This is a genomic window from Pseudomonas sp. IT-232MI5 (assembly GCF_949767845.1).
In the GTDB taxonomy this organism is placed as follows: domain Bacteria; phylum Pseudomonadota; class Gammaproteobacteria; order Pseudomonadales; family Pseudomonadaceae; genus Aquipseudomonas.
This window is the reverse complement of record NZ_CATKQE010000009.1, coordinates 56,281-143,096: the sequence shown is the minus strand read 5'-3', so window position 1 is coordinate 143,096 and position 86,816 is coordinate 56,281. Positions and strand designations below refer to the sequence as shown.

General features: G+C 58.5%; 80 protein-coding genes, 1 tRNA gene and 1 riboswitch. Of the genes, 46 read left to right on the top strand and 35 right to left on the bottom strand.

The window, feature by feature from the left end; genetic code table 11:
- The 6 genes from ACM6JQ_RS08430 to ACM6JQ_RS08405 all read right to left on the bottom strand — a co-directional run.
- Window positions 1-2,343 (bottom strand): 5-oxoprolinase/urea amidolyase family protein (locus tag ACM6JQ_RS08430; protein WP_414893551.1); only part of this gene is annotated, 2,343 nt, incomplete at its 3' end.
- Window positions 2,344-2,621: 278 nt separating this feature from the next.
- Window positions 2,622-3,263, bottom strand: a complete 642-nt coding sequence (locus tag ACM6JQ_RS08425; protein ID WP_095113798.1) for an urea amidolyase associated protein UAAP2 — start codon at window positions 3,261-3,263, stop codon at window positions 2,622-2,624.
- 11 nt (window positions 3,264-3,274) lie between these two features.
- Entirely contained in the window at window positions 3,275-4,000 is a 726-nt protein-coding gene (locus ACM6JQ_RS08420) for an urea amidolyase associated protein UAAP1 (RefSeq protein ID WP_042704882.1), read from the bottom strand.
- A 25-nt stretch (window positions 4,001-4,025) separates the two neighbouring features.
- Window positions 4,026-4,814, bottom strand: a complete 789-nt coding sequence (locus ACM6JQ_RS08415) for an ABC transporter ATP-binding protein (protein WP_414893550.1) — start codon at window positions 4,812-4,814, stop codon at window positions 4,026-4,028.
- The gene (locus ACM6JQ_RS08410; RefSeq protein ID WP_007911459.1) at window positions 4,811-5,626 is read right to left on the bottom strand and encodes an ABC transporter permease; all 816 of its coding nucleotides are present in this window, start codon (window positions 5,624-5,626) and stop codon (window positions 4,811-4,813) included. The genes ACM6JQ_RS08415 and ACM6JQ_RS08410 overlap by 4 nt, the downstream gene beginning before the upstream one ends.
- An 18-nt stretch (window positions 5,627-5,644) precedes the next feature.
- Window positions 5,645-6,712, bottom strand: a complete 1,068-nt coding sequence (locus ACM6JQ_RS08405) for a putative urea ABC transporter substrate-binding protein (protein ID WP_007911457.1) — start codon at window positions 6,710-6,712, stop codon at window positions 5,645-5,647.
- A gap of 63 nt (window positions 6,713-6,775) precedes the next feature.
- Window positions 6,776-6,876, bottom strand: a riboswitch (guanidine-I (ykkC/yxkD leader).
- Window positions 6,877-7,159: 283 nt separating this feature from the next.
- Between ACM6JQ_RS08405 and ACM6JQ_RS08400 the strand changes: the two genes are divergently transcribed.
- Both ACM6JQ_RS08400 and ACM6JQ_RS08395 read left to right on the top strand, forming a co-directional pair.
- Window positions 7,160-7,423 carry a hypothetical protein gene (locus tag ACM6JQ_RS08400; protein WP_414893549.1) on the top strand — a complete coding sequence of 88 codons (264 nt, stop codon included), beginning with the start codon at window positions 7,160-7,162 and terminating at the stop codon, window positions 7,421-7,423.
- A 180-nt stretch (window positions 7,424-7,603) separates the two neighbouring features.
- Complete coding sequence (locus ACM6JQ_RS08395) at window positions 7,604-8,011, top strand: hypothetical protein (protein ID WP_007911452.1); 408 nt, start codon at window positions 7,604-7,606, stop codon at window positions 8,009-8,011.
- A 132-nt stretch (window positions 8,012-8,143) separates the two neighbouring features.
- Here ACM6JQ_RS08395 and ACM6JQ_RS08390 read toward each other — a convergent pair whose 3' ends face one another.
- Window positions 8,144-13,435: an SET domain-containing protein-lysine N-methyltransferase gene (locus ACM6JQ_RS08390; RefSeq protein ID WP_414893548.1), complete on the bottom strand. Its 5,292-nt coding sequence runs from the start codon at window positions 13,433-13,435 to the stop codon at window positions 8,144-8,146.
- A 388-nt stretch (window positions 13,436-13,823) separates the two neighbouring features.
- On the opposite strand from ACM6JQ_RS08390, the gene ACM6JQ_RS08385 reads away from it, so the two are divergent.
- From ACM6JQ_RS08385 to ACM6JQ_RS08375, 3 genes are read left to right on the top strand one after another with little or no spacing between them, the layout of a single operon-like run.
- Window positions 13,824-15,068, top strand: coding sequence for a glycosyltransferase family 4 protein (locus ACM6JQ_RS08385; protein ID WP_414893547.1), 1,245 nt, complete (start codon window positions 13,824-13,826; stop codon window positions 15,066-15,068).
- Window position 15,069: 1 nt separating this feature from the next.
- Window positions 15,070-15,924, top strand: a complete 855-nt coding sequence (locus ACM6JQ_RS08380) for a hypothetical protein (RefSeq protein ID WP_414893546.1) — start codon at window positions 15,070-15,072, stop codon at window positions 15,922-15,924.
- Window positions 15,925-15,926: 2 nt separating this feature from the next.
- Window positions 15,927-21,470, top strand: coding sequence for a calcium-binding protein (locus ACM6JQ_RS08375; protein WP_414893545.1), 5,544 nt, complete (start codon window positions 15,927-15,929; stop codon window positions 21,468-21,470).
- A gap of 68 nt (window positions 21,471-21,538) precedes the next feature.
- Here ACM6JQ_RS08375 and ACM6JQ_RS08370 read toward each other — a convergent pair whose 3' ends face one another.
- The gene (locus tag ACM6JQ_RS08370) at window positions 21,539-22,651 is read right to left on the bottom strand and encodes an enoyl-CoA hydratase/isomerase family protein (RefSeq protein ID WP_095113792.1); all 1,113 of its coding nucleotides are present in this window, start codon (window positions 22,649-22,651) and stop codon (window positions 21,539-21,541) included.
- Between the two features lie 132 nt (window positions 22,652-22,783).
- On the opposite strand from ACM6JQ_RS08370, the gene ung reads away from it, so the two are divergent.
- Complete coding sequence (gene ung / locus ACM6JQ_RS08365) at window positions 22,784-23,476, top strand: uracil-DNA glycosylase (RefSeq protein WP_007911441.1); 693 nt, start codon at window positions 22,784-22,786, stop codon at window positions 23,474-23,476.
- Between the two features lie 85 nt (window positions 23,477-23,561).
- Here the strand turns inward: ung and ACM6JQ_RS08360 are convergent, their stop codons facing one another.
- The 5 genes from ACM6JQ_RS08360 to ACM6JQ_RS08340 are packed head-to-tail and all read right to left on the bottom strand — an operon-like array spanning window position 23,562 to window position 28,943.
- On the bottom strand, window positions 23,562-24,596 hold the full coding sequence (locus tag ACM6JQ_RS08360; protein WP_095113791.1) for an AbrB family transcriptional regulator: 1,035 nt from the start codon (window positions 24,594-24,596) through the stop codon (window positions 23,562-23,564).
- On the bottom strand, window positions 24,589-26,103 hold the full coding sequence (locus ACM6JQ_RS08355; protein ID WP_007911435.1) for a tripartite tricarboxylate transporter permease: 1,515 nt from the start codon (window positions 26,101-26,103) through the stop codon (window positions 24,589-24,591). The genes ACM6JQ_RS08360 and ACM6JQ_RS08355 overlap by 8 nt, the downstream gene beginning before the upstream one ends.
- A gap of 1 nt (window position 26,104) precedes the next feature.
- A complete protein-coding gene (locus tag ACM6JQ_RS08350) occupies window positions 26,105-26,563 on the bottom strand; it encodes a tripartite tricarboxylate transporter TctB family protein (RefSeq protein ID WP_007911434.1) in 459 nt (152 codons plus the stop codon).
- A 56-nt stretch (window positions 26,564-26,619) separates the two neighbouring features.
- On the bottom strand, window positions 26,620-27,597 hold the full coding sequence (locus tag ACM6JQ_RS08345) for a Bug family tripartite tricarboxylate transporter substrate binding protein (RefSeq protein ID WP_007911432.1): 978 nt from the start codon (window positions 27,595-27,597) through the stop codon (window positions 26,620-26,622).
- A 53-nt stretch (window positions 27,598-27,650) separates the two neighbouring features.
- Window positions 27,651-28,943 carry an OprD family porin gene (locus tag ACM6JQ_RS08340; protein WP_007911430.1) on the bottom strand — a complete coding sequence of 431 codons (1,293 nt, stop codon included), beginning with the start codon at window positions 28,941-28,943 and terminating at the stop codon, window positions 27,651-27,653.
- A 236-nt stretch (window positions 28,944-29,179) separates the two neighbouring features.
- Here ACM6JQ_RS08340 and ACM6JQ_RS08335 point away from each other — a divergent pair, with 236 nt between their 5' ends.
- Window positions 29,180-29,851 (top strand): response regulator, encoded by a 672-nt coding sequence (locus ACM6JQ_RS08335; protein ID WP_007911422.1) that lies wholly within the window; start codon window positions 29,180-29,182, stop codon window positions 29,849-29,851.
- Window positions 29,844-31,229, top strand: a complete 1,386-nt coding sequence (locus ACM6JQ_RS08330) for a sensor histidine kinase (protein ID WP_007911421.1) — start codon at window positions 29,844-29,846, stop codon at window positions 31,227-31,229. The genes ACM6JQ_RS08335 and ACM6JQ_RS08330 overlap by 8 nt, the downstream gene beginning before the upstream one ends.
- Before the next feature lie 106 nt (window positions 31,230-31,335).
- Here the strand turns inward: ACM6JQ_RS08330 and ACM6JQ_RS08325 are convergent, their stop codons facing one another.
- Together ACM6JQ_RS08325 and ACM6JQ_RS08320 are read right to left on the bottom strand one after the other, a co-directional pair.
- A complete protein-coding gene (locus tag ACM6JQ_RS08325) occupies window positions 31,336-32,157 on the bottom strand; it encodes an HDOD domain-containing protein (RefSeq protein WP_007911420.1) in 822 nt (273 codons plus the stop codon).
- Window positions 32,158-32,192: 35 nt separating this feature from the next.
- On the bottom strand, window positions 32,193-33,134 hold the full coding sequence (locus tag ACM6JQ_RS08320) for a YgfZ/GcvT domain-containing protein (protein WP_123376319.1): 942 nt from the start codon (window positions 33,132-33,134) through the stop codon (window positions 32,193-32,195).
- A gap of 150 nt (window positions 33,135-33,284) precedes the next feature.
- Here ACM6JQ_RS08320 and ACM6JQ_RS08315 point away from each other — a divergent pair, with 150 nt between their 5' ends.
- Together ACM6JQ_RS08315 and ACM6JQ_RS08310 are read left to right on the top strand one after the other, a co-directional pair.
- Complete coding sequence (locus ACM6JQ_RS08315) at window positions 33,285-33,539, top strand: succinate dehydrogenase assembly factor 2 (protein ID WP_007911418.1); 255 nt, start codon at window positions 33,285-33,287, stop codon at window positions 33,537-33,539.
- Window positions 33,523-33,975, top strand: coding sequence for a protein YgfX (locus ACM6JQ_RS08310; RefSeq protein WP_095113789.1), 453 nt, complete (start codon window positions 33,523-33,525; stop codon window positions 33,973-33,975). The genes ACM6JQ_RS08315 and ACM6JQ_RS08310 overlap by 17 nt, the downstream gene beginning before the upstream one ends.
- On the opposite strand, the gene nadB is transcribed toward ACM6JQ_RS08310, so the two are convergent.
- Entirely contained in the window at window positions 33,944-35,560 is a 1,617-nt protein-coding gene (gene nadB / locus ACM6JQ_RS08305; RefSeq protein WP_007911416.1) for an L-aspartate oxidase, read from the bottom strand. The two genes, ACM6JQ_RS08310 and nadB, sit on opposite strands and share 32 nt — an antisense overlap.
- A gap of 557 nt (window positions 35,561-36,117) precedes the next feature.
- Between nadB and rpoE the strand changes: the two genes are divergently transcribed.
- From rpoE to ACM6JQ_RS08285, 4 genes are all read left to right on the top strand, one after another.
- Window positions 36,118-36,699 carry an RNA polymerase sigma factor RpoE gene (gene rpoE, locus ACM6JQ_RS08300; RefSeq protein ID WP_003172477.1) on the top strand — a complete coding sequence of 194 codons (582 nt, stop codon included), beginning with the start codon at window positions 36,118-36,120 and terminating at the stop codon, window positions 36,697-36,699.
- A 30-nt stretch (window positions 36,700-36,729) separates the two neighbouring features.
- On the top strand, window positions 36,730-37,317 hold the full coding sequence (locus tag ACM6JQ_RS08295) for a sigma-E factor negative regulatory protein (RefSeq protein WP_007911408.1): 588 nt from the start codon (window positions 36,730-36,732) through the stop codon (window positions 37,315-37,317).
- Between the two features lie 8 nt (window positions 37,318-37,325).
- Entirely contained in the window at window positions 37,326-38,291 is a 966-nt protein-coding gene (locus tag ACM6JQ_RS08290; RefSeq protein ID WP_414893544.1) for a MucB/RseB C-terminal domain-containing protein, read from the top strand.
- Between the two features lie 210 nt (window positions 38,292-38,501).
- Window positions 38,502-39,935, top strand: coding sequence for a DegQ family serine endoprotease (locus ACM6JQ_RS08285; RefSeq protein ID WP_007911403.1), 1,434 nt, complete (start codon window positions 38,502-38,504; stop codon window positions 39,933-39,935).
- Between the two features lie 81 nt (window positions 39,936-40,016).
- Here the strand turns inward: ACM6JQ_RS08285 and ACM6JQ_RS08280 are convergent, their stop codons facing one another.
- The gene (locus tag ACM6JQ_RS08280; protein ID WP_016984698.1) at window positions 40,017-41,450 is read right to left on the bottom strand and encodes a M48 family metalloprotease; all 1,434 of its coding nucleotides are present in this window, start codon (window positions 41,448-41,450) and stop codon (window positions 40,017-40,019) included.
- A 98-nt stretch (window positions 41,451-41,548) separates the two neighbouring features.
- Here ACM6JQ_RS08280 and ACM6JQ_RS08275 point away from each other — a divergent pair, with 98 nt between their 5' ends.
- Both ACM6JQ_RS08275 and ACM6JQ_RS08270 read left to right on the top strand, forming a co-directional pair.
- Window positions 41,549-41,788 (top strand): sulfurtransferase TusA family protein, encoded by a 240-nt coding sequence (locus tag ACM6JQ_RS08275; RefSeq protein ID WP_007911399.1) that lies wholly within the window; start codon window positions 41,549-41,551, stop codon window positions 41,786-41,788.
- Between the two features lie 31 nt (window positions 41,789-41,819).
- On the top strand, window positions 41,820-42,890 hold the full coding sequence (locus ACM6JQ_RS08270) for an AI-2E family transporter (protein ID WP_007911397.1): 1,071 nt from the start codon (window positions 41,820-41,822) through the stop codon (window positions 42,888-42,890).
- Window positions 42,891-43,029: 139 nt separating this feature from the next.
- Here ACM6JQ_RS08270 and ACM6JQ_RS08265 read toward each other — a convergent pair whose 3' ends face one another.
- Both ACM6JQ_RS08265 and ACM6JQ_RS08260 read right to left on the bottom strand, forming a co-directional pair.
- Entirely contained in the window at window positions 43,030-43,503 is a 474-nt protein-coding gene (locus ACM6JQ_RS08265; protein ID WP_007911395.1) for a peroxiredoxin, read from the bottom strand.
- A 10-nt stretch (window positions 43,504-43,513) separates the two neighbouring features.
- The gene (locus ACM6JQ_RS08260) at window positions 43,514-44,074 is read right to left on the bottom strand and encodes a glycine cleavage system protein R (protein ID WP_007911394.1); all 561 of its coding nucleotides are present in this window, start codon (window positions 44,072-44,074) and stop codon (window positions 43,514-43,516) included.
- A gap of 328 nt (window positions 44,075-44,402) precedes the next feature.
- Between ACM6JQ_RS08260 and dapA the strand changes: the two genes are divergently transcribed.
- From dapA to ACM6JQ_RS08235, 5 genes are all read left to right on the top strand, one after another.
- Complete coding sequence (gene dapA, locus ACM6JQ_RS08255; protein ID WP_007911392.1) at window positions 44,403-45,281, top strand: 4-hydroxy-tetrahydrodipicolinate synthase; 879 nt, start codon at window positions 44,403-44,405, stop codon at window positions 45,279-45,281.
- Between the two features lie 17 nt (window positions 45,282-45,298).
- Window positions 45,299-46,414, top strand: coding sequence for an outer membrane protein assembly factor BamC (gene bamC / locus ACM6JQ_RS08250; RefSeq protein WP_095113787.1), 1,116 nt, complete (start codon window positions 45,299-45,301; stop codon window positions 46,412-46,414).
- Window positions 46,415-46,420: 6 nt separating this feature from the next.
- Window positions 46,421-47,182, top strand: coding sequence for an MBL fold metallo-hydrolase (locus tag ACM6JQ_RS08245; RefSeq protein WP_007911390.1), 762 nt, complete (start codon window positions 46,421-46,423; stop codon window positions 47,180-47,182).
- A gap of 28 nt (window positions 47,183-47,210) precedes the next feature.
- Window positions 47,211-47,924, top strand: a complete 714-nt coding sequence (purC, locus tag ACM6JQ_RS08240) for a phosphoribosylaminoimidazolesuccinocarboxamide synthase (RefSeq protein WP_007911389.1) — start codon at window positions 47,211-47,213, stop codon at window positions 47,922-47,924.
- An 83-nt stretch (window positions 47,925-48,007) separates the two neighbouring features.
- Window positions 48,008-48,097 (top strand) — tRNA-Ser (locus ACM6JQ_RS08235).
- 550 nt (window positions 48,098-48,647) lie between these two features.
- Here the strand turns inward: ACM6JQ_RS08235 and ACM6JQ_RS08230 are convergent.
- On the bottom strand, window positions 48,648-50,645 hold the full coding sequence (locus ACM6JQ_RS08230; RefSeq protein ID WP_414893543.1) for an acyltransferase family protein: 1,998 nt from the start codon (window positions 50,643-50,645) through the stop codon (window positions 48,648-48,650).
- A 439-nt stretch (window positions 50,646-51,084) separates the two neighbouring features.
- Window positions 51,085-51,276: a YegP family protein gene (locus ACM6JQ_RS08225; RefSeq protein WP_007911387.1), complete on the bottom strand. Its 192-nt coding sequence runs from the start codon at window positions 51,274-51,276 to the stop codon at window positions 51,085-51,087.
- A 276-nt stretch (window positions 51,277-51,552) separates the two neighbouring features.
- Between ACM6JQ_RS08225 and ACM6JQ_RS08220 the strand changes: the two genes are divergently transcribed.
- From ACM6JQ_RS08220 to ACM6JQ_RS08195, 6 genes are all read left to right on the top strand, one after another.
- Window positions 51,553-52,518 carry a glycosyltransferase family 2 protein gene (locus tag ACM6JQ_RS08220; RefSeq protein WP_007911386.1) on the top strand — a complete coding sequence of 322 codons (966 nt, stop codon included), beginning with the start codon at window positions 51,553-51,555 and terminating at the stop codon, window positions 52,516-52,518.
- A 3-nt stretch (window positions 52,519-52,521) separates the two neighbouring features.
- The gene (locus tag ACM6JQ_RS08215; RefSeq protein ID WP_414893542.1) at window positions 52,522-53,232 is read left to right on the top strand and encodes a class I SAM-dependent methyltransferase; all 711 of its coding nucleotides are present in this window, start codon (window positions 52,522-52,524) and stop codon (window positions 53,230-53,232) included.
- Entirely contained in the window at window positions 53,229-53,615 is a 387-nt protein-coding gene (locus ACM6JQ_RS08210; RefSeq protein WP_095113770.1) for a GtrA family protein, read from the top strand. Before ACM6JQ_RS08215 ends, ACM6JQ_RS08210 begins: the two co-directional genes overlap by 4 nt.
- Entirely contained in the window at window positions 53,612-55,708 is a 2,097-nt protein-coding gene (locus ACM6JQ_RS08205; RefSeq protein ID WP_414893541.1) for a DUF6311 domain-containing protein, read from the top strand. The genes ACM6JQ_RS08210 and ACM6JQ_RS08205 overlap by 4 nt, the downstream gene beginning before the upstream one ends.
- A gap of 73 nt (window positions 55,709-55,781) precedes the next feature.
- Window positions 55,782-56,702 carry a LysR substrate-binding domain-containing protein gene (locus ACM6JQ_RS08200; RefSeq protein WP_007911372.1) on the top strand — a complete coding sequence of 307 codons (921 nt, stop codon included), beginning with the start codon at window positions 55,782-55,784 and terminating at the stop codon, window positions 56,700-56,702.
- 165 nt (window positions 56,703-56,867) lie between these two features.
- Entirely contained in the window at window positions 56,868-57,233 is a 366-nt protein-coding gene (locus tag ACM6JQ_RS08195) for a 5-carboxymethyl-2-hydroxymuconate Delta-isomerase (protein WP_093438263.1), read from the top strand.
- 3 nt (window positions 57,234-57,236) lie between these two features.
- On the opposite strand, the gene ACM6JQ_RS08190 is transcribed toward ACM6JQ_RS08195, so the two are convergent.
- Both ACM6JQ_RS08190 and ACM6JQ_RS08185 read right to left on the bottom strand, forming a co-directional pair.
- Complete coding sequence (locus ACM6JQ_RS08190; RefSeq protein WP_007911368.1) at window positions 57,237-58,172, bottom strand: LysR family transcriptional regulator; 936 nt, start codon at window positions 58,170-58,172, stop codon at window positions 57,237-57,239.
- A 176-nt stretch (window positions 58,173-58,348) separates the two neighbouring features.
- Complete coding sequence (locus ACM6JQ_RS08185; protein ID WP_414893540.1) at window positions 58,349-59,542, bottom strand: cyanate transporter; 1,194 nt, start codon at window positions 59,540-59,542, stop codon at window positions 58,349-58,351.
- 405 nt (window positions 59,543-59,947) lie between these two features.
- On the opposite strand from ACM6JQ_RS08185, the gene ACM6JQ_RS08180 reads away from it, so the two are divergent.
- From ACM6JQ_RS08180 to ACM6JQ_RS08165, 4 genes are all read left to right on the top strand, one after another.
- A complete protein-coding gene (locus tag ACM6JQ_RS08180) occupies window positions 59,948-61,597 on the top strand; it encodes a phosphoethanolamine transferase (RefSeq protein WP_414893539.1) in 1,650 nt (549 codons plus the stop codon).
- A 163-nt stretch (window positions 61,598-61,760) separates the two neighbouring features.
- Entirely contained in the window at window positions 61,761-62,894 is a 1,134-nt protein-coding gene (rnd, locus tag ACM6JQ_RS08175) for a ribonuclease D (protein WP_414893538.1), read from the top strand.
- A complete protein-coding gene (locus tag ACM6JQ_RS08170) occupies window positions 62,891-63,184 on the top strand; it encodes a YcgL domain-containing protein (protein ID WP_007911350.1) in 294 nt (97 codons plus the stop codon). Before rnd ends, ACM6JQ_RS08170 begins: the two co-directional genes overlap by 4 nt.
- Before the next feature lie 104 nt (window positions 63,185-63,288).
- Window positions 63,289-64,221, top strand: coding sequence for a D-2-hydroxyacid dehydrogenase (locus ACM6JQ_RS08165; RefSeq protein ID WP_007911347.1), 933 nt, complete (start codon window positions 63,289-63,291; stop codon window positions 64,219-64,221).
- Between the two features lie 132 nt (window positions 64,222-64,353).
- Here the strand turns inward: ACM6JQ_RS08165 and ACM6JQ_RS08160 are convergent, their stop codons facing one another.
- A complete protein-coding gene (locus ACM6JQ_RS08160; protein WP_007911345.1) occupies window positions 64,354-64,947 on the bottom strand; it encodes a nitroreductase family protein in 594 nt (197 codons plus the stop codon).
- A gap of 279 nt (window positions 64,948-65,226) precedes the next feature.
- Here ACM6JQ_RS08160 and ACM6JQ_RS08155 point away from each other — a divergent pair, with 279 nt between their 5' ends.
- The gene (locus ACM6JQ_RS08155) at window positions 65,227-65,676 is read left to right on the top strand and encodes a YcgN family cysteine cluster protein (protein ID WP_414893536.1); all 450 of its coding nucleotides are present in this window, start codon (window positions 65,227-65,229) and stop codon (window positions 65,674-65,676) included.
- Window positions 65,677-65,710: 34 nt separating this feature from the next.
- Window positions 65,711-66,940: a hypothetical protein gene (locus ACM6JQ_RS08150; protein WP_414893535.1), complete on the top strand. Its 1,230-nt coding sequence runs from the start codon at window positions 65,711-65,713 to the stop codon at window positions 66,938-66,940.
- 102 nt (window positions 66,941-67,042) lie between these two features.
- Here ACM6JQ_RS08150 and ACM6JQ_RS08145 read toward each other — a convergent pair whose 3' ends face one another.
- The 4 genes from ACM6JQ_RS08145 to ACM6JQ_RS08130 form a co-directional block, all read right to left on the bottom strand.
- Window positions 67,043-67,420, bottom strand: a complete 378-nt coding sequence (locus tag ACM6JQ_RS08145) for a DUF2892 domain-containing protein (protein WP_007911338.1) — start codon at window positions 67,418-67,420, stop codon at window positions 67,043-67,045.
- A gap of 81 nt (window positions 67,421-67,501) precedes the next feature.
- Entirely contained in the window at window positions 67,502-67,972 is a 471-nt protein-coding gene (locus ACM6JQ_RS08140; protein WP_007911337.1) for an RNA methyltransferase, read from the bottom strand.
- A gap of 205 nt (window positions 67,973-68,177) precedes the next feature.
- Window positions 68,178-68,549 (bottom strand): YajD family HNH nuclease, encoded by a 372-nt coding sequence (locus tag ACM6JQ_RS08135; RefSeq protein ID WP_007911336.1) that lies wholly within the window; start codon window positions 68,547-68,549, stop codon window positions 68,178-68,180.
- 48 nt (window positions 68,550-68,597) lie between these two features.
- On the bottom strand, window positions 68,598-69,284 hold the full coding sequence (locus ACM6JQ_RS08130; RefSeq protein ID WP_414893534.1) for a spermidine synthase: 687 nt from the start codon (window positions 69,282-69,284) through the stop codon (window positions 68,598-68,600).
- 80 nt (window positions 69,285-69,364) lie between these two features.
- Here ACM6JQ_RS08130 and ACM6JQ_RS08125 point away from each other — a divergent pair, with 80 nt between their 5' ends.
- On the top strand, window positions 69,365-69,649 hold the full coding sequence (locus ACM6JQ_RS08125) for a hypothetical protein (RefSeq protein ID WP_414893533.1): 285 nt from the start codon (window positions 69,365-69,367) through the stop codon (window positions 69,647-69,649).
- On the opposite strand, the gene ACM6JQ_RS08120 is transcribed toward ACM6JQ_RS08125, so the two are convergent.
- Both ACM6JQ_RS08120 and ACM6JQ_RS08115 read right to left on the bottom strand, forming a co-directional pair.
- On the bottom strand, window positions 69,646-70,119 hold the full coding sequence (locus ACM6JQ_RS08120; RefSeq protein ID WP_008085900.1) for a Crp/Fnr family transcriptional regulator: 474 nt from the start codon (window positions 70,117-70,119) through the stop codon (window positions 69,646-69,648). The genes ACM6JQ_RS08125 and ACM6JQ_RS08120 overlap by 4 nt on opposite strands.
- Window positions 70,120-70,317: 198 nt before the next feature.
- Complete coding sequence (locus ACM6JQ_RS08115; protein ID WP_414893532.1) at window positions 70,318-72,372, bottom strand: S9 family peptidase; 2,055 nt, start codon at window positions 72,370-72,372, stop codon at window positions 70,318-70,320.
- Window positions 72,373-72,597: 225 nt separating this feature from the next.
- On the opposite strand from ACM6JQ_RS08115, the gene ACM6JQ_RS08110 reads away from it, so the two are divergent.
- The 3 genes from ACM6JQ_RS08110 to ACM6JQ_RS08100 are packed head-to-tail and all read left to right on the top strand — an operon-like array spanning window position 72,598 to window position 74,442.
- Window positions 72,598-73,095, top strand: a complete 498-nt coding sequence (locus tag ACM6JQ_RS08110) for a hypothetical protein (protein WP_007911323.1) — start codon at window positions 72,598-72,600, stop codon at window positions 73,093-73,095.
- A 15-nt stretch (window positions 73,096-73,110) separates the two neighbouring features.
- The gene (locus ACM6JQ_RS08105) at window positions 73,111-73,887 is read left to right on the top strand and encodes a class II glutamine amidotransferase (RefSeq protein ID WP_007911322.1); all 777 of its coding nucleotides are present in this window, start codon (window positions 73,111-73,113) and stop codon (window positions 73,885-73,887) included.
- Between the two features lie 12 nt (window positions 73,888-73,899).
- On the top strand, window positions 73,900-74,442 hold the full coding sequence (locus ACM6JQ_RS08100; RefSeq protein WP_034153178.1) for a DUF2937 family protein: 543 nt from the start codon (window positions 73,900-73,902) through the stop codon (window positions 74,440-74,442).
- Between the two features lie 109 nt (window positions 74,443-74,551).
- On the opposite strand, the gene ACM6JQ_RS08095 is transcribed toward ACM6JQ_RS08100, so the two are convergent.
- Entirely contained in the window at window positions 74,552-75,466 is a 915-nt protein-coding gene (locus ACM6JQ_RS08095) for a LysR family transcriptional regulator (protein ID WP_007911319.1), read from the bottom strand.
- Between the two features lie 159 nt (window positions 75,467-75,625).
- On the opposite strand from ACM6JQ_RS08095, the gene ACM6JQ_RS08090 reads away from it, so the two are divergent.
- The 5 genes from ACM6JQ_RS08090 (at window position 75,626) to ACM6JQ_RS08070 (ending at window position 80,009) form a co-directional block, all read left to right on the top strand.
- Window positions 75,626-76,912: an MFS transporter gene (locus tag ACM6JQ_RS08090; RefSeq protein ID WP_414893531.1), complete on the top strand. Its 1,287-nt coding sequence runs from the start codon at window positions 75,626-75,628 to the stop codon at window positions 76,910-76,912.
- 62 nt (window positions 76,913-76,974) lie between these two features.
- On the top strand, window positions 76,975-77,727 hold the full coding sequence (locus ACM6JQ_RS08085) for a 5-oxoprolinase subunit PxpA (protein ID WP_007911313.1): 753 nt from the start codon (window positions 76,975-76,977) through the stop codon (window positions 77,725-77,727).
- On the top strand, window positions 77,724-78,428 hold the full coding sequence (gene pxpB, locus ACM6JQ_RS08080) for a 5-oxoprolinase subunit PxpB (RefSeq protein WP_414893530.1): 705 nt from the start codon (window positions 77,724-77,726) through the stop codon (window positions 78,426-78,428). The genes ACM6JQ_RS08085 and pxpB overlap by 4 nt, the downstream gene beginning before the upstream one ends.
- Entirely contained in the window at window positions 78,425-79,342 is a 918-nt protein-coding gene (locus ACM6JQ_RS08075) for a biotin-dependent carboxyltransferase family protein (protein ID WP_414893529.1), read from the top strand. Before pxpB ends, ACM6JQ_RS08075 begins: the two co-directional genes overlap by 4 nt.
- A 118-nt stretch (window positions 79,343-79,460) precedes the next feature.
- Window positions 79,461-80,009, top strand: coding sequence for a hypothetical protein (locus ACM6JQ_RS08070; RefSeq protein ID WP_414893528.1), 549 nt, complete (start codon window positions 79,461-79,463; stop codon window positions 80,007-80,009).
- Between the two features lie 64 nt (window positions 80,010-80,073).
- Here the strand turns inward: ACM6JQ_RS08070 and ACM6JQ_RS08065 are convergent, their stop codons facing one another.
- Entirely contained in the window at window positions 80,074-81,252 is a 1,179-nt protein-coding gene (locus ACM6JQ_RS08065; protein ID WP_007911295.1) for a vWA domain-containing protein, read from the bottom strand.
- 12 nt (window positions 81,253-81,264) lie between these two features.
- Window positions 81,265-82,110: an AAA family ATPase gene (locus ACM6JQ_RS08060; protein ID WP_016986801.1), complete on the bottom strand. Its 846-nt coding sequence runs from the start codon at window positions 82,108-82,110 to the stop codon at window positions 81,265-81,267.
- A 200-nt stretch (window positions 82,111-82,310) separates the two neighbouring features.
- Between ACM6JQ_RS08060 and ACM6JQ_RS08055 the strand changes: the two genes are divergently transcribed.
- Both ACM6JQ_RS08055 and ACM6JQ_RS08050 read left to right on the top strand, forming a co-directional pair.
- A complete protein-coding gene (locus ACM6JQ_RS08055) occupies window positions 82,311-82,541 on the top strand; it encodes a DUF4160 domain-containing protein (protein ID WP_414893527.1) in 231 nt (76 codons plus the stop codon).
- A complete protein-coding gene (locus ACM6JQ_RS08050) occupies window positions 82,529-83,026 on the top strand; it encodes a helix-turn-helix domain-containing protein (RefSeq protein WP_414893526.1) in 498 nt (165 codons plus the stop codon). The genes ACM6JQ_RS08055 and ACM6JQ_RS08050 overlap by 13 nt, the downstream gene beginning before the upstream one ends.
- On the opposite strand, the gene ACM6JQ_RS08045 is transcribed toward ACM6JQ_RS08050, so the two are convergent.
- Window positions 83,023-84,099, bottom strand: coding sequence for a DUF748 domain-containing protein (locus ACM6JQ_RS08045; RefSeq protein WP_150692119.1), 1,077 nt, complete (start codon window positions 84,097-84,099; stop codon window positions 83,023-83,025). The genes ACM6JQ_RS08050 and ACM6JQ_RS08045 overlap by 4 nt on opposite strands.
- Window positions 84,100-84,226: 127 nt before the next feature.
- Between ACM6JQ_RS08045 and cysK the strand changes: the two genes are divergently transcribed.
- Both cysK and ACM6JQ_RS08035 read left to right on the top strand, forming a co-directional pair.
- Complete coding sequence (gene cysK / locus ACM6JQ_RS08040; protein WP_007911289.1) at window positions 84,227-85,201, top strand: cysteine synthase A; 975 nt, start codon at window positions 84,227-84,229, stop codon at window positions 85,199-85,201.
- A 184-nt stretch (window positions 85,202-85,385) separates the two neighbouring features.
- Window positions 85,386-86,324: an aspartyl/asparaginyl beta-hydroxylase domain-containing protein gene (locus ACM6JQ_RS08035; RefSeq protein WP_007911288.1), complete on the top strand. Its 939-nt coding sequence runs from the start codon at window positions 85,386-85,388 to the stop codon at window positions 86,322-86,324.
- Between the two features lie 45 nt (window positions 86,325-86,369).
- On the opposite strand, the gene ACM6JQ_RS08030 is transcribed toward ACM6JQ_RS08035, so the two are convergent.
- Window positions 86,370-86,789: a hypothetical protein gene (locus tag ACM6JQ_RS08030; RefSeq protein ID WP_238539517.1), complete on the bottom strand. Its 420-nt coding sequence runs from the start codon at window positions 86,787-86,789 to the stop codon at window positions 86,370-86,372.
- Between the last annotated feature and the right edge of the window lie 27 nt (window positions 86,790-86,816).

Sequence of the window (86,816 nt, the reverse complement as noted above, 5' to 3'; positions counted from 1 at the left end):
GGCGGTGTCTGAGCGGGCCTCAGCGCGAGCCGGCTCACTCCTACATTGATCCCATTTCAGGGCGAGATCGCGGGCGGTTTTGAGGTCGACGGGGATGAACTGGATTTTATCGCCAGCCTTGAGCTGCCCCAGTTGCCACAGATCCGCCTCGATCACCGTCACCGGGCAGACAAACCCGCCAAGGCTCGGGCCATCCGGGCCGAGGATCACCGGCATGTCACCGGTGAAATCCACCGCGCCGATGGCATACGGATTGTCGTGAATGTTCGATGGATGCAACCCGGCCTCGCCACCGTCGGCACGCACCCATTCCGGCTTCGGCCCGATCAGGCGGACACCGGTGCGGCTGGAGTTGAAATGCACTTCCCACTGGGTTTGAAAAAAACTGCCGATGTAGTTTTCCGTAAAATATTCCGGTGCGCCGTGCGGGCCGTAAATCACCCTGATCTGCCGCACCGCTGGCAACGCGGTGATGTGCTGCTCGGTCAACTGCTGGCCAGCACTGCGGTCAGTCAGCGCAGGGATATGCAACACATCCCCGGCACGCAACGCCCGACCACCATGCCCACCAAACTGGCCGAGGGTGAAAGTGCTTTTGCTGCCCAGATAATCCGGCACCTGCAAACCACCGCGCAGGCACAGATAACTGCGTGCCCCGGCGCCGCTGATGCTGCCCAGATGCAACGTCGCGCCCGCCGGGATCAGCAGCGCGGTGTTCATCGGCACGCTTGTGCCTTCAAGCGTCAAGGCAATCGGCGCCCCCGTCACCGCGACCACTGCTGTGCAATTGAAGCGCAGCAACGGCCCGCTCATGGTGATTTCCAGCGCCGCCGCGCCGTCAGCGTTGCCGAGCAGACGATTGCCCAAACGCAGCGCGCGACTGTCCATCGGCCCCGATGGAGGTACACCGACAGCCCAGTAACCGAGGCGACCGGGATAATCCTGCACGCTGGTTTGCGTGCCGGCGCTGAGCACTTCAAAGGTGTTGGCGCGATAGACCAGACCTTCCAGGCAACGCGTCCACGGCTCACCGCTGGCGAACGGCGCGTCGAGGAGAATCTGCCGCAGGTAGTCGCGGTTGGTTTCCACGCCGTACAACAGACTGTCGCCTAACGCTTGATGCAACTCGGCACGCGCCTGTTCGCGGGTCGGCGCCCAGGTGATGACCTTGGCAATCATCGGATCGAAGTACGGCGGAATCTCGCAACCGGCCTCGACCCAGGTATCGATGCGCAGTTGAATACCGTTGGCCGGCGGGAATTCCACGGCTGTCAGCAAGCCTGGGCTCGGCTGAAAATCGCGGCCGGGATCCTCCGCGTACAGGCGCGCCTGAATCGCGTGGCCCTCGGGTTTCAGCTGACGATACAACTCGCTCAGCGGCGGTAAATCTCCCGCCGCCAGCTCAACCATCCAGCGCACCAGATCCACGCCCCATACTTGCTCAGTGACGCCATGCTCCACCTGCAACCGTGTGTTCACTTCGAGAAAGTAGAAGCGCTGCGCGTCGCTGTCGAAGACGAATTCAACCGTGCCGGCGCTGCGGTAGTTCACCGCCTTCGCCAGTTTGATCGCCGCCGCGCACAGCTCGTCGGCCATGCCGTCGGGCAGGTTCGGCGCCGGGGTTTCTTCGAGGACTTTCTGATTGCGCCGCTGCACCGAGCAGTCGCGAACGCCGAGGGCGATGACCTCGCCGCGTCCGTCGCCGAACATCTGCACCTCCAGGTGCCGGGCGCGCTGAATGTACTTCTCGATAAACACGCCGGCGTCGCTGAAGTTGTTCTGACCGAGGCGTTTCACCGCTTCGAACGACTCGCTCAGTTCGCTGGCGCTGCGGCACACGCGCATGCCGATGCCGCCACCGCCGGCGGTGCTTTTCAGCATCACCGGGTAGCCGACTTGTTCGCCGGCAATCAGCGCGGCGTCGAGGCTGTCGAGCAGTTCGGTGCCTTCGAGCATGGGCACGCCGTGTTGTTTGGCCAACGCGCGGGCGGTGTGCTTGAGGCCGAACACGCGCAGTTGTTCCGGCGTCGGGCCGATGAAGGCGATGTTCTGCGCTGCGCAGGCTTCGGCGAACGCGGCGTTTTCCGAGAGGAATCCGTAGCCGGGATGGATCGCGGTGGCGCCGCTTTGCTTGGCGATGGCGAGGATTTTTTCGACCGCCAGATAGGTGCCGGCGGCAGCGCCTTCACCGAGGCTGTGCGCTTCATCCGCGTGCAGGATGTGCAGGCTGGCGGCGTCGGCTTCGGAATACACCGCCACGCCTTTGACCTGCAGTGCGCCGAGGGTGCGCAGGATGCGGCAGGCAATGGCGCCACGGTTGGCGATGAGGACTTTTTCGAACATGGCATAACCCCTGAAGGGGAAGCGGGCCGTCCCGCTGTTTTTCGACAGACATCCGGGCCGTCCCGGATGAAAAAAACACTTCAGATCACCACCGAGCCCCTGTAGGAGTGAGCCTGCTCGCGATAGCGTCGGATCAATCAAAACTGATGTGTCTGACACACCGCGATCGCGAGCAGGCTCACTCCTACAATGGGATTTGTGCTGGTTTCACTTTTTAAGGCATTGCCCGGAACGGGCCTGGCACAGGGCGAAAAGCCAACGGCGCAAACGGCTGATTTTCAGTTCCATACCAGCAGCTCCGCAGGTGTCGGGTTGTAGGCGTTGCAAGGGTTGTTCAACTGCGGACAGTTGGAAATCAACACAATCACATCCATCTCCGCACGCAAGTCGACGTACTTGCCCGGCGCCGAAATCCCGTCCTCGAAGGTCAGCCCGCCATCGGCGGTCACTGGCACGTTCATGAAGAAATTGATGTTCGGCCCGATGTCACCTTTGCCCAGTCGCCCATCATGGGCACAGGCGCGCAGGTAGTTGTCGCGGCAGCTGTGCATGTAGCGCTTTTCCAAGGCGTAGCGCACGGTGTTGCTCTCTTGCGCGCACGCGCCGCCGAGGGTGTCGTGACGTCCGCAGGTGTCGGCGACGATGGTCAGCATCGCGTGGCCGAGGTTGGAATACAGCACGCTGCCGGTGCTCAGGTAGACGCTGTTCTGCCGACGCAAGGTGCGCTGCACGTCGTAGCGTTCCTTGGGGTTGGCGAGGCTGTAGAACAAGGTATCGACGGCCTGATTGCCTTCCAGGTCGAGAATGCGCAGGGTCTGGCCAGCCTTGACCTCCATCAGCCACGGTTCACCGGCCGGGATTGTGGCGCGGTACACCGCTGCGTCGGGTTGTTTTTGCGAAGTGGCGATAGCAACTGACATGGCAGCGATCCTCAGGCGAACAAACGGTCGGTGTTGATAAAGCCGCGCTCATTTTCCGGGCGCGAGGTGCGGCAGTGTTCGGCGACGCTGGCGTCGGCGTTCATCCAGCTCAGCTTCAGTGGTTTTGGTGCGTATTCCGGCGCCGGATCCATCGGGTGTTGCAGCGCGGTGAGCACCACCAGCGTGTCCATCGGCGCGTACAGTTCGATGTAGTCGCCGGCCTTGGAATTGCCCTCGACGAAGTGGAAACGCCCGGCCTCATCTACATTCACGCGGCTGAACAGATTGAGCGTCATCAGCAGGTCGGACAGGCCCAAACCCCACTTGCCGAGTTCCACCAACAGGTTGTCGGTGCCGTTGCGGAAGAAGCCGTTGCGCAGTTCCTGATAGCGGCCCTGGCCGTACTTTTCTGCGACCTCTTCGGCGCAGAGCACACCGCCGAGACTGTCGCTCCAGCCGCAGGTGTCGGCAGTGATTGCGGCGAGTACGCGGCCCATGTCCGAGTACAGGCAGTGGCCGCTGGTGAGTTTGGCGGTGTGTTGGCACTTGAGGCTGTCGGGCAGGTTCAGCCGCTCGGTTTTTTCATTGGCGTTGAGCAGGGTCAGGCTGACGTTGGCGCCACCGCGCAGATCAGTCAGGCGCAGCAATTGGCCGCGCTTCAACACGAAGGAACGGTGGCCGCCACCGGGGAGCATTTCTTCGGCAAACGGTGGGAACAGTTGGGTCGAATCAGTCATCGGTTTATTCATTGGAGCAGTCCTCTCAAGCGGTGCGAAGGGCGCCTGCCAGTGGCAACGGCAAGGCGTCGACGGCGGCGCGCTGGGCGCGGCGGTCGCTGTTCAAAGGGATGTCGTAGGTGATGCGTGCGCCATAGGCGCCGGGGGCGTGCGGGTCGAGGCGCACCTTGTCGAACACCAGCAGGCGGGTGCCGAGGCTGAAACCTTCGGACAGGTCGTGGGTGACCATGAACACGGTCAACTGGGTCTCGCGCCACAGCTCCAGCAGCAAGGCGTGCATGTCTTTGCGGATGCCCGGATCGAGTGCGCCGAACGGTTCGTCGAGCAGCAACACCCGCGGTTTCATGATCAGTGCCTGGGCAATCGCCAAGCGTTGCTGCATGCCGCCGGACAACTGCGCCGGGTATTTGTCGAGGGCATGGCCGAGGCCGACTTTATTCAGCAATGCCGCCGCTTGTTCGCGCGCCTCACGTTTGGCGCTGCCGAACAACCGACCGATCAGCGGCGCACGCGGCAATTCGAGGCCGAGGGCGACGTTGTCGAGCACGCTCAAATGCGGGAACACCGAGTAGCGCTGGAACACCACGCCACGGCTGGCATCCGGTTCGCTGGGCAGCGCTTGACCGTCGAGCAGAATCTCGCCGCGACTCGCGGTTTCCTGGCCGAGCAGCAGGCGCAGGAAGGTCGATTTGCCGCAACCGGACGCGCCGACCAGGGTGCAGAACTCGCCCTCGTTGACGCTCAGGTTCAAGCCTTCCAGCACCACCTGATCGGCGTATTGCTGCCAGACGTTTTTCACGGTGATGAAGCTCATTTGGCCGCCCCCTCATACCAAGGGAAGGCGCGACGGGTCAGGTATTTCAGGCCCCAATCCATCAGCCAGGCGAGGAGGGTGATCCACACCACGTACGGCAGAATCACGTCCATCGCCAGATAACGCCGCACCAGAAAAATCCGGTAGCCGAGGCCGTCGGTGGAGGCGATCGCTTCGGCGGCAATCAGGAACAGCCACGCTGAACCGAGCATCAGCCGCAACGAGATCAACAAACGCGGCAACAGTTGCGGCAACACCACCCGCAGCATCAATGTCCAGGTCGAGGCGCCGAGGGTCTGCGCCTTGATCAGCAGTTCGACGGGAATTTCCCGTGCGCGCTGTTCCAGGTCGCGAGCGAGGGCCGGGGTGATGCCGATCACGATCAGCATGACTTTCGACAACTCGCCCAGACCGAAGACGATGAACAGAATCGGCAGGATCGCCAGCGGCGGCACCATCGACAGCACTGTCAGCAGCGGCGACAACGGCGCGCCGAACAACGGCAGCGTGCCGGCGGCGATGCCCAGGCACAGCCCGGCCAATGCAGCGATGCCGAGGCCGATGGCCAGACGCCGCAGACTCGACGCGGTGTCCTGCCACAACAGGTAGTCACCGGTGCGGCTGTCGGCATTGAAGGCCAGACGTTTGACCGCGTCGCTCATCTGCACGGCGCTGGGCAGCAGTTTGTCGTTGGGGTTGTCCGCCAGGCGCTCGGCCGAACCCATGAAGTAGGCGAACAACACCAGCGCGAACGGCAGGATCACCAACAGCAGGCGACTGGGGCGATCCGGGTGGCGATTGATCAGGCGCATGGCCAAATCCTCCGTGGCTTACAGCTTGGCGTCGGCGGCCATCTGCACGTAAGTCGGATCGAAACGCAGCTTGAGGTTGCCGGTGTCGCCACTAGTCACGCCGTTGGCGAAGGCCATGCCGACCGCGCTGGTGTCTTTCGCGCCTTCGCCGAGCAAGCCGTGCTGGAAGGAGAATTCGGCGACCTTGCGCATGGTTTCCGGCAGTTGTTTGCTGGTGGCGAAGTTCAGCGCTTCGCTTGGCGTGGCGAACAGTTTGGTGGTGTCGAGTTGTGCCTGGAATCCAGCGAGGTCGGTGCCCGAAGCTTTGGCCATGTGCTCCAGCGCAGCTTTGCTCGCGGCGTTCTTGGCGTTCATCAACTCGACCACTTCGAACCACGCACCGGTGAGTGCTTTGCCCAGCGCCGGGTTGTCTTTGAGGGTGGCGCTGTTGACCACCATCATGTCCATGATCTCGCCAGGAATCTGGCTGGAATTGAACACCTCGGTCACGCCCGGTTTGGCCTTGATGTCCGAGAGCATCGGGTTCCAGGTGGTCACGGCGTTGACCTGTTCGGTGTTGAAAGCGGCGGAGATATCGGCGTCGGAAGTGTTGACCACTTTCAGGTCTTTCTCGGTCAGGTCGACCGAGTCCAGCGCGCGGGCCAGCAGGTAGTGCGAGACCGACAGTTCGACCAGGTTGACGTCCATGCCCTTGAGGTCGGCGACTTTCTTGCCGGCGCCCTTGAGGACGATGCCGTCGTTACCGTTGGAAAAGTCGCTGACGATCAACGCGGTGCTGTCGACGCCGCCGGCGGCCGGAATGGTCAGCGCGTCCATGTTGGTCATGGTGCAGCCGTCGAACTGGCCGGCGGTGTACTGGTTGATCGATTCGACGTAGTCGTTGAGCTGCACGACGTCGATCTTGATCCCGTACTTCTTCGCCCATTTGTCGACGATGCCCTGGCTGCCGGCGTATTCCCAGGGCATCCAGCCGGCGTAAATCGTCCAGCAGACGCTGAAGTGGTCTTTCTGGGCGGCGGGGGATTGCGTGCTGATGAGCGCGGCGAAGGCGGCGGCGAGCAGGGCGGGCAAACGTAGTCGGGTCATGGTGGATTCTCCAGTTGATCAAGGGCGGACAGGAAGGCAACGCGGCACCGCGAACGGTGGCTTGTCTCCCGGGCTTTTGTCCCGCCGTGTAACCTCAACTGGAGGTCGCCAACTCTCGGACCAGCCACTCGCGATTGCGAGCCGGAACCCTAGTCAGCCATTGCAAATTGTGGTGCCGCGAACCTGTGATGACTCCTGCACGGGTTTGCTAAAGCGAGACGCGTGCCAAGTTGCGTCAGGCGCTCTGGCTCGGGCGCGCGGGTGGCATCGGTTTGCAGGTGAGGGCGATGTGGCGCTTTGTGTTGGTGCGCGGCTGCACCGTCATGCAGCGTGGTTGCCGCTGATCTGATGGTTTTGCGGTGTTGGCACTCGGCATGGCTTCGCCAGTCAAAACAGATGTCAGCCGGTCTGTGCCGACTGCTGTCGCGGGTCTTTCAGGAGGCCGCCATGCTCATTCAAAAAGCGTTGCGAAGGGCGCTGCTGGGAGCGGTGCTCGGTTTCGGTCTGTCCGGTTGTTATTACTACGCCGGTCCCTACGATGCGTATCCGTCCACCTACTACTATCCCGGCTATTACTCGCCTTATTACTACGGTGGTTATTACGGGCCACGCTACTACGGCGGTGCGCGTTATTACCACGGTGGCTACGGGTATCGGGGTGGTTACGGACGGGGTTATCACGGCGGCGGATATCACGGTGGCCACCATTAATCAGCGGCTGAATGACAGCGTTTTCCAAATGAACAGGATTTCATTAATCACTTGTTTCAACTTGTTGCAGGAACGCACCAGATGCCGAAAACGCTGTCTGATTTTTCGACAGTCACCGATTAAATGACTGTCGCCTGCCAGCGTCGCTGGTGTGGCCAACCCGCGGTCCAGGAGGCCGCCATGTATAGACGAATTCTTCTGCTTGCTGCGTTGATGTTTTCCGTTGCCGGTTGCGTCCCGTACTCTTACGCGGACTCGTATTACAGCTCAGAGGTCTACACGTCACCCGCACCGGCCTACTACAACACAGGCGGCACCTATTACCGGGGTGGCAGCACGTATTACGCGCAGCCACGTTACTACCAGCCAGCCCCGCGGTACTACCAGCAACCGCGCTATTACCAATCGGCGCCGCGTTACTACCAACCGGCCCCGCGCTACTACGAAAGCCGTCGCTGGCACGACAATGATCGCGGGCGCTGGAATGGCCACCGTCGCGGCGGTTGGGATAACGACCATCGCGGTCGTGGCAACTACGACCGACACAGTGGACGCGGCGATCACAATGGGCGTGGTAACCGCTGGTAATCACCCGCAAATGAAAAGCGGCGCTTGAAGCGCCGCTTTTTTGTACCTGAGGATATCGTCAGGATGAAGACCAACTGTTAAGCGCACTAAATGACTTAAGGCCGCGGTCGCTTTGGCGCTTGAATCTGATGATCAGCGACTAGGGTCCGGTTTGATCGCTATATCAGGCACCGGCTTGTAGGACAGGCCGTAATCCACCAGTAATTCATCTCCCTTGCGAATGTCATTCAGCGCCACGTAGAAGGTCAGGTTTTTCCCCGCGGCGATGGTAATGACGTTATTCGACCTCCATGCCGGGCCATTGCCCAGTTGCGAGGTATTGATCAGGCTCAGGGTATTGCCCGTGTGCAGCGCACTCACTGAGCGATTGCCCGAACGTGTGCCGAACAAATAGGTCAGTACAGCCCGTGAACCTTGTTTGCGTATCTCCCGAAACAATGACGCTTCTGATTCGTGGAATTTGCCCGCGTACGGTCCAAGCACCTCAAATTTGGCAATATCGCGGCGCGCCCATACCGACGCGCCGCGATTGGGTCCACCGTCATCCAGGGCCGTGAGCACTTCCAGAGTCTGATCAAACCTCGCCTGATGCTGCCCTTCGGTACGCAACCAGTCTTTGATCGATTCCTTGATCTGGGTTGATACGTGTTGTTTGCTTGCGCTATCGAGACCGTCAAGCAGGCCACTCCAGTTGGCGATACGGATGTCATCAATCGGTCCCTCTACGGATAAGGTCCGGCTGATTGTCGGGTTTTGCGGGTCTTGCAGGATCGGCAATGTGTTGTCGGCTTGATGAGGCAACGACGAGGAAGCCCCAGGTTCAATCTTGATGGTGACTGGCAAGATGTCGGAAGAGGGGCCTGGAATTTCGTCGACACGCTCTGGCGCCTCGGCGGGCTTCTTCGGTTGCGGTGAGTCCAGCGAGACCGGCGCCGGGCGCTTTTGTGGCGCAATCGTTTCAGGGGTCTGGTCTTCAAAGCGTGGCAGGGTACTTTGCCCCACTCCTTCGAGACGTCTCAAGGCTGTGTCTTTTAACGTGCCGTCAATGTTGACGTAGCTCATCCATTGGCGGGGATCGAGTCCGTTCTGGCGCCCGAACGCGGTCACCGAGACGGTGTTGTCCGCAAGCCTGAAAAGCACGTCCCAGCGGCGTAAATGTTCGTCGGTAATTGCGTTGTAAGTATGGCCTGCAGCCTTGTGCATCAAGGCCTGCCCCCTTGGCCCCAGACCTCCATCGGCCCGGACATAACTGTAAAGTGTATTCGGATGAAGATGATGATGACCGGCAAAACCTTCCACGGTCATTGTGTCTCGCTCCTGCTGAGACATCTTCTGCCAGTCACGGACATGTGTTTCATCCGGCTGGTTGAAGGCCAGGTCGGCAGGACGGTCACGTACTGATATGCCGGTCGCGCTCAACTCGCCGTCAGGTTTCACGTAGTACTCAAATGTTTTCCGCGGCAGATTGTTCTGTCGGGCAAAGCCTGCGCGGGTGAGGCTCTGTCGCTCCGCTTGCGGTAACGCCAGCCAGTTCCGCAAATGTTCGGTAGTGATCCTTTGTTTGCGCAGTCTTGTGCTTTGTGCTCCGCTTTCGATACGCCGTAAGGCTGCGGTTCTGAGGGTTCCATCGACTTTGACTTTCGATTGCCATGTAGCAGGATTGAGTGAGTGCCGACGGACAAAATCTTCTGCCGTGAGGGTGTTGTCTTGCTGTCTGGAAAGCCCGTACCACTGACGCAAATGTTCATCGGTCAAAATGTTATAGGTGCCACCGGCCGCGCGGTGCAGTAGCGATTGTCCGGCTGGCCTCAAGCTTCCATTGGCGTACACATAGCCGGCAAAGGTCTCTGGTTGAAGATAATGATGACCGGAAAATCCTTGAATTGTGATGGTGTCACGCTCTTGCTGAGTCATGTTTTGCCAATCACGGACGTGCGTTTCGCTTGTCCGATTGAAGGTTTTGTCTGTCGGACGGTCGCGTACGAGTACGCCGGTTTCGCTCAATCGGCCGTCAGGCTTCACGTAGTACTCGAATGTTTTTCGCGGCAGATTATTCTGCAGTGCAAAGCCTTCTCGGGTTAGCTGCTGCTGTTCTGCTTGAGGCAGTGCCTCCCATCGCCGCAGGTGCTCGGCAGTGACCCTCTGGGTCTTGCCCTTCGGACTCTTGCCGGGCACCTCGATCTGCCGAATCACCTGCGCTTCTGCTTGCTGAAGCGAGACAGGCTGATCGATGTTTTGTCCCGCCTTATCGAGACGTTTGACAGCTTCCTCTGTCAGCGATCCATCTTGCTTGACGTGCTTCTGCCATATGAAGGGGTTGAGCTGATGTTGATGCATGAACTGCGTGGCTGTCATCGCGTTGTCCGGCTGCCTGAAGAGCGCATTCCACTGGTGCAGATAGTCATCTGTAAATGGGTTATAGGTACCCCCGGCCGCTCTGTGCAGCAGCACTTCGCCAGCCGGCCCCGGGCGACCGTCGGCCCTGACGTAACTTCTGAAGGTTGCCGGGTTCAGGTGATGCAGACCGGCAAATCCGCCCATGGTCATTACGTCACGGGCGTTCTGCGTCATTTTCTGCCATTCGCGGACATGCGCTTCGCTTGGCAGATTGAATGGCGTGTCAACGGGGCGGTCGCGCACCAGCACGCCCGTGGCGTTCAATTGGCCATCAGGCTTGACGTAATACTCAAATGTTTTGCGAGGTAGCAGATACTGTCGGGCGAAGCCGCTGCGAGTAACTTGTTGCTGTTGCGCCGTCGACAATCCTTCCCATATCCGCAAATGCAATGCGGTAATCTCCCGCCCAGCCCCTTGTGCGCCCAGTCGTTGCCACTGCTCATCCCGGAGATGCTGAATCAGCAATTCGGTTTGCCGGTTATTGTGATAGACCCGCGCCTGCACAATGCCGTCTTCCGTGCGAGTGATCTGTCTGACCTCGTACACCGCCGATTTACCGCTGCTATCGGTATGGCGTATGTGGGAGAGATGCCCATCGGCGGCAACATATACCCCTTGGCTGTTACGAGAGAGCCCGGTGATTGTGGACTCGGGCACACCGTAATGCCCGAACAGATCATGGCTCAGCTCGAGTAACTCATCGACGTGTGAAGTGATCACTCTGCCGGCGACCGCCTGGGTGACGACCGCGAAATCCTCGATCGGGCTGCCATAAGGTCGCATCGTGTTGGCATCAAATGAATACCATTGACCATTCTTCAACACGGCTGCGCCTTCCACAGTCTGGCCAGCCACTTTTATGGTGCCTGTTGCCGCCGCATCATATTGTGTGCTGACAGCTTTCAATACGTCGTAGCTGTCAGCGGCGCCCCTGAGCCGGTTGACGGCTTTGGCACCTCGGGAGAGTAGATGAGCGCCGCCGGTAGCGAGGAGTCTGGCCAGATTACCCAGGCCACCCACCGGGTTGAGCACCTCGATGGTGGCGACGCCGATAACATGAACGGTCTTCAGTGCCTTGGTCCCGGCGGAAAGAGCTGTCCTGCCGATCCTGATCAATTTTCCGGCAGTGGCGGCGCCCGCAGTGAGAAAACCGAATACATCCACTGTGAGATCAAATACCGCCTCGCCGTAGTTGCCCTTCTGAAAATTGACGATGGCGGACCTGAAGGGAATCAGGTTCAACAAAAACTCCCCTAGCGCCTTGGGCCGGTAATATTCGTCCATAGGCGTCTGCCCGCGTGCCAGCTCTTTGATTGTGGGGTCATCCAGATCAAGATGTTGTACAAAGGTATCGGCAATCGCACGGGACCGAGCGCTGTTGAAACTGTTCAAAAGTGATTCGCTGACAGTGCGTTCACGACCCAGCTCATTTGCCGCCTCACGGGGGACAAGCTCTCTGGTCGTAAAATATTTGTTGGCTTCCCTGGAATCCTGATGCTTTGCCTTGTGCGGGGCTATGCGTTCGATCGTGTCTTTATTGATGTTGATTTCATACGCGTGGAAGTGGCCGCTCAACTGCGTTCCAATGAGCAGTCCGGGCGCGTTCGGGCAGGGGGTATGGTTGAAAAAGCCATCTGACAAAAATGATCCTTGCTGGAAAAAGCTGATTTTTCCAAACTCGAAATTCTTTCGGTCCTCTCGTGGGAGCAGGGAGATCATGTGCCTGACCGTTGTATTGACAGCGGTTTTTTTAGCCTCGATGGCGCGCGTGAATTGCTGTTCGAAAGCCTCCCGCACGCCAAATGTCGGGTTACTGTTCAATGCCTCCAAGGGAATACGCGAGTCACTCGATGCCAGCGGCCGTGGATTCGGCAAATCCATCATCGCGTAATCCAGTAGCGAATGAATGCCACTAAAACCCGTCTGTCCACGCTCGCCACGATATGTATCTGTGTGGAGTGCCTTGACGTCGAAAAGCGGACCCAAATCGCCAAATCGCTCCATCAATATGGCCAGGGCAATGTCTTTTCGTGTCGGTAATTCCTTGTCCAGTATTCTGGCGGCAGCAAGCCGCTCATCCAGCTCCTGGTTAAATGTCGCTCTTATCGTTTCAAGTTGTCCGGCGGTGTAGCTGTCATCGTTTATTTTCAGGATGATTTCGTTGGCCACGGCCCAATCGAGTAACGCAGCTGTCTGAATGCGCTGGGTAGACGCAGGGTCTGCCAGGCGGGCACTTTGCGCCATGCTCATGACCTGGGCAAACGTCAAGCCGGGGACTTTGCCCGGTGTTTGAGCTTCGATGGCCATTGCTGCCATGGTCAGGTTGGCCCAAGCCAGACTGCCAACTTTCACATTCTGAGGAGTCTCTGCAATCAGAAACTGCGGGGCCAGCCTGGCCAACAAAAGGTACGCACCGGCTTTCGCCAAGTCAGCGCTGGTTCTACCTTCACGGCTTAAATGAGCAGCCAGTTCACCTGCAACTTCAGAGGCGTGCCGACCCCAATGCCGATCACTGGCCAGATCAAAGCCGGCTGTTTTGTGCCGATCAGGGGTTGTGATCGATTCGGGGTCCAGCTGCAGTGTGATGCCCGCCAGCAGGTAATCGATCGCACTGCTTGCGCTGTCAATGCCTTGCATTTTCTGTTGCAAAGCTCTGCCCATCAGTTGCCCTTGCGCACAGCCGAGCAGGGTTTCAAGTACCCGGGCAGGATCGTTCACGATGTTATCCGGGAGTGGGCAGCGATAGCGCAGAAACTCCAGCACACCGCCCTTGGTTTGCATCACCAGCGGCTGATCGCCCAAATGGTGCGCATGATTCATCGTGATCAGGCGCAAGCGCCGTTGTTCGTCTGGACTCAGTGGAATCGGCCAGGACAACGCCCCACCCGGATTACCCCGCGGTTGCCGGATGGCACTGCCGGTACCTGCGTTTGACGAGTCGATGTCGTCAGGTTCTGGCGTGGATTGATCGTCAAGGGGGAGCGGGTGAATCTGCGAAGGTGTGATTACGAGGGTATTGCCCGTCATGAGACTGTCCATAGTCAAAGAGTCGTCCTTGGGAAACGCGGGGGCGCTTCCAGCGTTCACGAGAGTAAAAACACTCCGTGAACAAACGCCATAAACCAAGTGTGAGACTTTGCGTACAGGTCAGATGAGCCCAGTGTCGCGCGGCCGGAGAGGATGTAAACGGACTTCCTGTCCAATCCGGCGATAGGCTCAGTAAACCCTCAAATCCGCCAACGGGTGCCGCACCGCTTTTTTATGCCCGTCGAAAAATCGTCCCATTAGCCTTCTCCTAGGGCATTCCCGGACGCTTCCTACAGTTTCATTTCCTTGCATTTGTTAGCGTTTGTTCCTGCCGATCGAGGTGAGCAAAACTCAGTTCATTAGCGGCGAATAAAAGGACGATGCCGCTATGAAACTTCTTGTGATTCACCAAAACTTTCCGGGCCAGTTCCGTCACGTGGTGCTGGCGGCGATTGACAGGCGTCACGAGGTTTTGGCGATAGGTCGGGATACGGCGCCGGGTATCGCAGAGGTGAAAATATATCGATACCGCGCCGCCAGCAGAGCAGCCGGCGCTATTCACCCCTATCTGATCCGTTACGAACAAGCGGTGACTGATGGAGAGAAAGTTTTTCAAATTCTGAGCCGACTGAAACATTCGGGTTATCGGCCGGACGTGATTCTTGCTCATCCCGGATGGGGGGAAACGCTCTTCGTCAAGGATGTCTATCCTGACACGCCGCTTATTCACTATTGCGAATATTACTATCGAGCGCAGGGCGCGGACTCTGGGTTCGACCCTGAATTCCCGCGAGCCACAAGAGAGTCATCAAGGCTGCGAGTGCTCAATTCGCTGCATCTTTTGAATCTCGAACAATGTGACATTGCCATTGCGCCTACGCGGTGGCAGCGCAATCTGTTTCCGGCCGCTTATCAGTCGGCCATTCGGGTTATTCACGAGGGCGTCATTCAAAGTTCTTGCTTGGCGAAAGTTGGGGCCGTCAGGTTGCCCAATGGCGTCGAGCTGAGAGCCGGGCAGCCGATCGTTACTTATGTCGCGAGGAATCTTGAGCCTTATCGCGGGTTTCACAGTTTTATGCGAGCGATCCCGCATATTCAGGCTGAGTGTCCCCATGCGCAGATAATCGTAGTGGGCGGTGATGACGTCAGTTATGGGTGTAAGCCGGTTGGCTATGCAAATTGGCGCAGCAGGATGCAGGCAGAGGTAAGTTTCGATCATTCCACCGTTCATTTCACTGGGAAGCTTCCTTACTGGACTTACCGCGCGATTCTGGACTGCTCAAAGATTCATGTTTATTTGACGTATCCGTTTGTTTTGTCGTGGTCGTTATTGGAGGCGATGGCGGCTGGGTGTGTGGTAGTAGCCTCAGATACGGCTCCGGTAAGGGAGGTGATCGTCGATGGTCACAATGGAATGCTGGTGGATTTCTTCGATCATCACGGTATCGCCAAACGTATTACCAAGGTTCTTGATTCCGTTGATGAGTACGACGGCCTGCGCAGCGCTGCGAAGTTGACGGCGAGCAGATTTGATGTGGAGTACGGCACGAAACACTACTTTGAGGTATTTGAAAACGCGATGTCCGGGCATCTCAAGAAACAGCCTGAAACTCAGTTTGACCGGGAGCTTTGAAATGCTCGGGATGTCGCGTAAGCAATGGGTTAAATGGTTTAAGAACTTGTTGAAATACGGCTTGTTTATTTATGTCTGTTACTGCGTGGTTGATTTTTATATCCGAAAAGAAGAAGTCGCTGAGGCAATGGCAATCTATTACGCGGATCAGGAGGCCTGTCAAAAGAAGCTGGCGAGCCTGAAACAGGTGCCCATACTGGGCGGCAGCTATGTGGATAAGGCTCTGGTCCCGGAGTTTTATGTGGGCATGCCTGAATTGGCGAATAAGAAAGCGTGTCTGGCCAATACGCTCAAGGGGCATTTCTGGTGGACCGGGACGGGCTTGCGCCGGTACCAGGATCAGAGCCTGAAGTCGATTCCTGAAAGTTGGCGTCTTTATAAACTGAACGCCGGGCTTTATACAAAAAAAGAAACCACCGAGCCTCATGAACGGGGCTATCGCCACATCAACTGGCCGGATGAGTTGATTGTGAAGTTGAAAAATTATCCGGGGTTAGAGATTTGGCTGGATGCTCCGCCGCCGCATTTCAAGAATGTGGATTCCGTCAGAACGTTTGTCATTACTGGCTGGCCGCGGCGTGATGGCACCCCTCGGTTGATAGACTGTGACGGTTTGATTCGCCCGGCTTCCGAGGAACAACTGACTGACGAGAAATTGGCAAGGCTCAGCAGAGCAGAATTGGAAAATCTGGATTTTGGCAAGTTGAACTTTTTCTGCACTGTCAATCTGGATAGCTTTGACTTTGCTGGGGGGCACGGCAGCGTAGACCTCGGTCTATCGTCACTACGCGAAGCACCTGAGATGCTCAAGTTTCTCAGTGATTATCTTTCACGCTCAGTTATTACAAGGAAGTAACGATGAGTTATGTTTTTAGCGATATGGAAAAAACAGCGATCTTTAACGCAGCCAGTATTTGCAAAGGTATGAGGCTTCTCTCAAAAAAAATTGAGTACGAGGCACTGGGAATAGCGGGGGCTAACTGCGCTCCCCTGTATCAAAAGCTATTCGATATTATTGGCGGAAGAGTTTCTGAGGTTACCGTTGTCGATAATGAAGCGGGAGAAATTCTGAAAAGTGCCAGGCTCTGGCTTGCCGTGGCCATTGATGCCAACGGTGGAAACGGTGCCTACTCCGCCCTGATTCGCGGTTATACGTCGCGGCAAGGTGAACTGAGATTGAATAAAATTTTCAGTGAAGAGCTGATGCAACTGTCATCGAATCAGGTCGCCGCCAATTTCATCAATACCTTGATCGACGGATCTCTCGCCGGCCGACTGGCACCCTGGACGGTGCCGTCCATTAGCCAGATTGCAGAGATTGATGCCAGTGCGATCGGCAAGGCACTGTTTAGTGAGGCTTGCGGAGAGAAAGATACAGCCGTGAGCCATAACGCCGGTTGGTCCGGGACAGTCGGGTTCAGCCTGCTGGGTGGAATGCCACCCTATGAAACCTGGAGATTAATCTCCGCTGGTGATGCGGAGCGGGAAGATGGCGGCCCACCAATTCAGGCACAAGCCAACAGGCTCGATGACTATAAAAATATTCTGTTCGCCATCGATTCATACAGTGTCGGCCTGCGAGCGGCGATCAGCAATTTCGGCATCAATCCATTGCAAAGTCTGCTTTCTGTCGTGCCGGAGCAAATCAATATCGCGCTCGCCAGTGGCAGCCTCAATCCCCTGATTCAGCATGTCGTGAAAGGCACGCCGGTTTCCGCCGTGGTCGACCTGATGTTGCGTTACGGCCAGAACGAATTTCTGGACATGTTCAAGCGCACCTACGACGGCGATTCAGCAGCGCCACCTACCACCGATGAAAGCTTCGCCACCAACGCTTACGCATTCTTCTCGGCATTTCCACCAGAGCAGTCCCAAAGCATCGTCACCCGATCAATAGGTGAATACGGAAACGCGAATTCATGGGCAAAACTGGCTGGCGAGTCGACACCCATCGGCCTGGCGCTGCGCAATTCCCTGAAGCAACTCAGTGAAATCGTCCTTGAGCGAGCTGACGATTACCCCGGACGCGGACTGGAGCTCTACGATCCGCTGACTGGCGAAGGTTTCATTACCGCGCAATGGCTTACCGATCGTGCGCAGATGTTGGCCCGTTTGATTGCCCGAACTCAGCGCTCGTTTGGAGAACACTCGCTGCAGAAGTTTTCCTACTCCGATCTCGCCTCAGCCAAACAGGTGCCGATGACCACGGGTGTGTTGAACTCGCTGGTCATGTTCGGTGATGACGGCGCGCGGTCTTTCGCGGGCGGTGCGAACACTGATCATCTTTATGGTGGCGCGGGCAATGACACGATCAACGGGCTGGCAGGTCACGATGTCATTGAGGGGGGACGCGGCAACGATTTGCTTGCCGGAGGCGACGGCAATGATGCGCTGCACGGAATGGCCGGTGATGATGTTCTGGTCGGAGGAAAGGGTAACGACTCTTTGATCGGTGGCGAGGGCAGCGACCGCTATGAGTTTTCCAGCGGTGATGGCATCGATGAAATCTTCGACGCCACCCCAAATGGGCAGCTATGGATCAACGGCTCGCCGATTCCTTCACTCAAACGTCGCGCCCCTTTGGGCAATATCTGGTCGACCGAGGATCAGGCCATCACCCTGACCCTCATCGAAGAACTCACTGAACCCACGCTCAACATCAAATATGGCCTGAACGATCTCGTCGTTATCAAGAACTTCCGCTCCGGGCTGCTTGGCATCCGACTTCCTGAATACCAAGGCCATACGGTCTCTGCTCCCGATCTGGTTCTCCAGGGCGACTGGAAAGCGAAGGATATCGACCCCAATGTTCCCGGTGATCAGTTCTCATACGATGAGCTGGGCAACGCCTTGCTATTGGCCAACGTAAAACAGAGAAACAAGGCCGATGTGCTTTACGGCTCTGCCAAGGACGACGTCATTCTCGGACTTGGCGGTTCTGATCGATTGTTCGGCAAGGATGGAAACGATCAATTGTTTGGGGATAAACAGACGACGCTCGAAAAAGCCATGGCCGCTGGCGACGTTAAAGGGAAAACAGCTCGAGGTGATTGGCTTGATGGAGGAGCAGGTCACGATTTGCTCATCGGTACGGCATCCCAAGACGTGCTTCTGGGCGGTAACGATCGGGATACGCTGATTGGAGGTGCGGGGGATGACATTTTATCAGGCGATGAAACGACCGGCGCGCTGGAGCAGAAATGGGGATTCAAACGCGTCGACGTTCTTATAGATGGTGGTGTCACCAGTCACCGAACTGTCTTTTCAAAGGCCTCCTTCAACAGTTCGACGCAGGGTGATAACGATGTTCTCTACGGCCAGGGCGGTCGTGATGTTCTCAATGGTGGATGGGGCGAGGACCTGCTTGATGGCGGAACTGAAGATGATCTTCTTTCGGGGGATGGTGGAAATGACACGCTGGCCGGAGGAAGCGGTAACGACACAATGATGGGCGATAACCTCGACTGGGGCGGTGGCCTGCAAAGCAAACACCATGGCAACGATGTATTGGACGGTGGCAGTGGCGATGATTGGCTCACTGGTAACGGTGGAGCCGATGCGATTTATGGTGGCTCAGGCAATGACACTCTCAAGGGGGATGACGATGTACTGAACGGCGTTGCCGGGGACGCCGCCCACTTTTTTGGAAATGACCTGCTGGACGGTGGTGCAGGAGACGACAAGCTCTGGGGCGGTGGGGCGGATGATCTGCTGCTCGGAGGTGAAGGTAACGACGCGCTGGCCGGGGATTATGCTGAGCATCCGGTTCGTTATCACGGCAATGATTTACTTGATGGTGGAGCGGGCGATGACACACTTCAGGGAATGGGTGGCTCCGATACCCTGATCGGTGGGGCAGGAGCTGACGCGCTGGATGGCGATGTGTCCAACCTGCAGTCAGGTGGAATCAACAATGATTACCTTCAAGGCGATGAAGGAAACGATACCCTTTTGGGCGGCTTGGGCGCCGACACGCTTTATGGCGGCGCTGATGATGACATTTTATCCGGCGACTACGAGCAGACAGCCGAGGCCGAACACGGCGCAGATTATCTGGACGGTGGATCAGGCAACGATACCTTGCTGGGCGGTGGTGGCAACGACACGTTATTGGGCGGGGAGGGCGTAGACCACCTTCGCGGCGATTCCGGCAATAACGTTTTTGATGGCGGTGCCGGTAACGACGTGCTGGAAGGCCGTGACGGCGCTGATGTTTACTACTTCGGCGCTGGCGATGGTCTGGATATTGTTACCGATGCCGGCGGCTGCAACATCATCAGGTTCGGCGCAGGCTTTTCCGCACAAAGTCTGAAAGCCGACATTATTGAAGTTGCCGTCGGCACGGTATTGCGGCTGGCCAACGGCGCGGGCGACGCGATACTCATCAAGAGTCACGAGCAGTGGAAGGATTCCACATTCAGTTTCAGCGATGGCGTTGTACTTGATTATGAGGATGTCCTGCGCAAAACATTGCCGCCGATAAAGGTGCCCGAGTCACCTGTACCGGAAGTTGTAACCGCCTCAGGAATCCAGCAAAGCAAAGTTGAAGATCCGGTTCAGCCAGACGATGTAACCATCGCGGCGCAACGCCCTGTGGCATCTGATCACCCCGTTGACTGGACTGAAAAATTCCTCGCGCAAATCAAATCCAAGCGCTACGCCCGCAAACACGCCACAGGTTTCACCTTGAGTGATCAAGGCGTCTGGGTTCGCAGTCATATCACGACTAGCGACACCGGTTACATCACTCACACCGAGCTGAGCGATGACGGCGTCGAAACGGGAACACTGTCTGACGCGCCGCCATGGATAAAGGTTGATGCAGGGCATGCCGTGGTCAGTGAAAGGCAGTCGAAAACCACAACCCGTGTCGAACATAAGCAGGTGAAAGCCGATGGGGCGATAGCCTCTTCGAGTCAGGCGCCTCGCTATTATCGATCCGGCTCGGCCAACGGCTTTTCATTCAATACCGGAGATGTATTGGTTGAAGACCGTAAGGAATCCGGCGCGCTTGAGGGCTGGTACATCTATCCGGCAGCAAGCTTCGGTTCGGGGGAAACGGTGCCCAAGGCGTTTCGCTGGGACGTCACAACTGAAACGATCAAACGCAAAATCGTCTCTGGCGACGATGCCGGCGGGCGAGTCAACGTCGAAGTGGAAAACGTTTTCCACGGCGGCGCGGGAGACGATCTGATTGTCGCTTATGCAGGCTCCCCACTTGACTACGGCACTGTCGGCGACAGAACACCGGGCGCGTTTTTATCCGCAGGTGCAGGTGACGATACCTTGCTGGGCTCCGAGGGCGCCGACTATCTGGTCAGCGGGGCAGGGGATGATTGGCTTTACGGTGAAGACGGTGCCGACACCTACATCGTGCAAGCGCACGCCGGAGCAACTACCACGATTGCGGATGTGCCGAACCCTGTTTTCCACCGAGCAGAAGTTGGCGCAGCGGGGTGGAAAGACAAGTACGGATTGATCGATCAGGACACGGTCGTCCTTCCAGCAGATGCGCAGCGCAATGCACTGCAATTGAGCTGGGGTGCTGCGCTGATAGAAACCACACATGTCGAGCTGGAACCCAACCCTGGTCGCGGGGCACACCGCAATCCGCCAAGAGCGAAAATGCTCCATCCGACACTCGATATCAATTGGGGTGGGATACAGAAAGTTCGCATCGTCCTGCCCCTCAACGGTGAACTTGAGGGGGCCGGGATTGAGCTCTTGAATTTCGCCGATGGGTCGGTCGTGAGTTTGAAGCAACTCTTGGAGTCAAGTCAGCTGGGCCCTGCGCCCGAGACTTTTCATACGGGTGTAGCCGTTAACAATTCAACGCGTTTTACGTCTCTGCGAGACGGACGGGCGCTGCCGTTAGTCGGTGGTCGAGGCAACGACACGATAAGCGGCGCGGGGGAAATCCGAGGCATGGAAGGGGATGACGTGCTCACGGGCAGCCCCGGTGATGATCTGCTGTTGGGTGGGCCGGGCAATGACACGCTGACCGGCGGCGCCGGAAATGATATCTACCGATACGATGGCCTCGGCAGGGACGTGATCATCAATCGCGGAGACGGCCTTGACGGGATCGACTTTTCCGAACGCAGGCTGACGATCGACAGCTTGAAGTTTCACCGTGAGCGCGATGATCTGGTGATCGTGGTGGATTACGGCATGGCACCGAAAATCCGGGTTTCCAATCATTTTGCCGCAGGCGAAAGCGCAATCGGCTTCATAAGAGCCAGCGAAGGAACAGCGACTCAAGACTACAGCGCGATGCAGATTGCTGAACGTCTGCACCCGCTTCCGCCATTGAGGGATGTCGAAGACATTTTGATAAAGGGCGACGAAGAAGCGCAGCGGGCGATGACGGAGATCATTCAGTTTTACGAGCTGAATGTCTGAGTCGTATGGCGACTGATTGAGCCAGCTCGCGATGGGAATCCAGTCGTCATCGCGAGCATCGCGTCAGTTCAATACTGCGTCAAATCCGCCAACGGATGCCGCCCCTCCCAAACCTTGTGAAAGTGCGCGTCAACCACCGCATCCGGCACATTGTTGATATCCGGCCAGTGCCAGTGCGGCTTTTGATCCTTGTCGATCAACCGCGCGCGAACCCCTTCGCTGAACTCCGGATGCCGGCAGCAATTGAGGCTCAGGGTGTACTCCATCTGAAAGACTTCGGCCAACGACATGTGCCGGGCGCGGATGATCTGTTCCCAGACCAGATGCGCGGTCAGCGGCGAGCCTTCGCTCATGGTTTTCGCTGCCCGGGCAAGCAACGGATCGCTGCTGTCGCGCTGCAGGCTGATGGCTTTCCAGGCGCAGGCCACATCGCTGACGTCGAGCAGTTCGTCGATCTGCTGCCGCCGTGGCAGCCACTGCGCCTCGGGCAACTGCGCCACGGCTTCCTGCTGCAGGGCCTTGAGCAGGCTGTTGAGTTGCATGTCGGTCTGTTCCTGCCAATTCAGTTGCAACAGGCCTTCGATCAGTTGCGGCTGTTGTTCGTCGAGCAGGAAGCGATCGGCCAGATCCAGATCGATCGCATCACGGCCGTTCATGTGCGCACCGGTCAGGCCCAGAAACAAGCCGAGCTTGCCCGGCAGCCGGGCGAGAAACCAACTGGCGCCGACGTCCGGATACAGACCAATGGTGATTTCCGGCATGGCCAAACGACTGCTCGGCGTGACGATCCGCGTACTCGCGCCTTGCAGCAAGCCCATGCCGCCGCCGAGCACGTAACCATGGCCCCAGCAGATCAGCGGTTTCGGATAGGTGTGCAGGCTGTAATCCAGACGATATTCTGCGCTGAAAAACTGCGCGGCCAGCGGGGGTACCTCGCCGGGGTGAGCACGACAGGCCTCGACCAGGCTGCGCACCTCGCCGCCGGCGCAGAAGGCCTTGGCGCCGTTGCCGCGCAGCAGCACGCAGACGATTTGCGGATCCTTGGCCCAGGCGTTCAGTTTGTCGCTGAGGGCGTTGATCATCGACAGCGATAGCGCGTTCAGCGATTGTTCAGCATCCAGGCTGGCGATACCGATGCGGGCGCCGTCGGTGCCGGTGAGTTCTTCGAAGTGCAGATTCATCGTGACCTCGATCGGGAATTTGAACGATCAGTATGATCGTTGTGTGGGAAAGTGCCGGATCTGCGTCAGATCAATTGACAAGCGTGGTCGGCTTTCCTAGGGTTCGCCCCATTGTTTTTGCCGGGTATGACCATGACTGCTGACGACCGTATCAAACTCGAACCGAGCTGGAAGGAGGCACTGCGTGCTGAATTCGACCAGCCTTACATGGCAGAGTTGCGCCAGTTTCTGCAGCAGGAGCGGGCGGCCGGCAAGGAAATCTATCCGCCGGGGCCGATGATTTTCAATGCCTTGAACTCGACGCCACTGGATAAAGTGAAGGTGGTAATCCTCGGCCAGGACCCGTATCACGGCCCGGGGCAGGCCCACGGTTTGTGCTTCTCGGTGCAACCGGGCGTGCCGGCACCGCCGTCGCTGGTCAACATCTATAAAGAGTTGAAGCGCGACCTCAACATCGACATTCCCAATCACGGCTACCTGCAGAGCTGGGCCGATCAGGGCGTGCTGATGATCAACACGACCATGACCGTAGAGCGCGCCAACGCCAATGCGCACAAGGACAAGGGCTGGCAGTTTTTTACTGATCGGATCATTGAACTGGTCAGCGAGCGCCAGCCGCATCTGGTGTTCATGCTCTGGGGCGCCCATGCGCAGAGCAAGCAGAAGCTGATCGACGCGACCAAGCATCTGGTGCTGACGTCGGTGCATCCGTCGCCGTTGTCGGCTTATCGCGGGTTTTTGGGTTGTGGGCACTTTAGCCGCACCAACAAGTTTCTTGAGCAGAATGGCGAGACGCCGATCGAGTGGCGTTTGCCGCCGATCTAAAAAGCATCGCGAGCAGGCTCACTCCTACAGTTGAAATGCGCTCCCCTGTAGGAGTGAGCCTGCTCGCGATGGGGGCAACTCGGTCTTACTCCGGATTACGATTCCAGTATTTGAACAATGGCTCCGCCAGAAACAGCACAAACAGTAACCGCATCACCTGCATCGCTGTCACCAGCGGCACAGACAGTTGCAGCGTCTCCGCCGTCAGGCTCATTTCGGCGATGCCGCCAGGCATCATGCCCAGCGTCAGTGAACGCAGATCCAGATGAGTGAGCGCGCTCAAGCCCAACGCCGCCAGTGAGGCGATCAACATGGTCAACGCCGTGCCAATCAACGTCCGCCCCATAAAGGATGGCGCGCGACGGAAAAACTGCCGATTGAAGTGGCAACCCAAACCGCTGCCAATCAACCACTGGCCAATCTGACTGCCGCCATTGGGCAAGCCAATGTGCAGATCCCAGCCAATGCTCACCGCCGCACTCACCAGCAACGGCCCGAACAACCACGGATTGGGTTGACGCAAACGCTGCCAGAGCCACGCAAGCAAACCACCTGCCGGAAACAAAATCGCCAGCCAGCGCCAATCGACGCTGCCGGCATGAGAAATCGGTGTGCCATCGCCAAGCAAATACTTGAACGCCGCCGGCACGCACAACACCACCACCAGCACGCGCAAACTCTGCCCCGCCGCAACATGACTGAGCATCGCGCCGTTGCGCGCGCCGAGGTTGACCATCTCCCCGGACCCCCCCGGCATGCTGGAAAAAAACGCCGTGGCGCGATCCTCGCCAGTACGGCGCATCAACCACACACCGACCACCGCCGACAGGCTGGTGACCAGCGCGCCGAAGAAGATCAATCCGAAATGACTGAGCACCTGTTCCATCACCACCGGGGTGAAGTGCAGGCCGATGCCAATGCCGACAATCCACTGGCCGCACTTGCGGCCGCCAGGGATTTCCGTGAGTTGCCACGGGGTCAGGCAGCGCACGAGGATGATCGCCAGCAACGAGCCGACCATCCACGGCAGTGGCCAGCCGATCTGACTGGCGAGATAACCGCCGAGCAGACCGACCAGCGGGGTTCCCCACCAGGATTTCAGTGAGGCGCGATCAAACATCGGCGATGGCGCGACGCGCGACCGAACGTTTGCGCCAGATGCGCAGCAGCGGCATCAGCAGCATGATCGCGGTCAGCACCCAGACACCGAAGGTGATCGGGCTCGACCAGAGGATCTCCAGCGCACCGTTGGAAATCGACAGTGCACGACGCAGGTTCTGCTCCATCAGACCACCGAGGATGAAGCCCAGCAGCACTGGCGACAACGGGAAGTCGAGTTTGCGCAGGATGTAGCCGAAGATACCGATGCCGACCATCAGGAACAGGTCGAACGTGGTGGCGTGCACCGCGTAGACGCCGATCCCGGTAATGATCGCGATCACCGGCACCAGTGCCCAGTTCGGCACCGCGAGGATGCGGGTGAAGATGCGGATCATCGGGATGTTGAGGATCACCAGCATGATGTTGGCGATGAACAACGAGGCGATCAGGCCCCAGACGATGTCCGGTTGTTGCTGGAACAGCAGCGGGCCCGGGGTGATGTTGTACAGCGACAGCGCGCCGATCATCACCGCCGTGGTGCCCGAACCTGGCACGCCCAGCGTCAGCATTGGCACCAGCGCACCGCAGGCCGACGCGCCAATGGCGGTTTCCGGCGCGGCGAGGCCACGGGCATCACCCTGACCGAATTTGCCGCTGGCGCCGGCGATGCGTTTTTCGGTCATGTAGGCCACGGCACTGGCCAGCGTCGCGCCGGCACCCGGCAATACGCCCATGATGAAACCGAGCAGGCCGCAACGGATGTTCACCACGAACACCGAAGACGCTTCCTTGAAGTTGAACATCATCCGGCCGGTAGCTTTCACTGCTTCCTGGCCGCGATGGGTTTTCTCCAGCAGCAACAGAATTTCACTGACCGAGAACAGGCCCAACACCAGCACGACGAATTGAATGCCGTCAGTCAGGTGAATGTTGTCACCGGTAAAGCGGTAAACGCCGCTGTTGGCGTCGATGCCGACGCTCGACAGGAACAGGCCGATCAACGCCGCGATAAAGGTTTTCAACGGTCGATCACCGGCCATGCCGCCGAGACAGACAATCGCAAACACCATCAGCACGAAGTATTCCGCCGGCCCAAAGGCAATCGCCCATTTCGCCAGCAGCGGCGCGAACAACACCATGCCGCAGGTGGCGATAAACGCGCCGATAAACGAACTCCACGCCGACAGCGACAGCGCTACACCGGCCAGACCTTTGCGGGCCATCGGGTAGCCGTCGAGGGTGGTCATCACGGTCGACGCTTCGCCCGGAATGTTCAGCAGAATCGAGCTGATCCGCCCGCCGTATTCGCAGCCCAGATATACCGCCGCGAGCAGGATCAACGCCGACTCCGGCGGTAGGCCGAGGGCGAAGGCAATCGGAATCAGCAGTGCCACGCCGTTGATCGGACCGAGGCCCGGCAGCAGGCCGACGACAGTGCCGATCAGTGTGCCAGTCAGGGCCGTGACCAGGTTGTACGGGCTCAGCGCGACGCCGAAGCCTTGACCCAAATAACCGAGGGTATCCATATCAGTTCTCCAGCACGTCGAGCAGGCCAAGGGGCAGCGGAACGTCCATCACACGGTCGAACAGCAGGTACAGACCGATGGCCATCAGCGTCGTCACCACGATGCTCGGCATCCAGCGACCGCCATACAGGCGCGCCATCGGAATGCCGATGAGGATGCTGCTGAGGATGAAACCCAGCGGTTCGAAGAGGCCGGCGAACACCAGCAGCAGTGCGACGCAAATGGCGATCTTGGTCAGGGTTTCGCGATCCAGTGGCGGCTCGTCTTCACTGTGTTTGATCGGCGCCGGACGAAACACCATGTACAGCAGCGCCGCGCCCATCAGGCCGAGCATCAGCAGAGGGAAGGCGCGCGGGCCCACCGGTTCGTAGGAAAAAGCCGCTTGGTACGGCCACGCCATCAGTGCCAGGCCGGCGCAAACCAGCAACAACACGGAGGCGAAAATGCGTTGAATAAGCATGGGAGCTCCTGTGCTGCGTCCCCGTCAGCGGGAACGCAGCCGCTAGACAGGGACGATCACTGGATCAGGCCGAACTCTTTGGCCAGCACTTTGTAGTCCGCGACCTGCTTCTTCACGTAGGTGTCCAGTTCCGGGCCAGTCATGGCGAACGGGAACAGTTCACGCTGATCGCGCAGCTTGGCGAATTCCGGCGAGGCCAGCAGTTTGTCGAACGAGTCTTTCCACCAGGCGTAATCTTCGTCGCTGACTTTTGGCCCCAGGTAGAAGCCGCGCACCACCGGCCAGACGATGTCGTAGCCTTGCTCGCGCGCGGTCGGGATGTCTTTCATTTCCGGCTCGTCGAGACGCTTGTCGGCGAACACTGCGAGCAGACGCATGTCACCGCTCTGGATGTGCGGCATGGAGTCGGAGATGTCGGTACTGCCGACCTGGATGTGTCCGCCGAGCAGGGCGGTAGCGATTTCGCCGCCACCTTCGAGGGCGACGTAACGCAGGTCACGCGGGTTGATCCCGGCAGCCTTGGCGATCAGGGCGGTTTGCATCCAGTCCTGGCTGCCGACGGTGCCGCCGGAACCGATCACTACCGAGCTTGGATCTTTCTTCAGAGCCTGAACGAGATCGTCGAGGGTCTTGTAGGGCGAATCGCTTTTCACCGCGATGGCGCCGTAGCTGGTGCCAACCGCTGCCAGCCAGCGCACGTTGGTTTCATCGAAACGCCCGAACTTGCCTTGGGCCAGGTTCAGCAACGAACCGCTCGACCACGCCACCAGCGTGCCGGCATCGGCAGGGCGCTGAGCGACCACGGCGTTGTACGCCACCGCGCCGACACCGCCGGGCATGTAGGTGACGCGCATCGGTTTGGTCAGCAGTTTTTCGTTGACCAGTGCGCTCTGCACCAGTTTGCAGGTCAGGTCGAAACCACCGCCGGGGGAGGCCGGGGCGATACATTCCGGACGTTTCGGTTCAGCCATCAGTTGGCCGGCAAACAGGATGCAACTGGCGGCCAGTGCAACTTTACGCAGTGACAGGTTCATTCGATTCTCCACGGGCATTGTTGTTATTCGACGTGTTTTTCTTCAGCCGGCCATTACCACAACGCAACGCTGTAGCTCACCAGCAAACGCACTTCGTCTGCATCGCGAGCCGAGTAGTTGGAGCGGTAAGTGGCATTACGCAAACGCACGGCGACATCCTTCAAGGCGCCGCTTTGTACTACATATTTGATCTCGGTGTTGCGTTCCCACTCTTTGCCTTCTTCGCCGTTCTTGAGCTTGATGTTGTCACCGCTCAAGTAGCGGCTCATGAAGCTCAGGCCTGGAATGCCGAGCTTGGCGAAGTCAAAGTCGTAGCGAGCCTGCCAGGAGCGTTCTTCTGCGCCGGCGAAATCGTTGATCTGCACGAAGTTGACCAGATACGGGTCGCTGCCATCGACATACGGGAAGGCGCTGTCGCCGGACATGTGCTGATAACCGGCGCTGAACTTGTGCCCGCTCAGCGCATAGCTGACCAGGCCGTTGAGCGAGCGGTTGTCGATCTCGCCGCCACGGGCTGCGCCCTGATCATCACTGACGGCGAAACGCAGGTCAGTGGCAAACGTGCCCGGGCCCATCGGCCGCGAGGCGACCAGACCGAAGAAGTGCTGGTTATAGACTTCGTCGAGTTGAGCGAAGTGGTAACTGCCGGTGATCTTGTCGGTGAACTTGTAATCCACGCCGCCAAAATCGAAGTGCTTGCCGGCGGCGGTGCCGGCAAAACGGCTGTTCTTGTTATTGAGGGCGATGTCCTCGAAATCGGTGCTGTCGCGATCCTTGGCTTTCTCCAGACGGCCACCGGTGAAGGTCAGGTTCTTGATCTCTTTGGAGGTCAGTAAACCGCCTTCAAAGGTCTGCGGCAGAATGCGCCCATCGTTCGGTTTGAGGATCGGCAGTTCAGGAATCAGGCTGCCGATTTTAAGTTCCGTGGCAGAGATTTTCACTTTGCCGGTCAGGCCGACTTTCGAGTATTCGTCAGCCGCGCGCCCATCATCGTGGGTCGGCAGCAGGCCGGTGCCGGTGCGGTCCGGACTCGAATCAAGTTTTACCCCAAGCATGCCTAACGCATCGACACCGAACCCGACGGTGCCATCGGTGTATCCCGATTGCAGATTGAGCATGAAGCCTTGAGCCCATTCGTCACGCTTGGACTGCTGGGCACTGGTGCCATCGCGAAAGTCGCGGTTGAAATACATGTTGCGGGTTTCGAAGGTGGCGCTGCTGTCTTCAATGAAGTCGGCAAAACTCAACGGCGAAAAACCGGCAAGAGCGGCGGCACTGACGAGGGCGGTGTGGCTGAAACGGGAAGGGCGAACAGGCGTGGACGCCTGAGGCTGCATGGACGGCATGCGGGTGTACTCCGTTTATTGTTCTTATTGGTCGAAAACGCTTCGAGGCGTTTTTCGTTGCGCTGTGTGGCATCAGCGACGGCAGTCGGAACTGTCCGTGGGCCGACTCTAACCAGCTAACCTTTCGCTAACCTTTCAGCAGACTTTCAAGGTTTTCGGGCTTCACAGCGGCGGTTGCGGCTGTAAACTCCGCGGCAAAGCGTGGCGTTGGCCATCACTCAATGAGGTAAAAATCCATGCGTGTTCTGCTCGTCGAAGACCATCTGCAATTGGCCGAAAGCGTTGCGCAGGCGCTCAAGAGCACCGGTCTGACCGTGGATGTGTTGCACGATGGCGTGGCCGCCGATCTGGCGCTGGGCAGTGAGGAATATGCCGTGGCGATCCTCGATGTCGGCCTGCCACGCATGGACGGTTTCGAGGTCCTCGCGCGGTTGCGCGCACGTGGAAAAAATCTGCCGGTGTTGATGCTGACGGCGCGTAGCGATGTGAAGGATCGCGTCCACGGCCTCAATCTGGGCGCCGACGATTACCTCGCCAAACCGTTCGAACTGACCGAACTGGAAGCGCGGGTCAAAGCCTTGCTGCGTCGCAGTGTGCTCGGTGGCGAACGCCAGCAGCGCTGTGGCGTGCTGGCCTACGACCTCGACACCCGACGTTTCACCCTTGGCGAAGAATTGCTGACGTTGACGTCCCGCGAGCAAGCGGTGCTGGAAGCGCTGATTGCCCGGCCGGGGCGGGTGATGAGCAAGGAGCAACTGGCCTCCCAGGTGTTCGGTCTCGACGAAGAGGCCAGCCCCGATGCCATCGAAATCTACGTGCACCGCTTGCGCAAGAAACTTGACGGCCAACCGGTGGCGATCGTGACGTTCCGTGGTCTGGGGTATCTACTGGAAAGCCGCGATGCATAAGCCCAGCAGCCTGCGCTGGCGCTTGCTGTGGAACCTTGCATTGCTGCTGGTGGTGCTGATGCTCGCCAGCGGCTTGAGTGCCTACTGGAATGGTCGCGAAGCCGCCGACACCGCCTACGACCGCACGCTGCTGGCCTCGGCGCGAACCATCGCCGCAGGCCTGTCGCAACGTGACGGCACATTGAGCGCCGATGTGCCTTACGTGGCACTCGACACTTTCGCTTATGACAGCGCCGGGCGGATTTACTATCAGGTCAATGACATCCATCAGAAGCTGATTTCCGGCTATGAAAACCTGCCCGGGCCGCCACCGGGGACACCACGCACCGACAGTTACCCCGCGTTGGCGCGCTTCTATAACGCCACCTACAAAGGGCAAAACGTGCGCGTGGTCAGCCTGCTTAAAGCAGTGACCGAACCGAACATGAACGGCATGGCGGAAATCCGCGTCGCCGAAACCGATGAGGCACGGGTGAGCATGGCGCGCAGTCTGGCCGCCGATACCTTGCTGCGCCTGGGTATGTTGGCGATCGGTGCGTTGTTGTTGGTCTGGTTCGCGGTCAGTGCGGCACTGCGCCCATTGGAGCGCCTGCGCACGGCGGTGGAAGAGCGTCAGCCCGACGACTTGCGTCCGTTGCCATTGGTCGAAGTGCAGCATGAACTATGGCCGCTGGTGCGTGGACTTAACCATTTCACCGAGCGCCTGCGTGGGCAGTTTGAACGGCAGGCGCAGTTCATCGCCGATGCGGCCCATGAGTTGCGTACGCCTTTGGCAGCGCTGAAGGCGCGGCTTGAGTTGGGCCTGCGCTCCAACGATGCGGAAGTCTGGCGTTCGACGCTGGAGTCTTCGGCACAAAGCACTGATCGCCTGACTCATCTGGCCAATCAGTTGCTGTCGCTGGCACGCGTTGAAAACGGCGCCCGAGCGATTGCCGAGGGCGGCGCGCAGTTGCTCGATCTGAGTCAGTTGGCCCGGGAACTTGGCATGGCCATGGCACCGCTGGCGCACAAACGCGGGGTGGCGCTGGCGCTGGAGGCGGACGAACCGGTCTGGCTGCGCGGTGAGCCGACGTTGCTGAACGAGTTGCTGAGCAATCTGGTGGACAACGCCTTGGCGCACACCCCACCGGGCGGCAACGTGATTCTACGGGTGACCGCGCCGGCGGTACTTGAGGTTGAAGATGACGGGCCGGGTATTCCGCTGGAGGATCGCGATCGCGTGTTCGAGCGGTTCTACCGACGTAATCAGCAGGTGGCGGGCTCAGGGCTGGGGCTGGCAATCGTCGGTGAGATCTGTCGAGCGCATCTGGCCCAGATCAGCTTGCATGATGGCGAGCAGGCGGGGTTGAAGGTGCGGGTCAGTTTTATAGCCGGGTGATTGTGGTGGTTTTGCTGGCCCCTTCGCGAGCAGGCTCGCTCCCACTCTGGAATGCATTTTCCTGTGGGAGCGAGCCTGCTCACGAAGGGCGCGCCTCGGTCTCGGATCAGTAAAACATCGTCCGCGACTCTTCCAGATCCGCGCACAGTTCCTTGTTCTCCTGGTCGATCCCAAGCTTCCTGAACGCCGGAACTGTCATTGGATCAATCCGCGCAAACGGATGATCAGTGTCCTTGTGGCAATACAGGCTCGCCACTTGCACCAGATCGACGTAATCGATGGCCGTCGAATCGCGCTTGAAGTCCTGATAGCGCCCCGGCAACTCCACCAGACGTTCCGGAAACTCCCAGACCCGCAGGAGCTTGTCGCCCAGCAACGGATGAATGTGATCGATCACATGGTTGAGGCTGACCGGATCCGACAGCAGCTCATAGTGATCTTCGGCGTAGGTCAGAATCGGCAACACGCCGATCTGATGCACCAGCCCGCCGAGCGCTGCCTGATCGGGTTTGAGTTGTGTGTAGCGGCGGCACAACGCGTAACTGACCCCGGCAATTTCCAGGCTCTTGCGCCAGACTTCGCGCATCTTCTGTTCGACCACTTCGGAGCGGGCGTGGAAGATCTGCTCCATTACCAGACCGATCGCCAGGTTGCTGCTGTAGTTGATGCCCAGCCGGGTGATGGCGGTGTGCAGGTCGGTGACTTCCTGTGCGGCGCGCAGCAGCGGGCTGTTGACCACTTTGATCAGGCGCGCTGACAGCGCCGTGTCCCGGCCGATGACTTTGCTCAGGTCGCTGACGCTGATTTCCGGGTCTTCAGCGGCCTTGCGAATCTGCAGGGCCACTTCCGGCAACGTGGGCAGAACCAGGTCATCGTTATCGATGGCCTCAACCAAATCCTGTTGGACTTTTTCCGCCAGTTCGCTCATTTAAACTCTCTAGGGTGTTGCAACAAATGCTGCGATCAGCGCTGGATTTCGCGGTCGCGATCCAGTTCGTAAGGCAGGTCGAGCAGATGCAGCGCGGGACCTTCGAGGGTGCCCAGATGCAAATCACCGGCTTCGGCAGCTTCGGCCTGCAGCACCGCCAGGAGTTCAATGTTTTGCCCGGCCTTGGCGGCCAGCACCACTTCGCCGATGGAGCTGTTGTGGCTTGGTGCAAACAGTTGTGTGCCAGGTTCTGGCAGGTCAGCAGCGTCCAGGCTCAAGCGGTACAGACGACGCTTGAGTTTGCCCAGGTACTGCATGCGCGCGACGATTTCCTGGCCGGTGTAGCAGCCTTTCTTGAAACTCACGCCGCCAACGGCTTGCAGGTTGAGCATTTGCGGGATGAACAGCTCGCGGGTACTTGGCATGACCTGACCGATACCGGCACGGATCTGGCCCAGCAGCCATTGATTCAGCTCGGCTTCAGGCAGGGCTGCGGACAATTTGGCTTTGATCGCGTCAGCCTGATTGGCCGGTGCCCAGAGTTCGGCGCGATCCGGCGAGACGCGAATCGCGATCAGACCCTCATTACGCACAACGCTGTCGGTTTCCTCCGGCAGGTCCAGACCGAGGCTGGTCAAGGCGTTATCGCCATGCTCCAGGCCAAAACGTACCCAAGCGGCACTTTCGTCGGTCAGTTTCGATTTGGAGAACACCGCGTATTTTTTCAGGTCCGCCAGTTGCGGCTCCAGCAGCTCGCTGGCCATCGCCAGAACCACGCCGTCACCTTCGAGCAGAATGCGGAAGCTCGACTGCATCCGGCCTTTCTGCGTGCAGCGGGCGCCGAGGCTGGCGCGAGTGTCGCTGAGGTAATTGAGGTTGCAGGTCAACTGGCCTTGCAGGAATTTTCCGGCATCCGCGCCGCGAACCGCGAGAACGCCTTCATGAGACAGGGTGCAGAAAAAAGCAGAATCGGCCATGGGTCATCGCAGGGTAAATAGACTGGGGCACATCATAAGGGCGCGTTGTTGAAATGGGTAGTTGATAAAGGATCGGTGGTCCCCGACCAAAGCCGACTGTGCGACCTGTCTCGGGGCTGTATACTTGCCGCCAAATTTGAGGAGGGCTCCATGGTCGAACAAGTTGAACTGAATCGCCTCTTTTGGCACAGCCGTCGCGGCATGCTTGAGCTTGACGTGTTGCTGGTGCCGTTCGTGCAGGAGGTTTACGCGACGTTGAACCAGGTGGATCGCGATCTGTATGTCCGTCTGCTGACGTGCGAGGATCAGGACATGTTCGGTTGGTTCATGGAGCGCAGCGAGTCTGAAGATCCGGAACTGCAGCGCATGGTTCGCATGATCCTGGACCGTGTCCAGCCCAAGTAACACGTTCGAATGCCGCTGGCATGCCTCACGGCAGTTGCTGGCGGCGTATCTGCTGGCCCAGGCGTTCGCACTGGGTGCATTGTTTCTGCTATCGATTCCACTCTGGGCCAGTCTGCTCGGGGCTTTCGCCTGCCTGCTTCATGGCGTCTGGGTGTTGCCTCGGCAGATTCTGCTGAATCACCGTCGGGCTTTTCGCGGATTGCGCCGGGACGTCGATGGCTGGCAGTTGTGGAATCAGGCTGATGGTTGGCAGTCGGTGCAGTTGCGCCAGGACAGCCTCGCGCTGCCATTGATCGTGGTTCTGCGTTTTCGCCTGCGCGGCGAGTGGCGGGTCAGATCGATCTGTGTGCCCCGGGACTCGCAGGCGGCGGATCTGCACCGACGCCTGCGAGTACGGCTCAAGTTCAGCCGGCGTAGGTGGGCGGCACCAGAATAGTGTCGAGTGCCTCGGGCAGCAGATCAGGATAGTCGAGGGTGTAATGCAGGCCGCGACTCTCCTTGCGTTCCATGGCTGAGCAGATCATCAGTTCGGCGACTTGCGCCAGATTGCGCAACTCGATCAGATCGCGGCTGACTTTATAGTTGCTGTAGAACTCGTCGATCTCGTCCAGTAGCAGGCGCACACGGTGTTGCGCCCGTTGCAGGCGCTTGTTGGTGCGCACGATACCGACGTAGTCCCACATGAACCGCCGCAGTTCATCCCAGTTGTGCGCGATGATCACATCCTCGTCCGAGTCGGTGACCTGGCTGGCGTCCCAGACGGGCAGGGCGTTTGGCGCGGTGATATCGTCCAGTTGCGCGAGAATGTCGGCTGCTGCCGAACGGGCATAGACGAAACATTCCAGCAGCGAATTACTGGCCATGCGGTTGGCTCCGTGCAGGCCGGTGAAACTCGTTTCGCCAATCGCGTACAGGCCCGGCACGTCGGTGCGGCCATGTTGATCGACCATCACGCCACCGCAGGTGTAGTGCGCCGCCGGTACGACGGGAATTGGTTGTTTGGTGATGTCGATGCCAAATCCGAGGCAGCGCTCATAAACAGTGGGGAAGTGCGTCTTGATGAAGTCTTCGGGCTTGTGGCTGATGTCGAGATAGACGCAGTCGACACCCAGGCGCTTCATTTCGTGGTCGATGGCCCGGGCGACGATGTCGCGCGGTGCCAGTTCGGCGCGTTTGTCGAAGCGAGACATGAAGCGTTCGCCATTGGGCAACTTCAAATGCGCGCCTTCGCCACGCAGGGCTTCGGTGATCAGAAAACTCTTGGCCTGCGGGTGATACAGGCAGGTCGGGTGGAACTGGTTGAATTCCAGGTTCGCCACCCGGCAACCCGAACGCCAGGCCATGGCGATGCCATCACCGCAAGCGCCGTCGGGGTTGCTGGTATAGAGGTAGACCTTGGCGGCACCGCCGGAGGCCAGAATCACGAAGCGTGCACCGTAGGTGTCGACTTCGCCGGTTTTTCGATTGAGTACGTAGGCGCCGAGGCAGCGCTCGCCGTCCATGCCCAAACGTCGTTCGGTGATCAGATCGACAGCAACCCGCTGCTCCAGGAGCTCGATGTTCGAACGCTCTTTGGCCTGGGCCAGCAAGGTTTTGAAAATGGCCGCGCCGGTAGCATCAGCGGCGTGGATGATGCGCCGATGGCTGTGGCCGCCCTCTCGGGTCAAATGGAACTCGAACCCGCCGTCTTCAGTACCTGACTGATCGTCGCGGGTGAAGGGGACGCCTTGATCGATCAGCCACTGGATGGCTTCGCGGCTGTGCTCCACAGTGAAGCGCACGGCGTCTTCATGGCACAGCCCGCCGCCGGCGTTCAGGGTGTCGTCTACATGGGATTCGACAGTATCAGTGTCATCGAGCACGGCGGCGACGCCACCCTGGGCCCAGAAAGTTGAACCGTTGGCGAGATCGCCTTTGCTCAATACGGCAATGCGCAAATGACCTGGCAGGGTCAGCGCGAGACTCAAACCGGCAGCACCGCTGCCTATGACCAGAACATCGTGTTGGAATTGTTGGCTCATTACAGGATTCCGCTCAAAGCGACCCGGGTCGGGGGTGGTGCAAGACCGCTGGATCGGCGAGTCAAGACAGCCACACAGCCCACTAGTATATAGAGGGGGGGGACGGCACAATAGCCGGGCCGATATGGCATTGTGAAACTACTGTGACGGGAAAAAGGTGTGCTTCGTCGGAAGTTTTTTTTCCCTGTTTGGGGGAAAGGCGACTGTATCGGCGCTGAAACAGACGTTTTCTGCACAGAGTCGCCCAATGTCGGGTGGCGACGGCTATAAATAATTGGAACTTTTGCCAAAGGCCCAAGATCAATAGTCGGTGCCAGAGATAAGGGACAGTGTCGGCTTCAGTGCGGAATCCGCGGTTGGATTCCTGCCGGCGAAACCGATGACAAGATTATTCGCGCAGCCGGTTTATCCCGAGCTGCGTTTTTCGTGCGTGCCAAATCAGAGCCCGCAGGAAACTTGCCTGGAGGGGGAGAACTTTTGCGAAAAGCCCGAGTCTATGTTTGCAAGTCTGGTCGTTTAGTTATGCAAGTCTCCTTCGGGCTTATCGAGGAGTGTTCATGCTAACCCAGGAAGAGGATCAGCAGCTGGTCGAGCGCGTTCAACGCGGCGACAAGCGAGCTTTCGATCTGTTGGTGCTGAAATATCAGCACAAGATTCTCGGGTTGATCGTGCGTTTCGTGCACGACACCCATGAAGCCCAGGACGTGGCTCAGGAAGCCTTTATCAAGGCGTATCGAGCACTTGGAAACTTTCGCGGCGACAGTGCGTTTTATACGTGGCTGTACCGTATTGCCATTAACACGGCGAAGAATTACCTGGTTTCACGCGGCCGTCGGCCGCCGGACAGCGATGTAAGTTCCGAGGATGCAGAGTTCTACGATGGCGATCACGGCCTCAAGGATCTCGAATCACCAGAACGTGCACTGCTGCGGGATGAGATCGAAGGCACCGTCCATCGAACCATCCAGCAACTGCCAGAGGATTTGCGTACAGCTTTAACTTTACGTGAATTCGATGGTCTGAGTTACGAGGACATTGCGAGCGTCATGCAATGTCCGGTGGGTACCGTGCGCTCCCGGATTTTCCGCGCCCGGGAGGCCATCGATAAAGCCCTGCAGCCGTTGTTGCAGGAAAACTGAGACAGCGGCGACAGCCAAGAGAGGAACGCCATGAGTCGTGAAGCCCTGCAGGAATCGCTGTCCGCAGTGATGGATAACGAAGCGGACGAACTGGAATTGCGTCGGGTGCTCAATGCACTGGACGACGTAGAAACCCGTGAGACCTGGGCTCGTTACCAGATCGCTCGGGCAGCCATGCACAAGGATCTGCTGCTGCCACGTCTGGACATCGCTGCGGCAGTGTCTGCTGCACTGGAAGACGAAACGGCTCCGGCCAAAGTATCGCGCAGCCCATGGCGTAACCTTGGCCGTCTGGCTGTTGCAGCCTCGGTGACTGTTGCCGTTCTGGCCGGTGTTCGCCTGTACAACCAGGACGAAATCGCTGGTGTCGAACTGGCTCAGCAATCCAATCAGCCAACTCTGGCGACCCCACAGGTCAAAGGCCCGGCTGTTCTGGCAGGCTATAGTGAGAGTTCGGAAGCCACTGGCCCGATGGCCAACGGCGTACTGCAAGGTCAGCCAGGCTGGCACGATCAGCGTCTGCCAGGCTACCTGCGTCAGCACGCTCAGCAGGCTGCACTGAAAGGTACTGAAAGCGCGTTGCCATACGCACGTGCTGCAAGCCTGGAAAACCGTTAAGGAGGATCATGCGCGCCATACCTCTACTTTCGCTTCTGCTCAGTGGCTGGTTCATTGTTCCAGCCTACGCCGATGAGGCCCAGGACTGGTTGACCCGTCTGGGCCAGGCCGAGCAGCAGCAAAGCTTTCACGGCACATTCGTTTACGAGCGTAACGGTAGCTTTTCTACCCATAACATCTGGCATCGCGTCCAGAATGGCCAGGTCCGCGAGCGTTTACTTCAGCTCGATGGTTCGGCGCAGGAAGTCGTGCGCATTGATGGACACACTCAATGCGTCAGCGGCACCCTGATTGCCGGTCTGGGGGATTCTCCCAACTCGGCCGCTCGTCCTCTCGATCCGCAAAAGCTGAAAAACTGGTATGACCTCGCCGTCATTGGCAAGTCGCGTGTGGCTGGGCGGGACGCAGTAATTGTTTCGCTGACGCCTCGCGATCAGCATCGTTACGGTTTTGAGTTGCATCTGGACAAGAAAACGGGCTTGCCGCTGAAGTCGTTACTGCTAAACGACAAGGGGCAGTTGCTCGAGCGCTTCCAGTTCACCAGTCTTGATACTGATGAAGTCCCGTCTGACAAAGATTTGCAGGCTGACGCTGACTGCAAGGCAGTTACTTTGGACAGCGACAAGGCTTCGGCGGTCAAGGCCGCTCAGGTATGGCACTCTGAATGGTTGCCGCCGGGGTTCGAACTGACCAGCAGTACTTCGCACAAAGATCCGGAAACCAAGACTCAGGTCAACAGCTTGCTGTATGACGACGGTCTGGCGCGTTTTTCGGTTTTCCTTGAGCCATTGAACGGCGAAACCGTCACTGACACGCGGACACAGCTGGGCCCGACCGTTGCCGTTTCCCGCCGCCTGACCACGCCTGAGGGCGAAATGATGGTCACCGTGGTCGGCGAGATCCCGATTGGTACTGCCGAACGAATTGCTCTGTCGATGCGTAATACCGATGGCACTGCAACCAGCAAGCAGTGAGCTGATTTCAGTCGTTACCACTTCTTTGTCGAGACGTAGATGAAATGTTTGCTGAGCATTTTCATTTGCAAATACCCTGAAAATTTTTTATAGGTCAGAGCCTCACGGCTCTGGCCTTGTTTGTTGTTGCCGGAACAAAAATGCCGGTCGGTGGTTTCCGGTGTTCCTTGCTCCATATCGCTTAACCCTGCTCGTCGTAACGGGAGCTGTATGTCGATACCAAGTTTGAAATCTTATCTCTCCATTTTCGCCACCGTGCTGTTGCTCGGTCAGGCTGTACCTGCTGCGCAAGCAGCCGATCTGCCTGACTTCACCCAATTGGTCGAACAAGCGTCGCCAGCCGTGGTGAACATCAGTACCACGCAGAAACTGCCGGATCGCAAAGTGAACCAGCAGATGCCTGATCTGGAAGGCCTGCCGCCGATGCTGCGCGAGTTCTTCGAACGTGGCATGCCGCCTCAACAGCGTTCGCCGGGCGGTGGTGGTCGTCAGCGTGAAGCGCAGTCGCTGGGCTCGGGCTTCATCATCTCTCCGGATGGCTACATCCTGACCAACAACCACGTGATTGCCGATGCCGACGAAATTCTCGTCCGCCTCGCCGACCGCAGCGAAATGAAAGCCAAGCTGATCGGCACCGACCCACGTTCCGACGTGGCGCTGCTGAAAATCGAAGGTAAGGATCTGCCGGTATTGAAGCTTGGCAAATCCCAGGACCTGAAAGCCGGCCAGTGGGTCGTCGCTATCGGTTCGCCGTTCGGCTTCGACCACACCGTTACCCAAGGCATCGTCAGTGCCGTCGGTCGTAGTCTGCCGAACGAAAACTATGTGCCGTTCATTCAGACTGACGTGCCGATCAACCCAGGCAACTCCGGTGGTCCGCTGTTCAACCTGAGCGGTGAAGTGGTCGGCATCAACTCGCAGATCTACACCCGTTCGGGCGGCTTCATGGGCGTATCGTTCGCGATTCCTATCGACGTGGCAATGGATGTGTCCAACCAACTGAAGAGCGGTGGCAAGGTCAGCCGTGGCTGGCTGGGCGTGGTCATCCAGGAAGTGAACAAGGATCTCGCCGAGTCGTTCGGTCTGGATAAACCGGCCGGCGCGCTGGTTGCCCAGATTCAGGATGACGGCCCGGCAGCCAAGGGCGGTCTGCAAGTCGGTGACGTGATCCTGAGCATGAACGGCCAGCCGATCGTCATGTCTGCTGACCTGCCACATCTGGTCGGCGCGCTGAAGGCTGGCGCCAAAGCCAATCTGGAAGTGATTCGTGAAGGCAAGCGCAAGAACGTCGAACTGACGGTTGGCGCGATCCCGGACGAAGACAAAGAACTGGATGCACTGCCAAAGTCTGGCGCTGAAACCACCAGCAACCGTCTCGGTGTTGCCGTGGGCGAACTGACTGCCGAGCAGAAGAAAACCTACGACCTTAAAGGTGGTGTGGTGATCAAGGAAGTGCAGGACGGTCCTGCAGCGTTGATCGGTCTGCAACCAGGTGACGTGATTACTCACCTGAACAACCAGGCCATCGGCTCCAGCAAGGAGTTCGGTGAGATCGCCAAAGCGCTGCCGAAGAACCGCTCGGTGTCGATGCGCGTTCTGCGTCAAGGCCGTGCCAGCTTCATCACCTTCAAGCTGGCTGAATAACCCAGCGGTAAGGTAAAAAAGAAACCGCCTCGAAAGAGGCGGTTTTTTTATGCCTGCAGCTTTTGTCTTGGTGGGTAACGATCAGCCCATCATGTCCTTGATCATCCGCTCCTGCTCCATCAGCTCACGCTGACGGGCGTCAATCCGCGAGGACAGCGGGAAGTTGCTGCCAGCCTTGCGCTTGGCGAAGTCCAGTTGCTGGATGGCCTGGCGGTAGTCGCCGACCAGTGCGAAATATTCTGCGCGCGCCTGATGCAGGCCGATGATATTGCCCGACAAGCCACGAGTCTCTGCGACCTGATACCAGACGTCCGGATCATCCGGACGTGACTTGAGTAATGCTTCCAGTGCTTTCTCGGCATCCGGCGCGCGATTCTGTTTCAGCAGCAGATCCACCCGAACCTGATTCAGGGGATAGTTGCCCGGATATTGCGTGAGCATGCGGTCAACCCGCGATTGCGCATCCGGCAAACGATTATTGGTAATGTCCAGATCGACCTGAGCAAGGTTGTAGATGATTTCGTTAGGCGATGTTGCCAGCAATTGCTTGAGGTTCTCACGCGCCTCATTCAATTGGCCGCCCTTGATCTGTGCAATCGCCAGACCGTAGCGCGCCACATCGTTTTTCGGATTCTCATCCAGCTGCGCACGGAAACGCTTGGCGCCCAGGCCCGGGGTTTCTTCGTAGATCAACTGCACGCGCGCGCGGATCAACTGATAGCGCTTGGAGTCTTCAATGCCGCCCGGTTTGGCCTGTTCGGCGCGGTTGCGGGTGTCGGCGATACGCGATTCGGTCACCGGGTGAGTCAGCAGGAATTCCGGTGGCTTGGCGTCGAAACGATATTGACGCATCAAGCGTTCGAACATGGTCGGCATCGAGCGCGGGTCATACCCGGCCTTTTCCAGATTGAGAATGCCGATACGGTCGGCTTCCTGTTCGTTCTGACGGGAGAAGGTCCGCTGCGATTGAATCGCCGCCGCCTGAGTGCCGGCGATGGTCGCGATACCGGCGTCACCGCCGCCGGCTGCCGCAATGACAATCCCGGCCAGCAGCGCGGCCATCATCGGCACCTGCATCCGTTGCGAAGCCTCGACGCCGCGCGCGAAGTGGCGTTGTGACAAGTGCGCCAATTCGTGGGCAAGAACCGAGGCGTATTCCCCCTCGGTCTGTGCGTTGAGGAACAAGCCGCCGTTGACCCCGACCACACCACCCGGCGCGGCAAAAGCGTTGAGCTGCGGGCTGTTGATCAGAATGAATTCAAGGCGCCGGTCAGTGACCTGGCTGGTCTCCACCAACTTGTACACGCTGGATTCGACGTAGTCTTTGAGCTGTGGATCGTTGAGCTGTGAAACCTGGCTGCGCAACATCGCCAGCCAGGCGCGGCCGAGCTGGTATTCCTGTTGCGGCGAGACAATGGCAGAACTGGCGTCGCCGAGTGACGGCAGATCGTCGGCAAAGCCTGGTGAGGCGAGCAGGCAAGCGAGCGTCAGCAGGGTAGGGCGCAGAAAAGTCATGCACAAAGCCTTAGAAGACAAAGACCTTACTGTAGCCGGACACCGGAGCTGCGACCAGATATTCTAGGCAGCTCGACGACCCGAACCGGAGTGACGCAATGACTGACGCTGTAGCCCATGACGTGGAACTGGACGCCAGTGGCCTGAATTGTCCGTTGCCGTTGCTCAAGGCAAAAATGGAACTCAACAAGCTCCAGAGTGGCGCTGTTCTCAAGGTCATCGCGACTGATGCAGGCTCACAGCGTGACTTTCGCACCTTTGCCAAATTGGCCGGTCATACGCTGCTGCGCGAAGAAGACGAAGCAGGCGTTTACCGTTATTGGTTGAAAAAGGCCTGAAACTGACAGCGTAAAGACCTAAGGATTATTGATGTTCAAAGTGTTACGCGACTGGATTCAGCGCTACTTCTCCGATGAAGAAGCCGTGGTGCTGGCGGTGCTGCTGTTTCTCGCCTTCACCGCAGTGCTCACGCTTGGCGGCATGCTCGCGCCGGTGTTGGCGGGGATGGTGCTGGCGTATCTGATGCAGGGCCTGGTGGTCACGCTGGAACGTCTGCGCGTGCCGGGGGGCGTGGCGGTAGGGTTGGTGTTTGCGCTGTTCATGGGCGTGCTGATGCTGTTTATCGTCGTGGTGCTGCCGTTGCTCTGGCATCAGTTGATCACGCTGTTCAACGAACTGCCGGGCATGCTCGCCAAATGGCAGTCGCTGCTGTTGCTCTTGCCGGAGCGCTATCCGCATCTGGTGTCCGACGAGCAGGTTTTGCAGGCGATCGAAGCCGCGCGCGGCGAGATCGGCAAGTTCGGCCAATGGGCGCTGACATTCTCGCTGTCGAGTCTGCCGCTGCTGGTAAACATCATGATCTATCTGGTGCTGGTACCGATCCTGGTGTTCTTCTTCCTGAAGGACCGGGCCATGATCGGTGAGTGGGTGCGTGGTTATCTGCCGCGCGAGCGCGCGCTGATCACTCGGGTTGCGCAGGAAATGAACCGGCAGATCGCCAACTACATTCGCGGCAAGGTCATCGAGATCGTGATTTGTGGCGGCGTGACCTACATCGCGTTTGTCGCCCTGGGGCTTAATTATGCGGCACTGCTGGCGTTGCTGGTCGGTGTGTCGGTGGTGGTGCCGTATGTCGGCGCTGTGGTCGTGACCGTGCCGGTGCTGTTGATCGCATTGTTCCAGTGGGGCTGGAGTGATCAGTTCATCTATCTGATGGCGGTGTACGGCATCATTCAGACACTGGATGGCAACGTGCTGGTGCCATTGCTGTTCTCGGAGGCGGTCAACCTGCACCCGGTGGCAATTATCTGCGCGGTGCTGTTGTTTGGCGGGTTGTGGGGATTCTGGGGCGTGTTCTTTGCGATCCCGCTGGCGACGCTGTTCAAGGCGGTGCTGGATGCGTGGCCGCGCCGAGAGCCGGCGGTGGCGCCACTACTGTAGCGGTTGATGCAAATTGTTTGGTGACACTTAGGGCCCATTCGCGAGCAAGCTCGCTCCCACATTGGACTTGTGAGCGCCACAGATCCAATGTGGGAGCGAGCCTGCTCGCGAAGGCGTCAGTAAAAATGACGCAAAACCATCAGGCTTTATTCAGATCCTGAGCAGCAGCCAATACGGCATCCACATGCCCCGGCACTTTCACACCGCGCCATTCCTGACGCAGCACACCGTCCTTATCAATCAGGAACGTGCTGCGATCAACGCCCAGGTATTCCTTGCCGTACAGCTTTTTCAACTTGATCACGTCGAACAATTGGCAGACAGCCTCGTCCTTGTCACTGATCAGCTCAAACGGAAACTCCTGCTTGCACTTGAAGTTCTCGTGGGACTTCAGGCTGTCGCGGGAGATACCGAATATCTCGGTATTGGCTGCCTGGAACGCGGCGTACTGATCACGAAAGCCCTGACCTTCAGTGGTGCAGCCCGGCGTGCTGTCCTTCGGGTAAAAGTAGATCACCACTTGCTTGCCCTTCAGGGCAGACAGGCTGACGGTCTGCCCGCTAGTGGCAGGCGCTTCGAAATCGGCAACCGGTTGGTCGATGACAACGGCCATGAAAGCTTCCTTACATTGGGTTTTGTGGGCGCCAAGGCTCGATCAGTGCATCCAGGTTCATCGCATCGGAGAAATCGAGGAACTGGTCGCGCAGCCAACTGATCTGGGTGCCGGCCGGCAGGGTCACGGTGAACGTGGCGTTGAGCATGGTGCCGCCGGTCTGCGGCGCCTGATAGGTGTCGCAGGTCAGGTTTTCCAGTTCGACGTTGTGATCCATGAAGAACTGGCACAGCTCATTGATGATGTCCGGGCGATACGCCGAACTCACATACGCCACGTACGGCAGCGCCTGCGGACGATTTTCCAGCGGCGCGCTGCGCACCACGTTGACGGTGAAAGCATGTTTCTTGGACAGGCCCGACAGACTGCCTTCCAGGCGAGCAAGGGCGTCCCAGCTGCCGGAGACCTCAAGGATCAGCGCACTGCACTCGCCATGGCGAGTCAGGCGCGAAGTAACCACGGCGCAGCGATTTTCATGGCTGGCGCGGCACAGGACGTTAGTCAGCTCCATGGGGTTGGCGCCGAGGGCACTGATGACAAGGAATTGTTCGCGAACTGTGGGGGTGGACATGCAGCATTCCTAAAGCGATGAGCGGTCGGTAGGTTTACGGGCGTTGGCTGCCGTGGAGTGCCTGTTCTGGCGGTCCGTACAAAGAGGCCCGGCAAGCTCGCGGCTCGCTCCACTATAGCGGGAGCGCGCCGATGCGACGCAGGAACGGGGTCTGGGAGGCCGAAAAGGGAGGCTGGAACCCGGCGTACAAGCTGATCAGTACCGATCAAAGTCTGAAGGGTAGCGAAAAGCGGCGCCAAGGGGAATGGCGGCAGCGCAGTACTTCGCTTGTGCAAGCATCTTGGCGCCAGTACCATTACCGCTCTCTTTTTCCGGCAGGAGCGGTTTCATGATTGCGGGCAGTATGGTGGCACTGGTCACTCCCATGGATGCACAAGGGCGTCTTGACTGGGACAGCCTCAGCAAACTCGTGGACTTCCATCTCAAGAACGGCACCCATGCCATTGTCGCGGTCGGTACTACCGGCGAGTCGGCAACCCTTGATGTAGAAGAACACATCGCCGTCATCAAAGCCGTGGTCAAACAGGTTGCCGGGCGCATCCCGGTCATCGCCGGCACCGGCGCCAACTCGACCCGCGAAGCCGTCGAGCTGACCCGCAACGCCAAAGAAGCCGGCGCCGATGCCTGCCTGCTGGTCGTTCCGTACTACAACAAGCCGACTCAGGAAGGCCTGTACCAGCACTTCAAACACATCGCCGAGTCTGTCGACATTCCACAGATTCTCTATAACGTTCCTGGCCGCACCTCTTGCGACATGCAGGCCGAGACCGTGATCCGCCTGTCCACCGTGCCGAACATCATCGGTATCAAGGAGGCCACCGGCGACCTGAAACGTGCCAAAGCGATCATTGATGGCGTGAGCAAGGACTTCATCGTGCTGTCCGGCGATGATCCGACCGCCGTTGAACTGATCCTGCTGGGCGGCAAAGGCAACATCTCGGTGACCGCCAACGTCGCTCCGCGCGAAATGGCTGATCTGTGCGAGGCCGCGCTGAAAGGCGACGCTGACACCGCACGGGCGATCAACGAAAAACTGATGCCGCTGCACAAAGACCTGTTCATCGAAGCCAACCCGATTCCGGTGAAGTGGGCTTTGGTTGAAATGGGCCTGATGCACGAAGGCATCCGCCTGCCACTGACCTGGCTGAGCACACCTTGTCATGAAACGCTGCGCTCGGCCCTGCGCCAGTGCAGCGTCCTGGTTTAATTGAGGAAGTACAACGCATGAAGCGAATGGCCGGACTTTCCGCACTTGCCTTGATTATCTCCAGCACCAGTGGCTGCGGATGGGTCTGGGGCCCGGAAGGTTATTTCCGTGACCGTGGTAGCGATTACCTGGAAGCGCAACAGACTGCACCGATGCAACTGCCACCGGATGTCAGCACTTCCAAGCGTCTGGATCCGCTGTTGCCGATCCCGCGCAACGTTGCTGATGACACCGCCAAGGGCGAATACATTGTGCCGCGTCCTCAGCCGCTGTCGGCCGTTGCCGATGCCAGCGATTACTCGCTGCAGAAGAGCGGTGATTCGCGTTGGGTCGTAGCCCAGCACCCACCGGCCGAAGTCTGGCCAGTGGCGGTGCAGTTCTTCCAGGACAACGGTTTCCGTCTGGATGAACAGCGCCCGCAAACCGGCGAATTCACCACCACCTGGCAGCATTCCGACGAACTGTCCGCGTCCATGGCCAAGCGCCTGAGCGCAGCCGGTATCGCCAGCGACAGCGAAACCCGCGTACGTGTGCGTATCGAGCCGGGCGTGCAGCGCAACACCAGTGAAATCTACGTGGTCAGCGCCGAGCGTCCTGCCGGTAGCACTGCCGATGTGGCCTTCACCAACCGTTCGGTCAACACGGGTCTGGACGCGGCGCTGGTCGATGACATGCTCGCAAGCATGAGCCGGATCTCCGAGAAGGGCGGTTCGGTGTCGATGCTGGCCTCGCGTGATTTCGATACGCCGAGCCGTGTCAGCCTCAGCGAAGACGGCAGCGGTAACCCGGTGTTGAACGTCGGTAACGATCTGGACCGTGCCTGGTCGAGCGTTGGCCGTGCACTGGAACAAGGCGAATGGCGCGTTGAAGACATCAACCGCAGCCTCGGCCTGTACTACATCAACCTGGCCGAAAAAGCCGAGAAGAAAGACGACAAGCCTGGTTTCTTCAGCAGCCTGTTCGGCAGCGCGCCGAGCAAGGAAGAAGTTGAAGCCCGTGCCGAGCGTTATCAGGTTCGCCTGAGCAAGGTTGGCGAGAACATTCAGGTCACCGTCGAGAAAAACATCAACACCGTCGCGCCGGCTGAAGTGGCACGCAAAGTGTTGAGCGTGATTCAGGACAACCTGGGCTGATCAACCATGCGTTTTGCCGTTCTCGGCAGCGGTAGCCAAGGGAACGGCACGCTGATCGCCAGTGCTGATACGTACGTGCTGGTGGATTGTGGTTTTTCCCTGCGGGAAACCGAAAAACGCCTGTTGCGCCTGGGTGTAAACCCGGCGCAACTGAGCGCGATACTCGTAACCCACGAACATGCCGACCACGTGCATGGCGTGGGTTTGCTGTCTCGGCGCTACAATCTACCGGTCTACCTCAGTCGCGGCACACTGCGCGGGATGCGCAAACCGATTGAACCCGCGGGCTTTCTGGCCGGCGGCGAGCAACTGCAGATCGGCGCACTGAACATCGGGGTCATTGCCGTGGCCCATGATGCGCAGGAACCGACCCAGTATGTCTTCAGTGATCACGAGCAGCGGCGTTTCGGCCTGCTGACGGACCTGGGGTCCTACTGCGAGCGGGTGCTGGACGGTTATCGGGACCTCGATGCGTTGATGATCGAGTCCAACCATTGTCGTGACATGCTGGCCCGTGGTCATTACCCGTACTTTCTCAAGCAACGGGTGGGCGGCGAGCTGGGACATTTGAACAACCATCAGGCGGCATTCCTGGTGTCGGAGTTGGGCTGGCAAGGTCTGCAACACCTGGTTCTGGCCCACCTGAGCAGCAAGAACAACCTGCCGCAGCTGGCCCGGCAATGTTTTGTCGACACCCTCGGGTGCGACCCGGACTGGCTGCAACTGGCCGATCAAGATTCAGGGCTCGACTGGCGCCACATCGCCTAGCCCACCTACTTAGCAAGCGGAGCCCATCATGGAAAAACGTGAAGAACTCTACCGCGGCAAAGCCAAATCGGTTTACAAGACCGACGACGCTGACCGCTTGATCCTGCTGTTTCGCAACGACACCTCGGCGTTCGACGGCAAGCGCATCGAGCAGCTCGACCGCAAAGGCATGGTCAACAACAAGTTCAACGCCTTCATCATGCAGAAACTCGAAGCGGCCGGCGTACCGACCCAATTCGACAAACTGCTGGCCGACAACGAAGTCCTGGTGAAGAAGCTCGACATGATCCCGGTCGAGTGCGTCGTGCGCAACTACGCCGCCGGCAGCCTGGTCAAGCGTCTGGGTGTCGAAGAAGGCCTGAAGCTCAACCCTTACACCTTCGAACTGTTCCTGAAGGACGACGCCAAGGGCGACCCGTTCATCAACGAATCCCACGTTGTGGCATTCGGTTGGGGCACCGCCGAGCAACTGGTTCGCATGAAAGAACTGTCGCTCAAGGTCAACGAAGTCCTGACCAAGCTGTTCGACGACGCCGGCCTGCTGCTGGTCGACTTCAAGCTTGAATTCGGCGTGTTCAGCGACGGCTCCATCGTCCTCGGCGACGAGTTCAGCCCGGACGGCTGCCGTCTGTGGGACAAGGACACCAAGAAGAAGATGGACAAAGACCGCTTCCGCCAGGGCCTCGGTGATGTCATCGAAGCCTACGAAGAAGTCGCCAATCGTCTGGGTGTACCGCTTTAATCGACGCAAGCATCTGATAGCACGAAGAAATTTTCGAAAGAGGGTTTGCTTTCGGTAAAAGTGTTGTTATGATGCGCGCCGTTGGAGAGATGCCAGAGTGGCCGAATGGGACGGATTCGAAATCCGTTGTACCTTCACCGGTACCTAGGGTTCGAATCCCTATCTCTCCGCCATTATTGAACAAGACGAAGCCCCCGTAATCATTGCTGATTACGGGGGCTTTTTCGTTTTCGGGCTTTCGTTCAGGGCGTTTCCAGGGCAAAAGGAACCGTAAGGGCGCTTTGGGGTGTTGCGCGGTTCCCTACACTGCAGCCTGGCTCTGTTCGGCAATGAGCTACTGCTGCGCATCCCTGAGCTGCTTGAGCGGCTGCAAGGGGGCTCTGAGTCGGTCGCGTATATTGGGTGGCGTTCGAGCTGCGCTCGCTGGCAGATCGGGAGGGGGCGAGGTTATCGCTCGTAAGACAGTGGTGGCCCCAATGGGCTGGCAGATTGACTGGAGTTATGGGGCATCAGAGACATCGGCGAACGGGGGCTGATTGCACCCCGTCTGTGCCAAGCTTTTATTAATGTAATCCGTTTGCGCTCGCATTGATCATGTCAGTGCTGTCCTGGCCAAAGACGGCGTGCATTCAGCAATCTTTCCCGAGTGCATGAAGTTTCATATTGTCATCCTTGAATTCAGCCAGTTCAGCTCTGCCCGGGTCAATCATCCATCCATATCGACTAAAGCTGCGTGGTGCGCTCATTTTTCTCGTGGCGCAGGGACTTTAGAATGTACGGAGCAACGTATTGCGAGCCGTACATAGATAGGTGGTTTCTGTCGTTGTATAGAATTTTTCCGCCCTTCGCAGCGTAGCAACTGTCGGAATCGCAGAACAACGACGCTAAGTCGATTATTTTTACGTTGGTAAAGTCTTTTGCGACGCGTTGAACAATTTCGTTATAGGCGGAATTTACGCTGTCCTGATCGTAAACTTTTCTTGGGAATGAGCAGTCATCATTCTTTTCGGTAATTCGGAAAGGGCGTGTGACGCATGCCGACGGGTCAAACGGCAGGTTTGGATTGTCTAGCACCACCACAATATTTTTCTTGGCTTCAGATAGCATTTCGAAGGATCTCCTCATGCCTGATTCCAGAACTTTTCTGAAGTCCTTCTCGCCAGGGTCTCGAATGTCTACAGCGTCCTCCCAGGAGCATCTTGGGTTATGCGCAAGAAGTACGTTTACTACGCTGCTGTCTTTTGAGGCGTAATCATATGCCTCATTGATGAGACGGTATGCATTCGCGCGAACCTTCGCGGCGGCTTTGTCCTTTTGTGCGGTAGACGTATCGTAAAATGGCGCAGCACAACTGGCCGGAAAAACAGCTAAACCCTGGTCGGCCTTAGAGTAGGTGCTTAGACCTGCAAACAGGTGTGCTGCATGTGAGTCGCCTATGACTGCGCTGGTAATCAAGCCATCCTGAATCAGGCACGGATTATCAGTCATGGTGTTCCAGTCGGGAAATCTGGTTGCGCAGTTCGTCAGCGAAACTGCGGTATTTATCTCGATGGCTCGGGCTACTTCGTTTTTGGTCTCCAGCGGGGTAGCGGCTGGGTGTTTATAGGTTGCAAATCCGCCAATCGCGATAACTATCATCAACCCGACAAAAGCCGGGGTTTGGCGCGGCTGCTTTACTATTCCGGCGCGAAGCGGCTTCTCGATTAATGAATAAGTAATCCATGCTAGTAATATTGATGCTGCGACCGCCGCCGATCTTATCTCGATACTGGTTTCTTCACTTTGGACTATGCGGGCGAACGCAAGCAGAGGCCAGTGCCAGAGGTACAGCGGAAAGCTGATTAAACCTATGGCGACAGCCACCCGTGTTGAGAAAATTCTTCGGTTAATTACAGATGAAGGTCCTGCTGCTATTAGGAGTACCGACCCCAGCACAGGAAGTATTGCGCGCCAGCCGGGGAATTGATCGCTCGGCTTGAAGCTAAATAGTGCGAAGAATATGAATGCGAGCCCGGCAGCGCTGAGCGCGTCATTGAGTCTGGATTGCTGTCCTTCGAACTTCGACGCCCACCACGGCTGTAAGCAGGCCCAAGCCAGCAAGGTGCCTGCCAGCAGTTCCCATGCGCGGGTCGGCAGTAGGTAGAATGTGGCGTTTGGATCTACACCTATGAAGTAGAGATTCAAAATCAGTGATACTAATCCAATAGCCAAAATTAGCTTGATAGCGCTAAGTCTTACCTTCCAGGCCGCCCAAAGTATCATGGGGAAAAGCAGGTAGAATTGCTCTTCAATTGCGAGTGACCATAGATGCAGTAATGGTTTTAGTTCTGCTGCGGTGTCGAAATATCCACTCTCGTACCAGAATGCAAAATTTGCTACAAATCCTGCGCCTGCTGCGATGTGCTTGGAGAGTTCGGTCATCTCATTCGGTAACAAGACAAGCTTTCCAACAACCCAGCAGGTTATTAGCACCAGGGTCAGGGCTGGAAAGATTCGACGTATCCTTCTGGCGTAAAAATCTGAAAAACTGAAAGTACCTCGGTCAATGCTTTTAAGTAGTATGGTGCCGATTAAAAAGCCGGATATGACAAAGAATATATCAACGCCTACGAATCCCCCAGGCACCAGAGTCGGGAACGCGTGAAAAATCACAACAGAAATAACAGCCAGCGCGCGGAGGCCGTCTATGTCTCTTCTGTATTTTAAATTGGGGTTTGTCATTGACGTTGGCTCATTTTCTTGCTATTTGCAGGGTGAGGGCGGGAGGTCGCGATAGTGCCATTATTTCGTTGCCAAGGAAACTCCGGTCGAATTACCGCGACGAGCAGCAAAAGGAAAACAGCTTTGGCGTTTAGCGAAATCTGCTGCGAAAGGGAGATTTCGTCAGGGGGCTAACAAGGGCGGCGAATCCCTACCTCTTCGCCATTACACGGAAAAAGCCCCGTAGATGAAAAATCTATGGGGCTTTCTCATTTCGGCAGAAGCAACATCGCCTCCGCATCAGGCATTCACGACTGCGAATGCACCAGCTTCCGTTTGATCAAGTCATACACATCGCTATGCGTCGAGTTATGCAGCGCCTTTTCCTTGCATACCGATCTTAATAAGTTTTTTCACTTCTTCCCTGGCATGGGGACTAAGACTGCATCGACCCGCGCGGTTAAATCTCCTTAACCGGCGTCTCCCCCTGCACAGCCTTGATCAGTCCGATCACATGCAAACAATCCGCCTTGTTCACATAAGACTCGCCACTGGCGATGGTCTCGTGGTTACCCGCCCGCAATCTCCAGCGCCATTGCCCTTTGCCGGTGCTTGGGGTGCCTTTGGATTGCCTGTAAATCTCGAAATACATTCAGTTCGCTCCATGCGATTCATTGTGCGACAGCCTGTGTGGCGCATGGTCGCAAGCCTAGCGCAGACGGTTTTTTTGGCTATCGGACATTTGTTTCCAATCGTTGGCGGATGTTTCTGAAGAGCGCGGGCTAGAGCGCAGCAATAGGCCTGTGGATTGGCCAAAATGACGCCGTCTGATCCTTGCAACGTTGTCGACGCTGCTGCTTAATACGGAACGGCTCATGGCGTCGAATATTGTTCGGCGACCGACAATCACTATAAAAAGAGCACTCCTTTGACTGAGCACGGAACGCAGCAGGCCGGGCAGGTGACGTTATCGCTGGTGGTCCCCGTTTTTAACGAGGAGGACAGCCTCGACACGTTTTTGCGGCGCATCAATGAAGTCTTTCAGACGCAGACGTCAATCGATCTTGAACTGGTGTTCGTCAATGACGGCAGCACCGATACCACGCTCGAACGCCTGCTTGAGCATCAGCGTCAGGATGTGCGCCTGCGTATCGTCGACCTGAGCCGCAACTTCGGTAAAGAAGCGGCGCTGTCCGCCGGTTTGCAGATCGCGACCGGACAGATCGTGGTACCCATCGATGCCGATTTGCAGGACCCGCCGGAAGTCATTCTGCTGATGATCGAGCGCTGGCGAGAAGGCTTTGAAGTGGTGCTCGGTCACCGCATCAGCCGCCGCAGTGACACCTGGGCGAAGCAGACTTCCGCCCACTGGTTCTATCGCCTGCACAACAAAATTGCCGAACAGCCTTTACCCGAGAACGTCGGTGATTTTCGCTTGATGGATCGCTGCGTGGTCGATGCCTTGCTGACCTTGCCCGAATCCCGACGCTTCATGAAAGGCCTGTTCGCGTGGGTCGGCTTTCGCACCACCCACGTCGATTACGAGCGTCCGGAGCGGGTGGCGGGGCAGAGCAAGTTCAATGGTTGGCGGTTGTGGAATTTCGCGCTGGAGGGCATCACCAGTTTCAGCACCGAGCCATTGCGGGTCTGGACGTATGTCGGTGCGCTAGTGTCGCTGGTGTCGTTTGCCTTCGCCATTTTCATTGTCTTGCGCACATTGATCCACGGTGTCGACATGCCCGGTTATGCCTCGCTGATGGTGGCCGTGACCTTTCTCGGTGGGCTGCAATTGATCGGCATCGGAGTGCTCGGCGAGTACCTGGGCCGCACGTATATCGAATCCAAACGCCGGCCGGTTTTTCTGGTGCGTCGCGTCTACGACCCCAAGGACTGATACATGGATCTCAAGGAAACCGACATCCTCGGCGACGCCATCAACGAGCATTGGTATTACTGCTCGAAAGCCGCAGCCACCACACGGATGCTCGGTGAAGCACCGATCAAGCGAATCCTCGATGTCGGCGCCGGTTCGGGATTTTTCTCCCACCATTTGCTGACGCACACCGATGCACGCGAAGCGTGGTGCGTGGATATAAGTTATCCCGCCGACTCCAGCGCGACCACCGCCGGCAAACCGGTGCACTACCGTCGCGGGATCGAAACCATCGATGCCGATCTGGTGTTGTTGATGGACGTACTGGAGCATGTCGATGACGATCTCGGTTTGCTCAAGATGTACGTCGATAAAGTGCCCTCGGGCAGTCGATTCCTGATGACAGTGCCGGCGTTCCAGTTCTTGTGGAGCGGTCACGACGACTTTCTCGAGCACAAGCGCCGCTACACCCTGGCGCAGTTTGAAACACTGGCGCGTGACGCGGGTTTGACGGTGCAGCGCGGTGCCTATTATTTCGGCGCGGTGTTTCCGATTGCGGCGGCGTTGCGCTTGCTGCCGCAAGGCGCGCAAGCCCAGCCGCCGCGTTCGCAACTCAAGCGTCATCATCCGCTGGTGAACGGTGTCCTCAAGGCCTTGTGCCGCCTCGAACTGCCGTTGCTGGGCATGAACCGCTTGGCCGGGTTGAGCGTGTTCGTGCTGGCTCAAAAGCCGTGACCTCGGCGCAAAAATCAGCCTTGATCCAGCGTGGTGTGCGCTTTGCCGTGACCGGGCTGTTCGTCACCGCGCTGCATGCGCTGGTGGCGGTGCTGTTTATCAATTTCATCGCTGCACAACCGCCGCTAGCTAACGGCGTGGCGTTTGCGGTGGCGACGGTGGTGTCCTATGTGATCAACACCACCTGGAGTTTTTCTGCCCGTTTGCACGGCCGAACGCTGCTGCGCTTCCTGCTGGTATCTGTGGGGGGCTTTTTCCTGGCGATGTTCGTTGCCTGGGCTGCGCAGATTGCCGGGTTGCACTATCTGCTGGGTATTGTTGCGGTGGCACTGACGATTCCAGCGTTCACCTTTGTCTTGCACAATTTCTGGACGTATCGATGAAGGCTTCACCAAACCATCCGGTGCTCGGTCTTTTGCCGTTGTTGCTCGGCGTATTGGCGTTTTTCTGCGTGATCGGGCCGCAAGCGCTGGATCCGCAAAACATTGCCTGGCTGGAGCAGGGCGATCCGGCGACGCATTATCTGGGCTGGGCATATTTCCGGCACTCCCCCTGGACCTTTCCGCTCGGGCTTAACCCGTTCTATGGTCTGGAGTTGGGCAATTCGATTATTTTCTCCGACTCCAATCCGCTGCTGGCGTTGCTGTTCAAACCGTTCAATGCGTGGTTACCGGCGACCTTCCAGTACTTCGGCCTGTGGCTGCTGGCGTGTTTCGTCTTGCAAGCGTGGTTTGGCTGGAAACTGCTGGGGCTGATGACGGAGAATCCGCTGATTCGCTTGCTGGGCACAGGTTTATTGGTGTTTTCGCCGCCGATGTTCCTGCGCATGGGCGGGCACCTTTCCCTGTCCGGGCATTTCCTGATTCTGGCGGCGCTGTACCTGGCGTTATTACCGAACCCGTATCGACGTCGTCTGGCCTGGGGTGCGCTGTTGGCGGTCACCGCCATGGTGCATGCGTACCTGCTGGCGATGGTGGCGCTGATCTGGGTGGCGGATCTGCTCGGCAAGACCTTCAGCCAACAATTGACGCGGCGACAGGGTCTGCTCGAAGGCGTTTCGCTGTTTGCCGTGGTGAGTGTGTGTTGCTGGCAGGTCGGTTACTTCGCTATTGCTGATGGCGCGCAATCCGGCGGTTTCGGTTTGTACCGGATGAACCTGCTGTCGCCATTGGATCCGGCAGGTTGGTCGTTGATTTTGCCGGACCTGCCAAAAGCCAGCGGCGATTACGAAGGCTTCAACTATCCGGGCCTTGGTGTGCTGTTGCTGGTGCCGTTGGCGCTGATTGCCTGGCTGAGAAACCGCCAGCCGCTGAAGGATGAGCTTCGCGTTCGCCCTTGGCTAATGCTGGCGTTGATCGGTTTATCGTTGTTTGCGCTATCGAACCAGATCGGCGTCGGCGCACACACGTTCAGCTACCCGCTACCGAAAATCGCCATCAAACTGGCGAACGTTTTTCGCGCCTCGGGGCGGATGTTCTGGCCGGTGTTGTACGCGCTCATCCTGATGGTGATGTTCCTGCTGGTGCGCGGTTACCGGCCACGCATCGTCGTCGCGCTGCTGGCGCTGGCGTTGACGTTGCAGGTCGTCGACACGCGCAACGGCTGGATGGGCTTGCGCAACGGCAAGATGATGACGCCGTCCGCAGAATGGGCAACGCCGATGCGTGATCCGTTCTGGGCGAGTGCGGCGGCGCATTACCCGAATATCCGCAGTCTGATGCCGCAGAATCAGTCTGAGCGCTGGCAAATGATCGCCGATTTTGCCGCGACTCACGGCCTGAAAACCGACGCTGTTTATCTGGGACGCATGAGTTCCACTGCGCTTGAGCAGGCCCGGCAGAAAACGCAGCGCATGCTCGAATCAGGGCAATACGATGCCGACTCGTTGTACATCCTCGACGATACGGTGCTCGCCGATGCCGCCAAAAGCGTCAACAGTGAAACGGATCTGCTGACCCGAGTGGATGGTCTGGTGGTGCTCGCGCCGGGCTGGAAGCGTTGTTCGCAGTGTCTGAGCATGCCGGATGAAGGGCGGCGGATGTCACTACTGGCATTGATGCGTCCCGGTCAGACGCTGATCTTCAACTACTCCGCCCGGCAGTTGGTCAGCGGCTGGTCGACCGCGGAAAACTGGGGAACATGGTCGGCGGGGCAGCAGGCGCAACTCGACTTGCGGGTGACACCCGAGGCGCGCTCGATTGCGCTGGAGGTCATGGCATTCGTTTTGCCGCAACACCCGGCGCAGCGAGTGATCGTCAGTGTGAATGGCGAGCAGGTGCTGACTACGCGCCTGGTGCAACATCAGGGTAATCATTTGGAGATCCCGATCAGTCCTGCGATCCGTCAGCATTTAGCGGACGATGATCGCCTGACAATCGAGTTTCATTTGCCCGATGCCATCAGTCCGCAACAATTGGGCCTGAACGACGATTCCCGGGTCATGGGGCTTGGCTTGAAGCGCTTGACCGTGAACTGACGCACCGTGGCGATGGACGCCGGGGCTTCGGCCTTTCTACACTGCCGGTATTCCGGGGGGCAGGGGGCAATGGATGAACCGCAATGAACTTCGCAAGGCCGACATCAACCTGATGGTGGTGTTCGAGACCTTGATGCTCGAACGCAACGTGACCCGGGCGGCCGAGAAGCTGTTCCTTGGCCAGCCGACCATCAGCTCGGCGCTCAATCGTTTGCGCACGATGCTCAACGATCCGCTGTTTATCCGCGTCGGCCATCGCATGGAACCGACGGCCCGTGCCGAAGATATTTTCCGCCACCTCAAGCCGGCGCTGGATTCACTTTCGGTCGCGCTGAGTCTGACCCGCGATTTCGACCCGGCCGTCAGCACCATGACCTTCCGCATTGGCCTTTCCGATGACGTCGAGTTCGGCCTGCTGCCGCCGCTGTTGCGTGCGCTGCGCCAGGAAGCGCCGAACGTGGTGTTTGTGGTGCAACACGTTGATTACTGGCGCATCCCCGACCTGCTCGCGGCGGGTGATATCACGGTCGGCATCAGCCAGACCCGAGGTCTGCCGGCCAATGCCAAACGCAAATTGCTGCGGCACATCCAGCCGAGCATCCTGCGCGCCGACGCCAGCGATACGCCGCTGACGCTGGATGAATATTGCGCGCGGCCGCACGTGCTGGTTTCGCACACGGCCAACGTCAGTGGGTTTGCCGATGAGTGGCTGGCAGAGCTGGGGCGCACGCGTCAGGTGGTGCTGTCGGTGCCGCAATACAGTGCGTTGCCGGCGCTGCTGGCCGGCACCGACCTGATTGCCAGCCTGCCGGATTACACCGCCGCGGCCATGGCCACTTCGGGGCTGCTGTTCAAGGAACCCTTTCCGTTCAAGACGCCGACGCTGGATTTGTCGATGGTCTGGCTCAGCCATGTGGACAGCGATCCGGCCGAACGCTGGTTGCGTTCGCGGCTGGAGCAATTCATGAGCGAACGACCACTGACCCCATCCTGAGCCACAACACCGTGTAGGAGCTGCGGCACGCTGCGATCTTTTGATCTTCAAATCTCAAGATCAAAAGTTCGCAGCCTCGTTTCACTCGACAGCTCCTACAGGGATTGGTAATGAGCTGCATGTGCTATATGTACGACCTTTCTGCCAACTCACCGGGGATCTGCAATGCCACACCTGCACATGGAATACACCGCCAACCTGCCGCAGTTGAACGCCGACGTCGCGTTGATGCGGCTCAACAACACCCTGGTGGGCTCCGGTCAGTTCGCGGCGGAGTTCGATATCAAGAGCCGTGCGGTAAAAGTCGAGACCTTCAAGGTCGGTACCGCTATGGCCGAGCGCGCCTTCGTCTATGTGAAGCTGGCGCTGCTCAGCGGGCGTTCGCCGCAGATCAAGAAGCAGTTGTCAGAAAGCCTGTTGGCAGTCTTGCAGGACCTGTGCGAATGGCCGGCCGGTGTCGAGGTGCAGCTGTGCGTTGAGCTGGTCGACATGGATCGCGAGTCCTACAGCAAAACCGCGATTGGCGTGTAGGACTCAGGCCGCTTCGAGTTCGCTGCACACCTTGACCACCTGCTCACGCAACCACAGGTTGGCGCTGTCCTGATCAACGCTCTGGCTCCACTGCATGTCGAGGGTGAAGCCCGGCAAGCCGTTCGGTGCCTCACAGTGATTGAACACCGCTTCGTTGGTCAGCAAACGCTGGATACGGCGGGGCAGGGTGAGGATGAAGTCGGTGCCGGTGATCATTTTCAATGCCGCGCTGTAGCTGTTCGAGCGCGCGACGATCTGGCGTTTTTGCGCCTGCCGCGCGAGCCAGCCGTCGACCATGTTGGTGGTCGATGTCCACGGCGTCGGAAACACATGCCGACGTTCGGTAAAGGCCTGCAGGCTCAGGCGCGGTTCCAGTGGCGTGGCGCGTTTGTCGAAGACGCAGACCAGATCATCTTCCAGCAGCATCCGTGATTTCAGGTCAGTGTGATGGCGGTGGAAATTGGGACCAAAACTGATCACCAGATCAAGGCTGCCGTCGCGCAGTTCATCCGCCGGGACGTCGGTCTCGAACTTGTGCATGTTGACCATCACCGGTAAGTCATCGAAATCGAAACGTTTCAACAGGCGCGGCAGAATCAGTTGCTCGAAGTATTCCGGCGCGCAGATGTTGAAGGTGACGGCTTGCCGGGTCGGGTCGAACGTGGGGGCGCCGGCGTGGCACAGGTTGATGCTTTCGAGGATCTTCTGCACATGGCCATACATGGTGCTGGCCTTGTAGGTCGGACGCATGCCGGTGCGGGTGTTGATGAACAGTTCGTCTTCGAAACTGGTGCGCAGTTTTTTCAAACAGTAACTGACGGTGGACTGGCTGACGAACAGGGTTTCTGACACATCGGTAACGCTGCTTTGCTCATAAACAGCGATAAACACCATGAGATCCTGCATGTCGAGCTTTCGAAGCAAGTTACTGTTCAGCATCCGTTCTGTCTCGCTGTGCTCCTTGCGCTGAATCCGCGCAAACGTGTGCGAACGATCCTAACGGAACGATGGTGCCAGGACAAAGCCCTGTAGGACGTTTCACAGTCAGTTGTGGGACAGAAAGTTTTAGTAACACGACGTCGCCAATCAAACCGCTGAAAGATGGCCAGAAGCCTTTAGCTCGACGAGGGAAAGTGTCGGGCGTAATGCCTGGGATCGAAGCGCCACACCATCAACAGCATCACTCCCATCACAACGGTCAGCGACCACCAGGCCCACTCGAAACTCCCGAGCCAATCGCGGATCATTCCGGCCAGCAGCGGCGAAAGGCCGGCGATCAAGTAACCGATGCCCTGCACGAATGCGGTCAGCCCACCGGCACGTTGCGGGTTGTCGAGGTGATCGAGCGAGACGATCAGGCTCATCGGAAATAAACCGCCAATGCCCAGCCCTAACAGGCAGGGCCACAGCAGGCTGAGCTGTTGCGGGCTGAGGATCAGGCCGCAAAACCCGGCGATGATCAGCATCAGTAACGCCATCAGCATCACCCGCCGATCCCGGCTGCGATTGGCGATCGCGGGCACCACCAGGCCGGAAATCACCTCCATGGCCGTCAGAAAACCTAACAACAGCCCGGCGTCTTGTTCGCTCCAACCTTTTTCCACGTAGTACGGCGCGAGCCAGGCCAGCACGCAGGTATAGGACGCCGTCCCCAGACCAAAGAAGATGGCCAGTAACCAGGCGCGGGAATGGGCAAACAACGAATCTTTCCTGGTTGCCGCCATCACCGTGGATGACAGTTGGCTGCGTTGCGACCACCAGAACAGCAACGCGAGTAATGCCAGAATCGCCCAGATGGCCAAACCGCTGCGCCAGCTCCCGGTCTGCACCATCACCAGCGGTGCGAACGAGGCCGCAATGGCGGCGCCGCCCATGATCGACGTGACATACAAGCCCATGCACAGAGCGACGTTGTCGGCGAAGCGCGATTTGATCAGCGCCGGCATCAATGCCTGAATCAGCGCAACGCCGAGGCCGGCGAACACGGCGCTGACGATCAGTTCGGCTGCCGATTCGATAAACAGCCGCGACAGCGTCGCCAGGCCAATGATCAGCAGTGACAGGAAAACCGTCCGTTGCTCGCCCAGCCGCTGACTGATGCCAATGCCGAAAAACATCGCCAGCCCCATGGCCATCACCGGCAGCATGGTCAGCAGTGACGCGACGCTGAAACTCAGCGGGATGTCAGCGCGAATGGCCGACAGTAACGGGCCGACCGCCGCCATCGACGGACGCAGATTGAGGGCGACGAGCATGATCGCGAGCATCAGCCAGACAGCGGGGCGAGCAGTGGCGCGGACGTTTTCCATCATCAGACCTTTGAGCGGGGCCGACGATTAGGCGCGGAACCGTCTGCTTCGGGCAAACCAGAAAATCCACAGCCCTTTTTAAAAATCAAATACCGATCCCTGTAGGAGCTGTCGAGTGCAACGAGGCTGCGATCTTTTGATCTGGCTTTAAAGATCAAGATCAAAAGATCGCAGCCTGCGGCAGCTCCTACAGGGGCCGCATTGTTTACTGAATAAAAGCTGAACCATTCTCAAATACTTCGCAAGTTTAAGCGCATTGCCAAAAGCCAACTATTCGTTGGCGTCTTTTTCACAAAAAATTGATGCTTGCCTGCTTAAAGTTTCTCGTGCCTTAGTTAATGAAATTTTCACAATTGAAATTTCTTTCATGGACCGAGGCTCTTCTTTTCAGGAATCGCCCTTTCTATGTTGAAGTTAAAAGCCGTGCGCCCGGAATGGGTGACGTTGATTGCCAGTGCCTTTCTTTTAATCGGCTGCAATGTTGTCCTTTGGCAACACCTGTTCGAGATTACCGGCGCCGATGGCAAGGGCATCGCCATGCGCGTGGCGTTCGGGGTAATGATCCTCGCGGCATTCAACATTGTGCTGACGTTTCTGGCCTTTCGTCCGCTGCTCAAACCGCTGTTGACGCTGATATTCCTGGTCAGCGCCGGCGTGGCTTATTTCATGAGTCAATATGGCGTCATGATCGATGCCGGCATGTTTCGTAACTTTGCCGAAACCAATGCAACGGAAGTGCGAGATCTGCTCTCGTTAAAGTTGTTTGCTTATATTTTGTTGCTCGGTGTCTTGCCTTCATTTTTGTTGTGGAAGTTACCGATTAATTATCGTCGCTGGCACCGTGAGTTGCTCAGTAAAGTTATTGTCAGTGTCGCCTCGGCCGCGGTAATTGGCGGCGTAGCCCTGGCCAACTATCAGGGCTTGTCTTCATTGTTTCGCAACCATCACGAAATTCGCCTGATGTTGGTGCCCAGCAATTACATTGGCGCTTCGGCTGGTTACCTGCGTGAGCAAGTGGTTTCGGCGCAGCAACCGTTCGTCAAGATCGGCGAAGACGCCCAGCGTAATCCCGATCTGAACCTCCAGCCGCGCAAATCCCTGACCGTGCTGGTTGTGGGTGAGAGCGCCCGCGCGGAGAACTTCGGCATTCTTGGCTACAACCGCGATACAACGCCGCAACTCGATAAGGAAGCCGGGTTGATTGCCTTCACCGATGTACATTCCTGCGGCACGGAAACGGCTGTTTCGGTGCCGTGCATGTTCTCCAACATGGGTCGCAAGGATTACGACGCCAGCAAGGCGAAGAATGAAGAAGGTCTGCTCGACGTGCTCAAGCGTGCCGGTATCGACGTGATCTGGCGTGACAACCAGTCCGGCTGCAAAGGCACTTGCGATCGCGTCACCCTGCAAGATGTCAGCAACCTGAAAGACCCGGCGCTGTGCGCCAACAGCGAGTGCCGCGACGAAATCCTCCTGCAAGGCCTGCAGAGTTTTATCGATCATCTCGACAAGGACACCGTTCTGGTTCTGCATCAAATGGGCAGCCATGGCCCGGAATACTTCAAGCGTTATCCGAAGGAATACGAGCACTTCACCCCGGTATGTGAAAGTAACGCGCTGAATAACTGCAGCCGCGAAAGTATCGTCAACGGTTACGACAACACGCTGGTGTATACCGACCATGTGCTGTCGAGTCTGATCGATGTATTGCGCAGCAATCAGGACAAAGTCGATACCGCCATGTTGTACCTGTCGGACCACGGTGAGTCGCTTGGTGAATACAACCTGTTCCTGCACGGTACGCCTTACATGCTGGCGCCGGAGCAACAAAAGCATGTAGCGATGCTGGCGTGGTTCTCCGATAACTATCAGAAGGCTTATTCGGTCGACACCCATTGCCTGCAGATGAGCCGCGACAAACCGCTGAGCCAGGACAACCTGTTCCACTCGATGCTGGGTCTGCTGGAGGTCAAGAGCAAGGTCTATCAGCCGGATCTGGACATGTTTGCCGGTTGCCGTGGCGCGGTGATCGACGGCGTGCTCGCCAAGGAATGAGTCCAATCGGCTCCGTCGTGCTGACGCGTCGGGCCTGTCTGTTTCCACTGTCAGACTATTCTTGCTCTCTGGCAGGACATTTCGTTACAGCTCTTGCCCTTCACAGGCGCGTAAATCGCCGGTGGCGATATATACTGCGCGCCATTCTTCAAGGGAGAGCCGTGTGGCCATCGATATTCACTGGATTCGCGACAACGATAGCCTCGCGCAGTTTTGCGCCGAGTGGCAGCAGCTGCCGTTCGTTGCCCTCGACACCGAATTCATGCGGGTCGACACCTTCTACCCGATTGCCGGTCTGTTGCAGGTCGGCGACGGCAAACGCGCCTACCTGATCGATCCGCTGACCATCAACGCCTGGCAACCGCTGGCCGCGTTGCTGGAAAACCCGGCGGTGCTCAAAGTCCTGCATGCGTGCAGCGAAGACCTCGAAGTGCTGTTGCGCCTGACCGGCAGCCTGCCGGCGCCGATGTTCGACACACAACTGGCCGCGGCTTACCTGAACCTCGGTTTCTCGATGGGCTATTCGCGGCTGGTGCAGGAAGTGCTCGGCATCGAACTGCCGAAGGGCGAGACTCGCTCCGATTGGTTGCAGCGTCCGTTGTCCGACACGCAAATCAGCTACGCCGCCGAAGACGCCGTGCACTTGGCGGAGGTTTTCGTACAGCTGCGGCCGAAACTGTCTGACGACAAATTCGCCTGGGTGCTGGAGGACGGTGCCGAACTGGTCGCCAACCTGCGCCGCGAAACCGATCCTTACGAGGTTTATCGCGAGGCCAAACTGGCGTGGAAACTCTCGCGTGCGCAACTGGCCGTACTGCGTGAACTGTGCGCCTGGCGGGAAACCGAAGCCCGCGCCCGCGATCTGCCGCGCAACCGCATTGTCCGCGAGCATTCGCTGTGGCCGCTGGCCCGCACGCAACCGGACAACCTCGCCGCCCTGGGCAAGATCGAAGACATGCACCCGCGTACCGTGCGTCAGGACGGCCAATTTCTGCTTGATCTGATCAAGCGCTCTGGCAGTGTGGGGCCTGATCAATGGCCGCCGGCCGTAGCGGAGCCATTGCCGATCGAAGCCGCTGCGTTGATCAAACAACTGCGCGCATTGGGTCAGGCGGAGGCCGAGCGTCTGGGCATTGCCCCGGAACTGATGCTGCGCAAGAAAACCCTCGAAGCCCTGGTCAAAAGCGGTTATCCCGAGGGTCCTTACCAATTGCCTGAGTCGTTGCGTGGCTGGCGCCGCGAACTCATGGGTCAGAAGCTGCTCGACAGCCTGGCCACCGCCGGAGAACAGCCTTGAAACGTATTTGTTCCATCTACCAAAGCTCCAAGCGCAGCGGCATGTACCTTTACGTGCTCAAGAGCGATGCGCTTGAGCGTGTGCCGGAAGCGCTGATGCTGGCGTTCGGCAAGCCGAAGCATTCCTTCGATCTGGTGCTGTCGCCCGAGCGCAAACTGGCCAGCGAAGACATCGTCGTGGTCCTGGAGAACCTCGACAAGCAGGGCTACCACCTGCAAATGCCGCCGGCCGAGGATGAGTACATCGAGCACTTGCCCGAAGAGTTGTTGCGACGCAACGACCCGGTCTGATCTGCGAGGCTCTGTTCTGAGTCTCGGTTTACCCTGGAACTGTTTTTACCGCGATGGCCGCCCGAATCCGGCGGCCGTTTGCACGGTTTGCGAAAGGTTTGAAGATGCGCGTTCTGATTGCTGAACACGACCACGCGATATACGCCCGGCTGCTGCGTCAGGCAGCGCCCGAGCTTGAAGTACTGACCAGCGGCGACTCCGCCGAGCTGGCCCGGCAGGCGGCCGATTGCCCGGTGTGGCTTGGGCAACCGGATCTATTGGCGACCCTGCTGCGCCAAGGGCACCAGCCACAGTGGCTGCAATCGACCTGGGCCGGCATTACGCCGTTACTCGCGGACGGTTTGCGCCGTGATTACCGCTTGACCCGTGCAGTGGGGATTTTCGGTCAGGTGATGGCCGAGTACGTGCTGACCTATATCCTCGGCCATGAGCGCGAAGTGCTGGCGCGCCTGGTCAGCCAGGTCGAACGCAAGTGGGACAATCGCAGCGGCCAGAGCCTGGTCGGACGCAAAGTGCTGATCGTCGGCACCGGTGACATCGGCCAGAGCGTGGCGCAGTTCCTGCTGCCGTTCGGCATCGAGTTATACGGCATCGCCAGCACTGCCCGCGAGCAAGCGCCGTTTGTCGAAGTCGGTTCGATGGCCGATCTGCCACGGCTGGTGGGCGAGGTGGATTACGTGGTCAATCTGCTGCCGAACACCGAGCACACCCACGACATCTACGATGCGGCGCTGTTCAAGCAATTCAAACCGACCGGGTTGTTTATCAATGCCGGGCGCGGGGTCGCGGTGGTCGATGCCGATCTGGTGGAAGCGTTGAAGGAAGGGCATCTGGCGGGGGCGGTGATCGACGTTTGCCGTCAGGAGCCACTGCCGCAACGGCATCCGTTCTGGACGGCGTGGGGCTTGCTGCTGACCGGGCACAGCTCGGCACCGACTTCGCCGGCGTTGATGGTGCAGCTGTTTGTCGAGAACCTGAAGGCGTATCAGGCGGGTGAGGCGTTGCGCGGGGAAGTGGATTTCAACCGCGGCTACTGATCTCCTTGCTTCAGATCGTTCCCACGCTCCGCGTGGGAATGCAGCCGGGGACGCTCTGCGTCCCATTGGAACGCGGAGCGTCCCTTGAGTCGTTCCCACGCGGAGCGTGGGAACGATCATTTGCGCTGTGGCTTAGAGGGTGAAGTCGCCTTCCGCCGCCAGTTCGCTCAGCGGGCGACGCGGGCTCGGCTCTTCACGGGCCTGCAGGTATTCAGCCAGCGTTGCCTTGTCACCGAGTTTGCCAACGGCCACCGCCGCGTGCAGTGCATAACCTTCAGGTATGTTCAGCTCCTTGCGCGTCAGCTCCTGATCGAACCCGGCCATGCCGTGGGTGTGCCAGCCGCTGAGGCTCGCTTGCAGCGCCAGATGACCCCACGCCGAACCGGTGTCGAAGGTGTGCCACAACGCTGGAGTTTCTTCGCTGGCGCCCGGTGCAGTGAACGTGGTTTTCGAAATCACGATCACCAGCGCCGACGCATGCTGCGCCCAGCTACGGTTGAACTCATTCAACAGGCCCAGATAACGCTCCCAGTTTGGCGTATCGCGACGCGCGTACAGAAAGCGCCAAGGTTGCGAGTTGTACGCCGAGGGCGCCCAGCGTGCCGCTTCGAAGAAGCTCAGCAGGGTTTCTTCTGGAATCGCTTCGCCGGTAAAGGCGCGCGGCGACCAGCGGTCGGTGAATTGTGGGTGAATGGCGTAATCGGCAACGCGAGGGTTGGCACTCATCGAGAGATTCCTTGCTACGTTTGAGTCAGGGATTTGAATGAAAATCCGGCGGGATCAGTTGCGCTGAACGATGGGGTTTTCCGAGCCTGAGGGTTCACCACAATGCAACGCGGTCGAGCGTTAATGGCTTGCGGGCAAGGCTCCTTGCGACTGGCAAAGCTACGCGCCGCCACAAAAACTGACAAGTCCCGCATAACCGGCAGTCGCCAACGCTTGGCCCGCAAGGCCTTGAGCACTAGACTGGCGGCCTTTTCACCACCTGATGTTGATGCTTGAGCCATGGTCGCCAAAGTCGAACCGTTCTGGATACGCAAAACCCTCGATCAACTGGATCACCAGGAATGGGAATCGCTGTGCGACGGCTGTGGTCTGTGCTGCCTGCAAAAGCTCGAGGATGAGGAAGACAGCAGCGTTTACTACACGCGCATCGCCTGCAAACTGCTGGACCTGAAAACCTGTCAGTGCAGCGATTATCCGAATCGCCTGAAGTTTGTCCCGGATTGCATCCAGCTCACCCCGGGCCAGGCTGAAGAATTCAAATGGCTGCCGCCGACCTGTGGTTATCGACTGGTCAGCGAAGGCAAGGATCTGCCGCTGTGGCACCACTTGGTGTGCGGTGACCGCGATGCGGTGCACCATGAACGGATCTCCCAATCCGGGCGCATGCTCGCTGAAGGCAGCGTGCCGGAGGATGACTGGGAAGATCATCTGATTTTCCGCGCAGGCTGATCCCTGCGCACGCAAGCTTTACCAGGGAGTGTGTATGGCTGTCGGATTGCAGCGGGCGTTGATGATCGCGCTGCTGGCACTGAGTGCGCCGGTCTGGGCGGCGAAGAAAGTCGATCTGGATTATCACGTGCGCCTGTTGCCACAAAGTGATCAGGCCGAGGTGCGTCTGACCCTGGCCAAAGGTGAGGCGGTGCGCAGTCTCGATTTCGATCTTGGCGACGGCAGCCATTACAGCGACTTCAAGGCTGACGGCCAGTGGCTGCTGAGCCCGGGTAAACAGGCGCGCGGGGTCTGGCGTCCCGCCAGCGAAAAGTCCAGCCTGAGTTACCGCGTGCGCATCAGCCACGGCCGCAAGAACGGTAGTTTCGATACGCGCATGACCCCGACTTGGGCGTTGATGCGTGGCGACGAACTGGTACCGCCAGCCAAACTCGATCAACAGGACGGCACCGAACTGGTCGCGCGTCTGCAATTCGAATTGCCCGACGGTTGGAAGAGCATCGAAACCGCTTGGCCGCGCATCGGCAAAAACAAATTCCGCATCGACAACCCTTCACGCCTGTTCGACCGCCCGACCGGCTGGATGCTCGCCGGCCAACTCGGCAGCCGCCGCACACGTTTGGGCGAAACCGAAGTCACCGTGGCCTCGCCGCAAGGGCAGGGCATGCGCAGGATGGACGTGATGACGTTGCTGACGTTCGTCTGGCCGCAGGTGCAGGCGGTCTATCCGCGCCATCCGACCAAACTGTTGATCGTCGGCGCCAACGACCCGATGTGGCGTGGCAGCCTCGGTGCGCATGAATCCATCTACGTGAACACACGGTTGCCGCTGGTCAGCGAAAGCGGCAGCAGCGCTTTGGTGCGTGAGCTGGCGCAGGTGTTCGGGCGGATCAACGACGAGCAGCGCAGCGACTGGATCAGCGAGGGTTTTGCCGAGTATTACGCCATTGAACTGGTGCGCCGCGCCGGTGGCATGAGCGATGAGCGTTATCAAAGTTTGCAGGCGAAACTGGCCAGGGACAGCCAGAAAGTCACGACCTTGCGCGGCGAGCAGATCAGCCCGGCACAGGTTTCGAAGGCGGTGGTGGTATTGCAGGAGCTGGATCGCGAGATTCGCTTGAAGACGCGCAACAAGCGTTCGCTGGATGATGTGTTGCGTGGGGCGATGCATTTGGGGACGGTGAGTACCAAGGAGTTTGTGCAACTGGCGGAGAGCGTTCTCGGTGAGTCCTCCAAAGTCCTTGATACCGCGTTGCTACAGTGACACCGCTATCGCGAGCAGGCTCACTCCTACAAGGGACCGTATTCCAAATGTAGGAGTGAGCCTGCTCGCGATGGGGCCTCTAACCCCACCGCAAATCTCGGATCAAACCCCGGCTTTCGGCGACTTCACCGAATCATTGCCGGTCACCGTAGCGGTGCTGGTCGCCGCCTCGGCATTCGCCTTCAGCTTGCTCAACTCTTCCCCAGCCCGCTCGATCTTCGCCCGCACATTGTTCATGTCCTGACGACTCTTCTCGATCAGGCTCTTCACCGAACTGTGCCCGGTAATCCCACGCGCCATGGCCACGCCGCCAATCGCCACCTGAATCAAGCCGAACACCCCGCCGCGGCGCAGGCCTTTGCCGACCATGATCACGCCGCCAGCCAGCGAGCCGATGCGCTCCCAGCCTTCGACGTTCTGCTCGGAACGGCTCTGGAACGGGGTGGATTCGATACGTTCGACGCGTTTGAGCTCGGTCATGATCTTTCTCCAGGCAATGAGTAATGGATAAACAAGCTGACTGCCGGAGCGGTCAGCTCGTTCCATCGAATGTGCGATGTTTTAGCGGAATTTTGGCCCGGAGCGAGTGTTCAAGCCCTTGGCCATGCGGTCATAGAGCACGACGTTGACCGTCGCGGCGAGGTTCATACAGCCGGTGGTCGGGATGTACACGACGTCTTCGCACCAGTCGCGAATCTCTTTATCCAGCGAGCCGTCTTCGGGGCCGAAGATGTACAGGGCGCGATCCGGGTGAGTGTATTCCGGCAGCGGGCGGGCGCCCTCGACCAGTTCCACGGCGACGGGCACGCAGTTGAGCGGGAGAATCTTTTTCAGATCGTCGATGCCGATCAGCGGGATGTCGTAGTGCACGCGTTTGGTGTCAGTGACGAAGTCGGCGGCGCGTTCATAACGCTTGCCGGTGTAGAACACCGACGCCACGCCATAGCAGCCTGCGGCGCGCATCACCGAACCGACGTTCTCCGGTGATTTGGGGTTATACAAACCAATGCAGCTGTACCGTTTGTCTGCCACGAGCGGGGTGCCTTCGGGAAAAAGAGCGCGATTATACGGGGTTTGGGAGAGGGCGGGCAGATTCGAGATCTGCGGTGTCTGCTCTGGCCCTATCGCTGGCAAGCCAGCTCCCACAGGGATCTCGGGTGTTCACAAAATTTGTGAGCGATCAAAATCATTGTGGGAGCTGGCTTGCCAGCGATGAGGCCAGTTCAGGCAATGAAGATCAGTCTTCTTTCTTCATCAACCCGGCCAACGCGGCAAACGGGTTGTGCGTCGCCTTGGCGATCTTCGGCGTGCTCAGCGAACCTTCGCTGAAATACTGCTGATCGGTATAGCGCGAGTGTTCGTTGTCGTGGCAATACAGGCACAACAATTCCCAGTTCGAGCCGTCCTGCGGGTTGTTGTCGTGGTTGTGGTCGCGGTGGTGCACGGTCAGTTCGCTCAGGCGCTTGCCGGAAAATTCACGGGTGCAGCGGCCACAGACGTGCGGGTACATCTTCAGGGCTTTGTCGCGGTAGCCCATTTCCTTGTCGCGCTGGTTGTCGGCGAGGATGCGATCCAGCTTCGACGTATTGGTTGGGGTGGACGAACTCATGGGTTCACCTTTGTAAAAGACTAATGACGGTTATGGGCAGAGTTTAGCTCAGCCCTTGAGCTTCTCGGCAATCCAGATCGTGTGGCGCGTGCCCTTGTTGCCGTGGGCGAAGACCTGGACTTCTTCGGCCTTGAAACCGGCCTTCTTCAATTTGTCGGAAAACAGCCGGTCGGCGCTGGCCGACCATACGGCGAGCACGCCTTTGGGGCGCAAGGCTTTGGCGCAGGCATTCAGACCAGCGGCGGAGTACAGCCAACTGTTGGCCTTTTGCGTCAGGCCTTCGGGGCCGTTGTCGACGTCGAGCATGATCGCGTCGAAGCCGTTCGGCTCGCTTTGCAGCACCTTGGCCACGTCTTCCTGGCGGATCACCGTGCGCGGATCAAGCAGCGGACGACCGGACTTTTCCCCGAGCGGGCCACGGTTCCACTCGACCACGCCGGGCACCAGTTCCGCGACCACCACTTGGGCAGTTTTACCCAGATGCTTGAGCGCGGAGGCGAGGGTGAAACCCATGCCCAGACCGCCGATCAGTACCCGCGAATCCGGACGCCCGGCGACCTTGCGGCAAGGGATCTCGGCCAAGGCATCTTCAGAGCCGTGCATGCGCGTGTTCATCAATTGCCCGCCGTCGCCGCCCTGGATCTTGATGACAAAATCCTCGCCATACTCGAACAGGCACAGGGCACCGCCGCTTTCAGGGATCGGGGTGGTGTCGAGCAGAACGAAACGTTTCATGGAAATCTCTACAAGGGGGAAGGCAAGCAGGCCCGTTGGGAGTAGCCTGAGCGCAGACTAGAGGCCAAACGGAGCCCTTGATGAAGCGCACCATTCTAACGGTCATTGCCCTGGCCGCGCTCACGATTACTGTAGTGCAGGCGCAACAGGCCATTCCGGTCAGCCCGGCGCCGCAACCCGGCTCGCCCGGTACCGCAACGCCGACGCCGTATCCGCAGATCACGCCGATCAACATTCCCAAGTCCGGTGCCGGCAGTGGCAGTCCGCCGCTGGTGCCGATCGAAATGCCCAGCCCGCCGAGCAAGGATCAACCGGTGCCGGGCATTGAACCGAGCGGCAGCAAGGCAAAATCTCCCGGCGGTTAAACCTGTTGCGCCGCCAGTTGGCCGTCGGCCATGCGCAGGCGTTTCGACAGGGAAACGGCGAGGGCGCGGATGATCTTCGCGGCGATCTTCGGCGCGTCGTTGAGCATTTTTTCCAGCGAATCCTTGCCGAGGTTCAGCAACTGGCAGTTGCTCGCGGCAATGCAGGTGGCCGAACGTCGCTCACCGTCGAGCACGGCCATTTCGCCGAACGCGCGACCGCTGCGCAAGGTGGCCATGGTGATCACCTGACCATCGGGCCCGGTTTTCTGCACGGCGACCTGGCCGGTGTGGAGGATGCACATGAAACTGCCGGCATCGCCCTCGCGGAAAATCGCTTCGCCTTCAGCCACGGTGCTGATGCTGAAGTAGCCGGAAGCGGCCGCAAAGTCGGCCAGCTGCAATTGATCGAACAGGCCGCAGTCCATCAGCCAGTCGCGGATTTCGTTGTTCAGGAAGGTCGGTTCTGACATGTCGTCACGGTCTTTTTGTTTTCACTGTTTCAGGCTTCACACGTCCCTGGTAGGAGCTGCCGAAGGCTGCGATGTGTTGATCTTGCCTTTGAAAAAATCAAAATCAAAAGATCGCAGCCTTCGGCAGCTCCTACAGGGATCTGTGGGGTATCGGCCTCTCGGGTCTGCAATTAAGACCCAAGTGACCGACGGAGTTCCTCAGGCCAGGCCCAAAACCTTGAAAACAAATGCGTATTCGAGTGCTACGTCACGTAATCCCTGATAGCGCCCGCTCATCCCGCCGTGCCCGGCGCCCAGTTCAGTCTTCAGCAGCAGGACGTTGTCGTCGGTCTTGGTCGCGCGCAGTTTCGCCACCCACTTGGCCGCTTCCCAGTACTGCACGCGACTGTCGTTGTAGCCGGCGATTACCAGCGTCGCCGGATAATCCTGCGCGCTGACGTTTTCGTAGGGCGCGTAAGCCTTGATCCGCTCGTAGACTTCCGGCTCTTCGGGATTGCCCCACTCGTCGTACTCAGTGACGGTCAGCGGCAGTTCCGGGTCGAGCATGGTATTGAGCACGTCGACGAACGGCACTTCAGCAATCGCCACGCCGAACAGATCCGGACGCTGGTTGAGCACGGCACCGATGAGCAAACCACCCGCGCTGCCGCCACTGATTGCCAATTTGTCCGCTGTGGTAATGCCGTTGAGGATCAGAAACTCGGCGCAGGCAATGAAGTCGCTGAAGGTGTTGTGCTTGTGCTCCTGCTTGCCGGCGCGATACCAGGCTTCGCCCAACTCGCCGCCGCCACGCACGTGGGCGATGGCGAAGGCCATGCCACGATCCAGAAGGCTCAGGCGCGCATGGGAGAACCACGGATCAAGGCTCGAACCGTAAGCGCCATAGCCATAGAGATAAAGCGGCACCGCTTTGCCGACCATTTCGCGCTTCATCACCAGGCTGATCGGCACTTGCGTACCGTCCGGCGCCGTCGCCCACAGGCGTTGGCTAACGTAGGCATCGGCGTCGAACGGGCCGAGCACCGGGGTTTCTTTCAACACCGTTTGTTCGCCGTTGGCGAGGATCAGTTGGCGAACTTGTGCCGGGCGGTTCAATGCCTCGTAGCGCAGACGAATACGGTCGCTCTCGAACTCCAGGCTGTTTTGCACATAGAGGCTGTAGGCCGCGTCCGGCAATTGCACGCGATACGGCGCCAGGCCCTGTGGGTGAACTTCGATGATCGGTAGTCCACCTTCGCGCAGGCTCAGGGTCATGGCCTCGGTGTTAAGGCTGACGCCATCGAGCATCACCGTGTCGCTGTGGGGGATCAGGTTTTGCCAGTCGGCTTCGGTCGGCGCGATGCCAGTGTCCGGGGCCTGATACAGGGCGTAGTTGATGCCGTCACGATTGGTGCGGATAAACCACGTCCAAACCCCATCGAGCAGGCCGTGATCGACATCGTATTCATGGTCTTCGACACGCGGGGCCAGGCAAGTAAACGGCAGGTGCGGTTGATTGGCATCCAGCGCCCAGACTTCACTGGTGGTCTTGCTGCCCAGCGAGAGCAGCAGTTGCTGCTCAGAGCTGGAACGGTAGCAATGCAGGAAGAAACGCCCGTCTGCCTCGTGGAAAACTTCTTCGGCAGCAGTGCCATCGAGGCGATAGCGGAACAACTTGTGTGGACGATGGGTGTCGTCGAGCACGCCGAAAAACAGGGTCAGGCTGTCGTTGGCCCAAGTCATGCTGCCGTCGCAGTCTTCGAATTCCAGTTCGCTGACTTTGTCGTTGGCCAGTTCCTTGACGAACAGCGTGTAAATCTCATCGCCCGAGGCGTCGACACTGTAGGCCAGACGCTGGTGATCGGGGCTGATGCTGAACGCACCGAGTGAGAAGAACCCGCCGTTGGCCAGCACATTCGGGTCGAGCAGCAGTTGTTCGCGGTTTTCATCGAGGGTCAGGCTGTCGTCCGCCGGTCGCGGGCAACGGTAGTGTCGGGCGTATTCGTCGCCCGCCGTAGTGCGCGTGTAATACAGATACGGGCCCCAAGGTGAGGGCAGGGACAGGTCGGTTTCGAGGATTCGGCTCTTGATCTCTTCGAACAGGGTTTCACGCAGTTCGGCCTGATCGGCGGTTTGCGCCTCTTGCCAGGCGTTTTCGGCCTTGAGGTAATCGAGCACCGCGTCGGTGTCGCGTTCCTGCAGCCAGGCATACGGGTCGGCACCGGGCGCCTTGTGGGCAATCGGAGCACTGATGACGTTGGCGGATTGGGGCATGGAAGGCTCTCGGACAAATTACGGAATGGGGTTTTCGCAGCTTTTGAAACCGTCGCAGGCCCTGTAGGAGTGAGCATGCTCGCGATAAGGCCGGCACATTCAACATCAATGTTGTCAGGCTGTCCGTCATCGCGAGCAGGCTCACTCCTACAGGTCGCATGTCTATTGGGACAAGCCGCACGGGCGAAAAGTCGTTACTATAAGCGCCTCTTTGCCTGCCTTGCCATGGACACCATGACCGAGAACGACTATCTGATCGCCTGGGGCCTCTACGCCTTTGCCGCTGTGGGCTGCCTGTTGGTATGGATGCGCCTGACCACCTGGATGTGGCGCTGGTTGCGCGAACCGCTGCGTGTGTTGATGGCGGTGTTGCTGTTCAGCCCGACCATCATCGACCCGGTGAAAGCCAAGGTTGCGCCGTCCATTGCCATCACCGCGCTGGACCTGGCCTTCAAGGTCGGCAACAACGCCTGGCGGGCGATCTCCGATCTGTTCATGTACAGCATGATCGCGTTCGGCATCTACCTGATTTTCGTGTTGATCCGCTTGCCGATCGAGCGTGCTTCGCGTGCGCGCCGCGAGCAGGCCGAAGCCGCGAAAGCTGCCGCCCGCGCCGATGACCGCGATGACGATCAACCGTTTGGCGGCGCCGGTGATGACCGCTACGGTCGTCCACCCTTGCCGAACAACCCGCAGCGCATGCGGGTCGAGCCGCGCCTGTAACCCGAGAGTCCGCACATGTGTGAATTACTGGGCATGAGTGCCAACGTGCCGACCGATATCGTGTTCAGCTTCACCGGCCTGATGCAGCGTGGCGGTCGCACCGGCCCGCACCGCGACGGTTGGGGCATTGCCTTCTATGAGGGCCGGGGTTTGCGTCTGTTTCAGGACCCGGCGGCGAGTTGCGAGTCGGAAGTCGCCAATCTGGTGCAGCGCTATCCAATCAAAAGCGAAGTGGTCATCGGCCACATCCGCCAGGCCAACGTCGGTAAGGTCTGCCTGTCCAACACCCACCCGTTCGTCCGCGAACTGTGGGGACGCAACTGGTGCTTCGCGCACAACGGCCAGTTGGCCGATTTCACCCCGATCAAAAGCTTCTACCGCCCGGTCGGCGATACCGATAGCGAAGCGGCGTTCTGCGATTTGCTCAACCGCGTGCGTGCAGCATTCCCGGAACCGGTCGATATAGAAGAGCTGCTGCCCGATCTGGTCGCCGCCTGCGCTGAGTATCGCAGCAAAGGCGTGTTCAACTGCCTGCTCAGCGACGGCGACTGGCTGTTCTGCTATTGCTCGACCAAACTCGCACAGATCACCCGTCGCGCCCCGTTCGGCCCGGCGCGCCTGAAGGATGTCGACGTTATCGTCGATTTCCAGGCGGAAACCACGCCCAACGACGTGGTCACGGTGATTGCCACCGAACCTTTGACCGAAAACGAAACCTGGACCCGCTACGAACCGGGCCAATGGAGCCTGTGGCGACGCGGCGAATGCGTCAGTCAGGGCAAGACCGAATAAGGATTGCACCCCATGTTGCTCAGTTATGTACGGCTGGTGTTGTTTGCGGCGGGCCTGTTGATCGGTGTCCAGGTGCCAGGCTTCATCAACGATTACGCGAAACGTGTCGAGGCGCATCTGATCGAAGCGCAGACCGGTTTGCGCGGTTTTCAAGGGACTGCCGAGCAGTTCTTCAAGGGCGATATGCAGGCACTGGTCGCGCATTACCGCGCCAGTGAAGATCCGATCTTCCGCAGCGACGCCGACAGTCTGAACACCTTGCTCACGCGTCAGGTGGCGTTGGACAAGCAGTTCCAGGCGATGCAAGGCCCGTGGTACATCCGCTTCCTGCAAGTGGTGCTGGCCGCCGATCCGGATATCCGCAAGGAAACCTGGAACGGTTACAGCTATCAGATCCTGCTGACGCCGGAAGCGATGATCTGGGGCATGAGCGGCGCGTTGCTGCTGTCGTTCGGCATTGAATGCCTGTTCCGCTTGATCGACTGGGTCGTACTCGGTGGCCGGCGTCTGCGCCAGAGCCGGCCGATCGAAGACCGCGATGTGCGCGGTCTCTGATGATCGTTCCCACGCTCTGCGTGGGAACGCCTCAACGGACGCTCCGCGTTCGGCTTTCGAGGGACGCGGAGCGTCCCGGGCTGCATTCCCACGCGGAGCGTGGGAATGATCACGGTGTCAGGGCGATATAGTCAGTGCCCATCTTGATCGCATACCCCTCCAGCACCTGCTGACACAACGTCACAATCTCCTCGACCCACTCAACCCCCACCCGCCACGACACCACCACCTGCAGATTCGGTGGCCGTTGATCGATGTTGAGCAAGGTCAATTCGCCCCGCGCCAGCTCCTCCGCAACCAGCACCGGCGGCAGCACACCAATCCCAAATCCATCGCGTAACAAGCGGGTAATCGCCGACACCGAGTTCACGCAATTCAAGCGTGGCGCGAGTACGCCACTGGCTTGCATCAAAGCCAACAGATCCTGATGCGGTCGGGAGTTTTTCGAGTAGGTGATGATCCGTTCCTGCGCCAGTTCGGCAAGGTCGGCATAGTCGCGGTTATAGATCGAATTGCTGGCGACGATCCAGCCGAGCGGATGGCTGGCCAGCTCCAGACTGCGCACGCTTTCATGGCGGATCAGATCGGTTTGCAGAACGATATCGAGAAAGCCTTTTTGCAACTGATCGCAGAGGTTCAACGAAGTATCCGCCACCAGCTCGATTTCCACCCGTGGATACAGGTCCGTCATCTGTGCCACCAACGGGCTGAGCCAGGTGTGAATCACCGTGTCCATCACGCCGATGCGCACGCGGCCGACTTTGCTTGAGCGGGTCTCGATCGACTGTTTCAGCGCCGACATGGTGTCGAGCATCTGCTCGGCGTACTCCAGCACTTTCAACCCTTCGGGCGTCAGGCTGACACCGCGTGAATCGCGCAAAAACAGCTTCACCCCCAGCTCGCCTTCCAGTACCGCGATGCGGCTGGAAATCGACGCCTGGGTGGTGAACAGCTTGTCGGCGGTCAGGCGAAAACTCTTCAGTCGGGCGACCCAGACAAAGGTCTCGAGAAACTTCAGGTTCATGGGCAAGGCTCGGGTGACAAATTTTTCTTATGGCTAAGGCGGGTTTTTATTCGTTGGACGCAGCGGGGCCGCGCGACGAAAAATCGACGCATCCGGTCCCCACGATAGGCGTCGTCGGGGCTACGAACAAGACCAATAAAAAACCTGCGGAGATAAGCCATGCGTGCTCCCGACACCCTAGAAGCATCCACGGCAACGGCGCGCCCCGGGCCGTTCGACTGGTATCGCAACATCAATCAGCAGGAGCGCCGTACGTTCTGGAGCTGCAAGATCGGCTACGGTCTGGACGGCATGGACACGCAAATGCTCAGTTTCGTCGTGCCGACGCTGATTGCGATGTGGGGCATCACCACCGGCGAAGCGGGGCTGATCCACACCAGCACGTTGATCGCTTCGGCCATCGGCGGCTGGGTCGCTGGGATTCTCTCAGACCGCATCGGTCGCGTGCGCACCCTGCAACTCACGGTGTTGTGGTTCGCCTTCTTCACCTTCCTCTGCGGCTTCGCGCAGAACTACGAACAACTGCTGATCGCCCGGACCGTGATGGGCTTCGGTTTCGGCGGCGAATGGACGGCTGGCGCGGTACTGATCGGCGAGGTGATCCGCGCCAAGGATCGCGGCAAAGCGGTGGGCATGGTGCAATCCGGTTGGGCGCTGGGCTGGGGACTGACGGCGATTCTGTATGCGTTGCTGTTTTCCGTGTTGCCACCGGAAGATGCCTGGCGCGCGCTGTTCATCCTCGGCATTGTGCCGGCGATTTTCGTGATTTTCGTCCGTCGTCTGGTCAAGGATCCGGAGATATATCGCGAGGCTAAAGCCCAACAAACGCCGGAGAATCAATCGAAGTTCTACGAGATCTTCGCGCCGGGCATGCTCTTCACCACGTTCCGCGCTTCACTGCTGACCACTGGCGCACTCGGTGGTTACTACGCGATCACTTCCTGGCTGCCGACCTTTCTGAAAAACGAACGCGGTTTGAGCGTGCTCGGTACGGGCGGTTATCTGGCGATGGTGATTGTCGGCTCCTACGTCGGTTACGTGATCAGCGCTTATCTGACTGACCTGCTCGGGCGGAAAAAGAACTTCATCCTGTTCGCGGTCGGCTCGTTCACCATCGTTCTGCTCTACACGCAACTGCCGGTCAGCAATGGCGTGATGCTGTGGCTGGGCTTCCCGTTGGGCTTCTTTGCTTCAGGGATTTTCAGCGGCATGGGCGCGTTTCTGACTGAATTGTTTCCTACGCGAATTCGCGGTTCGGGGCAGGGCTTTTGCTACAACATCGGTCGGGCACTGGCGGCTTTGTTTCCGCTGCTGATCGGCTTGCTTAGCCAGAAGGTGCCGTTGAGTGTCGGCATTGGCGCGTTTGCGGCGGTGTCTTACGGCGTGGTGATTATCGCGGCATTGAGCCTGCCGGAAACCCGTGGCAAGCAACTCGATGCGCAGTAACTGATAACCTGCTTAGCACAGTCCTACAGATAAAAAGACAAGCACCTACAGGAGTGTTCACCGTGAGCCGCCTGCTATTGAATTGCGACATTGGCGAGAGCTTCGGCAGCTGGACCATGGGTCTGGATGCCGAGGTCATGCCCTTCATCGATTGTGCCAACGTGGCTTGCGGTTTCCATGCCGGCGACCCGAGCATCATGCGCAAGACCGTCAGCCTGGCATTGAGCCACGGCGTGCAGATCGGCGCACACCCGGCTTATCAGGATCTGGTCGGTTTCGGCCGCCGCTCAATGGCGTATTCGGCGCAAGAGCTGCAAGACATCCTGCATTACCAGATCGGCGCGCTCGACGGCATTTGCAAGGCCCAGGGCGGGCGCGTCAGTTACGTCAAACCCCACGGCGCGATGTACAACGACATGATGGCCAACCCGGCGCAATTGCGTGCGGTGATTCAGGCAGTGGCCGCTTATGACCGCAGCCTGCCGTTGATGCTGATGGCCACCCGCGACAACTCGGCGGCGCAGCAGATCGGCGATGAATATGGCGTGACATTGTGGTTCGAAGCCTTCGCTGACCGCGCTTACGACAGTGCCGGCAAACTGGTTTCACGACAATTGCCGGGCGCGGTGCATCACGATCCGGAAAAAATCATCGAGCAAGCCCTGACCATTGCCCGTGGCGACAACCTCAGCGCCAGCGACGGCAGCGCCTTGCGCCTGCACGCCAACACCCTTTGCGTGCACGGCGACAACGCCAGTTCGGTAGCGGCCGTGCAGCGCATTCGCGAGGCCCTGAATCAGCAGAGCGCCTTATGAACCCAAGGATTGAAGTGGTGGCACTGGATTGCCTGATGCTGCGTCTGTTCGATGAAATCGCCGAAGCCAACATGCCGTGGATGCTCGCTGCCAGTGAGCGTTTGCGTGCGGTATTCGGTGAGCAACTGATCGATCTGGTGCCGTCCTATACGACGCTGATGGTGCATTACGATTTGACTGCACTGAGTCCGAGTCAGGCGCGGGAATTGATCGCCGAAGCGCTGATCGATCTGTCACCGAATGCGCGAACTGGCGGCCAATGTCATGCGTTGCCGGTCTGGTATGACTTGAGCGTCGGCCCTGAGTTGAGTTTGCTGGCCGAGCGCAGCGGTCTGGCGGTGGATGAAGTGATCCGTCGCCACAGCGGACGTGAGTATCAGGTATTCGCCCTTGGTTTCGCGCCGGGTTTCGCGTTTATGGGGTTGGTCGAAGAAGTGCTTGCCGCGCCTCGCCTGAACACACCACGCAAAAAAGTCGCTGCCGGTAGCGTCGGCATTGCCGAACGGCAGACGGCGGCTTACCCCGTGGTCTCTCCCGGCGGCTGGAACCTGATCGGCCGCACCCCGGCCAAGTTGTTCGACCGCAATCGCGACGGCTACAGCCTGATGCAACCGGGCGACACGGTGCGATTCGAAGCGGTCAGTCATGCCGAGTTCGTCAATCTGGGTGGTGATGACACACCACTGGAGGCGCAGACATGAGCCGACTGACGATTGAAGCCAGTACCCCGTTGTGCCTGTTGCAGGACGCGGGACGGTTTGGCGTGCGGCACCTGGGCGTCACCCAGGGCGGTGCGGCGGATTGGTGTTCGATGAGCTGGGCCAACTGGTTGCTCGGCAATAACCTCGATGCAACGGTGATCGAAATCACCCTCGGCGGGTTTGCCGTCGTCGCTGCAGAGGATTGTTTGCTGGCACTGGCCGGAGCTGATCTTGGCGCACAGATTGATGGTCAACCGCTGGCGCCGTGGCGCAGTTTCAAGTTGGGTAAAGGACAGAAGTTGCTGTTCACGCAACCGTTGCTCGGTGCCCGGGCCTATCTGGCGGCGCCCGGCGGCTTCGAGGCCCCCAAGGTCTTGGGCAGCAGCGCGACGGTGGTGCGTGAAGAGTTCGGTGGGCTGGACGGTATGGGCTTGCCGTTGGCCAAGGGCGCGACGCTGAGTTATCACAGGAAATCGCTATGTGTTCGCGAAGTGCCTTTGGATTTACGACCGGATTTGAAAGCGAATGCACCGCTGGATCTGGTGCTCGGCGCACAGATCGGCCAGTTCAGTGGGCAGAGTTTGTTTGATGCCTTCAACAGTGCCTGGACGCTGGACAGTCGCGCTGATCGCATGGGCATTCGTTTGCTGGGCAAGGCGTTGGAATATCAGGGGCAGCCGATGATTTCCGAAGGCATTCCACTCGGGGCGGTGCAGGTACCGCCGGACGGGCAACCGATCGTGTTGCTCAATGATCGTCAGACCATTGGTGGTTATCCACGCTTGGGGGCGCTGACACCCTTGGCGCTGGCGAGGCTGGCGCAATGTCTCCCGGGTGACAGGGTGCGGTTCACGCCAGTCATGCAAGAGCGTGCATGGCATGACCATATCAACTACCTGAAGTCCTACTTGTAATTGTCCGTACTTCGGACGGAAGACCGAGATTTTTCCTGGCGCATCAGTACGTCGCCCTACATCGCTTGTCGAGCATGTATGAAACTATCGGTCTTCATCTTTTACAAGGAAGTTACAGATGCGTTTTATGACAGTAATGGCCCAATCAAAGGGCGAATGTGCGAGCAGTGTCGATGGGCACATTGTCGGTTTTTATGAGGGTGTGGACTGCGTGCCGGTTTATCGGGCGAGCATCGATCGTTTCTACAATGTGCAACGACTGGACGCCGACCGGGCCGGTCATCAGGACATCGTTGCGCGTATCGAGACATTTATGTCCACCGCAACCGTCGACATGATGCGTATGTTTCACTGGAATCACCGCACGGAGGCGAGTGGTAACGCCATGGAGCTGATGACCGTGGAGACCAACGCGGGTGCTGAGGTGAAAAGCGTAAGGTTTCGCTTTCTGGCGCCAGAGGGCGAAATGAAGAGTGAAGTGACCCTGAGTCCTGAAACGGACATTGAAAAAAATCGCAGGGTAGCGCTGGAAAATGGCGGGGCGAAAGTTGTCGCCAGAGGGAAGAAAAAACGCCGCGGGCAAAAAACGACTGCTGTCGGCCCCGCGATTCTGGACACCTCTTTCATGGACCGGCTCTGCAAGTCTTATCTCGCGACAGATTGGTAAATTCGCGAGCCTGAAAGGCAGCCGCTTTCATACGGTCTGCCTTTCAGTATTTACCTTCGCAATCTTACTTGGACAAAAACCGCATCCCTTCCTCAAGCCCGCGCAACGTCAACGGATACATCTGATCCTCGATCAGATCGCGCACGATATTGGTCGACGAGGTATAGCCCCAGGTGTCTTTCGGATACGGATTGATCCAGATGAGTTTCTTGTACTTCTCCATGAAGCGCTGCATCCACACGTAACCCGGCTCTTCGTTCCAGTGCTCGACACTGCCGCCGGCCTGGGTGATTTCATACGGCGCCATGGCGGCGTCACCGATGAAGATCACTTTGTAGTCGGCGCCGTACTTGTGCAGCAGGTCCTGGGTCGAAGTGCGTTCCGAGGTGCGGCGCATATTGTTCTTCCACACCGATTCATAAACGAAGTTGTGGAAGTAGAAGTACTCCAGATGCTTGAACTCGGTCTTGCAGGCCGAGAACAGTTCCTCACAAATCTTCACGTGGGCGTCCATCGAACCGCCGATGTCGAACAGCAACAACAGCTTCACCGTGTTGCGGCGTTCAGGGCGCATCTGGATGTTCAGCAGACCGGCGTCCTTGGCGGTGTGGTCGATGGTGCCATCGATATCGAGTTCTTCCGCTGCGCCCTGACGGGCGAATTTACGCAAGCGGCGCAGGGCAACCTTGATGTTGCGCGTGCCCAGTTCCACCGAATCATCGAGGTTCTTGTACTCACGCTGATCCCACACTTTCACCGCTTTGCCCTGGCGCTTGCCGGCATCGCCGACCCGAATGCCTTCCGGGTTGAAACCGCCGGAACCGAACGGACTGGTGCCGCCGGTGCCGATCCACTTGTTGCCGCCGGCGTGGCGTTCCTTCTGTTCCTCCAGACGCTTCTTGAACTCTTCGATCAGCTTGTCGAGGCCGCCAAGGGACTGGATCTGCGCGCGCTCCTCGTCACTCAGCGAACGCTCGAATTCCTTGCGCAGCCAGTCTTCGGGAATCAGCGCCTGCAAGTGATCATCGAGCTTTTCGAGGCCATTGAAGTAGGCGCCGAACGCGCGGTCGAACTTGTCGAAATGGCGTTCGTCCTTCACCAGAATCGCCCGCGACAAGTAATAAAACTCGTCCATGTCGGCGAAGGTCACGCGCTGTTTCAGCGCGTTGATCAGGTCGAGCAGCTCACGCACCGACACCGGCACCTTGGCTGCACGCATTTCATTGAACAGGTTGAGCAACATGGCGACAGCCTCTTAGCGGGTGCCGCGACGGCTCATGAACGCCAGGCGCTCAAGCAGTTGCACGTCCTGTTCGTTCTTCACCAAGGCACCGGCGAGTGGCGGGATCGCTTTGGTCGGATCGCGTTCGCGCAATACCGCTTCGCCGATGTTGTCGGCCATCAGCAGCTTCAGCCAGTCGACCAGTTCCGAGGTCGATGGCTTCTTCTTCAGACCCGGCACCTTGCGTACGTCAAAGAACACGTCCAGCGCTTCGCTGACCAGATCCTTCTTGATGTCGGGATAGTGCACGTCGACGATTTTCTGCAGGGTCGTGCGGTCGGGGAAGGCGATGTAGTGGAAGAAGCAGCGGCGCAGGAAAGCGTCCGGCAGCTCTTTTTCGTTGTTGGAGGTAATGATGATGATCGGGCGCTTCTTCGCCTTGATGGTTTCGTCGATCTCGTAAACGTAGAACTCCATCTTGTCGAGTTCTTGCAGCAAGTCGTTGGGGAACTCGATGTCGGCCTTGTCGATTTCGTCGATCAGCAAAATGACCCGCTCTTCGGACTCGAAAGCCTCCCAGAGCTTGCCCTTCTTCAGGTAGTTGCGCACATCGTGGACTTTCTCATTGCCCAGTTGCGAGTCGCGCAGACGGCTGACCGCATCGTACTCGTACAGACCCTGATGGGCCTTGGTGGTGGACTTGATGTGCCAGGTGATCAGCTTGGCATTGAACGATTCGGCCAATTGCTCGGCGAGCATGGTCTTGCCGGTGCCCGGTTCGCCCTTGACCAGCAGCGGCCGCTCCAGGGTGATGGCGGCGTTGACCGCCAGCTTCAGGTCATCGGTGGCGACGTAGGCCTGGGTGCCTTCGAACTTCATCTGCTAATCCTCGAACGGTAACGCCGACCTGACGGGCAGGGCGGGGGCGAAATAATCGGATGCCCGACTATAACGCGCAGCCCGGTCGACTGTGAACGCAGACGGCTTATTCAGTCTCTGAATGGGGCGTCACATGTTGACTCAGTCTCGGCCGATGGCCAGTATTCAGGTATCGCCGATTTGGCGATAGCCTCTCGGGCATGACGACTAAATACCGATTTCGCGACAAATACCGCATTCAGTTGCGCGAGAAGGATCACCCGCCGCCCCATGTTCACCTCATCGGTGGCGGTGTGGAAGTGATGCCGAGCCTTGAAACCGTTGAGGTCATGACGGGCAAGGCGCCGCCACTGATTATCAAGGAAGCGCTGGCGTGGGTTGCGACTCATCAGGTGCAACTGTTGGAGGACTGGAAACGATGTTACCCATGAAAAGACCTCGCCTGTCAGCAGTGCAGGCACTGTCAGATTTTCGATTGGCACTGACCTTTATTGATGGACAGGAACTGACACTTGATCTCGGCGGGGATATTCACGCTTATGCAGGTCTGCAACCTTTGCTCGATCCCGAAGTGTTTGCCACTGCGACAATGGACGACTACGGCTGGACTGTCGAATGGCTTGAACCTGATATACAGATTGGCGCAGACACGCTTTATATGGATGCGCTGGCTCAGAACGCAGCCGATGAGAACACGCGAATCTTCATCAACTGGCGAGCCCGAACCGGGCTGTCTCTTAATCAGGCTGCCGAGGCACTGGGTGTCAGTGCTCGCAGCATCAGTCGCTACAGTAATGGTCGCGAGGCAGTCCCGCGTTCATTGGCGCTGGCTTGTCTGGGCTGGGATTCACTGCAACAAAGCTCAACACTGGCCGCAGAGGAGTCTGGTCGCTACATCGTTAACCGCAAAACCTAACCCGCATCTGGCTTCGGCCGCTCATACCGGGCATTGAATGCCTGTACGAAACCATTGCGCAAAATCTGCAAAAATGCTTCGAACGCGCTGATGTTTTGCTGATGCACGTTGCCGCTGAGTTCGACCTTGGTGGCGAACTGGTTTTTCGCCTGATTCTTCAGCACGGTTTCAGTACCACCGACCAAAGCCTCCCAGACTGAGCGGAAGATGCTCTTGTTCTTGTTTTCCACGTCCTGCTGCCAGTTGAACACTTCGACGTCACGCAGCAGGGGTTTGATGTAGCCGTTGACCTGGGCTTTTTTGGCTTGGGCTTCGATCACCACATCACCGTGGCCGGCGTTGAAGTCGAACTTGCCGTAGGCCGATGCGAAGTCGTTCATGCGCTTGAGTTCAATGTCTTTGGCGCGCAGGCGGAACTCGAAGTCTTCGAAATTGCTCAGAGGGTCGAACGTTGCGGTGGTTTCCAGCGGTGCATGACCCAGCAGCAGGGCTTTGCCTTCGAAGCGGGCGTCGCGTTTGCCCTGTTTGTCGACCACGTTGGTCAGGTTGTAGATGCTCGCGTCGACATTGGTCGCGTTCATGTTCACTGGAGGTTTTGAATTGAAGTTGCGGAAACTGATCTTGCCGTCCTGAATCTGTACTTCGTCGAGAGTGATCGGCAGCAATTTGCCCAGTTGCGCGCGCCAGTCGGTGCCTTGACCTGTTTGTGAGTTCTGTTTGTTAGCGCCACCATCGACGAAATTGACTTCAGGATTTACGAATCTCACCTGCGCCACGACGGCATGGTCGTACCACAGCGAATGCCAGCTGACTGCCAGATCGATCAGCGGTGCGTTGACGAACGGTACCGGTACCTTGCCGTCGACCTTGACGATCTTCAGCCCATTGATCTTGTAGGCGCCGCGCCATAGGGCCAAGTCGACATCAGTGATCTGGCCCCGATAGTCACCCATGTCCGCCAGTTTGCCGTTCAGGTAGTCGCGCACCATGTAGGGCAGGGCGATGTGCAGCGCGATCAGCAGCACAACGACGACGGCGAAAATCCCTAATGGCCAACTGTAGCGACGCTTCATGACGGCAATTTCCTGACGATGTAAGCGATTGACTGTTACGTTGCGCAGACGTTCGACCCGACTGGACTGTGATGGGCAACAGGCATACCTTTGAAGGCTGAATTCAATGCTGCATAAGGACCCAGCCATGAGCCGTATTTTCGCTGACAACGCCCATTCCATCGGTAATACGCCGCTGGTGCAGATCAACCGCATCGCGCCGCGTGGCGTGACCATTCTGGCCAAGATCGAGGGGCGCAACCCCGGTTATTCGGTCAAGTGCCGGATCGGCGCCAACATGATCTGGGACGCCGAAAGCAGCGGCAAACTCAAGCCGGGCATGACCATTGTCGAGCCGACGTCGGGTAACACCGGGATCGGTCTGGCGTTTGTTGCCGCTGCCCGTGGTTACAAGTTGATGCTGACCATGCCGGCTTCGATGAGCATCGAACGCCGTAAAGTCCTCAAGGCTCTGGGCGCCGAGCTGGTGTTGACCGAGCCAGCCAAGGGCATGAAAGGCGCCATCGAAAAGGCTGCCGAGATCGTTGCCAGCGATGCCGACAAATATTTCATGCCGGCGCAGTTCGATAACCCGGCAAACCCGGCGATTCACGAAAAAACTACCGGTCCGGAAATCTGGAACGACACCGATGGTGCGGTGGATGTACTGGTGGCTGGGGTTGGCACGGGCGGAACCATCACGGGCGTTTCGCGGTATATCAAGAATACCCAGGGCAAACCGATTCTGTCGGTGGCGGTGGAGCCGATGTCATCGCCAGTGATCACCCAGGCGCTGGCGGGTGAAGAAATCAAACCGAGCCCGCACAAGATTCAAGGGATCGGCGCCGGTTTTGTGCCAAAGAACCTCGATCTGTCGATGGTCGACCGGGTTGAGCAGGTCACCGACGAAGAGTCCAAGGCGATGGCCCTGCGCTTGATGCAGGAAGAGGGGATTTTGTGCGGCATCTCCTGCGGTGCAGCGATGGCGGTAGCAGTGCGTCTGGCGGAGACGCCGGAGATGCAGGGCAAGACTATCGTGGTGATTCTGCCGGACTCGGGTGAGCGTTATCTGTCGAGCATGTTGTTCAGCGATCTGTTCACTGAGCAGGAGACTCAGCAGTAATCCAGTTGATTCAGGTCAGCCGGGGTTCAGGATCGTTATGCTAATAAATGCTTTGTTGCGCAATGCTTAACACTGAATCTTGTGTAAGGCGGGTTTTGTCCGAAGCCGGTAGTGTTTATCATGGCCGGCTGCCATGTCGGGTAAAGGGCATTGCGCAGCGTTGTCTTTATTCAAGGAGTCGTTGATGAGCTTTTCGTTAGCCGCCAAGGTGTCGGTGCTGCTGCTGTTTGTGGGCAGCATCCTCTATGTGCATTTGCGCGGCAAGGCGCGTTTGCCGGTTCTGCGCCAGTTCGTCAACCACTCGGCACTGTTCGCTCCGTACAATGCCTTGATGTACCTGTTCTCCGGCGTGCCGTCCAAGCCGTATCTGGATCGCAGCAAATTCCCGGAACTGGACGTACTACGCGACAACTGGGAAACCATTCGCGACGAGGCCATGCATCTGTTCGATGAAGGCTATATTCGCGCGGCGGAAAAGAACAACGACGCCGGTTTCGGCTCATTCTTCAAGAAGGGCTGGAAGCGTTTCTACCTCAAGTGGTATGACAAACCGCTGCCGTCGGCTGAAACCCTGTGCCCGAAGACCGTGGCACTGGTCAGTGCGATTCCCAACGTAAAAGGTGCGATGTTTGCGTTGTTGCCGGGTGGCAGCCACTTGAACCCGCATCGCGATCCGTTCGCCGGCTCCCTGCGTTATCACCTCGGCTTGTCGACGCCGAACTCCGACGATTGCCGGATTTTCGTCGATGGTCAGGTTTACGCCTGGCGTGACGGCGAAGACGTGATGTTCGACGAAACTTACGTGCACTGGGTCAAGAACGAAACCGAACAAACTCGCGTGATCCTGTTCTGCGACGTCGAGCGTCCGCTGAGCAACCGCCTCATGACCCGCATCAACCGCTCGATCAGCGCCTGGCTCGGCCGCGCCACCGCACCGCAGAACCTTGACGACGAGCGCGTCGGCGGGATCAACCAGGCTTACGCCTGGAGCAAGAACTTCAGCGACAAGTTCAGTGGAGTGGTCAAACAGTGGAAACGCCGTCATCCGAAGGCCTACCGCGTGATGCGACCGGTGCTGGCGGTGGTGGTGTTGACGTTGTTGGGGTATTGGCTGTTTGGTTGAGGCTGGATGTTGTAATAAAAAAACCGCTCCTTGTGAGCGGTTTTTTTATGAAGAGAAGGTGAACGAAGCGCCAGCGAGGACGCCTCCTGGCTCTTCCGCGGCTGGATTCACCAATGCTTCTCTGATTCGATGCAACTCCTGTTCAGACAACTTTCCAGAAGAGCGTTTTCTATCAGCTTTTATCGGTCTGGCGCCTGGCGCCTTTTTTTCAACGGCAGCCTTCATGGTGCCTCCGGCGTTGAAGCTAAGGGGTTCTTTGGCCTTCCACCTGACAACATCTCGCCAAGAGAAATGAGGATCAAACCATTCTTCATAGGCACTCAGCGCTTGAGCATCGATTGCTTCGAAACGAACTCTGGAGTGATCAACATCCACTATCCCTTGCTGCAACAAGTCTTTGTGCAGCTTTGCGAAAGTAACCCCAGCCTGTTTTCTGGCCTGTGATTTATACACTTGGTAGCGCAAATACGTCCGTTCCCTTGGCATGTGATC

Coding starts and splice junctions, on each gene's coding strand:
- ACM6JQ_RS08035 (WP_007911288.1), top strand. CDS start 85,386: ATGAGCTTTTCGTTAGCCGCCAAGGTGTCGGTGCTGCTGCTGTTTGTG.
- ACM6JQ_RS08410 (WP_007911459.1), bottom strand. CDS start 5,626: ATGCGCCTGATCAATCGCCACCCGGATCGCCCCAGTCGCCTGCTGTTG.
- ACM6JQ_RS08135 (WP_007911336.1), bottom strand. CDS start 68,549: ATGAGTTCGTCCACCCCAACCAATACGTCGAAGCTGGATCGCATCCTC.
- ACM6JQ_RS08260 (WP_007911394.1), bottom strand. CDS start 44,074: ATGTCCACCCCCACAGTTCGCGAACAATTCCTTGTCATCAGTGCCCTC.
- ACM6JQ_RS08150 (WP_414893535.1), top strand. CDS start 65,711: ATGGCTGTCGGATTGCAGCGGGCGTTGATGATCGCGCTGCTGGCACTG.
- ACM6JQ_RS08350 (WP_007911434.1), bottom strand. CDS start 26,563: ATGCTTATTCAACGCATTTTCGCCTCCGTGTTGTTGCTGGTTTGCGCC.
- ACM6JQ_RS08270 (WP_007911397.1), top strand. CDS start 41,820: ATGTTCAAAGTGTTACGCGACTGGATTCAGCGCTACTTCTCCGATGAA.
- pxpB (WP_414893530.1), top strand. CDS start 77,724: ATGAACCCAAGGATTGAAGTGGTGGCACTGGATTGCCTGATGCTGCGT.
- ACM6JQ_RS08125 (WP_414893533.1), top strand. CDS start 69,365: ATGAAGCGCACCATTCTAACGGTCATTGCCCTGGCCGCGCTCACGATT.
- ACM6JQ_RS08050 (WP_414893526.1), top strand. CDS start 82,529: ATGTTACCCATGAAAAGACCTCGCCTGTCAGCAGTGCAGGCACTGTCA.
- ACM6JQ_RS08320 (WP_123376319.1), bottom strand. CDS start 33,134: ATGGCCGATTCTGCTTTTTTCTGCACCCTGTCTCATGAAGGCGTTCTC.
- ACM6JQ_RS08075 (WP_414893529.1), top strand. CDS start 78,425: ATGAGCCGACTGACGATTGAAGCCAGTACCCCGTTGTGCCTGTTGCAG.
- ACM6JQ_RS08280 (WP_016984698.1), bottom strand. CDS start 41,450: ATGACTTTTCTGCGCCCTACCCTGCTGACGCTCGCTTGCCTGCTCGCC.
- ACM6JQ_RS08160 (WP_007911345.1), bottom strand. CDS start 64,947: ATGAGTGCCAACCCTCGCGTTGCCGATTACGCCATTCACCCACAATTC.
- rpoE (WP_003172477.1), top strand. CDS start 36,118: ATGCTAACCCAGGAAGAGGATCAGCAGCTGGTCGAGCGCGTTCAACGC.
- ACM6JQ_RS08380 (WP_414893546.1), top strand. CDS start 15,070: ATGCTCGGGATGTCGCGTAAGCAATGGGTTAAATGGTTTAAGAACTTG.
- ACM6JQ_RS08225 (WP_007911387.1), bottom strand. CDS start 51,276: ATGTATTTCGAGATTTACAGGCAATCCAAAGGCACCCCAAGCACCGGC.
- ACM6JQ_RS08265 (WP_007911395.1), bottom strand. CDS start 43,503: ATGGCCGTTGTCATCGACCAACCGGTTGCCGATTTCGAAGCGCCTGCC.
- ACM6JQ_RS08105 (WP_007911322.1), top strand. CDS start 73,111: ATGTGTGAATTACTGGGCATGAGTGCCAACGTGCCGACCGATATCGTG.
- ACM6JQ_RS08200 (WP_007911372.1), top strand. CDS start 55,782: ATGAACCGCAATGAACTTCGCAAGGCCGACATCAACCTGATGGTGGTG.
- ACM6JQ_RS08400 (WP_414893549.1), top strand. CDS start 7,160: ATGCTCATTCAAAAAGCGTTGCGAAGGGCGCTGCTGGGAGCGGTGCTC.
- ACM6JQ_RS08385 (WP_414893547.1), top strand. CDS start 13,824: ATGAAACTTCTTGTGATTCACCAAAACTTTCCGGGCCAGTTCCGTCAC.
- ACM6JQ_RS08285 (WP_007911403.1), top strand. CDS start 38,502: ATGTCGATACCAAGTTTGAAATCTTATCTCTCCATTTTCGCCACCGTG.
- ACM6JQ_RS08215 (WP_414893542.1), top strand. CDS start 52,522: ATGGATCTCAAGGAAACCGACATCCTCGGCGACGCCATCAACGAGCAT.
- ACM6JQ_RS08195 (WP_093438263.1), top strand. CDS start 56,868: ATGCCACACCTGCACATGGAATACACCGCCAACCTGCCGCAGTTGAAC.
- ACM6JQ_RS08405 (WP_007911457.1), bottom strand. CDS start 6,712: ATGACCCGACTACGTTTGCCCGCCCTGCTCGCCGCCGCCTTCGCCGCG.
- ACM6JQ_RS08120 (WP_008085900.1), bottom strand. CDS start 70,119: ATGTCAGAACCGACCTTCCTGAACAACGAAATCCGCGACTGGCTGATG.
- ACM6JQ_RS08355 (WP_007911435.1), bottom strand. CDS start 26,103: ATGGATACCCTCGGTTATTTGGGTCAAGGCTTCGGCGTCGCGCTGAGC.
- ACM6JQ_RS08245 (WP_007911390.1), top strand. CDS start 46,421: ATGCGTTTTGCCGTTCTCGGCAGCGGTAGCCAAGGGAACGGCACGCTG.
- ACM6JQ_RS08315 (WP_007911418.1), top strand. CDS start 33,285: ATGGTCGAACAAGTTGAACTGAATCGCCTCTTTTGGCACAGCCGTCGC.
- ACM6JQ_RS08155 (WP_414893536.1), top strand. CDS start 65,227: ATGGTCGCCAAAGTCGAACCGTTCTGGATACGCAAAACCCTCGATCAA.
- ACM6JQ_RS08345 (WP_007911432.1), bottom strand. CDS start 27,597: ATGAACCTGTCACTGCGTAAAGTTGCACTGGCCGCCAGTTGCATCCTG.
- ACM6JQ_RS08420 (WP_042704882.1), bottom strand. CDS start 4,000: ATGACTGATTCGACCCAACTGTTCCCACCGTTTGCCGAAGAAATGCTC.
- ung (WP_007911441.1), top strand. CDS start 22,784: ATGACTGCTGACGACCGTATCAAACTCGAACCGAGCTGGAAGGAGGCA.
- ACM6JQ_RS08290 (WP_414893544.1), top strand. CDS start 37,326: ATGCGCGCCATACCTCTACTTTCGCTTCTGCTCAGTGGCTGGTTCATT.
- ACM6JQ_RS08180 (WP_414893539.1), top strand. CDS start 59,948: ATGTTGAAGTTAAAAGCCGTGCGCCCGGAATGGGTGACGTTGATTGCC.
- ACM6JQ_RS08335 (WP_007911422.1), top strand. CDS start 29,180: ATGCGTGTTCTGCTCGTCGAAGACCATCTGCAATTGGCCGAAAGCGTT.
- bamC (WP_095113787.1), top strand. CDS start 45,299: ATGAAGCGAATGGCCGGACTTTCCGCACTTGCCTTGATTATCTCCAGC.
- ACM6JQ_RS08065 (WP_007911295.1), bottom strand. CDS start 81,252: ATGTTGCTCAACCTGTTCAATGAAATGCGTGCAGCCAAGGTGCCGGTG.
- ACM6JQ_RS08070 (WP_414893528.1), top strand. CDS start 79,461: ATGCGTTTTATGACAGTAATGGCCCAATCAAAGGGCGAATGTGCGAGC.
- ACM6JQ_RS08425 (WP_095113798.1), bottom strand. CDS start 3,263: ATGTCAGTTGCTATCGCCACTTCGCAAAAACAACCCGACGCAGCGGTG.
- ACM6JQ_RS08360 (WP_095113791.1), bottom strand. CDS start 24,596: ATGTTTGATCGCGCCTCACTGAAATCCTGGTGGGGAACCCCGCTGGTC.
- ACM6JQ_RS08330 (WP_007911421.1), top strand. CDS start 29,844: ATGCATAAGCCCAGCAGCCTGCGCTGGCGCTTGCTGTGGAACCTTGCA.
- ACM6JQ_RS08165 (WP_007911347.1), top strand. CDS start 63,289: ATGCGCGTTCTGATTGCTGAACACGACCACGCGATATACGCCCGGCTG.
- ACM6JQ_RS08110 (WP_007911323.1), top strand. CDS start 72,598: ATGGACACCATGACCGAGAACGACTATCTGATCGCCTGGGGCCTCTAC.
- ACM6JQ_RS08415 (WP_414893550.1), bottom strand. CDS start 4,814: ATGAGCTTCATCACCGTGAAAAACGTCTGGCAGCAATACGCCGATCAG.
- ACM6JQ_RS08275 (WP_007911399.1), top strand. CDS start 41,549: ATGACTGACGCTGTAGCCCATGACGTGGAACTGGACGCCAGTGGCCTG.
- ACM6JQ_RS08055 (WP_414893527.1), top strand. CDS start 82,311: ATGACGACTAAATACCGATTTCGCGACAAATACCGCATTCAGTTGCGC.
- ACM6JQ_RS08115 (WP_414893532.1), bottom strand. CDS start 72,372: ATGCCCCAATCCGCCAACGTCATCAGTGCTCCGATTGCCCACAAGGCG.
- ACM6JQ_RS08375 (WP_414893545.1), top strand. CDS start 15,927: ATGAGTTATGTTTTTAGCGATATGGAAAAAACAGCGATCTTTAACGCA.
- ACM6JQ_RS08095 (WP_007911319.1), bottom strand. CDS start 75,466: ATGAACCTGAAGTTTCTCGAGACCTTTGTCTGGGTCGCCCGACTGAAG.
- dapA (WP_007911392.1), top strand. CDS start 44,403: ATGATTGCGGGCAGTATGGTGGCACTGGTCACTCCCATGGATGCACAA.
- ACM6JQ_RS08130 (WP_414893534.1), bottom strand. CDS start 69,284: ATGAAACGTTTCGTTCTGCTCGACACCACCCCGATCCCTGAAAGCGGC.
- ACM6JQ_RS08230 (WP_414893543.1), bottom strand. CDS start 50,645: ATGACAAACCCCAATTTAAAATACAGAAGAGACATAGACGGCCTCCGC.
- ACM6JQ_RS08145 (WP_007911338.1), bottom strand. CDS start 67,420: ATGACCGAGCTCAAACGCGTCGAACGTATCGAATCCACCCCGTTCCAG.
- ACM6JQ_RS08045 (WP_150692119.1), bottom strand. CDS start 84,099: ATGAAGCGTCGCTACAGTTGGCCATTAGGGATTTTCGCCGTCGTCGTT.
- ACM6JQ_RS08205 (WP_414893541.1), top strand. CDS start 53,612: ATGAAGGCTTCACCAAACCATCCGGTGCTCGGTCTTTTGCCGTTGTTG.
- ACM6JQ_RS08185 (WP_414893540.1), bottom strand. CDS start 59,542: ATGGAAAACGTCCGCGCCACTGCTCGCCCCGCTGTCTGGCTGATGCTC.
- ACM6JQ_RS08390 (WP_414893548.1), bottom strand. CDS start 13,435: ATGACGGGCAATACCCTCGTAATCACACCTTCGCAGATTCACCCGCTC.
- ACM6JQ_RS08370 (WP_095113792.1), bottom strand. CDS start 22,651: ATGAATCTGCACTTCGAAGAACTCACCGGCACCGACGGCGCCCGCATC.
- ACM6JQ_RS08295 (WP_007911408.1), top strand. CDS start 36,730: ATGAGTCGTGAAGCCCTGCAGGAATCGCTGTCCGCAGTGATGGATAAC.
- ACM6JQ_RS08340 (WP_007911430.1), bottom strand. CDS start 28,943: ATGCCGTCCATGCAGCCTCAGGCGTCCACGCCTGTTCGCCCTTCCCGT.
- ACM6JQ_RS08100 (WP_034153178.1), top strand. CDS start 73,900: ATGTTGCTCAGTTATGTACGGCTGGTGTTGTTTGCGGCGGGCCTGTTG.
- ACM6JQ_RS08090 (WP_414893531.1), top strand. CDS start 75,626: ATGCGTGCTCCCGACACCCTAGAAGCATCCACGGCAACGGCGCGCCCC.
- ACM6JQ_RS08395 (WP_007911452.1), top strand. CDS start 7,604: ATGTATAGACGAATTCTTCTGCTTGCTGCGTTGATGTTTTCCGTTGCC.
- ACM6JQ_RS08190 (WP_007911368.1), bottom strand. CDS start 58,172: ATGCTGAACAGTAACTTGCTTCGAAAGCTCGACATGCAGGATCTCATG.
- ACM6JQ_RS08325 (WP_007911420.1), bottom strand. CDS start 32,157: ATGAGCGAACTGGCGGAAAAAGTCCAACAGGATTTGGTTGAGGCCATC.
- purC (WP_007911389.1), top strand. CDS start 47,211: ATGGAAAAACGTGAAGAACTCTACCGCGGCAAAGCCAAATCGGTTTAC.
- ACM6JQ_RS08060 (WP_016986801.1), bottom strand. CDS start 82,110: ATGAAGTTCGAAGGCACCCAGGCCTACGTCGCCACCGATGACCTGAAG.
- nadB (WP_007911416.1), bottom strand. CDS start 35,560: ATGAGCCAACAATTCCAACACGATGTTCTGGTCATAGGCAGCGGTGCT.
- cysK (WP_007911289.1), top strand. CDS start 84,227: ATGAGCCGTATTTTCGCTGACAACGCCCATTCCATCGGTAATACGCCG.